Source organism: Sphingobacterium deserti, from assembly GCF_000757725.1.
GTDB lineage: Bacteria > Bacteroidota > Bacteroidia > Sphingobacteriales > Sphingobacteriaceae > Sphingobacterium > Sphingobacterium deserti.
In genome coordinates this window covers 57,672-150,779 of sequence record NZ_JJMU01000010.1, presented here as the reverse complement: position 1 = coordinate 150,779, position 93,108 = coordinate 57,672, and the positions used below count along the sequence as shown (strand labels likewise).

At 42.1% G+C, this 93,108-nt stretch carries 76 protein-coding genes and 1 tRNA gene (1 of these 77 cut by a window edge); 40 read left to right on the top strand and 37 right to left on the bottom strand.

Translation table 11 applies throughout. From position 1 onward, the window contains the following. The 8 genes from DI53_RS03560 to DI53_RS03530 form a co-directional block, all read left to right on the top strand. Positions 1-312 (top strand): GIY-YIG nuclease family protein (locus DI53_RS03560; RefSeq protein WP_241462364.1); only part of this gene is annotated, 312 nt, incomplete at its 5' end. Positions 313-445: 133 nt separating this feature from the next. Further along, positions 446-910 carry a DUF5077 domain-containing protein gene (locus DI53_RS20500; RefSeq protein WP_206537981.1) on the top strand — a complete coding sequence of 155 codons (465 nt, stop codon included), beginning with the start codon at positions 446-448 and terminating at the stop codon, positions 908-910. Next, the gene (locus DI53_RS03555; protein WP_206537980.1) at positions 846-1,775 is read left to right on the top strand and encodes a DUF3472 domain-containing protein; all 930 of its coding nucleotides are present in this window, start codon (positions 846-848) and stop codon (positions 1,773-1,775) included. Before DI53_RS20500 ends, DI53_RS03555 begins: the two co-directional genes overlap by 65 nt. Before the next feature lie 190 nt (positions 1,776-1,965). Next, positions 1,966-2,646: a hypothetical protein gene (locus tag DI53_RS03550; RefSeq protein ID WP_131555163.1), complete on the top strand. Its 681-nt coding sequence runs from the start codon at positions 1,966-1,968 to the stop codon at positions 2,644-2,646. A gap of 438 nt (positions 2,647-3,084) precedes the next feature. Next, on the top strand, positions 3,085-6,150 hold the full coding sequence (locus tag DI53_RS03545; protein WP_081939377.1) for a SusC/RagA family TonB-linked outer membrane protein: 3,066 nt from the start codon (positions 3,085-3,087) through the stop codon (positions 6,148-6,150). A 4-nt stretch (positions 6,151-6,154) separates the two neighbouring features. After that, positions 6,155-7,648 carry a RagB/SusD family nutrient uptake outer membrane protein gene (locus DI53_RS03540; protein ID WP_037495383.1) on the top strand — a complete coding sequence of 498 codons (1,494 nt, stop codon included), beginning with the start codon at positions 6,155-6,157 and terminating at the stop codon, positions 7,646-7,648. Positions 7,649-7,660: 12 nt separating this feature from the next. Then, entirely contained in the window at positions 7,661-9,355 is a 1,695-nt protein-coding gene (locus tag DI53_RS03535; protein ID WP_052072026.1) for a DUF4091 domain-containing protein, read from the top strand. Between the two features lie 70 nt (positions 9,356-9,425). Then, on the top strand, positions 9,426-11,195 hold the full coding sequence (locus tag DI53_RS03530; RefSeq protein WP_037495381.1) for a DUF4091 domain-containing protein: 1,770 nt from the start codon (positions 9,426-9,428) through the stop codon (positions 11,193-11,195). Between the two features lie 72 nt (positions 11,196-11,267). Here the strand turns inward: DI53_RS03530 and DI53_RS03525 are convergent, their stop codons facing one another. Beyond that, positions 11,268-12,470 carry a hypothetical protein gene (locus DI53_RS03525; RefSeq protein ID WP_037495379.1) on the bottom strand — a complete coding sequence of 401 codons (1,203 nt, stop codon included), beginning with the start codon at positions 12,468-12,470 and terminating at the stop codon, positions 11,268-11,270. Between the two features lie 96 nt (positions 12,471-12,566). Continuing rightward, the gene (locus tag DI53_RS03520; protein WP_037495378.1) at positions 12,567-15,869 is read right to left on the bottom strand and encodes a hypothetical protein; all 3,303 of its coding nucleotides are present in this window, start codon (positions 15,867-15,869) and stop codon (positions 12,567-12,569) included. Positions 15,870-16,379: 510 nt separating this feature from the next. Between DI53_RS03520 and DI53_RS03515 the strand changes: the two genes are divergently transcribed. The 7 genes from DI53_RS03515 (at position 16,380) to DI53_RS03485 (ending at position 27,283) form a co-directional block, all read left to right on the top strand. Continuing rightward, on the top strand, positions 16,380-17,024 hold the full coding sequence (locus DI53_RS03515) for a TetR/AcrR family transcriptional regulator (protein ID WP_037495376.1): 645 nt from the start codon (positions 16,380-16,382) through the stop codon (positions 17,022-17,024). Then, positions 16,999-18,300, top strand: coding sequence for an aminotransferase class I/II-fold pyridoxal phosphate-dependent enzyme (locus DI53_RS03510; RefSeq protein WP_241462363.1), 1,302 nt, complete (start codon positions 16,999-17,001; stop codon positions 18,298-18,300). Before DI53_RS03515 ends, DI53_RS03510 begins: the two co-directional genes overlap by 26 nt. Positions 18,301-18,597: 297 nt before the next feature. Beyond that, complete coding sequence (locus tag DI53_RS03505) at positions 18,598-21,696, top strand: SusC/RagA family TonB-linked outer membrane protein (RefSeq protein ID WP_081939376.1); 3,099 nt, start codon at positions 18,598-18,600, stop codon at positions 21,694-21,696. A gap of 13 nt (positions 21,697-21,709) precedes the next feature. Beyond that, positions 21,710-23,425 carry a RagB/SusD family nutrient uptake outer membrane protein gene (locus tag DI53_RS03500; RefSeq protein ID WP_241462362.1) on the top strand — a complete coding sequence of 572 codons (1,716 nt, stop codon included), beginning with the start codon at positions 21,710-21,712 and terminating at the stop codon, positions 23,423-23,425. Positions 23,426-23,594: 169 nt separating this feature from the next. Beyond that, the gene (der, locus tag DI53_RS03495) at positions 23,595-24,899 is read left to right on the top strand and encodes a ribosome biogenesis GTPase Der (RefSeq protein WP_037495372.1); all 1,305 of its coding nucleotides are present in this window, start codon (positions 23,595-23,597) and stop codon (positions 24,897-24,899) included. Positions 24,900-24,919: 20 nt separating this feature from the next. After that, positions 24,920-26,392, top strand: coding sequence for a cysteine--tRNA ligase (gene cysS, locus DI53_RS03490; RefSeq protein ID WP_037495371.1), 1,473 nt, complete (start codon positions 24,920-24,922; stop codon positions 26,390-26,392). 24 nt (positions 26,393-26,416) lie between these two features. Further along, positions 26,417-27,283 carry a DUF4440 domain-containing protein gene (locus DI53_RS03485; protein ID WP_052072024.1) on the top strand — a complete coding sequence of 289 codons (867 nt, stop codon included), beginning with the start codon at positions 26,417-26,419 and terminating at the stop codon, positions 27,281-27,283. A 352-nt stretch (positions 27,284-27,635) separates the two neighbouring features. Here DI53_RS03485 and DI53_RS03480 read toward each other — a convergent pair whose 3' ends face one another. Next, positions 27,636-29,003, bottom strand: coding sequence for a peptidylprolyl isomerase (locus DI53_RS03480; RefSeq protein ID WP_037495369.1), 1,368 nt, complete (start codon positions 29,001-29,003; stop codon positions 27,636-27,638). Between the two features lie 268 nt (positions 29,004-29,271). Here DI53_RS03480 and DI53_RS03475 point away from each other — a divergent pair, with 268 nt between their 5' ends. Further along, complete coding sequence (locus tag DI53_RS03475) at positions 29,272-30,327, top strand: lactonase family protein (RefSeq protein WP_052072023.1); 1,056 nt, start codon at positions 29,272-29,274, stop codon at positions 30,325-30,327. A gap of 76 nt (positions 30,328-30,403) precedes the next feature. Here the strand turns inward: DI53_RS03475 and mnhG are convergent, their stop codons facing one another. The 11 genes from mnhG to DI53_RS03420 form a co-directional block, all read right to left on the bottom strand. Next, positions 30,404-30,823, bottom strand: coding sequence for a monovalent cation/H(+) antiporter subunit G (mnhG, locus tag DI53_RS03470; RefSeq protein ID WP_037495365.1), 420 nt, complete (start codon positions 30,821-30,823; stop codon positions 30,404-30,406). Next, positions 30,816-31,091 carry a monovalent cation/H+ antiporter complex subunit F gene (locus DI53_RS03465; RefSeq protein ID WP_037495363.1) on the bottom strand — a complete coding sequence of 92 codons (276 nt, stop codon included), beginning with the start codon at positions 31,089-31,091 and terminating at the stop codon, positions 30,816-30,818. The genes mnhG and DI53_RS03465 overlap by 8 nt, the downstream gene beginning before the upstream one ends. Further along, positions 31,088-31,564: a Na+/H+ antiporter subunit E gene (locus tag DI53_RS03460; RefSeq protein ID WP_037495361.1), complete on the bottom strand. Its 477-nt coding sequence runs from the start codon at positions 31,562-31,564 to the stop codon at positions 31,088-31,090. The genes DI53_RS03465 and DI53_RS03460 overlap by 4 nt, the downstream gene beginning before the upstream one ends. A 3-nt stretch (positions 31,565-31,567) precedes the next feature. Further along, the gene (locus DI53_RS03455; protein ID WP_037495359.1) at positions 31,568-33,079 is read right to left on the bottom strand and encodes a proton-conducting transporter transmembrane domain-containing protein; all 1,512 of its coding nucleotides are present in this window, start codon (positions 33,077-33,079) and stop codon (positions 31,568-31,570) included. Beyond that, positions 33,076-33,432, bottom strand: a complete 357-nt coding sequence (locus DI53_RS03450; RefSeq protein WP_037495357.1) for a Na+/H+ antiporter subunit C — start codon at positions 33,430-33,432, stop codon at positions 33,076-33,078. The genes DI53_RS03455 and DI53_RS03450 overlap by 4 nt, the downstream gene beginning before the upstream one ends. A 1-nt stretch (position 33,433) precedes the next feature. Beyond that, positions 33,434-33,844, bottom strand: a complete 411-nt coding sequence (locus tag DI53_RS03445; RefSeq protein ID WP_037495355.1) for a Na+/H+ antiporter subunit B — start codon at positions 33,842-33,844, stop codon at positions 33,434-33,436. Between the two features lie 46 nt (positions 33,845-33,890). Continuing rightward, positions 33,891-36,200, bottom strand: coding sequence for a putative monovalent cation/H+ antiporter subunit A (locus DI53_RS03440; RefSeq protein WP_037495354.1), 2,310 nt, complete (start codon positions 36,198-36,200; stop codon positions 33,891-33,893). A gap of 314 nt (positions 36,201-36,514) precedes the next feature. Further along, positions 36,515-37,165 carry a hypothetical protein gene (locus DI53_RS03435; protein WP_037495352.1) on the bottom strand — a complete coding sequence of 217 codons (651 nt, stop codon included), beginning with the start codon at positions 37,163-37,165 and terminating at the stop codon, positions 36,515-36,517. Positions 37,166-37,227: 62 nt separating this feature from the next. Next, complete coding sequence (locus tag DI53_RS03430) at positions 37,228-38,502, bottom strand: MFS transporter (protein WP_037495350.1); 1,275 nt, start codon at positions 38,500-38,502, stop codon at positions 37,228-37,230. Positions 38,503-38,687: 185 nt separating this feature from the next. Further along, complete coding sequence (locus DI53_RS03425) at positions 38,688-39,788, bottom strand: peptidase associated/transthyretin-like domain-containing protein (protein WP_037495348.1); 1,101 nt, start codon at positions 39,786-39,788, stop codon at positions 38,688-38,690. A 536-nt stretch (positions 39,789-40,324) separates the two neighbouring features. Next, positions 40,325-41,431, bottom strand: a complete 1,107-nt coding sequence (locus DI53_RS03420; protein WP_037495347.1) for a hypothetical protein — start codon at positions 41,429-41,431, stop codon at positions 40,325-40,327. A gap of 1,014 nt (positions 41,432-42,445) precedes the next feature. Between DI53_RS03420 and DI53_RS03415 the strand changes: the two genes are divergently transcribed. After that, positions 42,446-42,694, top strand: a complete 249-nt coding sequence (locus DI53_RS03415) for a hypothetical protein (protein WP_037495344.1) — start codon at positions 42,446-42,448, stop codon at positions 42,692-42,694. A gap of 111 nt (positions 42,695-42,805) precedes the next feature. On the opposite strand, the gene DI53_RS03410 is transcribed toward DI53_RS03415, so the two are convergent. Then, the gene (locus DI53_RS03410; protein ID WP_037495341.1) at positions 42,806-43,507 is read right to left on the bottom strand and encodes a YjjG family noncanonical pyrimidine nucleotidase; all 702 of its coding nucleotides are present in this window, start codon (positions 43,505-43,507) and stop codon (positions 42,806-42,808) included. A gap of 103 nt (positions 43,508-43,610) precedes the next feature. On the opposite strand from DI53_RS03410, the gene DI53_RS03405 reads away from it, so the two are divergent. The 6 genes from DI53_RS03405 (at position 43,611) to DI53_RS03380 (ending at position 47,962) form a co-directional block, all read left to right on the top strand. Then, positions 43,611-44,489 (top strand): sensor histidine kinase, encoded by an 879-nt coding sequence (locus tag DI53_RS03405; RefSeq protein WP_037495338.1) that lies wholly within the window; start codon positions 43,611-43,613, stop codon positions 44,487-44,489. Beyond that, complete coding sequence (locus tag DI53_RS03400) at positions 44,479-45,189, top strand: response regulator transcription factor (protein WP_037495336.1); 711 nt, start codon at positions 44,479-44,481, stop codon at positions 45,187-45,189. Before DI53_RS03405 ends, DI53_RS03400 begins: the two co-directional genes overlap by 11 nt. A 5-nt stretch (positions 45,190-45,194) precedes the next feature. Beyond that, entirely contained in the window at positions 45,195-45,710 is a 516-nt protein-coding gene (locus DI53_RS03395) for a hypothetical protein (RefSeq protein ID WP_037495333.1), read from the top strand. Continuing rightward, a complete protein-coding gene (hemE, locus tag DI53_RS03390; RefSeq protein WP_037495331.1) occupies positions 45,711-46,745 on the top strand; it encodes a uroporphyrinogen decarboxylase in 1,035 nt (344 codons plus the stop codon). A 150-nt stretch (positions 46,746-46,895) separates the two neighbouring features. Next, positions 46,896-47,447, top strand: coding sequence for a CopD family protein (locus DI53_RS03385; protein ID WP_037495328.1), 552 nt, complete (start codon positions 46,896-46,898; stop codon positions 47,445-47,447). An 11-nt stretch (positions 47,448-47,458) separates the two neighbouring features. Beyond that, complete coding sequence (locus DI53_RS03380; protein ID WP_037495327.1) at positions 47,459-47,962, top strand: hypothetical protein; 504 nt, start codon at positions 47,459-47,461, stop codon at positions 47,960-47,962. Between the two features lie 23 nt (positions 47,963-47,985). Here DI53_RS03380 and DI53_RS03375 read toward each other — a convergent pair whose 3' ends face one another. Both DI53_RS03375 and DI53_RS03370 read right to left on the bottom strand, forming a co-directional pair. Beyond that, positions 47,986-49,416: an NAD-dependent succinate-semialdehyde dehydrogenase gene (locus tag DI53_RS03375; RefSeq protein ID WP_037495324.1), complete on the bottom strand. Its 1,431-nt coding sequence runs from the start codon at positions 49,414-49,416 to the stop codon at positions 47,986-47,988. Positions 49,417-49,567: 151 nt separating this feature from the next. Further along, a complete protein-coding gene (locus tag DI53_RS03370; RefSeq protein WP_037495321.1) occupies positions 49,568-50,425 on the bottom strand; it encodes an AraC family transcriptional regulator in 858 nt (285 codons plus the stop codon). Between the two features lie 553 nt (positions 50,426-50,978). Here DI53_RS03370 and DI53_RS03365 point away from each other — a divergent pair. Then, a complete protein-coding gene (locus DI53_RS03365; RefSeq protein ID WP_071790453.1) occupies positions 50,979-54,044 on the top strand; it encodes a SusC/RagA family TonB-linked outer membrane protein in 3,066 nt (1,021 codons plus the stop codon). A gap of 19 nt (positions 54,045-54,063) precedes the next feature. After that, positions 54,064-55,815, top strand: a complete 1,752-nt coding sequence (locus tag DI53_RS03360; protein ID WP_052072018.1) for a RagB/SusD family nutrient uptake outer membrane protein — start codon at positions 54,064-54,066, stop codon at positions 55,813-55,815. A gap of 74 nt (positions 55,816-55,889) precedes the next feature. On the opposite strand, the gene DI53_RS03355 is transcribed toward DI53_RS03360, so the two are convergent. The 3 genes from DI53_RS03355 to DI53_RS03345 form a co-directional block, all read right to left on the bottom strand. Further along, complete coding sequence (locus tag DI53_RS03355) at positions 55,890-57,104, bottom strand: bifunctional 3,4-dihydroxy-2-butanone-4-phosphate synthase/GTP cyclohydrolase II (protein ID WP_037495316.1); 1,215 nt, start codon at positions 57,102-57,104, stop codon at positions 55,890-55,892. A 76-nt stretch (positions 57,105-57,180) separates the two neighbouring features. Beyond that, positions 57,181-58,638, bottom strand: a complete 1,458-nt coding sequence (locus DI53_RS03350; protein WP_037495313.1) for an LptF/LptG family permease — start codon at positions 58,636-58,638, stop codon at positions 57,181-57,183. Between the two features lie 49 nt (positions 58,639-58,687). Next, on the bottom strand, positions 58,688-59,065 hold the full coding sequence (locus tag DI53_RS03345) for an START-like domain-containing protein (RefSeq protein WP_037495310.1): 378 nt from the start codon (positions 59,063-59,065) through the stop codon (positions 58,688-58,690). Between the two features lie 228 nt (positions 59,066-59,293). Between DI53_RS03345 and DI53_RS03340 the strand changes: the two genes are divergently transcribed. Then, positions 59,294-59,367: transfer RNA gene (locus DI53_RS03340), tRNA-Met, on the top strand. A gap of 431 nt (positions 59,368-59,798) precedes the next feature. On the opposite strand, the gene DI53_RS03335 is transcribed toward DI53_RS03340, so the two are convergent. Then, positions 59,799-60,866, bottom strand: a complete 1,068-nt coding sequence (locus DI53_RS03335) for an SDR family oxidoreductase (protein WP_037495307.1) — start codon at positions 60,864-60,866, stop codon at positions 59,799-59,801. An 82-nt stretch (positions 60,867-60,948) separates the two neighbouring features. Next, positions 60,949-61,542 (bottom strand): Crp/Fnr family transcriptional regulator, encoded by a 594-nt coding sequence (locus DI53_RS03330; protein WP_037495304.1) that lies wholly within the window; start codon positions 61,540-61,542, stop codon positions 60,949-60,951. A 476-nt stretch (positions 61,543-62,018) separates the two neighbouring features. Between DI53_RS03330 and DI53_RS03325 the strand changes: the two genes are divergently transcribed. After that, a complete protein-coding gene (locus tag DI53_RS03325; protein WP_052072017.1) occupies positions 62,019-62,564 on the top strand; it encodes a C40 family peptidase in 546 nt (181 codons plus the stop codon). A gap of 86 nt (positions 62,565-62,650) precedes the next feature. On the opposite strand, the gene DI53_RS20665 is transcribed toward DI53_RS03325, so the two are convergent. Beyond that, positions 62,651-63,223 carry a pentapeptide repeat-containing protein gene (locus DI53_RS20665; protein WP_037495301.1) on the bottom strand — a complete coding sequence of 191 codons (573 nt, stop codon included), beginning with the start codon at positions 63,221-63,223 and terminating at the stop codon, positions 62,651-62,653. A gap of 169 nt (positions 63,224-63,392) precedes the next feature. Between DI53_RS20665 and DI53_RS19510 the strand changes: the two genes are divergently transcribed. From DI53_RS19510 to DI53_RS03305, 3 genes are all read left to right on the top strand, one after another. After that, entirely contained in the window at positions 63,393-65,270 is a 1,878-nt protein-coding gene (locus tag DI53_RS19510) for an acyltransferase family protein (RefSeq protein WP_052072015.1), read from the top strand. 245 nt (positions 65,271-65,515) lie between these two features. Beyond that, a complete protein-coding gene (locus DI53_RS03310; RefSeq protein ID WP_131555161.1) occupies positions 65,516-65,704 on the top strand; it encodes a hypothetical protein in 189 nt (62 codons plus the stop codon). Positions 65,705-65,778: 74 nt separating this feature from the next. After that, on the top strand, positions 65,779-66,033 hold the full coding sequence (locus tag DI53_RS03305; RefSeq protein ID WP_037495296.1) for a hypothetical protein: 255 nt from the start codon (positions 65,779-65,781) through the stop codon (positions 66,031-66,033). Between the two features lie 16 nt (positions 66,034-66,049). On the opposite strand, the gene DI53_RS03300 is transcribed toward DI53_RS03305, so the two are convergent. Together DI53_RS03300 and DI53_RS03295 are read right to left on the bottom strand one after the other, a co-directional pair. After that, positions 66,050-66,388, bottom strand: coding sequence for a cupin domain-containing protein (locus DI53_RS03300; protein WP_037495293.1), 339 nt, complete (start codon positions 66,386-66,388; stop codon positions 66,050-66,052). A 188-nt stretch (positions 66,389-66,576) separates the two neighbouring features. Beyond that, positions 66,577-67,878 carry a sensor histidine kinase gene (locus DI53_RS03295; RefSeq protein ID WP_037495290.1) on the bottom strand — a complete coding sequence of 434 codons (1,302 nt, stop codon included), beginning with the start codon at positions 67,876-67,878 and terminating at the stop codon, positions 66,577-66,579. A gap of 209 nt (positions 67,879-68,087) precedes the next feature. On the opposite strand from DI53_RS03295, the gene DI53_RS03290 reads away from it, so the two are divergent. After that, entirely contained in the window at positions 68,088-69,410 is a 1,323-nt protein-coding gene (locus DI53_RS03290; RefSeq protein ID WP_037495432.1) for a PQQ-dependent sugar dehydrogenase, read from the top strand. Between the two features lie 78 nt (positions 69,411-69,488). Here DI53_RS03290 and DI53_RS03285 read toward each other — a convergent pair whose 3' ends face one another. The 5 genes from DI53_RS03285 to DI53_RS03265 all read right to left on the bottom strand — a co-directional run bounded on the left by DI53_RS03285 (position 69,489) and on the right by DI53_RS03265 (position 73,577). Next, positions 69,489-69,761, bottom strand: a complete 273-nt coding sequence (locus DI53_RS03285; RefSeq protein ID WP_037495287.1) for a hypothetical protein — start codon at positions 69,759-69,761, stop codon at positions 69,489-69,491. A 161-nt stretch (positions 69,762-69,922) separates the two neighbouring features. Continuing rightward, positions 69,923-70,681 carry a LytR/AlgR family response regulator transcription factor gene (locus tag DI53_RS03280; protein WP_037495284.1) on the bottom strand — a complete coding sequence of 253 codons (759 nt, stop codon included), beginning with the start codon at positions 70,679-70,681 and terminating at the stop codon, positions 69,923-69,925. Continuing rightward, positions 70,678-71,721, bottom strand: a complete 1,044-nt coding sequence (locus tag DI53_RS19505; protein WP_052072013.1) for a sensor histidine kinase — start codon at positions 71,719-71,721, stop codon at positions 70,678-70,680. Before DI53_RS19505 ends, DI53_RS03280 begins: the two co-directional genes overlap by 4 nt. A 101-nt stretch (positions 71,722-71,822) precedes the next feature. Continuing rightward, on the bottom strand, positions 71,823-72,893 hold the full coding sequence (locus tag DI53_RS03270) for an AI-2E family transporter (protein ID WP_037495282.1): 1,071 nt from the start codon (positions 72,891-72,893) through the stop codon (positions 71,823-71,825). 75 nt (positions 72,894-72,968) lie between these two features. Beyond that, positions 72,969-73,577: a hypothetical protein gene (locus DI53_RS03265; protein ID WP_037495280.1), complete on the bottom strand. Its 609-nt coding sequence runs from the start codon at positions 73,575-73,577 to the stop codon at positions 72,969-72,971. 289 nt (positions 73,578-73,866) lie between these two features. On the opposite strand from DI53_RS03265, the gene DI53_RS03260 reads away from it, so the two are divergent. Together DI53_RS03260 and DI53_RS03255 are read left to right on the top strand one after the other, a co-directional pair. After that, complete coding sequence (locus DI53_RS03260) at positions 73,867-77,049, top strand: SusC/RagA family TonB-linked outer membrane protein (protein WP_037495279.1); 3,183 nt, start codon at positions 73,867-73,869, stop codon at positions 77,047-77,049. A gap of 6 nt (positions 77,050-77,055) precedes the next feature. Next, positions 77,056-78,609, top strand: coding sequence for a SusD/RagB family nutrient-binding outer membrane lipoprotein (locus DI53_RS03255; RefSeq protein ID WP_037495276.1), 1,554 nt, complete (start codon positions 77,056-77,058; stop codon positions 78,607-78,609). A 63-nt stretch (positions 78,610-78,672) separates the two neighbouring features. Here DI53_RS03255 and DI53_RS03250 read toward each other — a convergent pair whose 3' ends face one another. Together DI53_RS03250 and DI53_RS03245 are read right to left on the bottom strand one after the other, a co-directional pair. Further along, positions 78,673-79,128 (bottom strand): SRPBCC family protein, encoded by a 456-nt coding sequence (locus DI53_RS03250; RefSeq protein ID WP_037495275.1) that lies wholly within the window; start codon positions 79,126-79,128, stop codon positions 78,673-78,675. Between the two features lie 4 nt (positions 79,129-79,132). Continuing rightward, a complete protein-coding gene (locus DI53_RS03245; protein WP_157836746.1) occupies positions 79,133-79,798 on the bottom strand; it encodes a DinB family protein in 666 nt (221 codons plus the stop codon). Positions 79,799-80,035: 237 nt separating this feature from the next. On the opposite strand from DI53_RS03245, the gene DI53_RS03240 reads away from it, so the two are divergent. The 5 genes from DI53_RS03240 to DI53_RS03220 all read left to right on the top strand — a co-directional run bounded on the left by DI53_RS03240 (position 80,036) and on the right by DI53_RS03220 (position 84,060). After that, positions 80,036-80,743, top strand: coding sequence for a response regulator transcription factor (locus DI53_RS03240; RefSeq protein WP_037495273.1), 708 nt, complete (start codon positions 80,036-80,038; stop codon positions 80,741-80,743). Next, a complete protein-coding gene (locus tag DI53_RS03235; RefSeq protein WP_037495270.1) occupies positions 80,744-82,111 on the top strand; it encodes a HAMP domain-containing sensor histidine kinase in 1,368 nt (455 codons plus the stop codon). A 207-nt stretch (positions 82,112-82,318) separates the two neighbouring features. Further along, positions 82,319-82,840: a hypothetical protein gene (locus DI53_RS03230; RefSeq protein WP_037495266.1), complete on the top strand. Its 522-nt coding sequence runs from the start codon at positions 82,319-82,321 to the stop codon at positions 82,838-82,840. Between the two features lie 16 nt (positions 82,841-82,856). After that, positions 82,857-83,327, top strand: a complete 471-nt coding sequence (locus tag DI53_RS03225) for a hypothetical protein (RefSeq protein ID WP_131555159.1) — start codon at positions 82,857-82,859, stop codon at positions 83,325-83,327. Continuing rightward, the gene (locus DI53_RS03220; RefSeq protein WP_037495261.1) at positions 83,311-84,060 is read left to right on the top strand and encodes a YoaK family protein; all 750 of its coding nucleotides are present in this window, start codon (positions 83,311-83,313) and stop codon (positions 84,058-84,060) included. The genes DI53_RS03225 and DI53_RS03220 overlap by 17 nt, the downstream gene beginning before the upstream one ends. A 63-nt stretch (positions 84,061-84,123) precedes the next feature. Here DI53_RS03220 and DI53_RS03215 read toward each other — a convergent pair whose 3' ends face one another. From DI53_RS03215 to DI53_RS03195, 5 genes are all read right to left on the bottom strand, one after another. Further along, positions 84,124-85,146 carry an asparaginase gene (locus DI53_RS03215; protein WP_037495259.1) on the bottom strand — a complete coding sequence of 341 codons (1,023 nt, stop codon included), beginning with the start codon at positions 85,144-85,146 and terminating at the stop codon, positions 84,124-84,126. A gap of 9 nt (positions 85,147-85,155) precedes the next feature. Next, a complete protein-coding gene (locus tag DI53_RS03210) occupies positions 85,156-85,938 on the bottom strand; it encodes a TatD family hydrolase (RefSeq protein ID WP_037495257.1) in 783 nt (260 codons plus the stop codon). A gap of 116 nt (positions 85,939-86,054) precedes the next feature. Next, entirely contained in the window at positions 86,055-87,035 is a 981-nt protein-coding gene (locus DI53_RS03205) for an FKBP-type peptidyl-prolyl cis-trans isomerase (protein WP_037495255.1), read from the bottom strand. Between the two features lie 22 nt (positions 87,036-87,057). Then, on the bottom strand, positions 87,058-88,068 hold the full coding sequence (locus DI53_RS03200) for a DHH family phosphoesterase (RefSeq protein ID WP_037495254.1): 1,011 nt from the start codon (positions 88,066-88,068) through the stop codon (positions 87,058-87,060). Between the two features lie 118 nt (positions 88,069-88,186). Next, positions 88,187-90,808: a PQQ-binding-like beta-propeller repeat protein gene (locus tag DI53_RS03195; protein WP_037495252.1), complete on the bottom strand. Its 2,622-nt coding sequence runs from the start codon at positions 90,806-90,808 to the stop codon at positions 88,187-88,189. A 189-nt stretch (positions 90,809-90,997) separates the two neighbouring features. Between DI53_RS03195 and DI53_RS03190 the strand changes: the two genes are divergently transcribed. Both DI53_RS03190 and priA read left to right on the top strand, forming a co-directional pair. After that, positions 90,998-91,387 carry a DUF423 domain-containing protein gene (locus DI53_RS03190; protein WP_037495250.1) on the top strand — a complete coding sequence of 130 codons (390 nt, stop codon included), beginning with the start codon at positions 90,998-91,000 and terminating at the stop codon, positions 91,385-91,387. 71 nt (positions 91,388-91,458) lie between these two features. Beyond that, positions 91,459-93,108 carry the 5' portion of a replication restart helicase PriA gene (gene priA / locus DI53_RS03185; protein ID WP_037495248.1) on the top strand. 831 nt of this gene lie beyond the right edge of the window, so only the first 1,650 of its 2,481 coding nucleotides appear in the window; the start codon lies at positions 91,459-91,461; its stop codon lies beyond the right edge, outside the window.

Genomic DNA, 93,108 nt, shown 5'->3' with positions numbered 1-93,108 from the left:
CATCAGTTCGAGTCTGGTTCCATTCATGCGAATTATTTCTTTGATGCTAATCGATCAATTATGGCATACACCGTTTATGTAATCTATTCATCGAGTTACAATAAGATCTATATTGGATATACTTCAGACCTTGAGGGTCGCCTTTTATCCCATAATGAGCTGGGAAGGAAAGGTTGGACGATTGCATTTCGTCCTTGGCGACTACTGTACACCGAAGAATATTCGAGGAAGCAAGATGCTATGCGTAGAGAAAAAGAGCTAAAAAGTGCGAGAGGACGATTGTTTATTAGAGCCTTGATTGAGAGAGATTGAGCTCCGTTGTGATTTCATGTTGTGTTTATCTTCTAATTTCTTGACCTTGGAAACATACGCAATCGTTTGATTAGGTGTAGCGTCTTTTTAGAACCCCCAATCTTCTTTAAGTTTACCAAAAATAAACTTGAATATGCGTGCAAATACTTGCCTAAAAAAAGTTGCTATACTTGGCATCTTTTTCAATGCATTCCTGTCGTGTGCTAACCTACAGGATGATTTAACAGCTGTTGCTGAAACTGTTGATACAGTAATCCATGAAATTCCGTTAGCCGGAAATGCTTTTCTAACACATAAACCTGATGGCGCGGATGAAATTATAACCAGTAGTGGGCTTGCGAATTGGACAAACAATGCGAGCACGACTAGTGTATATTTCCGCAGCCAGGATGCCGGAAATGTCAGCCTAAAGTTGCGCGCGAAGGTGGCACCGGAAAGTAACAGTAGTAAAATCAAGATCACCGTAGGCGGCAGCTCAAAAGAAATAAATCTCACAGGATCTAATTTTCAAGACTACGAAATCGGAAGTTGCCGTGACCACGGGCTATGTAAAATTGGATCTGCAAGGCGTTTCAAAAACCGGGGGCTATTACGGTGATGTTTCACATCTTCTTGTAAGTGGGATACCTTCGGAAAAGTTGTTATACGCAAATGATCCGGATTATTACTATTGGGCTAGGAGAGGCCCATCATGCCATATGGGGTATAGCATACCGACTAATGAAGCTGTGCAGTATTATTATGGCGAACTCACTGTTCCGGAAGGGCAAGATGCCGTGGGGTCTTATTTTATGAGCAACGGTTTTTCGGAAGGTTATTTTGGTATACAAGTAAATTCCGATGCGGAGCGCAGAATATTGTTCTCCGTTTGGAGCCCACATGTCACCGATAATCCAGCAGATATCCCGGCCCATTTGCGCGTCACACTAAATAAGAAAGGAACGGATGTCTACACTGGTGAATTTGGAAATGAGGGATCCGGTGGGCAGAGTTTTTTAAGATATAACTGGACGGCAGGCACTACGTATAAGTTTCTGCTGAAGGGCCATCCTGACAATCACGGCGCTACGGAATATACCGCCTGGATGCACTTACCGGATCGAGGCGGATGGTGTCTCATCGCTAGCTGGAAAAGGCCGGAAACCTCAAAAAATTTGACGGGTTTTCATAGCTTTCTAGAGAACTTCAATCCAGACAATGGCCATTTGGGTCGTAAAGTGTTATTTTCTAATCGTTGGGTGCACACTGTGTCAGGGAAATGGCTTCCCATTCAATCCGCAAGGTTCACAGTGGACGCCACATACAATGCCCGTCAACGTATTGATGCAATTGGCGGTGTCGAACACAATCAATTTTATTTGCAAAACGGAGGCTTTTTCTCTACCATCGTTGAACCCAACAGTAACTTTTCTATTCAACCAGCCCAAGCAGCACCTGTTATAGATTTCGATTCGCTGCCTTAGAATTACTGATATGCCAGTAGAAAATAATTTTTCTAAAAACATCTATGCATTGATTATGTAGTATAAAAGGCACGAAAAGGTGGTTGTAATGTCCAATATTGATAATCAAATCAAAATATTAAATTTGATTGTTGTAAGAAGATGTTAATTCGGCAATCTTTTATATTTATTACTCAGATCTAAATATTTTATGAAAACATACTGTCTCACGCTGGTCTGCAAAATGTTTGTAGTCATATTACTTTCTTTGCTTAGCTCATTAGCGGCTGAAGGTCAAATACCACAAGCAAAAGATCATTATTTCAAAATAGGAATTGCAGTGCAGCGAGCTCTTGGTGGCGTTAATATAAAAGGGAGCGGAGAGACGTTTTATGGGAATATTTTTCCAGAGGGCATCGAGCAGGTTCAGACAAACCGTGAAGATAATTATTGGAGACCATTAAGCCTTTCCTATGGGAAATATATCACAGACCGTTATAGTTTGGGGCTTGGTGCTGAGATTGACACGTATGGATTAGGGGATCGAACTAGATCTTCTCTACCGATTTTTCTAGAAGGTGCTTACAATTTCGGCTTATCTGGTAGCGGAACATTCTTTGTAAATGTAAAGCCTGGATATTCTATTGGAATTGAATCTACATTTCACAGTGGGGTTAAAGTCGAGACGGCAATCGGATACGAATTCAACAAGAGACAAGAAAGGAGGGTATCTTACGGAATTTCATTAGGGTATAATTATCAGGAATTAAGAAAGGTACGGCAGGTGGAGATGCGTAATATTCAAGGTACTGGTATGTACACAGAAGTGGGGGAACGATTTGTAAACGTCGCATTAAGTTCCGTTCCTATAATCTTCTTCATCCGGTTATAAGGCCGGGTGAATCTTTTAATTTAAAAAGATGGTTCCCATTCATAACCTTCCCCGCAAATCTGTACTTTTTCTAAAGTAAAGATCTTGCGATGTTTCGTCATTTCCATTTTTGATAACAAATGTTATATTAAGGGTGTCGTTCCGTAGTTCAACAATTTGGAATTGCGCTTGCTCTAATCCTCCAGTGACCATTATTATTTTATGTTGAAAGCCTCCATATTCAGACTTATTATAGATTGCTTCGTTAATCCAATTTTTTTCCTAGACCATGAATGTAAAAAATTTCTCTATACTGATGAGAAGAATTAAACAAACGTTTGTGTTGTTTTACGCAAACGTTTTCGTTTTGCGCGTTGTTTTTAATAAGGTTATTTTAAGTTAACTTGTCGCCAAACTATATTTAAGACTACGAGTTAAATAAACCTTAAAAGTAACTTTATGATAATTAAATTGATAGGTCCTCTTTTTAGTAGTGGAACTGCTTGGCCAGTGTTGATAATGATTATTATGGGGGCTCCCTGTCTCACTTTCGGACGCTCAGTGTCAAGTATGACAGTCACAATGGTGCAACAGCAGGTCACAGGTCGCGTTATCTCTACAAAAGGGCCGGTGGTGGGGGCAACTGTTTCCGTACAAGGTGGACTCGTTTCCACATCTACGGACGAGCAAGGAAATTTTACTCTTGCTGCTGTGGCGGGGGATGTTTTGGTCTTTACGGCTGTAGGCTTCGAGTCTCAAACCCAAGTTGTCGATGGAAATAAGATACAGGTTTCGCTAAAGGCCAGCGATCAAGCTTTGGAAGAAGTAGTTGTTGTGGGGTATGGGACGCAACGTAAAAGTGATATTACAGGATCAATAGCTTCAGTTCGAACGCAAGACATCGAAAAGATGCCATCCTTCAGAGCAGATCAAGCTCTTCAGGGACGGGTAGCAGGATTGAATGTACAAAGTACGGATGCCGCTCCGAATGCCAATGTAAGCATACGGATACGGGGCGCCAATTCGATAGGTGGAGGCAACGATCCTTTAGTGGTTATCGATGGGCTTCAGGGAGCATCACTCAATACGCTTAATCCAAATGATATTGCTTCAATGGAAGTTTTAAAAGATGCTTCTGCTACGGCCATTTATGGTTCAAGAGGGGCAAACGGTGTGATCATCGTTACCACGAAAAAAGGCAATTCTGGAAAGCCCCAATTTACGTACAATGCGTACGGAAGTTTAAATCAGCTACGAAAAAAATTGGATCTGCTTAATGCAACGCAATATGCGACGTTAATAAACGAGAATAGAATAGAGCATGATCTTCCTGTGCAATTTACACCAGAAGAGATTCTTTCATTTGGAAATACAGGTACCGACTGGCAAGATGCTATTTTCAGAAATGCATTTCAGCATAACCAACAATTGAGCGTAAGCGGTGCCAATGATCATGTAAACTATTATATTTCTGGAAATTATCTTTCAAACGAAGGGATTATGCGCAATTCCTCCTATCAACGCTATGCAGTACGTTCTAACGTGGATTTACGCCTATCAGATAAAACACGTTTAAACCTGAATGCCTATTTAACAGATGAGACCAACCATCCCACCGTTATGAATACCTTTGCGGGCCAAAATAGCGGTAGCCCAGTATATTCGGCTTTGGTATGGTCTCCGCTAAAATCTATATATGATGTGAATGGACATTATACGTTACCGGGTGGCGGGTTTGGCCCGACAACGAATTACAATCCTGTAGCGCTTGCGGAAGAGCCTGTCCGCGATCATTACGCCAATGCCGCCAACATCGTTGGAAATTTCGACTACGACATTATTGACGGATTGAAATTTTCCATTACCGGTGCATGGCGCAATATCGACAATCAGAATAATGACTATTTTAATTCCAGGCCTACCAACTCGACGGGTACCGAAGTAGCGTCGATTGTCAATAGTAAGTGGACCTATCTTCAGAATACAAATATGCTTACCTATGAGAAGGCATTCGATCAACATAAGCTTAAGGCAACGGGCGTTGTTGAACAGCAGTATGAAGAAAGCAGCGGCAGCACTGCCGGAGCCATCGGCTTCTCTACAGATGCTGTGCTGTACAATAACCTCTCGCTTGGATCAAACCCCCAAGTCCCGACTTCATACCGGACCTCGCGGAGCCTCCTTTCCTATTTGTTAAGGGTAAACTATGGCTTCGCCGATCGTTACCTCTTGACGGTAACGGGCAGAAGAGATGGATCATCTGTTTTCGGAGCTAACAATAAATGGGGCTATTTTCCCTCGGTTGCTTTAGGCTGGAATATTTCGAACGAGCAATTTATGAAAAATATTACATCTATTTCTTCACTCAAATTAAGAGGGAGTTATGGCGTTACCGGCAACCAAGGCGTGCAACCCTATCAGTCTCTTGCTACGTTAAATACCGATTTTTTCTATCCAATTGGCGGTTCTTCCGTTGCTGCGGGCGTTGGGCTTGGCGGTGCTGCAAACCCAAACTTAAAATGGGAAAGGACAGCCCAGGCAAATATAGGTGTCGATTTAAATATGTTTAATGACAGGCTTATCTTCAACGTTGATCTGTATCGAAAGAAGACAAGTGACTTGTTAATGTCAGTTCCCCTTCCCATGACGGCAGGGGGAAATGGCACCGTCCTACGGAACGTCGGCGCTTCGGAAAACAAAGGATTCGAGGTCTACGTTGGGGGCAGTCCCATTTCCAAAACCTTCAAATGGGAAACGGGCGTTACCTTTGCATTGAATAAAAACAACGTTCTTTCTCTCTTTGAAGGGCAACAGGATCTGCTGCTTGGCAATCCCGGGTTGCCTGGGTTTAATCAATCAGTATGGCTGGAGGTGGGCGAACCCTTGGGGTTATTTAGAGGCTATGATTATCTAGGAGTATGGAAGCAGGGTGAAATAGAAGAAGCTGCCACGTATCGTGCACAACCCGGAGATTCCAAATACCGGGACGTGAACGGTGATGGAATTATTGATGAGCAGGACATTGTGAACATCGGAAATGCCCAACCTAAGTTTGTCTTTGGTTGGAACAACACATTTTCGTACAGAAACTTTGATTTGAATATTTTTCTCAACGGTGTACAAGGCAATAGCATATACAACATTTCGAGGGTAAACATGGAGACGGGTGATGTTACCAGCGCAAAAATGCGTGATCGATGGACACCCGAAAATGAAGATACACAAACACCCTCTTTCAAAGGCGCTGCAGATGGACGCCTCAATTCGTCACGTTGGCTGGAAGATGGTAGCTATCTGAGGATAAAAAATATCACATTGGGCTACCAGTTGCCAACGGAATTCCTGAAGGGAATCAAATTAAAACATGCTAGAGTTTACTTAAATGCGGGCAATCTATTCACGTTCACACGCTACTCGGGTTTTGATCCCGAAGTAAGTATCGATGTAGACTCAAGGGCAGGGGTCGATTTAGCTACTTACCCATCACAGAAATCGTTCACTTTTGGACTGGATCTAAAATTCTGATGTTATGAATTATCTAATAAAAACTAGTATTGCAATCATTGTTATTTTCCTAATGGGTTGTGTAAAATTGGAAGAACGGCCTGAAGGAAATGTTGTTCCTGAGAACTTTTACAGAACAACAGGCGACTTTGAAGGCGCGATTGTAGGCCTTTTTAGACCCTTGTACGGCGGTTATAACGGTTTCGATTTTGATTACCCCTTTATCGCCGGCTGTGGCGCCGAAGATATACATACCGTAGTCGGCAGATGGCGTTTTATGGAGTCGTTGACTGCCACTGCCAGCCAGTTTGATGAAATAACTACTCCGTTGTGGCGCGGTGCTTATGGAAGTATCAATAATGCGAACATCATCCTTTCCAACCTACCGCATGCCGAGGGGATTACCGCAGAGAAAATGGCCGATTTTGAAGGGCAGGCAAGGTTTATGCGTGCATTTTCCTATTTCAACTTAGTAAGATGGTTTGGCGAAGTGCCCATCATTACCGCGGAAAACCGCACTATTGCCGATGAGGTCGGGCAATCCGGGATACAGCAAATTTATGACCTGATTGTAGATGACCTGGTAGATGCAGAGAGTAAGTTGCCCGTTGCTTTCATAGAGAAGGGCAGGCCAACAAGAGGTGCTGCCAAAGCCTTGTTGGCAAAAGTTTACCTCACCATGGCGGGATGGCCACTAAACCAAACGGAGAAATACGCACTCGCTAGGGATAAATCAAAAGAGGTGATAGACATGGGTGTTTATTCCCTGGAGCCCGACTTTGGAAGCCTTTGGTTGGTAGCGAACAAAGCGTCAAACAGGGAGTTTATATTCGCGCTTTACGGGACATCGACAAATGGAACTGTTTCCGCGAGTCATTTACACCTGTCCACCCGACAATGGGATGGTGGGGAAAATGGGTGGGGCGATTTTCAAAGTGACAAGCGTTTCTTCGAACAATTTCCTGCAGGACGTCGGAAAGAGGCTTCCTTTTATACGGTGTCTTTAAATGGGTTAAGGTGGGAGGATTCTAATTATGGACAGCCCTACATTGCGAAGTATCGCGACGGTGGTGCACCCTGTGGACCGAATGAAGTGTGTAATGGTGAAAATGGCGACGGGTTTTTGCCGATATTACGTTATGCAGATGTTCTGCTGATGTATGCGGAGGCGGCGAACATGTCGGAGGGTTCACCTTCAGCCGATGCCTTAGCAGCGATTAATCAGGTGCGAAGAAGAGCGTTGGGGGAAAATAGCAATACACAGCCGAATACTTCTGCTGACCTTTCCGGAAGTTTGTCGCGGGAAGAGTTTGATAAAGCAGTGCTCGATGAGCGGAACTGGGAACTTGCATTTGAACAGAATCGTTGGTTCGATCTTGTAAGACGAGATCTGCTTGCACAAAAACTGGGCGCTCCAGAATGGTATCCATCAGGCCAATTTCGGAAATTGCTTCCAAAACCAACCACAGAAATACTACTTATTAAAAACAACGGCCTAGTCCAAAATGAGGGCTACTAAGAAATTACCGCAATGAAGAATCTTAAAATATGTGCCATTGTTGTACTGTTGCTGGGCAATCTGTCAGGTATTGCAGATGATACGCCAATAAATGATGGAAATACTGTTAATGGCTCAGATGCCCTCAACGGAAGCTTTGAATCGAAATTCAAACGTTACAGCGTCGGACAAATGTTTACAGGTATACAGGAAATGAACTGGAGTGATACCGTATGGAGAAATGACCGCATTCACAAACAGATTGTTCTATGGAGTGATAGGGCGTTGAACGACGTCAGGTATGAGGTCAGCGATCTTGTCGGTACAGAAGGATACATCCCGGCAGCTAGCGTGAGCTTGCGTTTTCCTTCGTATGTACTTGGCGATTTACAAACCGGAAGCTGCGACGCATTTACGCAGCGAACAGATACCTTTATAGCAGATGCGCTATCTTCCGAGAAAGTAACGTCGATTACGCCTGGAGAGCCGGTCAAGGTATGGGTAACCATTGATATTCCCGACAACGTACACGAGGGTAAGTACTCCGGTACGATGCTTGTCAAAGGAAGTGATGATGCCGAACAAAAGTTCACATTCGATATTCTCGTGGTTAACAAAACGCTTCCGCCTGTCGCAGATTGGTCTTATCATCTTGACCTTTGGCAGTTTCCGTTTCAACTGTTGAGTCTGTATAACAGTTCGCACGCGGACAAAATAAAGCCGTTCTCTGCGGAGTATTTCCGGCTGATAAAACCTTTTTATGCTTTGTTAGCGGACGCCGGACAGAAAGCGATCACTACATACATTAAAGACGGTGCCGTATTGGATGGGCAAACTATGATAAAATGGAACAGAAACGATAGTGGAATGTGGACATATGATTTTTCGGACTTCGACGCCTATGTGGAACACATGATGCAATGGGGAATAAAGAAGCAAATCAACTGTTTCTCGATTGCGGGCTGGAATAGCCGATCTATCGCCTATTTTGATGGAGCAACATCATCCAACAGCAAGCTTGAAGTTAAAGCGGGAAGCCCTGATTTCACCGCCGTATGGAATTCCTTTCTCGATGCCTTTAAAAAACATCTTAAGGCCAAAGGCTGGTTTGATAAAACGGTGTTGTATATGGATGAAACAACAGATGGGGAAATGTCCGAAATTGTAAAGGTTATAAAACAACATGATAAGCGTTGGAAGATTGGTATTGCGGGACATAATGTGCGCAAGGAAACGGAAGAAAATTTGTATGATTACGCTACTATTTTAGGATACAATAAGCTCACCCAATTCCGTGGGGACAGGATCAACACGTTTTATACGAGCTGTTCACAAACAAATCCTAATAATTACGTGAGCATACAAAACAGCCCTGCAGAAATGACCTGGATGGCTTGGCATGCCGCTGCATTGGGCTTCAATGGCTATCTGCGGTGGGCCTATGATTATTGGACCAAAGAGAATCCGATCGATGTGCGAGATGGTTCCAATTGCGCCGGTGATTTCAGTATGATATACAGGACGGATAACTCTTCCTCAAGCAAGCCAGTTTCCAGTATGCGGCTCGAGCTTCTCCGGGAGGGTATACAAGATTATGAAAAAATTCGAATACTTAACAATGCAACTTTGAACGAGGAATTAAAGCAATTCAGCGCGACTTCCGGAGCGTATGCGCCCTCGCTCGTGCCTAGTGCACAAGGTTTACTCAAAAAAATATCGACTTTGTAATGTTCAAAATGCGAATATTTCAAAAGATTTTCATTTTGTATATTCTAGTCAAAATAAATAAACTATAAGCATGAAACAACTGATTAAATTTATGTTAGTTTGCTTACTGACAGTTGGTATCACCGAAACTTTTTCGCAATTAAAAATAGATAAAGAATCGTCTGGCAGCAGCTACATAGAATTGGCTGATCCTGCAATAACAGATACCAATTCTTGGGCGAAGCTGAAAAAGGAAATCAACGTCAGCTTTGCAAGCAGTAACGTCCGTTTTAAAAAAAGTAAAATTCCGACAGTTCCTACGCAGACGAAATGGAGTGCTACGGGCTGGAGGGGCGAAAAAATCAACACACAAGTGTTGATTTGGACAAAAAGGGCGATACGTGAAGCCCGCGTATCCTTTTCACAATTAAAGGACAACAAAGGAAATGTAATAGGCGCGGATCATCTAAAGGCCTCGTTTGTTCGATACGTGATGACGGACATCTATCAGCCTGATTGTGTGAAGGAAAACAAAACCACGGAGATTGACTCCTCCTTAGTTGCCGATGTGCTTGATACGGTGGAAACGATGGCTATTTCGGCGAATACCGTACAACCGGTATGGCTTAGCCTACAAATTCCACACGATGCAGCTCCGGGGCTGTACACAGGCTTGGTGGACATAAAAACAGAAACTACCGTGCGGCGATTAAGATTGCAGATCAACGTAATTGACCGTACGTTGCCAAAACCTGCGGATATAGGTTTTGATCTGGATTTATGGCAGCATCCAGTTGCGATTGCAAGGATTCATAACACGGGGCTCTGGACGGATGCACATTTTGAGGCCATGAAACCGTACTTTGAAATGTTGGCGCAAGCCGGACAAAAAGTTGTTACTGCGGCTATTACCCATGAGCCTTGGGGACATCAGACGTATGATGACTTTCCCGGCATGATTAAGGTTATCAAAAAGGCAGATGGAAGCTGGTTTTATGATTATAGCTTGTTTGACAAATACGTAAACTTTGTTCAAGATTGTGGTATTACCAAACGGATCAATTGCTACAGCATCATGTCTTGGGATAACAACTACAGGTACTATGATGAAAATACCCAAAGCGATAGCATCTTTATGGCACATACCGCTGACAAGGCTTACAAAGATTTTTGGTTACCCCTGCTTAAAGATTTTGCTGCGCATTTAAAGCAAAAAAACTGGTTTGCGAAGACGAGCATCGCGATGGATGAGCGACCGCTTGAAGATATGCAGCGTGTCATTAAACTATTGCACGAAGCTGATGCTGACTGGAAAATTGCACTGGCAGGACGTTATCATGCCGAATTGATAAACGATATTTACGATTATGCGGTTTTTAAAACAGACCGTTTCACATCCGAAGAGCTATTGCAAAGAAAAGCAAAAGGTTGGCCCAGTACCTATTATACATCGTGCGAAGGAAATTTTCCTAATTTGTTTACTTTTTCCTCACCAATTGAGGCCATCTACTTACCCTACCAGTGTGCCGCCAAGGGTTTTACAGGCTATCTTCGCTGGGCTTATAACAGTTGGCCTGCACAACCTTTGCTCGACTCCAGATTTATTTCCTGGCCTGCGGGAGATACCTTTCAGATTTATCCTGGCCCTCGATCATCTGTCCGTTTTGAAAAGCTGCTAGAAGGCGTGCAGGATTTCGAAAAAATCCGAATATTGAGCGAACGGTATCGTCGTGAAAATAATTTTGAAGCACTGGACAAATTAAACATGATGTTGCAACAATTTGAAAGTACGGCGCTAATAGATAAGCATGTGATGGAACTAATTGAAAAGACAAGGCGCCTATTAAATGGGGACAATTGATTATCATGAAATCAGATCATGGCGTTCAATACGATTTATTAAACGCCATGATCTGATCTACGCAACAAAAGACTAATTTTGTTGGATACTTTTTTCTAAAAGGTTTATTTTCTCTTCGAGCGACCGGTATTTTTCGAGATGTATTTCCAGTTCTTTTGTTTTTTTGTCTTGTTCGATGGCATATAAGGTAAGTTCTTCTACTTTCTCAAGCAACTTTACATTCATGTCGTGCAGCGAATAGCCTTCATCTTTAATCTGTTCAGCAGTAAACATATTCGGCAGGTGGCCATTTTTTGTAATGTAGTTATCCACTTCAGCTAGAGAAAACCTTTTATACGATTTGGTAAATACATAGTCTGCCCAGCTGTTTTTAGGCCCTAGGGCGATGTCTTCCGTCAATATCCCTCTGTTCACGAAAAGCGAAAATCGATCCACGTTGTCGGGACTGATCTTCACATTGGAATCGTGGCCGCGATGATAGATCACGGCATACCCCTCTTTGTGTAAGCGAATAACATTTTTTTCGGAAGCGGCCAATGTTAAGTCATGATCACTTGTGGTGCCTAGATTCATGTGAGAAAGATCAGTCGCCGCACCGATTGAAAGGTTTAGACGTGTTTCATCCTTCATACGGTTTGAAATCAGAATATTATTTTCAGTAAGAATATTTCCATTGACATGGAGTTGCTCCTTAGTTCGGGAATTTTCCAATCCGATTCCAACGTGTCCGGCGGAATTAATTATCATTGGCATTTTTAGTCCATTTTGACGGTTGTTCGTGTAAAAGTACATCTCGCCGCCACTTATAATGGATAGAGGCCGCCCGTTGTTTGATCCCAACCAATAGGCGCCGACGCCATGTTCATCATAACCTACTTCAAGAGCCGAACCGTCGAATGCATTAACGGATCTCGTTATCAGCCTTATTTTCCCGTAACGGCGATTTATATCATCTCCTTCAATCGTCTCATTCTTTATTACAATGCTGTTATCACGTTCTGCAGACAAGTATCCTGCAAGGGGTTTTTCGCTGGTTTCAAGTCTATAGGACTGGTAGGATATGTAGCTTCTGGGACTTAGATTTAAACTACCTTGTTGGCTAATACTATCTTTTACTTGTGCCTGTGCTGTAACGCAAAACAACGCCAATAGAAGTGATAGCCCCACGAATTTATTCGATAAAGGTGCTTTTACTATATTTCTTCTAATAGAAGTGCTCGAAGTCGCAATAACATATCGACCTATATTTTGACTTGAAAAAACTGTCTTTTCCATTTTTAATTTAATTAATTGTTTTTACACTATTTTTGTGATCTATCCGGACTGGATAGGTTTTCTAAGATTGTATCGTCACGATTTTATATATGCCTACTATTTATCTACATCAATTTCCGCTATAAAAGTTTCTGTGGGATATAAGAAGTTCGAAACAGAAATATGTCTCGGTTCTGTTCCGTAAAAGGATAATACTACCTTTCGCCCACTTACTATATCATAAAAAAATTCCTGTCTGTCTTTCTGTTCGTCGGAGATGTCGGGGGCTTGTATCGCATTTGGATCATCAGGCAATCTTACATTTCCGGAAAAGGCTCCATCTGTGTTAGACCAAACGGCCCGGAGGTCATATAAACAACTCGGATTTGTCCGCATTCGATTCCCTTGATAATCAGTAAACGAAACCAAAGGAACCGTATATTGCCAGGTAGCGTCCTTCACCGATTCGAATAGTTTCTTAATAGGCGCCGCAAAAGCATCCAATTCTGTGGTATATACGCGTGTTACCTGATTATTTCCAACATATGGGGGGAGTCCATTTGGGAGATGATCTCGCCAATTACTGGAATAATGTAAAGCCCAATTAAACCAAAACCAGTCTAAATCCTTATAACTCTCTATAAAATTTTTAGTTACGTCGATATCGTCTCTACTCCATGCGTAAAACCCTGCATAGTCATTAAATTCAGCCCATCTATTAACATAGGGTGTATTTTGGCGCGGCCCATGTTTATACAGATAAGAACTATAAACATCGACCACTTCCAATACTTTATAAACATCAGGCCTAGCTACACCGAGCCATTTCGCTTCTTGTGTGGTCAAATCCTTTACTACGATACGTCCCCGTTGCTGACCAAGATTAGTTTTTGGGTAATTTACAACAGTGATTTTATGGTCATATCGCGTTAAATTTCCGTCAACTCGATACTCAACGGTTAAGAGATGCGTTCCTGGCGTACGCCAGGTATAGGTAAAGTTTTTACCGGATCTTCCTTTCGTCTGTTCTACGCCATTGACGTAATATTTCAAATACGGTTTTTCCGCTTGGGGATCGGTTCCGTCCAAATAACTGTCAGGAATTCTTTTGGCCAAGGTCCTGCTGGAGAGAAACCATTCCGTTCCCGCGTCGTAAAACAGATGCGGGTCACCGTCCCAGGCCTCAAATGTTGTGGTGGTGTCTAGCGGAAAAGTGTAATTCCTTACAAAGAGTTTTGTGTATTTTGTCTTGCCACCAAATTGCCTCGGTAATATATATTCATCCGTTTCCTCGTTTCTAAAATCATTTAGCCAGATCTTTGCCCCTAAGCCTTTACCCTCTAATCCTTTTTCGCCCGCGAAGAGCAAGAAAATAGGCTTCAGTTCTTTCCCCGCCACAATCACTCTTTGCGCACCTAACTTCCGTTGATAATATACGGTGATGGCCGAGTAGGCCGGCGAGTTGTTATCAAACACTGCGGTCCAGTCTCCATAATTCGAGATGTCTGTTTTTTGCTGGTCTGTGAGATCCTTAAGCCTTTTGGTTTGTGTTTTAAGATTTCCCAAGGCGTCACTCCCCGTGTATTCCATGGAAAATTTATCGAGCTCATCTAATGATAATCCTTCCAGCCCAGATAGTTTATACGGGATATCCTTCTCATAATAGGTGGGCCACCTATTACCTTTCAAGGAGCCATAAAACCCTTTATCTGTATGTAAAGGAGATTTGACATTCATCCTTATCTCGACCACTTGATTTCCTGCTCTGATAGAAACATATCCTGGCGCTACATTATTTCCTTCTCCCGTACCATCGGGATGTAGTTCATCGGTTCCGATATCCTGGATCTCATATCCATCATATTTTTCAAAGTAGTTCGTATTCCCGTTGAAAAGCCATTCCCTGTTTTTTCTATAGGCGGAGATTATTGTATTTAACGGAAAGCCTTGCGTGGGGTAGCCGTTACGCACATTATATAGTTGGTCTTTACCTTCAGGCATCTCTCTTGAAGGGATAGTTTCCAATTTGGCAATTCCTCCTCCTGCTAAGGGTGGGTGATGAATAGCATCATGGTATTGACTATTCAGGTACAACAATTCATCATCGTCAAAGCCCATCATGTATTGCGCAGATCCTTTATACTCTTTAAAATCGCTATTCTCCCCATTTTGCCAATAGTTTAAGAATTGAAGGTTCAAGCCTTCCTTTTGATTATTGCGCTGGAAAGTGCCGTCGCTAAGTGTTTTATACTTGATCCAGGTATGTGAAGCTTCATACTTTTCCTTGTTAGCATCCATTTGTCGCTCTGCCGCCCAACTCCATGTCCAAGTGTTTTCTTCAGAAGATGATTTCTCCCAATCGGGGACTTTATCTTTAAAAGTGGGATTTCCTTTTTTATTTCTCATTTGCAAGGTATGTACACGAGAATCGTAACCAATCCAAGGGTTAAATTCGTTCGGCTGAACGGATGGGCTGCAGCAGTACATCAAATCACCTGCAAACCGGGCAATCCACACCCCGGGCATTCCCGTAATCTTTGGAGCTTTCTTGCCTTTGTAGGTCAGTTTATATGTTACGGAATCACCCAACACCAAGTCTATAGGCTTTTGGTTTTTGTCCCCAGCGACGTATAGTTTTTTAAATTCACCGTTTACATATACAGCCACATCTAAAGCGTTTGCACCGTCGAAATAGTTGGCTAGATCGTATTCTTCCGTCATTCCGGGGAATTTCAGCCCGTGTGGTAATACTGTGGCATTAGACACCTCAACCTCTACAATAACGGGGTGGTCCACATCGAAATTATTACCTTTAAGGCAATCATTAAGCGGTGTGTTGATTGTTGGATGTATGCCTCCATTCATGTAATTCAGCGTTGCACTAAACATAGTCTTCGAGGCGCCCGGGCAGGTATATTCAGTAGCCGCGCTTGCGGCTTGCATAAATACTTTGATTTGATCAGATTCTATATTCCCCGATCCCACTGGATTAGGAACCATTTCAGGTTCCCCGACGAACTCCGTGCTGCTTGATGTTTTAGCTTTCACTCTGTATAATAACCTTCCTGTAAAATTGGGCTCGTGCATGACGAAAGCGTATACGCTTATAGTTACTTCAGATGCAGGACCATCTAAGCGGCTTTTTATTCCCCCTTTTAAATCTGAATCTAATCGAAACAAACTTGCCGTATTTAATCTAACCATGTAGTCCGCGAGACCTACCGAACGGGGGATGTAGCTGGTAAAGGTCTTGCTCCCTTTAACCGTTACAGAACCGTCCTCTTGATAGATAACCGTGCCATTACCAGTTATCGTTCCATTTTGCGCATGGCAGAACGGGAAAAAGTTCAGAAGAAAGAGAAAGAGAAAAAGTGTATTTTTTGATCTCTTTGATAGGGTATATCTTAAAGCTTTATTCATATAAATATAATTTGAAGGTTACCAAAATAGTCTGAAAAGCCATGCCTCTCACTATGTGGTCGTGGAAAATTTAGTTGATTCCCTTTAAGATTTCTTTTAAACTTAATCATTTTGTTTTTATTTTGTTTGATGCGAAATTAAGAAGTAAAATTATTCGTAGTGGTGGCTTATTTTTAATGAATTTTGAAAAAATTGTTTTGTGGTGTTTTAATAATACGTTTTGCAGAAGTAATTTAAAATGTAATATCTGGTGATATAGAGTTTTTTCTACAAAAAAATATTTTTAAATATCAAATGATAGATATGTAGTTTATTTTGCGGTGATTCATAGTTTATTTCTCACATGGTTTATTATATGTGTAGAAATTTATTATTAGATTAATTTGTTTTATTTAAGTTTGACATATTTCAAAATGAAGTCATCTTTAAATAATATGAAAATAGATAAAGCTGTGGTTTTTATATTGGGTTTATCAATAATAAGAGAGGATAGGATAATTCAAATTTAGGATGTGTAGAAAAATAACTGATGGAAAAATTCGTAACAAGGAGCGGACAAAATTAAAGCTGATCAGGGCCGTAGGTGAAGTCATTCGCACGCAGGGATATACGAAATTGGGGGTTAATAATATTGCTCATACGGCAGAGGTAAGCAAAAAAATGATTTACCAGTACTTTTACTCCGTGGATAATTTGATTAGTATCTATATTCAGGGGAAAGATTATTGGACGGCATTTAGCAACGAAGTAGACGATTTGTTAAATGCTAATCATGATATTAAGCAGTTGATCCCTGTTTTGCTTGAAAACTTACTTGAAAATCTTGTAAAGGAAGTAGAAACTCAAAAGATATTGTTATGGGAGATTAGTGAACCAAGTAAGCTAATGCGAGAGATAAGTAAGATAAGAGAGGAGTTCGGAGCAGGGTTATTAGCCCATTTAGATCCAATTTTCGAAAAAACAAACATTGAAATTCGGTCGGTATGCGCTCTTTTATTGGGCGGGATTTATTATTTAGTATTGCACTCCAATGGCGCTGGTGGGACTTTTTGCGAAATCGACATAAAAACGGATAAAGGAAAAAATCAAATCATTAAAGGAATTCAGGATATCCTGAGTTGGACTTATCTTGAAGCAAAACGACAACAGTCGTAGGTTAATTTTAATAGGATGCAAAAAAAAATATAGTACCCTTAGTTTTAAGGATTTTGAGAATATCCCAGATCTTGACATATTTGATCGTGCTAGTTCATTTAATCACTACTTGGACTATCTAAATAAAAGCGACCAACTCAATTATCGCTTAGAAAATATTTCGCCATGTGGTCCTGAACTATTTGTCAATAAAGGGTGTGATGATGTAGTTCGAGGAGTTATAAACTTTGTTTCAAATGACTATCTTGGGCTTACCCAACATCCAGCTGTTAAACTTGCTGCCATGCAGGCTTTGGAAAAATTTGGTACCGGTAGTGGAGCTTCACCGGCAATAGGGGGACATTTCAATTACCATCAGGATTTGGAAATAAAGATTGCTAGTTTTTTTAAAAGGGAAGCTGCGCTATTGTATACCACTGGATATACCGCCAATAGTGCTACACTGCAATGCTTACTTAAGAAAGAGGATATTGCAATTGTCGATATGGGCGTACACGCGAGTGTATACGAAGGTTGTTTGCATACAAACGTTAAATCATTTGTTCATAATGATCTGGAGCGGATGGAAGAAGTATTAATAAGGGTCAAGGATGCCTACCGGACCAAAATGGTTATTGTTGATGGTGTCTATTCGCAAGATGGTGATCTAGCTCCCCTTCGAGAAATTAGTTATTTAACTAAAAAATATGGTGCGGTACTCATGGTGGATGATGCGCATGGGATTGGGGTCATTGGTCCGACGGGACGAGGGCTAATTGAAAAAGAAGATGTATTTGATCAAGTAGATATTATCTCGGGTACATTTAGCAAATCACTGGCTGGAATAGGTGGTTTTGTGGTTGCCAGACCGGAAATTATTCGATTCCTTAAGTTTCAAGCTCGGCAACATCTTTTTTCTGCAGCGATGCCCCCCTCCACAACTTGTGCTATTAGTCGCGCAATTGAGTTAATAGATGAAGAATCCCACTGGATAGATAAGCTCAGGACAAATGTCAATTATTTCAAAAGTAACCTGTTGGATTTGGGCTTTGTGATTGGAAACACCCAATCCGCCATTATTCCAGTTAAAATTGGTGATCCGGCCCTTACGGCGCAAGCTGCCAAATTTCTATTTGATGCAGGCATATATGCGAACTGTATTATTTATCCGGCCGTATCTAGAAAAGATGCCCGCATAAGGATGTCCCTAATGGCCACACACACGCAGCAACAGCTGGATAATGCTTTAGATGCCTTTGAGCTAATGAAAAGTAAACTACCTGTCTTAAAACAATAAGAGTAATGTTGCTAAAAGTTTGGATATATAACCTTTATAGGATGCCTGATAACACCCTAACATATTCCCCGTTTCAAGTCGCTCCTGATATAGATTTCGATTCGCTGCCTTAAGGTACTCCTAATAAATTCAATATTTATTTTCTGTAAACAGATGATTAAGTTACGCAAACGTTTGTGTCATTTTGCACAAACGTTTGCGTTTCATATCGGATTCTTGATTAGGTTACTTTACGTTAACTTGGCGCCATAAGATTATGGTAATCTACTAGTTCAACAAAACCTTAAAAGAAATTTTATGATAAAGAGACCTACAAACCCTTTGTTCGTTTGTAAAAGCTTTCGGTTGGCGTCGCTGTTGATAATAGGTGTACTGATCCATGCGGACGGAGCATTGGGAAAGAGCACGTCGGCGTACGCAAGTTCACTTTACCAACAAAATGTAACAGGACGCGTTACAACAACAAATGGTCCCGTTGCAGGAGCCACAATTTCGGTGCAGGGAAAACCCTCCATTTCAACAGCCACCGACGACGGTGGTAATTTTTCAATTGAAGCCAAATTGGGCGATGTTTTAGTGATTAATGCAATAGGCTTCGAGCCTCATACCCAAGTGGTGGATGGAAATACCATGCAGGTATCACTCAAAGGTAGTGATCAGGCGCTGGAGGAGGTGGTGGTTGTGGGTTACGGCACGCAAAAAAGAGAAAGTTTGACAGGAGCCCTAACATCGGTCAAAGGCGAGGAGCTAAGAGACATTACAACGCCCTCCGTTGAAAATATGCTTAATGCGAAGGCTCCCGGTGTCTATGTTGCGCCCGGAACTGGACAGCCCGGTTCGCGTGGAGCTGTCGTCATACGGGGGCAAGCAACGCTTAGTGGAACAACTAGCCCCCTTTGGGTTATTGATGGCGTAATCATCGGAACGTCGCCCGGCGACCTCAATCCAGATGACGTCGAGTCTATGACGGTTTTGAAAGACGCGGCATCTACCGCGATTTACGGATCGCAAGGAGCTAATGGCGTGGTCGTTGTGACGACGAAGAATGCAAAGAGTGGGAAAACCACCATTGATGTATCAACAAAGGTGGGCTTCAATCAACTTACGAACGGGAATCTACAGATGATGAACGGCGAGGAGCTCTACGATTATTATGCTTCGTTTGCCAATGCAAATACGATCGCTTTTCCTCGATGGAATGCAGATTTGCGAAACAGTAATTTCGATTGGTGGAAAGTCGCTACAAAAAGCGGATTTACTCAAAACCATAACATTACCTTACAAGGTGGAACGGAAACAGTACAGTCTTTGCTTTCGATTGGCTTGTATGACGAACAAGGTGCGGTGAAAGGCTATGACTTTACGCGGTACAATGTTCGTTTTCGGCAGACTTATAAACCTTTCGAATGGTTAACCGTAAAGCCATCGTTTGTTGGGGCGCGGCGCGGCGTAGAAGACCGACAATACTCCACGACGGCTATGTACTCGAATTTCCCGTGGGACAGCCCCTTTGATGCAAACGGCAGTTTGGTGCCACATCGCTACAGTGGCTGGGTAAACAGTGCTAGCACGAATTACTTGTATGATTTGCAATGGAATAATTCCACAAATACCAACTACGAGCTAATGGGAAATCTTGACTTTGATGTCAAGATTACGGATTGGCTGACCTTTTCCTCCGTTAATAACTACCGTTATAACAACTATTCTGCAAGCGGTTATACCGATCCTCGTTCAAATGATGGCCAGAGTGTGAGCGGTCGTCTAACGGAGTATCGTACAGAATTCTCCAGACGCTACACGAGCCAGATCTTACGGGCCAACAAAACCTTTGGAGCACATAGCCTAAACGGCGTTTTAGTCTACGAATTTAATGACTACACGGCCAAAGTATTAGATGTGTATGGAATAGGGTTTATCCCGGGTTTCCAGGTTTTGGATGTCGTGAACAGGCCTGAACGGACAAAAGGTAAGATTAACGAATGGGCTGTGCAGTCTTTGCTTTCCAATATACATTACGACTACGATAACCGTTATCTGGCACAAGTTTCTTTCCGCCGTGATGGGGCTTCCAATTTCGGAGATAACGCGAAGTATGGAAACTTTTTCTCTGTCAGTGCTGGCTGGAATATTAACAATGAGGAATGGTTTAAGGCAGATTGGGTAGACGCTTTGAAAGTACGTGCAGCATATGGTTCTGTTGGTAATCGACCAAGTGCATTATACCCGCAGTATAGTCTATATTCTGTTTCAGCAACTTCCGGATACAATGGAAACCCCGGCGCGCTTATCGATCAGAAAGGAAATCCTGATCTTACTTGGGAGAAAACATACACCACAGGTGTGGGAGTTGATGCTTCTGTACTGAATAATCGTGCACGTTTAGCACTCGACTACTATATCAAAAATACTGATAACATCCTCTACGAGGTGCCTATCACAGGAACCGTAGGTATCACCGAAATATGGCGAAACATTGGTGAGATGCGAAATACCGGTTTTGAACTTGCGATTGGTGCTGATATCATTCGAAACGACGATTGGTTATGGAGTCTTGATCTCAACGTGGGGCACAACCGAAATCAGTTAACGCAGCTTTATCCCACAAAAGATGCCAGTGGCAATTTTACAGTACGTCCAGTTATCGTAGGCGATGGGCTCGGCATTGCTGGGTCATCACAACGTATTCTTGAGCCGGGGCTTCCGGTCGACACCTACTACCTGAAAGAATGGGCCGGAGTAAATCCAGATAACGGCGCGCCAATGTGGTACAATGTGCAGCGTGATGCGAATGGGAACGAAACTTCTCGCAGCACGACATCTAATTATTCGGAAGCGAGTTTTGAAAAATTGGGCAACGCTGCGCCCGATATTTTTGGTGGATTCTCGACGGCGCTGCGATATAAGCAAATTGATTTAAATGCTGTGTTTGGGTATGCGATAGGGGGCGAAATCTACAACTATTCCCGGCAGGAATATGATGCCGACGGAACCTATACCGATCGCAATCAAATGAAGTTGATGCCAGACTGGAGCCGATGGGAAAAGGCAGGCGATAATGCAACACATCCGGTTGCTAAATACAACAACCGGGATGGTGGTAACCAAGCATCGTCACGCTTTATCGAAAGTAGCGATTTCCTGCGATTACGGTCGTTAACGATAGGATACAATTTTAAATTGGATCGATACAAGATCAGAAATTTACGTGTGTATTTTGCTGGCGAGAATTTATTTGTATGGACTAAATATTCAGGTGTAGATCCTGAATTGTCCATCAAAGTTGACGACGAGGCGAGCTTGGGTGAGCCCGTTGAGGCATTACTTGGATCCACAGGTCCATCGGTTTACCCAGCTACCCGCCGCTTTATGATGGGACTAAATCTTTCATTCTAAAACTACTGAAAACATGATGAAAAAATTATTTATAGCAATCTTGGTCTGCGCCAGCGTAGCTTCTTGCGATATCGATCGGTTACCTTACGGATCAATGGATACAGATCGAATAGAGGGCGACCCAGAAGTGTATATTGAGTCGCTTTTAAACGGTACATACGCCCAATTGAAACTATGGTCTGACCCTATGCACCGTTGCGGCGAGTATGCCGGTGATAATATCATGATCCGTGGAGCCTCTACCGATGCTTTCTATGAGTTTATCTCCTTTTCACGTACGCCTAATAATGGCCGTCTCAATCAATTTTGGAATACAGGATACAAAGCCATTGCTCAGGCCTCAAACATTATCAATATGTTTGAAGAGGGGCAGAGCGCCGAATTTGACAATAAACTCGGAGAATGTTATTATATAAGAGGTATGATGTATTTCTATTTGGTTCGTGCCTACGGAAGACCTTTTTACCAAAATCCCAGTAGCAATTTGGGTGTTCCCATTGTGAACGGTACACCGGAAGATGTGATTAATCTGGACTTGCCTGATCGCGCCACTGTGCAACAGACGTATGAGCAGATTATTGCAGATTTAGCTAAAGCAGAAGAATTGCTGACGATCGACAATGGCGCCATCTACGCTTCTAAAGGTGCAGCTCAAGCCCTGCTTTCTCGTGTTTATCTGTATATGAGCGGCACATACGAATCGCCAAATACCCAATACGCACAATTGGCGGTTGAGTATGCCGATAAGGTCATCAATTCAGGTGATTATGCGTTGCTCCCCCGTGAGCAGTTCATGCGCTATAACACATATACGCCAGAAACTAATGCAGAAACTATCTTTGCCGTTAAGCGTGTTGCCTCAGAATTTTCAGGGACTGATCATTTTTATGGTGTAGGGGGGATGTACGCGAATATTGGTGGGATGGGCTGGGGAGAAATGTATGCGAGTGCAAAATATATTGACCTGCTGAACGAAGCGGGCCGTAACGACTGGCGAACTGAAAAGTATACTATTGTGGATGCCCGGGCCGCTTTTATCGAACCTACCTATGCCCAAAATGCAACGACGGGCGCTTACACCGAAGTGTTCCGTTTCGTCAAACAAGATGCCGCTAATGGTTCCAATTATGTACAAGCGCCCATTACGCGCAACGGAAATGTCATTACTGCTCGCGATGGTGAGCAAACATACACGTTAACACCCGTGGATGTTGCTCAAGAGATTTATAGCATCCAGCACAGCGATGGCAATACCTATACGGGCGTGCTGGATAACTTTATTACCTTAAATAGGGTATATCCTCAATTTTACATTACGAAAGCTTCGCGTGAGGGGGAGGATTCTCATTTGCATTCCCCTGTCATTAGTCGTTTGGGCGAGATCTACCTTAATCGGGCAGAGGCCAATGCGAAATTGGGTAATTATGGCGCAGCACTAACAGACCTGAATGTTATCCGTACGCGTTCAATTGTCAATGGAGGGTACGCCAATCTAGATGCGTCCAACGCGAGTATGCGCATTGATAAGGAACGTCAGTTGGAGTTGGCTTTTCAAGCCGAACGCAGTTACGATGTATTTCGTAACGGGGGCTCGCTCACTCGCGCATATCCAGGACCGCAGGTACAAACGGAAAGCATTCCAGCTACGGATTTTGGGGTTGTCTATTACATTCCCCAAGATGCAATAAATTCGTATCCGGGAACACTCACCCAAAACCCTACCCAGTAACTTGGATAAAGCGGCTATAGCTTGATAAAATTAGATAAGGATGGCTTTGCAACACCGCAAAGCCATTTTTGTGGTAGAGCCTAAATAATCGGGTATTTTATTGTAGCTTTGTAGGCTTGAATAAAAAGCAAGTTGCCGTGAGGTAACGTTTTTAATACCGGATATAGTTATGGCAAATATTGTTGCAATCGTTGGTCGCCCAAATGTCGGGAAGTCCACCTTATTTAATCGTTTGACAGAGAGTAGAAAGGCTATCGTCGATGACTTTAGCGGGGTTACTCGTGATCGTCATTACGAAACGGCGGAATGGATCGGAAAGAAATTTACCGTGATAGATACCGGCGGTTTCGTTCATGGTTCTGACGATATTTTTGAAGAGGCCATTCGCGATCAAGTGCACATCGCCATTGAAGAAGCGTCGGTCATTGTATTCATGGTAGATGTAACCACAGGTATAACAGATTTGGACGATGAAATTGCCGACTTATTACGTCGCAGTTCAAAACCAGTGTATGTAGTCGCCAATAAAGTTGACCATGCGAAGCTTCACCACGACTCGGCTGAATTTTACGCTTTCGGTTTAGGTGAAATTTATAACATATCATCGGCAACCGGATCCGGAACAGGGGAATTGTTGGATGCCGTAGTATCACACTTTCCTGAACAGGAGGAGGAAGAAGAGAATGCGCTACCTAAGATTACGATCGTTGGACGACCAAACGTGGGGAAATCTTCTCTTACAAATGCTCTTTTAGGCGTTGATCGTAATATAGTTACGGATATCGCGGGTACCACGCGGGATTCCATCCGTATACACTACAATCAATTTGGTAATGAGTTTCTGCTCATTGATACAGCAGGACTTCGTCGTAAATCCAAAGTGAACGAGGATATCGAATTTTACTCCGTGATGCGCACCATTAAAGCCCTAGAAGATTCGGATGTGGTGATCTTAATGTTAGACGCTAACGATGGTATAGAGGCACAAGACATTAACATATTCCACTTGGCGGAGAAGAATAAGAAAGGGATCATGATCGTTGTCAACAAATGGGATACCATTGAGAAAGATCACAAAACCGCTAAGGAATTTGAAGCCAAGATCAGAGAGAAAATAGCTCCATTCAGCGATGTTCCTATTATCTTCACCTCAGTAACCGAGAAGCAACGTATTTTTAAAGTGGTGGAAACTGCCATGGAGGTTTATAAAAATAAAACCAAGAAAATATCGACTTCGAAATTAAATGATGTCATGTTGCAGATCATTGAAAACTATCCGCCACCATCCACGAAAGGTAAGTATATCAAAATTAAATATGCAACGCAACTTCCCGGTAGGTCGCCAATGTTCGCATTTTTCTGTAATCTACCTCAATATATCAAAGATCCGTATAAGCGCTTTGTTGAAAACAAACTGCGCGATAACTTTGATTTCAAAGGAGTACCTATTCAAATATTCTTCAGACAAAAATAAGTAGTTATTTTTTATAATTCATGGAAAACAATCTTGTCCTTTACAATACGTTAACGCGAACAAAAGAGAAGTTTGAACCTTTAAATGCGCCTTTCGTGGGCATGTATGTCTGTGGTCCCACAGTATATAGTGATGTTCACTTGGGAAACTGTCGGACATTTATCTCCTTTGATCTTATATTCCGATACTTATTGCATATGGGCTTTAAAGTTCGCTATGTACGCAACATAACGGATGCCGGACACTTGGAGGGCGATCGAGATGAGGGCGATGATAAGTTTGCCAAGAAGGCCAAATTAGAACAATTAGAGCCCATGGAGATTGTGCAAAAATACACGTTAGGGTTCCATGATGTTTTGCGGTTGTTTAATACGCTACCTCCTAGTATTGAGCCAACTGCTACAGGGCATATCTCCGAGCAAATTGAGATGGTCAAGCAAATTATCGATAATGGATTTGCTTACGAAGCGAATGGGACAGTTTATTTTGACGTCGATAAATATGTTAAGAGCCATGACTACACCGTCCTGACGAATCGCAAACTGGAAGATATGTTGAACAACACGCGCGAGCTTGGAGGGCAAGACGAGAAGCATGGACGTTTAGACTTTGCATTGTGGATTAAGGCTAAGCCAGAACATATCATGCGTTGGCCGGCACCCTGGAGCGTGGGCTTCCCGGGTTGGCATATTGAGTGTTCGGCCATGAGCAGCAAGTATCTAGGCGCTCAATTTGATATCCACGGTGGCGGTATGGATCTTGCAGCTACGCATCATACCAATGAAATTGCGCAGTCTGAAGCATGTAACCATGTGCATCCGGCAAAATACTGGATGCATACCAATATGTTAACAGTGAATGGCGCGCGTATGTCAAAATCTGCTGGCAATGGGTTTCTACCTCACCAACTATTTACTGGAGAGCATGCTTTATTGAATCGAGGCTATTCGCCAATGGCGGTACGTTTCTTTATGATGCAGGCGCATTACAGAAGCACCTTGGATTTTTCAAACGATGCGCTGGATGCTGCCGACAAAGGTTATAAACGATTGATGACGGCCATATCATTGTTGGATAAGCTGAAATCAGAAGGTGCTGACAGTAGTACTTTTGATATCGAGGGCGTTAAAAAGCGTTGCTACGACGCAATGAATGATGATTTTAATAGCCCCGTGTTGATTGCTGAGCTTTTTGAAGTTGTACGCTTCATAAATGCGGCTTACGATGGTAAGGCGAAAATCACCGAGGAAGTCCTTTCAGAAATCAAATCACTGATGACGATTTTTGTACATGATATTCTTGGCCTAAAGGATGATTCGACGGGTACAGATGCCGGAAATATGGATGAGCTGATGCAGATTATCATCAAAATGCGTAACGAGGCGAAAGCTAATAAAGACTTTACAACGTCCGATCGTATTCGCGAAGAGCTTAGCACTGCAGGTATCCAACTGAAAGATAGTAAGGATGGTACACTTTGGAATAAGATTTGATTGTAAGACGACAAAAATGTATAAATGAGATTAATAAAAATTTGTTCGTTTGTTTGGGTGCTCCTATTAATAGTCGCAATGGATGCGCGTGCGCAGCTGCCCGATAAGGTAGGGGGCTTAATAAGAGCAGATCGTACAGCGGCAAATATTTCAAAGACATCGAGTCCGCATGAAGCGCTGATGTCTATCGTGGATAAAGAATCAACCTTGTATGTTCCCTCGCCGGTAAATGCCGTCAACTATCTGAGCAACAGGCCAAATATTCCAGATGTGCTGACATGGCAGCCTAATTTTGCATTGGTTTCCAAAAGCTTAGATTGGGGTGTCACCTCTGGGCCTATGGAGTTTCAAAAAGTGGGCGCGGTAAAACGTCATGGACAATACCTTACCGTATGGCGAAGAGATCGAAAAGGCAATTGGAAGGCACACCTTCGTGCAGAAGTCGAAAATTTTGGGAAAGGCCCGAAGTCTGATATGGTATACTATGAACCCGATGATTCCTGGTATCTAAAGCATCGGTCTAAAGTTCGGCTCCAGCAACGGGAAGAGGTGGTGACCCAAAGCGATGAACTGTTCTCAACGGTTTTGAAGGCGAACAATGAAGCTGCGTTTAAAGAGTTCCTAGCGGATGATGTACGGTACTATTACCCTTGGGAGGCTGAAATTGAAGGCAAAAAAAATGTGCTGGCTTTTCTCAAGAAAAAACGTATCGAGATCACAACAGACCCCTCGGGGGTAGGACGAGCCTACAGCGGCGAATATGCCTATACATCAGGCACGGCCACTGTCCGTTCCAAAGAAAAGGTTGTCAAATTCAATTACATCCGTATATGGCAATTGAAAGATGACTATCAGTGGCGGGTACTTATTGAGATGATGTTTGAGCGATAATTTTATAAATACGATATCAGAGCAGCGCATTTTCCTAAAAGAATGCGCTGCTTTTTTTGCTATTAGCTTTATATGTTGCTAGGCCTTGTACATAGTCAAAAGGCATATGAGTAGGGAAATAGAAACTTTGTCGATGATTTGTTTTAGCAATCAACGTTCTGGCGGAACTTCTGGTCATCGAAGATGTTCATGATAGAGATTTGTCTCCTCATTGATCATCATCTTTAGAACAGACAAAAGGGAGTGTCAAAAAAACAGGCTGAACATTTCTTCATGTTCAGCCTGTTTAGCCTTTTAGGTCGATTTTGCTGGTCGTTTTGTATCCACAGCAAGCGATCGATATTCCGTATTCTTATTTTTGCGCTAAGCTTTCATTACTCATCCAAAGCTTAAGTTCATCACAGGTAAGGAAATCGGTATTGATATCGATAAATGTGTTTTCTTTTCGAGCTTCAAACCATTCACTCAGCTTTCTGTTGATCTTATCCTGCTTTGCAGCCTCTTGAATCTTTGCAAAATCTTGCTCTAGATTCGCTTTGTGAGGAGCGACACGAGATTTCAGGTACATAAACTTATATACTTGGCTTCCTGTACGATCTTTTGAAAGAAACGGTTTGGAGTATTGTCCCACCTTAAGGGGATCGATCGAGGTAAATGTTTCCCGGTCTAATTTGTCCATCGGAATCAGGCTGGAACGATCTTCCTCGTTCACAATCATACCACCCGTGTATTTCGTTTCGTTATTGTCTGAATAAGTGGATGCCGCAATGTGAAATCCTAATTTCCCTTGTTCTACCTTATCATAAATGCTGTCTAATTTCGCTTTTGCCCGTTCTAAGCTAGAGGGTGTAGGCTTTGTTTTTATTAACACGTGGCGTACATTGACTTCCTCACCTCGACGCTGTAAAACCTGTAAGAAATGAAAACCATACATCGTCTCAAATACCGGAGAAACTTCGCCTTCTTTCAGTTTAAAGGCCATTGCCGAAAATTCTTTCACGTAGTTGTCGCGTGTTGCAAATCCTAATTCACCGCCGTATGGCGCAGATCCGTCTTCAGAGTAAAGACGCGCTACGGTACCGAAATCAGAGCCATTGACAACCTGTTGACGGTAACCTTCTGCTTTTTGTTTGAACTGTTCTTTTTCTTCTTTTGTCAAAACAGGGTTAATGACAATCTCGCCCACCTCGACCTCGGTATTGAAATAGGGTAAGCTATCTTGATTTAACCCCGTGAAATAGCTCTTCACTTCCTGCGGCGTGACATTGATCGTCGTCACAATATTTTGTTGCATTTTTTGCGCCTTCAATTGCTCGCCTATGCTCGGACGCATCTCTTCTTTATACTGCAGTAGAGAGCGATTTAGGAATTCTTCCAAGCGTTCTTTACCGCCAGCTTGTCTTACCATCATTTGCATCCGCCTGTTTAGATTGTCATCCACTTCAGCTTCAGAAACTTCGATAGAGTCAATGATGGCTTGCTGTGATAGTAATTTTTGCGTGACCAATTGCTGTAGCAAGTAGCATTTCATATTGTCATTTGGCTTCTCACCTTGAGCAAGGTACTGCGCATATTGCATTTCAATATCTGATTGCAAAATGATACCCGATCCAACTGTGGCGACAACGCGATCCACTAAACGTTCCTGTGCTACAACAGTCTGTAAACAACAGATCGCAATAAGCGCTGTCCCTAATAAGTTTATGTATTTTTTAATCATAGAATCTCCGCCTTTACGCCATGCAAAATTATCAGAAATAATGGGAATGTGATGATCCTTTTTTGATAATTTTTAATGCCCACTACCGTATCCAAATATACGTAAATCTCAGCGCGCTAAATTATTAAAAATGTTAAAAACTAATTATTCTTTAACCATATTTAACAGCTCGATTGTTCTACGTATTGTTGTAATAATATGTACCTTGTAACAGTTATTACATGTAGATAATATGAAAACTTTAATTACATTTTTATTTAGTTGTTTTATGCTTCAATCAATTGCGCAGGAAATACCTATGTTTGTCGGAACCTACACTCATAAGGGAAGTCAAGGCATTTATCTATACATGTTTAACACCGATAATGGTGAAGCGACATTGTACTCCGCTACGGCTGCAGAAGATCCATCATTCTTAGCGAAGTCGAAAGACGGGAAAACGCTCTATGCCGTGACCGAAAAGGACGAAGACGAAGCAAACGTATCTGCATTTACGTTTGACGGGGATATTCTATCCTTTGTAAATAGTCAGCCTACAATGGGGGCCTCTCCCTGCCACGTAGCCATCGCAAAAAATCATCCGTTGGCACTGGTTTCCAACTACGGGGGCGGCTCGATAGCTGTTTTCAAAACCGAAGAGAACGGTGCGCTTGGCGAGAATATCCAAGTCATTCAGCAGGAGGGGCAGGGACCAGATAAAGACCGTCAGGAAGCCTCACATGTGCATTCTGCTTTCTTTAGTGCTGATGAAAAACATGTCTTCGTACAGAATCTAGGTACAGACCAAGTCACTATCTTTCGTGTGGAGCAAGAGAAAGGAGCCTATCAGCTTGTTGAAGAAAGCGTGATTTCAACACCCGCGGGTGGCGGACCCAGACATATTGCGCTTGATAAAAAAGAAGAAAATCTTTACGTGCTCTTGGAAATGAAGGCACAGATCGCACACTATAAGAAGGATAATAAAACTTGGCAGCTCCTGGATACTATATCCATAAACGAAGACGGCTTTAGTGGCGAGAATGGTGCTGCAGAAATCAAGTTCTCACCAGATTTTAAATTTCTATACGCTAGCAACCGTGGCGAGGCGAATATCATCGCACTGTTTTCTGTAGATAAAACCGGGAAGCTAACAAAGAAAAAGGTGTATGCTACAGAAGGGGAAGAGCCTCGTAATTTTAATATCAGCCCGGATGGGCGCTTTCTTCTTGTGGCTAATCAGTCGACAGACGATATCACCGTATTCGCCAGAAATCTCGAGACTGGAGAGCTTACAGATACAGAAAAGAAAATCGAAGTTTCTACACCGGTTTGTATCATCTTCTAAATCTTGATTACGTCAGGATCGTTTCTAATTAATTGATAAGGGGGCTGTCTGAATGAAGTGGCAGCCTCTTTAGTTTTTACTCCGTTTCCTCATCAGACTTCGCGATATTTGGCTCTTCATTTGGCGGATTTTCCGCTTCTTCTTCCTTGCTTTCCAGCTCGTGCGTTTCTTTATTGTACATCCCTGCAAGCTCATCAATAACGGTATCTTTCCATAATGGTGTCCCCGTGAAATATGCGGAACGACCAATCATATGGGCCGCAATAGGGGCTGTAATAATCAAAAAGAAAATAATCGCAATAGCTTTTGTCGTTACTGAAACGTCGGGAAACATAATGGCAGCGCAGATCAGCAAGAGGCCTACACCCAAAGTAGATGCCTTTACCGTGACGGATAGCCGTAAATAGAAATCGGGCATGCGCAAGATCCCGATGGACGCAAACAAAATGGACAATGCACCTATCGAACTAAGAATCGCTAAAATTATATCAATCATCTTTTTGTTTTTCTATATAGTAAGCAAAGGCAACTGTGCCCAAAAAGGCAATCAGTGCAAGGATGATGGCTACATCTAAAAGTACAGCTTGATTGGATCGTATGCTGTACACCGTGATGATCCCGATTCCTGTCGTGATAATCAGGTCGAGCGCAATGACACGATCCACCACGGAAGGTCCTTTAAAAAGCCTGATAAAGACCATCATAACGGAGATAGCTAAGATCGGCAAGATCACGTAATCAAAGTATGTTTCGAGTGTAATCATCGTAAAATCGCTAAAAGTCTTCGTTCTAAACCGGTTTTCGTTTGCCTGACAAACGTTTCAGGATCGGTGAGATACATCACGTGGATGTAGATCGTTTTTTTATCCTCACTAATATCTAGGATTAACGTTCCTGGGGTGAGCGACAGCATGGTAGTCAGTAAGTTAATCTCAAAATCTGTGGAGGCATTTAACGGGTATTTTACAATCCCCGGCTTAAAAAAATACTTGGGCGTTACAACATCAAAAGCTACCTGTATGTTAGCCCTAAATACTTCATATAGAAAGTAAAATATAAAACTGATGATCTTTGGTACGCGATAAAAATAACGTTGATCTGTTTCCGTCCTGTTCATAATCCACAGCACAAAGAAACCAAGCATAAAACCGAATAGGAAATTCGTGTAATACATAGATCCTGTAAGTGCCACCCAAATTCCTGAAAGAAGCAGGTTCATTAAAAAGTACTTAATCATGCGCTAGTTCGTTTTTTCTCCCAACACGGCCTTGATGTAGGAAGAGTTATCTATTAGTTGATTAGAAATTTTGTCTGTTACGTTGACAATCGCTTCTGCGTTCAAACCTATGTATAACGTTACTCCGCAAAGGAAAGCGATAGGTAGCAACATGAGCAATTTTTTATAAGGCTGCATTGGCGCGAAACGATCTTCTACATTTTCTTCTTCTGGCGGGTTCTTCCAAAACACCTTTGACCACATCCTCGCAATCACAAATAGCGTAACGAAACTGCCGAAAAGTAAAGCTGCGGCAAAGAAATACTGCTGCTGACTGAAGGAATCTTGGAATAAGAAAATCTTGGGCCAAAAGCCAGATAAGGGAGGTATGCCTACCAAGGAAAACAGCACAACGGCGATAAGGAGTGAGACCTTCGGGTAGTCTCTATAAAGACCACCTAGTTTTTCCATTTCAAGCGTACCCCGCAACTGCCGAATCAAGCCAGCGATTAAGAACATAGTTGTTTTCACCACAATATCATGGATCAAATAAAACACCGTGCCCATCAGCGCGACTTTGGTAAACATGGCAATACCACCCACCATAAATCCGATATGACAAACGATCAGGTAAGAAAAGAGCCGGCGCACGTTTGTCTTGATAAGCGCTCCGAAGGCACCTGTGACTATTGTCAATACCGCGATGACCATCAATAGTGTCTTTGTGAAATCATCAGGAATAAATATAAGACTCAACACCCGTATCATGGCGTAAATACCTACTTTGGTAAGCAGGCCGCCAAAGGTTGCCGCAACGGCAGATGGGGGGGTGTGGTAAGATGATGGTAACCAATAGTAGAGAGGAAACACAGCAGACTTGATCCCAAATCCGATAATAAAGAAGCATGAAGTAATCCCTACTAAGGTTTTATTTTGCACCAGCTGTATCTTCATCGCAACATCAGCCATATTTAAACTGCCCGTAATACCGTAAAGTATCCCAATGCCTGTTAGAAAAAACATAGACGCCAAAATATTCATCGCCATATATTTTACCGCGCCCTCTAATTGTGCTTTCCTACCACCCAGCGTCATCAATACGAAAGATGAGATAATAATTACCTCGAAATATACGTAAAGATTGAAGATATCGCCCGTTAAAAAAGCCCCGTACAAACCCATAATAAGGAAGTGGAAAATAGGGAAATAGCCGTACAACATGCGTTGCCGACTTAAGCTAACAGATGAAAAAATAGATACGGCCACGCCGGCGATAGACGTTAAAAGCACCAACGTAACACTTAAAGTGTCCGCTACAAAGACAATTCCGAAGGGGGCATCCCAGTTAGCCGCGTTCATGGTTAATATCCCTTCTGATTGTGTTCTGCTGAATAGACGGATGGCTACGAGTAAGCCAATAATGCTTCCGCCGACGCTCAAAAAACGTTGCGTAACTGTCTTTCGCCAAAACATAAGCTGAGCAATGGCGGTAAACAATTGTACAAATACAGGAGCCAAAATATGGTTATCTATCATAACTCTTCTTCTTCAGGAGTATTTAAGTCGTCAAGATCGTCCGAGTCGACCAGCGCATAGACACGTTTTAACAAAACAATGGCAAATGATGTAAGTGCAAAGCTAATTACAATCGCCGTTAAAATTAAAGCCTGGGGAATAGGGTCAGCGTAAATATCCTGAAACACTTTGTAAGCTTCATTAATTACGGGAGGTGAACCCTTCGTAATCTTCCCCAAAAGAAAGATAAGGATGTTCGTGCCATTGCCAAGGAGCATAATGCCCAACAATAATTTGACCATGCTTCTCCGCAAGATCAGATACACCCCGCCAGAATACAACAACCCTATCACAATCACTAAAAGCAGTTCCATATTATTGTTCTAGAGCTATCGTAAATAAAATAGTGAGCACGACCCCGATAACGACCAAGTAGACGCCGAGATCGAAAAATAATGCAGATCCGATCATGCCGATCACGGGTATAGGCTCTTCAAACCAAAGACCAGTCATTGGAGGAAGCCCAAACAGTAAGGGCGCAACCACACTCAAGGTGGATATTGCCAAGCCGATCGGAATTAGAGAAAGCGGCTTGTATCGTAATATCTTCATGGTATTTGCTGTACCGTTTGCAAAGCTGTGTAAGACAAATGCAATAGCAGCTACCAAGCCGCCTACGAAGCCGCCCCCGGGATAATAATGTCCCCGAAGTAATAGAAAGAAAGAAAATAGAAGCAAAATTGGTAGCAAGTACCGTGTTGCTGTCTGTAGAATCGCACTTTTCATAAATTTTTACCTATCATTTATTTCTCCGTTAATACGGAGGTCAACATTATTCCTTTTCAGATGCTTTTAAGCGTAGCCTGATCAAACTGTATACGCCGATGGCGGCGATTGACAATACTACTGTTTCAAACATCGTATCTATTCCCCGGAAATCTACCAAGATTGTATTTACCACATTTTTGCCTTTTGCCAATAAGTAAGAGTTCTCACCATAAAAACTGCTTACATCTGTCGTATTCGGCTCTTGCAGCACGCGCAACGCAATTAAAGACAGAATAACACCAAAGCCCAGTGCTACCATGGCATCGCGAATGACTATCCACCGGCTAGTCATATTGATAAAACTTGGAAGCTTATACAGTACCAATACAAATAATACGGTTGTCAACGTGTCGATCGTAAATTGTGTCATCGCTAGATCCGGAGCGCTGTAGAATACGAACATTAAACAAATACAGTACCCGATGACACTGGTGGAGACTACGGATGTTAATCGTGAACGCGTGGTCACGATGATATACAAAGCTCCCAAGAGTATCGCCACAATGCCTACTTCATACCATGATAATGGAGTAAGTTCCTCCCAATTGATTTTTATAGGTCCGCTGATCCAAAGTTTGTAGGCGAGGAGTAGCTCTGCGAAGATGATGATTTTGATGTGATACGAACGAAGGTAGCCATTGTGAAATGTATGGGTGTACCATGCCGATGCCCGCATGATTGATCGGCCTATTCGAAGGAAAACACGCTGCGGCGCGATCCTGTTGAAGCGTTCGACGGCCGCTAATTTTTTTTCGCTAGGCTTATTGACCAAGTAAACAACTATGCCTACGGCAAGCGTGGCTATACTTAGCAATAGCACCATGTTGAAACCATGCCAAATCTTTAGCTTCATACCCGTTTCGGCGTGCGCAATAGCATTTGCCGCCTGGTTATTGAAAAGATCGCCAACAACGCCCGGAAAAAGTCCAAAGATTAAGCCCAGTATGCCGAGCAATAACGGCGGAATCCACATGGATGGATAGGGGAGGTGTACTTTTTCGAAATCTGCCGGAAGCTTCCCCGTAAATGGTTTCAGGCCGGCCATAAAACCTGCCGCAACAAGCCCGACGTTGGTAATGATCGCCAGCGCGGTGAGCCACAGTGCCCAATGCTCTTCATAATGCAGTGTTGCTTCGTATATAAGATCTTTACCGATAAAGCCAAAAGTGGATGGTAAACCGGCACTGGATAGCGCCGCTAATAAGGCTGCAATAAATACCGGGAACAGTACTTTGCGTAGCCCAGCTAGCCTAGTGATATCCCGTGTATGCGTTTCATGGTCTATGATACCTGTAACCATAAATAGGTTCGCTTTATAAAGCGCATGTACCAGAATGAATACGGCTGCCGCGATGATCGCTTCCGGCGTGCCGAGACCAAGTAAGAAGGTAAGCATGCCTAATGCCGAGATCGTGGAATAGGCCAAGATGCCTTTTAGATCCACCCGGAATAAAGCGTGTATGGCTGCGAAAGCCATGGTAAATCCTCCCACAATCATCAGCGTGTTGTTCCACAGCTCGTTACCGCCGAGCACTGGTGTAAAACGGGCAAGCAGATAAATACCAGCCTTGACCATAGTGGCCGAGTGAAGATAGGCAGAAACCGGCGTAGGGGCTTTCATCGCACCGGGAAGCCAGAAGTGAAAAGGAAATTGTGCCGATTTGGTAAACGCTCCGATAAAAATAAGTCCGGCGATCAGCGGATAGAGTGGATGGGCAAGCAATACGTCATGCTTGCTGAACAGTTCGCTAATGACAAAAGTACCGGCCACATTGCCCATCAAAATTAACCCTGCCAGCAGGAAAAATCCGCCTAGCCCGGTAATACTCAAAGCAGTAAGCGCGCTGGATCGTGACTCTTTGCTGTCGTTATTGAAGCCGATAAGAAAAAACGAACTGATGCTGGTCAGCTCCCAAAAGACAAAAAGCGTCAAGATATTATTCGATAAGACAACGCCTAACATAGCGCTCATGAAAAGCAGCAGATAAGCAAAAAATCGATCGTAATATACATGGCCCTTCAGGTAGGTGCGTGCGTAAAAAAATATAGCGGTGCCTATCCCGGTAATCAACAGAGCAAAAAGCAGGGATAAGCCATCTAGACGAAAGTCAAGGTTGACGCCCATACTCGGTACCCAGTTTACATGCTGCACCAAATTCGTACCGCCCGCGATAGTAGGGATATGAAGCAGGTAAAATATGAACAGAAGCACAGGTATTAATGGAAGCAAAAAACTCCATTTTATCTTAATAAGCTTGCCAAAAGGAATGAGAAGGCCCGATGTTATTAATCCTGTTAAAACAGTAAATAGCATGTAGTCTTAATTATTGTACGTATTGGATAATGCTATAAAAATAAGAAAAAAAAGGCAATTTTCAGCTTAAAATAAGACTTTTCGGAGCGGAAGAGCAGTTCATCACTAATGAGAAACCGCAAATAAAACTATCTATATCATCTATCAAAGGCGTTATAGCTATTGCGCCAACGCCGAGACGGTTCACTTTGCCTTCTAAAGTTTTAATCAGGCCTTCCAACTCTGTTTCTATTTTTTGACTAAAGTTGAGTAATAGATTTTATATACGATTGGAGGAATAATCTTCCAGCTTCGGGAAGGTTGCTAATATTTTATTATTGCCTTTGGTATACTGCTGTAATACCGACCTCGACAATTCCGTCGGAGGTTCTAAATCGCTGTCTCGCGGTAAACGTTAGTCCTCCTCCACGCTCAATTTTTATTTCTTTTGGCATAGTAAAGGTATAGTTGTTATTCTCAAGATCATGCGTCGTCCGCAGCAGTCCATCGCTAATGATCTTGAATCGATAGATGTTTTGCACTGGTACATAATTAACAGGTGTGCCAGGGGGATGGTAAAGAGGTAAAAAGCCGATTTTCTGATTATCGTACGAGGGCTCCATCCACAAAGCATTGAGTATGTTAGAATCAAAGTTTATGTAGAGTGGCTTGTTATAAAAGGTCTCTACCTCATTTAGTAGGTCCGAATCCTTTATGCCGTCAAAATTTAAGTCCATACGTTCATGGGAATTCAAAGACAGTAATCTGTATTCGACCTTTCCAACGTATTCTTCCTGAACACTTTCGCCTTTTTCGCAGGAAATAAAGGCTAAAAAGGATAGCAAGACTAAAACTATAGTGATTTTTAGATTCATCAAAATGTACATATTGCCGACAAAGCAGCATATCCGTCGATAATGCGGACTTTCAATGGGTTTAATAGCCAGTAATTTTGCCTGACCAATAATTCCACATATAAACGCCATTCTACAAAAGTTCCCAAATTAGCTCTTAGCAAAAGATTTGAAACAGAAGCGAGATTAATGGTTTATACTCCAATATTTTGTTGAGATCTTTTTACAGACCTCATATACCATACCAATCCTAAGAAAGCAAAAGTCAATACAACAGGAAGAACCAAAGTTACTTGAAGCACCTCAGGGCCAGCTAGATCCATGGCTGCTGCGAACGTAGTAGCTTCTACCGAGCCCTCAGCTGCACTTCTGTATTCTTGAAGATCTGCACCTTCAGGTAAATGCCTGACGATTAAACCATCGTAAAAATTACCCATAAAGATCGTGTAAACAGATACCGCAAACATACCAGCTCCACCTAAAAGATTAATTCCCAGCGCTCCCGATTTAGGAATATTTTCAGCTACAAAGCCAATCATTGTAGGCCAGAAGTAACACACCCCAATACCAAATATAAGTGCGGCAAAAAAGACAGAAGTGCCCGATAATGTGCTTAACAGATAAAGTCCCAACGCTGCGAAAACAGCTGAAAAAAGCAAAACCCCCTGTGGGGCTAGCTTTTTTACAATAGGTTTTGCAAAAGCACGTCCCACTACCATAATGCCTGTTGTAATTGTCAATAGTAAAATAGCATTATCAGTCACATTCTTCAGCAGAAGGCTGATCCATTGGCCAGTGAACAGTTCCGTTATTGCTGTCATAAACATACAGACAAACATGAACAAGAATAAAGGACTAAAAACCGCTTTGTACATATCTGCATTCGAATAGCCGGAAGCTACGCGTTCTGTTACCGGAAAATCCAGCTTTAGGAAAAGGTAGCCATAAATCACCGTTGGGATCAGCATGGTAGCGACCTGAAATTGCCAACCTATCCCCAGATTCACAAACAACGTAACCAACAGTGTTCCTATCACAATCCCGCCAGGAAACCATAGGTGGAAATAATTAAGACGCGTCGTTTTTTCTTCCGGATACAGTGCAGCAACTAGCGGGTTACATGCGGCTTCTACTGTTCCATTGGCAATGCCAATCAAGAGTGTCGAGAAAAAGAGGCTCCAATATCCCTGCGCAAATATGGTCAACACAATTCCCGTTAAATGAAATAAAAATGCCATGACCAGTAAACGCTTCATTCCGATCATATCTACTATAAAACCGCCTACTACAATAGCTAATGGGAATCCCCAAAATGCAGTTGCTGTAATTGTTCCGAGCTGTGTGGCATTCAATTGGAAATCTATGCCCAATTGATTCATCATTCCGGCACGTATCCCAAAGGAAAGAGAAGTAACTAGCAAAGCCAGACAGCTTGCTGTAAAAAGTTTGCCTGATTTAATAGTGTTCATAGTTGGTGTATTAAGTGGAAGTGAAATTACAAAATTTAAAAATGACTTCCATACTGTTTTATGTAATATTTGTCCGCTTATTTGAAAAATATTAAATTTTATCGGTTAAAAACATGTATTCATGGGTATGGATGTTTTTAAATGGGAAGTCATGTAGAATCTTTTTTGAAAGCTTCACTTTTGACCTACTGCACCAAGATTAAATTTTCACCAAGTTGTTTGGCTATGCCGGGAGCTAGTGCTGGGATATTATAGCGATCTAGGTCTAACCAATATTTGTCTTTGTAATTGCTTTTCTTTTCTAGAAATACGCTTTTTGTAAATGAACTTTTCATCGATATTACCTCCTCTTTACTTAGGTAGCCTCGTTCAAGAACAAACAGTTCGGATAACATTTGAATGGGGACGAATTTCGATTTACTTTTTCTTTTTACTGCTCCTGCAGTAGCCTCGGTTTTGCTAATGAGTTTGTCCATCGAAATGTGCAAGCCATGAGTTGGTTTAAATTGCTCGATAATGGATGTTCGATATTGTTCCCCGCGAAGACTTAAGAACTTTCTAGAAACTTTGGTTCCTCTGGCAACCTTTTCCAAATGGGAATAGATGGTGCCCGCCTTCGTCTTTCGAACCGAACCCATATTAATTCCGTCGCGTTCGATGATTTGGATGTTATCACGTTCTATGATCTTAAACCCCTTGGGTAAATCTTTTGATTGGGGGTATTTGTCTAATCGCTCTAGACTAGGTGGATCAGTAAGTAACTTCCCGAAAGTTTCCGTAAAATCTTGCACAACCTTCTTGTTTGCATACACGCGGTAACCGATAACTCGACGATAGATTTTCTCTTCTTTATCTGTTAACGGAAGGTAATGTTCAACAATTCCATCAACAAAATACTTACTGCTACCATTAAAGGTTTCGTAATTCCGGAAGTATGTTCTTAAACATACATAATCAGTTAGATTGTTACTATTTACCTCGACATCAGCGATTGCTATTTCTCGAGGGCGCAGTTTGATCACCGGTGATGCTTTGAAAATAGAAAAATGCAATACTCTACTTTCATACCCAATATGCTGAATCGATATAGAGTCAATTTTGCTGTTTTTCAATGCATCCAAATGAATTGCTCCATTTTCATCTGAGGCACCTAACAAACTGCCATCGCCGCTGTAGATATTTGCGCCGACGATACTTTCATTGGTTAGGCTATCCTGTAGCCTGACTTGCCCGTAAAGTGCAAATGCAAACAATATGAAGATTAAGGTACTAATCGAGTTTTTCATACTTGATTTTTTATTTCAATATATGTCCGATAAGTCGACCGAACCATTCTGCAAACTCTCCCAAAATCACTATTGTGAAAGATATAGCAGCCATGCCCCTGACAAATTTTCGAGCGCATTCCCTTTCAGATATAATGCAATTAAGTTTTTTCGTCATATAGTGTCGATAGTTTTATTTTTTTAGTATATGATTTCCGGCAAGCCAAAATAGAAACGGAGCGTATCTAAAGATCGAGAAGACATCGTGTTTCTGTTTTTTTTAGTAAGAAAACGTAAACCGGTTCCAGCTCAAGGTCTGAAAGCTCATTTCCAGTTCATGCATATGCCTGTAGGCTTTAAAACATACTTTTAAAGCCTGCGAAGAAAGCGTCAAAATTGTAAATCAGGGGAATTAAAAAGCCTCCTACAACTAATGTGGGAAGTATTAAAGTGGATGTTTTCCCTAGCTTGTTGTTCGTTTTATTGAGATTCATATCGAAATAGTTAAGCGTGTGTAAAAATGATTTTATATAACTGTTGCAGTTTTTGTTTTCCGATCATTCTATTAATTGCATGGTAGTACCCAATTTGGATTTCAGGGCATTGTTGATTTCGGGGATTGCATAGCGCTCAAGATCTTCCCAAAATTTGTACGAATATTGGCTCTTCTTTTCTGTTTTGTATAAATTACTTTCCAGTTTTGATGAGCGTGATTTATACTCCCTGGCACTTATACCTGATCGCTCCATTACATAAAATTGAATAACATCTTCGTAGGGTATATGACCGAATTCTGTTTTTCGCTTGATGCTGCCTATGGCATGCTCATAAAGGCTCGTCAGATAGTATGGACTCAACTCATTAAAATTGCTTGATGCATAGTTCTCCAGGTAAACTTCGCTTTTCGTTTTTGCCTCTAAGCTGAAAATCTTCTGTGATTTTGCGGTATCGGGCAGAACGAAGTCGACGTGAAATCTCGACGTTTGATCTTTCTCCGAGATCAGGATTTGTCCCGTTTCTTTATTGTCTTTTTCTATAATCAGCTTATTAGGGTTCGACTTGTTTATATCGAATCGCTTTAGTCGGTCTATTAATTTATGGCCACTAAGATTAGGCAGCCTTGCTACTTTAAAATAGCTGCCCATCTTCGTGTCGAAGTCTTTTTGCACAATAGAATCTCGAAATATCCGATAGTCTAATAATTTATACCTCACCTTTTTGCCATTACGGGGTAGGTAAAATTCAACTATGCCGTCCGAAAAATATTTGGTATTAGAATCAAAAGTTTCTAAAGACCGATAATATCCGGTCAATATGATTACATCTGCTGGCTTCGAATCTACTTCTACAGCGTCCATTGCGACGGATCTAGGAACGATCTCTATTGTTTGAGGCTCGGATAAGTTCTGCAATACGATTGACTTACTTTCGTAGGATAGGTGTTGTGTGTTGATTGTAAGCGGGAATGCCGGCGCGCTTTGTCTTTCTAAGGTACTTGTATATTTTCCCTGGTTGTCGGTAAAGCCAATAAGTTCTCCATCCTTGTTATAAAGATTAAGCGCAGTAATAGGATTTTTCGTGTTCTGATCAATGAATAAAACCTGCGCAAAGGCCGGCGTCTTGCCCAAGATTAGAAATAAGAGAAAGATGAGATAGTTTTTCATGAAAGCATAATGATGAAAACTTATTATAGTTTTGTCACTTACGTCTTAGGATATTGACTACATGGTAACTTTACTTCCCAAGTATTAAAATAGGACGCTATTAAATCCATCACGTAAGCCGGAAATAAAACTGTCGATATTATCTATCAAGTAAATAATAGCTAATGTCCCAAAGCATAAACGATCTAAATTATTCTCGAAATATTTTATCGATTTTTTCATATTTATGGTTTTGTATTAAGTGTTTATAAGTTTATTAGATTGAATAATACTATTTTTTTTGGTTGTAAAATGCCTCGGCGCAAAGTTAATGGGAGATATCTAATAATAAGTAAGATCCGTTTTTCCGTTAAAAAAGTCAGGAAGCTCTACACCTCCGCTTAGAGATTGCGATGAACACTGCGCTACTAAGGCGCTAGAACATACTTTTAAAACCTGCTAAGAAAGCGTCAAAATTGTTTGCCAAGGCAATTAGAAAGCATCCGAGAACCAATACAAAAAGGATCGAAGTGGTTGTTTTCTTTGGCTTACTATTCGTTTTATTTCGATTCATATTAAAATATGTTTAGTAATTTACACCAATACATTAAAAAGTCAAATTTTCATCAACTCGTCTGGCAATGCCGAGCGCTTGACCGATCTTATAGTTAAATAAAAGGGATCAATTCTATTGAACCTCTTTCCATAAATTGCCAGCAATTCTCTGTTTCTTTTTGGGAAACTATTTATGAATTATTTGCGTTAAAAATCTTATAATTGAATAGCAATATAGTAAAAATATTGTTAATATTAAAATATATTTTCTATACTATTTGGTTGATCGTAAGAATTGAGGTATTAGTGTAAAGAGTAATGTATTATTTCTTTTGGAGGTAGCTATAAGATAATGAATGGCGCCGTAAATCACAAATTGATGTATTCCAACGGGCATGCGCCTGACGGACGGAAAACATGTAGACGTTATCCAGAACATCGCATATTGCGGTAATATGCATTTGGCTAATAAAGTCGGGAATGGGTAGATGGACTGGTGTTTTCTTCGAGTGTTCTTCGAGAGCTCTTCGAGACCGCTTCGAGAGTTGTTCGGGACTGGTTCGACACAGCTTCGGGACTGCTTCGGGCGAGCTTCGGGGCGGCTTCGACGGTGCTTCGGGAGCATGTCGAACAATAGTCGAACAGCAGTCGAAGAAATTCCGTGTCAATTTCGATGGGGAGGCGAGAATCACTGAAAACGATAAAGAGGAATGCGCGAAGAAAATCTAGAGCAATAGCTGAACGTAAAAGGCTCTTATTGCTCGTGCGGGTTTATTCATTTTGCATAAACAGCGTTTCACTTAGGACTCATTGTGACGACGTCGTAACTTTTACTTCCTGTTAAAAATAACTCTGTAATTCTTTAAGATCGCTGATCATGTGTTTAATATCCGCCGGCTTTTCTATGCCTACCACATTAAAAAATATGGCGTCAATACCTACGTTTTGTGCGCCCCTGACATCAGCATCAAGATTATCTCCGATCATGACTGAGGTATCAATAGTCGCGGCACCATTGCTGATGGCGTAATGGAATATAGCCGGGTTAGGCTTGTTGACACCTACATTTTCTGAAATGACGATTGTCTGGAAATAGTCGGCAAGTTTGCTGTTTGCCAATTTCATTTCGCATGCTTCCTTAAAGCCGTTAGAGATAAGATGCAAGCGATATTTTGACTGTAAATAGGCCAACGTTTCGTGCGCATGGGGAAAAAGATTGGTTTTTGTCGGACAGATAGCTAAATATTCTTCTTCAAAGGTCGAGGGAAAAAGGGAGGGAGCAAGCCCGAGCTGGGTGAAGGTATCGGCAAATCTTGATGTGCGCAGGGTTTGCTTGTCGATTTTTCCATGATGGTACAAGTCCCAAAGCCTGTGGTTGTTTAGGGTGTAGGTTTCAATAAACGTGTCGGAAGCGCTCATGCCCGTCAACCGGTCGAAGCTATACTTGTAGTAAAGGTCGTGCAGCGTCTCCCGCGCGTTCCGGTCAAAATCCCAGATGGTATGGTCGAGGTCAAAAAAGATATCCTTCTTATCAAAAAACATGCACAAATATAGGAAAGGATTTTTCGTATTAGTGTCAAAAAAAGTCTACTATTTCCATTGCCTGCTGCAAATACGTACTTTTGTGAGGTTTGATAATTACGACATGAAAAGAGCCCTTGTATTATTCTATTTTCTAGTGTTTTACGCTGTAATGCAGCTGGGCTGGTGGGGCTATTTGCTGGTGAGCTATGAGCCAGAGCGCAAGGGGATGATTATAGGGGAGGGGATTTTCTTTTTGCTTATTTTCATTTGGGGGGCTATGCGTCTAAAAAAGCTGTTTAGCCGTGAGCATAAGTTGCAACAACAGCAACAAAACTTTTTGCTTTCTGTAACCCATGAATTGAAATCGCCATTGGCTTCCGTAAAACTGTATATTCAAACCATTCTAAAGCGTGATTTAGATCGCGAGCAGCAGAAGATGTTCCTGACAAACTCTTTGAAAGATATTGAACGCCTAGACGATCTTGTGGAAAATGTCTTATTGACAACAAAACTGGAAAGCCGCAGCTTTAACCTTCCGAAAGAAGATTTTAATTTTACGGAGGTGATCAATTCCGTGGTCGATAGGTTGCAGAAGAACGCTTGCAGCTCGCAGGTAATCAAGCCAGAGCTCGATCAAAATGTGGTGATCCACGCGGATAAGTTTGCAATTACCAACGTGGTCAACAACCTCGTGGAAAATGCCATTAAGTATTCGCCGCCTTGCGCGAATGTTGTAGTCCAGTTGAAGAAAAGCGAATTGGGCAAACTCACTTTTTCCGTTGCAGACCATGGGCAGGGCATTCCCGAAGAGGAGAAGAAGAACGTATTTAACAAGTTTTACCGTGTCGGAAATGAATCCACACGTAAAACTAAAGGCACAGGTTTAGGGTTGTATATAGTGAAGACCGTATTGCAGAAACATAATGCCTCGATAAAGGTAAAAGATAACACTCCATCAGGGAGTATTTTTGAAGTAACATTTGAGAACTATGCAAGCTAAACAGCGTATACTTTTGGTGGAAGACGAAGAACATTTGTTGGAAGCTATCAAATTAAATCTAGAATTGGAAGGTTACCGTGTAACCACTGCTACGGACGGAAAAAAAGCGCTACGCATCTTTAAAGAAGAGCGGTTCAACCTCGTTGTGCTGGACGTTATGATTCCGGAAATCGACGGTTTCCAGGTGGCGGAAACTATTCGTCTGCAAAACACGGAAGTTCCGATTATGTTCTTAACGGCTAAAAACAGTAGCGAGGATCGAATTACAGGCCTTAAGAAAGGTGCGGATGACTATTTAGTAAAGCCCTTTAATCTGGAAGAGCTTATTCTACGGGTAGGCAATTTGATTCGCCGTGGCTTAAAAGCCGATGATCTGAAAGAATTTAATTCATACAGCATCGGTGACAAAACTATATACTTCAATTCCTACGAATTGCATCACGCTGATGGAACAATAACGTCGCTAACAAAGAAAGAAACGATGTTGTTAAAATTGCTTATCGAGCGCAAAAACGAAGCCGTTTCACGTGAACAGATTCTCGAGACCGTTTGGAATTACGATGTCTACCCATCCACTAGAACGATTGATAATTTTATCCTGACGTTCCGGAAGTATTTTGAACCTGATCAAAAACATCCCGTATTCTTTCATTCCATACGTGGTGTAGGGTATAAATTTACGGATACGCCAACAGTTTAAACTAGATGAATACACAGTCCCGGATAATTGTCATCGCCATCGCGATGGCATTTCTTCTTTATGCACTCTACGCCCAGCACTACAGTATTGTGGTCTATATTTTGGGTGGTATAGGGTATGTTATTTGGAGCCATTTCCGTGAAGGAACAGTCTTTTTGGCAACGCAAGCATTTCATAAACAAGATTACGATAAAACGGAACGTCTACTTTCTGAAATCAAAAATCCGAACAATCTACGTAAGGGGCGGCGTAATTATTACGAGTTTATGATGGGAAATATCCGGCTGAAGCAGGATATGGTAGACGAAGCCGAATACCATTTTCAGCTGGCATCTCGGTTGCCCTGGAAACGCGATACCGAAAAAGGGTTTGTTCTTATTAATCTTGCCAATATCAACTTGCGGAAGAAAAATTATGAACGCGTACCTGCTTATATCGAACTGGCCAAGAAATTAAGACTTACCGAAAGACAGCTCGGCATCATTCAGAAAATAGAATTAGAACTAAATAAATATAGCTAAGTGAATCAAACTCTACAGAACGACCTTTTGATCAAAGCGGCATTGTCGCAAAAAACAGAACGACCTCCCGTGTGGATGATGCGTCAGGCAGGACGCTTTATGCCAGAATATTGGGAGATAAAGAATAAATATAGTTTTTTGGAGATGTGTAAAACTCCGGAGATAGCAGCGGATGTAACCATGCTTCCCGTTGATCTATTAGGGATCGATGCGGCTATCCTGTTTTCAGACATCCTGGTAACAGCAGAGGCGATGGGTGGGGATTTGTCCTTTGAGCAGGGCGTAGGCCCACGCTTCAGCAACCCTATTAGAAGCAAAGCAGATGCAGAAAACTTAGCGGTAGACTGCCTCGACAAGTTACAATATGTAGCGGATGCGATCCGTGTTATTCAGCAACGTTTAGATGGAAGTATTCCTTTGATTGGTTTTGCTGGTGCTCCGTTCACCATATTGAGTTACTTAGTTGAAGGTGGTTCCTCGAAAGATTTCAAGCGTACAAAGTTGCTGCTAAATAATGAACCGCAGTTAGCGCATTATATTTTACAAAAGATTGCGGATGTAACCATCCAATACTTAAATATGCAGATTGACGCCGGCGTCAATGCGGTGCAGCTGTTTGATAGCTGGGCAATAGCCTTGTCGTGGAATGATTATCGGGATTTTTCTCATTATTATAACAAATATATCCTTGCTAATATCAAGCGTTCGGTGCCTGTCATATCATTCTGTAAGGGATCCTCTGTCTTTGCGAGAATGATGGCCGAAGCAAATCCGGATGTGATCTCGGTGGATTGGAATGCTGATCTGAAAAATATCAAACAAGCATTGCCTGCCGGCATAGCAGTACAAGGTAATCTTGATCCTTTTGTGCTTTACGCGGATAAAAGGGTTATCACAGAAAAAATACATCAATTGTTCGAGCGAATGCGCGACCAAAATGGTTTTATCTTCAATCTAGGTCATGGCATTATGCCGGATATACCATTTGACAACGTGAAGCATGCGATTGAGGTAGTGAAAGAATTTAGATATTAGTGAGGGGAGTCTGCAGAGGACAGCGAATGAAATGATGCGTCATTGCAAGGATGTATGGCGAAGCAATCTATAGTTTTAAATGAAAAGATTGATATTCTTGCAATGATGCTCAAGTCTTGATTAAAAGACAACCCTTTTTAGCTTTTGAACATGTTTTATCTGTACGCAAAATCATTGCATATTATATTTATGGTCTGTTGGATGGCAGGCCTGTTTTATATGCCTCGTTTGTTTATATATCACACGGAGGCGAAGCAAAAGACTTTGCAAGAGTATCGCGTGTTGCATACGCAGTTTGTTTTAATGGAGAGTCGCTTGTGGTGGGTTATCACTACGCCGGCGATGTATATCACCATTGCTTCGGCCTGTACCATGCTTTACTTGAATCCCGCTTTTTTAAGCCAAGGCTGGATGCAGATGAAGCTTGCTTTTGTAGGTTTATTGGTTTTTTACCATTTTAAATGTCAGCATATAAAAACAATGTTGTCTCAAGAACGTTGTAAATGGACATCCTCACAATTGCGTTTGTGGAATGAGCTATCAACGATCGTGCTGTTTGCGATAGTGTTTTTAGTGGTTTTACGAACAGCAGTTGACTGGATTTATGGAGTATTGGGCTTAATCGGGCTGGCCGTTTTACTCATGATATTAATTAAACTGTACAAAAAGTACAGAAAATCACGCGGAGAAAATATAGATTAAACAATTGAATTATGAAAAATATCAGCTTACTTTTTACCCTGATCATGCTAGCTTTTACAGCGAGCGCACAGGAAAATCATGAATGGGCCTTTGGTTTTTACGGCGATGTGCAGTTGGAATCACCAACTTACAACGGTGCTTTTGGTATACAAGGTAAGTACGACTTTGGAACTTTTTCGTCGGTGCAAGCACAGGTTTACGGACGCAATGGCTACGTTGCTGCAGGCGCAGACTATCTTTTTTCCTTCCTAGATCGGGAACAAAGTAACTTTAACGTATTTTTGGGTGCCGGCTTGAGTCAGGATTTTTACCGGTTTAACGAGGATGAAGTCGACGTTGTTACACCAGAGGCTCGTCGAAGCTTTACCGTAGCCAATGGGCAGCTAGGTGTAAGCTATTATTTTCCGGAAGTAAATGTGTCCGTATACGGCGGCTATAAAGTCAAGTACCATTTCGATTGGGAACAGTTCGACCCTAACTTCATCATGTTTGGTTTGCGTTACCATCTTTGGTAGCGCGTTATCTGTGTTATGGAGCATTACTCCCCATAACACAGGTATTTCACTTCTAGATATTCGTCAAGCCCATATTTAGCACCCTCACGCCCCAAGCCAGACTGCTTGATCCCACCAAATGGTGCGGAAGCATTGGAAACCATTCCCGTATTTATCCCTACCATTCCCGATTCGATCTGCTCAGCCACCCGTTGGCAGCGAAAGATATTTGAGGAATAAAAATAGGCTGCAAGGCCAAATGGCGTGTCGTTTGCCAACCTTATTGCTTCTTCTTCCGTCTTGAATGAAAACAAAGAACAAATAGGGCCAAATGTTTCTTCCTGCGCAATAGCTGCGTCATGTGGGACATTTACCAACACCGTCGGCTCAAAAAAGAGATCTTTAATCACCTTTCCTCCAGTGGCAATTTCTGCGCCTTTTGCAAGCGCGTCTGCAACATGTTCTTTTACTTTTTCCAAACCTTTTTGGTTAATCAACGGGCCAACCTGGACGCCTTTTTTCATCCCATCCCCAACCTTTAATTTTTTCACCGCTGCCGTGAGTCGTTCTGAAAATTCTTGATAGATGCTGTCTTGAACGTAGAATCTATTAACTGCAACACAGGTTTGTCCGGCGTTTCTAAATTTTCCCGCTATCGCACCTTCTACCGCCTTATCGATATCAGCATCTTCAAACACGATGAAGGGAGCATTTCCTCCCAACTCCATCGATACGCGCTTCACTGTTTCCGCAGCTTGTTGCATAAGGGTGACGCCTACTGCAGTAGAGCCGGTAAATGATATTTTACGTACCGCTGTATTGGTGGCTAGTTCTTTTCCTACGCCTTTGCTATCTTTCGAGGTGATAATATTGAAGACACCCCTTGGAAGCCCCACTAGCTCTGCTATCTTCGCCAGCGCTAACGCCGAAAATGGCGTTTGTGATGCAGGCTTTAAAACAACCGTGCAGCCTGCTACCAATGCAGGCGCCACTTTTCGCGTGATCATCGCTAATGGAAAATTCCATGGCGTTATCGCAGCAACAACACCCACCCCTTGTTTGATAGTGGCGAGCCGTGTGCCTCGCTTTATAGCGGGGATAGTTTCTCCATACGCGCGCTTGCCCTCCTCTGAAAACCACTCCATAAAAGAATTTGCATAATCAACCTCCACCAGCGATTCTGCGAGGGGCTTACCACTCTCTTTGGTCATGATCTCGGCAAGCTCGTCCTTATGTTGATTGATAAGATCGAAGATCTTTCTAACCACGAGGCAGCGCTCACCAACCGGAACGTTCCTCCAGTTCATCCAAGCTTTCTCCGCGGCGTCAATAGCTTTTTTCGTATCTTCAACAGTCAGATCCGGAACGGAGCCTAACGATTCTCCTGTTGCCGGATTCACAACAGCAAAACTCGTTTTTCCTGTTATAAAACGACCGTCTATATAGGCTTGTTCTGTGAAAAGTGTCTTTGTCATAGGTGCTGTTTTATTTTGTAAACAAGGATTTGTTAGGAAAGTTTCCTAATAAAGCTTTCGAATAGATGCCTTCCAACTTTCTGCTTGCATCATCCAGAAAGCTTGCATTTGCTCGCTAAAAGGAGAACACAATAAGCTGTTAAGCAACGGCTCAAAGTTTGCCACCTACGCGGTATTGTTTTCGGTACTGTAAAGGCGATGCCTTTTTTACAGCCTTAAACTGTTTGCTAAAATGTGACCAACTATTGTATCCACAATGATAACAAACCGCGAGGACGGGCGTGTCACTCTCTCGTAACAATTTACAAGCATGGCTGACTCGAATTTCTTTGAGAAAATCGAAGTAACTTTTTTTTATATTCTTCTTAAAGAATCGACAAAAGGTTGAAATAGACATATTCGCGATAGCAGCAATCTCTTTTAGCGATATGGGGTTTAGGAAATTCTTGAAAGAATATTCCATCACTGCTTCGATTATGGAATTCTCTTCCTTACTGGATACGCCGTCGAAAGCTGTTGTAATTATGTTTTGTTCTGATGATTCACCAATACACTGTAGACTGGTCAAAAGTAATTGAATGCGGTCGAAACCTGCTGTTTGTTCCATCCGTCTCAAGAACTGAGCGATCTCTTTTTGCAGCTCGCCTGTCAATTGTATACCGGTGTTTTCATTTTGTAGAACACGCGCAATCGTAGCCAGCTCCGGTAAATTCAAGAACTTCTCTCCCCAAAAATCTTTTTTAAAATGTACGACAATAGCGCTTCCAATATCCTCATTCTTCGATTTTCGGAACCAATGGGGTAGATTCATATTCAACAGGAAGACATCACCTTCCATATAGTCGCCTATGTGATCACCAATTAAGGCTGTGCCATTGCCTGCAGTGATAAGGATTAATTCACACTCTACGTGCTTATGCCAAGCCGTTTCGAAGTCCGGTGTGCGGTATGTTCGGCAGGCAAAAGAATAGTCCGCTTCGATATGAATTTTTTGAATTAAAGTTTTCATTACTGGAAATTATGATTCGCTGTACACGCATCGATGACTCGTATTATTAAGAGTCTGTAAATCAGTAGTTATAGGTGATATCGAAAGCAGCAGCTGCATAAGACGGTCGATAACTATTTCGGTAATTTTTGTATTACTTTTCTTCATTTGTTGATGTTTAGTGGTATAAATGCAATAATGTTATGTGTATTGAAATATATTATGCATAATTAGTTTTGTTTAATTTATTAATGTAATTTATAAATATAGCAAGATAACATATTTTTTTAGTTACATAAGAGTTGAACTGGTTGCTTATTGTGTGGTACATTTGAAATGTAGGTTTGAAACGTAATAATATTTAAACGTGTCCTATAACTGACTATATTATAAACGAAATCTTGATCAACGAAGTATGAGAAACACTTTGCAGGCTATAGCGGTCGAACTAGGTTGTGCCCGAAGCGCTGTTTCACAGCAACTGCCGCTAACAATCACAGCGTCGATTTTCTCGACAAAAACTAAACACCTAACGTAAAAGCAATACAGACGTCAAATTCAAAAAATTATGAAAATGCAAAGTACAAGCTATTTGCTTACCATACTTTTTTTGGTAATGCATTTCTCCCTATCCGCTCAAAACACAAAAGTTTACAGTGGGAAAGTTGTCAATGAAGCTGGAATGGTCATGCGCGGAGTGTCTGTTATTGTACAGCGTACTGGAGAAGGAACACAAACCTCAGAGATGGGGCGATTTACCGTGCAAGCAAACGAGCGAGACTCGCTCACCGTATCTTTTACGGGCTATCGAAAGCAAACCCTTTCACTAGGCGCTAGCACAGATATTTTGATTAAAATGGAACCAGTGATAGCCGAACTTGAGGTTGTACAGATCAATGTAGGTTATGGAACATTAGATAAAAAAGAGGTGACCACCTCTGTTGCGCATGTTAGCGCTAAAGAGTTATTGAATGTAGGCGGCAATAGCGGCGCATTGATGGCCATTCAGGGTAAAGTGGCTGGATTAACAATTTCCAATACGAGTACTTCCGATCCGAATGCTACGCCTTCTGTACAGATGCAAGGTGTATCATCAAGAAATGCAGGTATCCAACCTTTGTATATTATCAACGGGGTGCCGGGTGGTAATCCGCAAAATATCAACAATGATAACATCGAGTCAATAGATGTATTGCAAGGGGGTGCGGCGGCGGCTATTTATGGTACACGGGGGAGTAATGGTGTTATAATCATCACCACGAAGAAGGGAACGGAAACAGATGATATTACCACCAATAGCTACTTTACATTTGATTATCCAAACAATAGGTTGCAAACCCTCTCTGCGGATGAGTATGTGCGATATACATCCACAGATTTTCCGGCAGACGTCAGGAGAGGGCCAGACTATGGCGCAAGAACAGACTGGTTTGATGTATTAACACGAAGGCCTGCTGTCGGACAGAAACACAGCATTCAGTTTTCAGGCGGAGGGCCGCGTACCAACTATTTGGCCAGTGTAGACTACAAAACAGGTGAAGGTATTGATATCCGTTCCATGCGAAAAGAATATGGCGCGCAACTGGTACTCAATCATAATCCTTTAAATAAATTGCTAAACCTGAGTTTGAACGTATCGCCGCGATTTGTAAACGGTAAGTATGCTGATTATGGTGGTGAAAATAATACGTTCACTTATGCGCTTATGTTAAATCCCACTCGGCCAGTTTATGATCCTAACGCACCCGGCAGATTGTCCTATATTGAGAATAATAATCCGTTGGATCAGCTGACATTGGTGGATAATGGATTCAAATCCTTTTACCTGGACTGGAGCGGTTCTGCAAGGATAAATTTATTGAATAACCTTTCTTCAACCATTGCTATTGGTCAAAGCTATGTTAATACAAACGGTCAATATTTCGCCCCGTCAAACAGTATTTCCTCTTTTCAATATAATTTTGGTACGATGCGAGGAAGTCCTGTAGCGAGTCAAAATTTAAATACCAGCAGTATATATAACTTCGACTGGACGGGTAATTATTCCCTAAGCGTAGACCGGCACAAGCTAGATGTGCTAGGAGGTTATTCCTACTCCTATTTTGACAATAATGGGTTTTCGGCTAGCGGAGGTAATTTCCCGTCTGACGCGTATGGATATAATAATCTAGGGGATGGCGACCTAAATTACATTAGAGATAATCCTGCCGGAAGAGTGGGGAGCTACAGAAACGATTCGAAGTTGATTGCTTTTCTCGGGCGCGCTACTTATTCTTTCAATAGCCGGTACTATGCTACAGCAAGTATACGGCATGAGGGTTCTTCAAAATTTGGTCCTGACAGTAAATGGGGTAATTTCTATGGTTTCTCGGCTGCATGGCGTATGAAAGAAGAATCTTTTCTAAGCAACGTACAATGGATAAACGATATGAAACTGCGCATGGACTATGGGGTGACAGGAAATCAAGACTTTCCCAGTTACCAATCCCTAAATTCGTTTAGATCCTTTGGTACATACCCTTACCTGGGAACGCAATACAGTACGTTTGGTATTCTCAATATCCCAAATCCAGAATTGCAATGGGAAACTACGGAGAGTTATAATTTTGGGCTTGATTTTGCCGTATTTAACAATCGTATATCAGGCGCTTTAAATTACTACATCAGGAACAATAAGGATTTGTTGGGCTTGTATCCGCTTCCTATACCCGTGGCTCCTCCTAATAATTACTTTCCTGGTATATATCCACCTAGTTCCGGCGCAAGAGCGCAAGTATATGCGAACGTGGGTACAATGAGAAATTGGGGCGTTCAGTTCCAGTTGAATGGGAAAGTGATAGATAAGCCAAGTTTTAAATATGATATTTCGCTCACTGGAGCCACGCTGGGAAATAAGTTGGTCGAACTCTCCAACCAATTGTACAATGGTGGTACGTTCATTAACGAAGTTGAAATGTCTGCGCCAGGTAGTCCCGGGTTTGCCCAGCGCGTAGAAGAGGGGCGAAGGGTTGGGAGCTTTTATATGCTCAAAGCGGCTGAGAACACGGGTGGGCCGATGATGGTGTACGATAGGGGTGGAAATGTGATTCCGGCAAATGAGGCAAATGCAGATGATAGACAATATGTGGGTAACGGGCTTCCAAAATTTACGTTTAGCATGGGGCACACTTTTACTTATAAAAATGCGGACCTATCCATTTTTTTCAGGGGAGCGGCGGGCTATGACATCTTCAATACATTTGCTTTCTACATTGGAACGCCAGTGGGTGGTGGCAACAGAAACGTGCTGGAATCTGCTTTCGATCCAGATAGTAAATACTCAAAGCTCACAAGTTCCAGCACCTATGCTATTCTTAGCGATTATTTCTTAGAAGATGGCAGTTTTATAAAGTTAGACAATGTATCTGCGGGGTACACTTTCAATCTGAAGGAGAATAGCTACCTCAAATCTATACGAATATATGCTACAGGCCGAAATCTATTGACATTTACCAAATATACGGGTGGCGACCCTGAAATTGTCCCTATAAATGGAATGACTCCCGGGGTGATAAGAAATTACACCTCGGATTTGAAAGGGAGCTTTACACACCTTCCGTCTATGGCGCAGTGGATGACGGGAATTCAATTTAAATTTTAAACTCTTAAAAGACTAGTATATGAAAAAGCATAGATTATCGGCTTATTCCCGATTTACCATTCTAATTTCCGGATTAGTCCTCTGCATTGCTGCATGTACCAATCTGGATGAAAACCTATATTCCTCTTTAGATGGCAATACTTTTATTCGGTCGAAAAATAATTTAATACAGGCATTTTTAGTCAACTATGATAGAGCTTATAGTTCGGTGTGCGATGGGGAACGCTTTGGCGATGCTTTTATCATAAACGAGAATTCAGCGGATCAAATGATGACGGTAACAAGAACATCTGGTGGATGGTTTGATGGGGGCGTTTATCATCGCGCCCACTACCATACTTGGACACCGAATGATGACTATACCTCAGGGATATGGAATTCCTTGTATGGGGTAATAACTACCTCGATAAATACAACGGCAGATATCCAAGCGCTCGATCTTTCGGCATTGCCCGATATTTCCTCGGCGGATACAAGCTTGATGTTAACAGAACTACGCACTATACGAGCGTGGGAATACCTTCGTTTATTCGATTTTTATCGTAATATTATATTGGTGCCGGAGGGAAAGCCGACAGAATATACCTCGCTAAGTCAGTCAACACCTATGGAAATCTTTCAATATATAGAAAACGAACTATTGGCGGTCATACCGAAGCTGAACACAAAAGCTGATTTTGGATCGAATGTTAATGCGTATGGGAGATGGACAAAAGCAGGGGCAGCGGCATTGCTGGCAAGGTTGTATTTGAATGCACAAGTTTATATCGGCCAAGATCGATTTAATGATTGCGCGACCATATGTCTGGATATCATCAATGGCGTATATGGCCAGTATGCAATAGATCCACGCTGGGACGGCCCTTTCGACTGGAATAATGTAGAATCGCCGGAGAATATCTTTACTTTCCCAAGTTCGTTCAGCGGCTCGAGCTATCATTATTCAGCTAGATTGTATGGTTGGTCATATCCATTTGGTTCTGAAGTCTATTTTGGTTATAGTAGCTTTGCTAACCCTCGATATGCCTTGCAGCCAGGGCGTGACGTGGATAGCGTTGAGTATACATTCGATCTTGGGAAGCCCTTTGTCAAGTTTGCAAAATATGAAGATGATATACGATTAGCAAAATACAGAAACACCGCAGCAAATACTCGTGAAGGTCTTTTTCTTTACGGCTATTTGGACTACACAAATTCGCAAGGCAATACAGCCTTGGTTCAGAATCCACAAAATGGCGGCCCTTATTTTTTAAGAGATCAAGTAGGGCAGTTTGGTAACACTCCTGCGGGCACAGCAATAGCTAACAAAACATCCAATATGGGGAGTGGGGACGAGAATTCTGGACTTCGTATGATAAAATACCCCATGTATGCTGATGGCAATCCTGAATATCAGCGGAATGCCGGTTTTGCAGAGATCAGATTAGCGGAAATCTATTACGCATTGGCTGAATGTAAATTCAGAGCCGGACAAAGAGATGAGGCAGCGCGTCTCTTGAATACGGTAAGAAGTCGGTATTATCCTGCGGGTTCAACTAGTCTGTATACTGCTGGAGGTAGCGAATTAACGGAATTGGAACTATTGGACGAATGGGGCAGGGAGTTTTGTTTTGAAGGACGCCGTCGTATAGATCTGATACGCTGGAATAGATACAATACAGGGACATGGTGGGACAAAACCCCCGATCCAGATGATCATACTAAAATAGTCTGTATTGGTGCCCTGGTGATGAATTTAAATAGAAACTTAGTACAAAACCCGGGGTATTAGCGGATAGAAACAGTTGATCTGTTGTACAATGAAAAAACGCCATCCGTAATTGGGTGGCGTTTTCGATTGTTTTATTAATGATCTTTCATAATGGAATGACCCATGCGATCTCTTTTGGTTCGCAAGTAATCCTCGTTGAAAGGATTGGATTCAATCTCAATCCCTACATTCTCTACAACCTCCAGTCCGTACCCCACTAATCCAGCACGTTTTGTTGGGTTATTAGACATCAACCGCATTTTGGTTACACCCATTTGTCGCAATATCTGTGCACCCACACCGTAGTCACGTAGATCTGCTTTAAAGCCAAGTTGCAGGTTCGCATCCACTGTGTCAATACCTTGTTCCTGCAATTTATAGGCATGCAATTTATTGATAAGGCCGATTCCACGTCCTTCTTGATTCATATAAACGACAATGCCTTTGCCTTCTTCCTGAATCATTTGCATGGCTTTATGAAGCTGCGGTCCACAATCGCAACGGCAAGAACCGAAAATATCCCCGGTGATGCACGAGCTATGCACACGAACGAGGATAGGCTCATTTTCATCCCATTCGCCTTTATAAAGTGCTAGGTGCTGCTCGCCGGTATTCTTTTGCGTAAACGCTTTTAGTTTAAAATCACCCCATTGTGTTGGCATATTAACCGTTTCTTCTTCATCGATCATTGAATCGTGTTTCAACCGATACTCGATAAGGTCTTCAATGCTGATAATTTTAAGATCAAAGCGTTTGGCAACTTCCATTAAATCTGGAAGTCGGGCCATTTCACCATCGTCTTTCAGTATTTCAACCAATACACCCGCTGGCTCAAAACCTGCCAAGCGAGCCAAGTCAACGCTAGCTTCCGTGTGGCCCGTGCGACGTAATACACCACCATCTTTTGCGATCAATGGAAAAATATGGCCTGGCCTTCCTAGCTCTTCCGGACGGATATTAGGATCTATTAATGCTTTAATTGTCTTTGAACGGTCTGAAGCAGAGATGCCTGTTGTACAACCGTAACCTTGTAAATCCACAGATACGGTGAAATTTGTTTCATATACTGCGGTATTCTGTCCAACCATCAGGCCCAAATTCAACTCCGCGCAGCGCTCTTGTGTGAGGGGGGCACATACGAGGCCACGCCCATGAGTCGCCATGAAGTTAATCACCTCCGGTGTGGCGTTACGAGCCGCAGTGACGAAATCGCCTTCGTTTTCACGATCCTCGTCATCAACAACGATAATGACCTTGCCGGCTTTGAGATCTTCAATAGCCTCTTCGATCGTATTTAATCTTATATCCATGTTGTGTTAGTCTATCACCTGCAAAGGTAGAGTTCTTTGCGCGGTTTTGTATAATACCCTTGTCAAAATCCGTCGACTACTGGGTAGCCTTCTTTTTGAACTTCATCATGACCCATTTCCATGCGCCCTCGACCTTCAGTTTGTATTGCTCAATATCGAATAGGGCGGAGTCCGTCGTTGATTTATACGTCAGAAACATGGCGAGAGGACTTAAGACAATGATGGCCATCCACATCCCCAGGATAGGATCCAAACTGCCATCTTTCGAAGCCTTTTCTGACATTGTCGATATGATATGGTAGATAAGGAAGAAAATGATGGCAACAACAACAGGTAGGCCTAAGCCGCCCTTCCGGATGATAGCGCCTAAGGGAGCGCCAATAGCGAAAAGCAATAAACAGGACACCGCTAAGGTGAACTTTCGGTGGAACTCTATTTTGTAGCGTATATCCTTTTCGGCATAATTTTTAAAATCAGGCTCTTTCATTTCGAAGACATTACTCATTTGCTGCACCTGCCCAAGTGCATTGCTGAGCAGCGTACGCTGTTGGTCTTTAGAAACGTAGTCTGTAAGAAAATTATCAAACTTTTTCACCGGCACTTGCTTTACACCGTTTTCATGATAATAAGGTGATAGGTAGGTCACGTAGTTTTTGGCCTCCAAAAAAATGCTATTGGAGGTACTATCCAGCTGCAGGCGATTCGAGTCTGTATACAATTTCAACTGCTTGATATTAAGCATGGAATGGTGCGTCTTAAACAAGCTTTCATCGGTGCGCTTCATTTGAAAGGCTTCCATATCAAACTTCTGCTCGGTTTCTTTAAAACGAAACCGCGTGAATTGCTGCCGAGGGTCATAGCGTTTAGCATTTTTTACTCTTGACTCTTCATATCGAACGCCATCCTTAAGCCGCAGAATCATGTAATTATTATCGGCGGAGTTTTGCATAAACCCTTCCTTAGCGAGCAAAACGTTGTTTGTAGCATTGCCCGACCGATGATCGTAAATCATCAGATTGTGTAAAACTGTTCCATTGTCGCTTTTACTTTTTGCACGAATAGAATATCCGGGGATAGAACTGTTGAAGATACCGGGTTTAATTAAGAAGTCAGCTTTTTTATTCCGCACATCCCAAAGCAGCGAACCCATCTTGAGATTCACTACGGGAAGGATATAGTCAGAAAATAGAAAAGAACCGGCAGCAAATAGGGTGACAAGAAAGATCAAAGGCGTCATAGCCTTACGCAACGAATAACCTGCCGCTTTAATCGCAACCAGCTCGTAGCTTTCCCCTAAATTGCCAAACGTCATGATCGAAGATAACAGCATGGATAATGGAAGGGCCATGGAAAGCTGTACGGCGCATTGATAGCCAATAAGCTCCATCAGCACGTACCATTCGAAGCCTTTTCCTATTAAATCATCGATATATTTAAATAGAAAAAGCATCAACAGCACAAACATCACGATACAAAAACATACCATGAAGGGCCTGATAAATGCTTGTAAAATAAGTAAATGTATCTTCTTCATATCAACACCGGGTTTCCTGCTGCAAATTCCGATACAAAGATACTATTTTTTATGCTCCGATAACACTCTGCAAATAGCCAATAGAATTGGCCCATATTTTTTTTCTGTCGTCTAGGTTGTCTTGTTTCACGTAATCCGTAATGGACAGAGCCACATCATTGGTTAGTTCATCTTGGATGATCTCAATTTCAAAGTAGTAAGGTTCGTCATCTAGCCATTTAAAGCGTACCGATTTGTTCTCCTTGATTGCGACAAGCTTGGCTCGGTTTACTTCATCGTCCCAAATAAATTCATAGATGCCATCTTTATAGTTAACATCATCTGCAAACCATTGGGATAGCGCATTGGGCTCTTGAATATAGGGGAATAAAATTCGCGGCGATGAATTTATGATATATTCTAAATGTATCTCAACTTTTTGATCCATACAGTTTGTTCTGGTTAACAATTAAAACCACTTTTTGATGATTTTGTAAGTATACAGTTTTATTTCGGAAATCAAAATAGAATGTATAATTAATTTTATTGTTTCACGAAAGCTGAAATTATATATTTATAAATGAGCATTTTGCGGTTGTATCGATTCAAAAGTATGCAGAATACAATTTTTTCCTTTGCATCTCATCGGGAATTACTATATTTGCATCACGAAAACGGCGGGGTAGCTCAGATGGTTAGAGCGCAGGATTCATAACCCTGAGGTCGGCAGTTCGATCCTGCTCCCCGCTACTTGGAAAGCCAGCATGCAAGTGTTGGCTTTTGTTTTTGATAGCATTTTTGTAGCAGGATTCCTATCCGCCAGCTGGCGGACGGCAGTTCGATCCTGCTCCCCGCTACTTGGAAAGCCAGCATGCAAGTGTTGGCTTTTGTTTTTTTATAGCTTTTTTGTAGCAGGATTGCTATCCGCCCACTGGCGGACGGCAGTTCGATCCTGCTCCTCGCTACTTGGAAAGCCAGCACGCAAATGTTGGCTTTTTTCGTTTAGAAGTTTTTGTAGCAGTGCAGCTAAAACTTATTGTTGATACGGCAATACGATAAGACGGCCTCGCTCTCGAAATTCGAATGCGATCTTCCATAACTAGTTATACCTACCCTAAAGCCCGTTTAGGATAGGTTTTAAACGATGTGGTATCACGTTGTCATGCTTTTAAGCAGTGCTTTTATGGGATAATTTTATCTGATTTCAATTGTTCAAAAAGACTAAAAAACGAACCGGTTGTACTGCAATATTCGTTAAAGTCAAGTATACGGCTATTTGTCATGTCTGTCATTACCTCAATCGGTCGACTTAAATCGAGATCTGTGTGCCAGGCTGAACTAACTTTATGCAAATCTTCCTCTACCAACCCGTGTTTTTTTGCAATACGTTTCCAACTGTCTTCCTTTCCCTTTAATGTTTCGACTAAAGGCCTTATTTCATCTTCAAAGCCTATAAATTCAATGGAAAACCATTCAGCGATTTTTCTCCACAACCAACTCCATCTGAATACATCGCCATTTGCGACATTGAACGCTGTATTAAACGCAGAAGGGGTCTCCGATGCCCAAACAATCTGCTTCGCTAACATGCCTGCATCGGTAACATCCGAAAGTCCGTTCCACTGCGCCTTCGAGCCAGGGAATATAAATGGTAAATTCTCTTCCTTGCAAATAGAAGCGTATACGGCTAACGTTGTTCCCATGTTCATGAGGTTACCGACTGCATTTCCAATCAATGTATGAGGGCGGTGCACGCTCCAGGTAAAGCCGTCTCGTTTAGCCGCAATGTATAGCTCATCTTCTTGAGCATAATAAAAATTAGGGGCACTCAACCGAGGCTGATCTTCCCGAAGGGGCGTTTCAGGTAGTACACCACTTGCAACATATGCATCGAAGGGCCCCAGATAATGTTTTAATCCCGTCACCAGGCCAACATGTTTCACACTCTTTTTTTCGGAAAGGACATCCAGTAAATTCCGAACCATAGCTCCGTTAACCTCGATATTCTCTTTTTCAGAATTTTTGCGCATCCAAGTTGTAAAAAAAACATGTGTAGGCCGTACACCCACTAACGCCTGTTTCAAACTATTGCTGTCCAATAAGTCCGCTTGTACAGAGGAAACGCCTTCAACGTCTTTACCCAATCCTCTGGATAAGCCGTATGTTTCCCAACCTTGATTTAATAGTTCTTTTGCCAAATTGTTGCCAGAGATTCCGGTTGAACCGACAACCAATGCTATTTTTTCCATATCAAAAATTATTTTGTTACAAAATTAGCGTATGGAAGCGTGAAGGGGCTTGACCTAAATCAGGAAATACTCTTGACTTGAATCAAGTATTAGTTTCAGTTATCTTTTTCTTTATCCTGCTTATTGTTTCAGGAGAGAGGCCAAGGTATGAAGCTATTAGATTCTGAGGTAGTCTTTGACCAATAGATGGATAAGTATCGAGAAACATAGTGTACTTTTCTTCTGCAGTGTGGGTGATGGCGCTAATAAGCCTGCTGTCCTTGGTGGCAAGGCTATTTTGATAAAGTACTCGGAAGTAACGTTCCATAAGGGGTACCTCAGTCAACATCTTTTCATAATTTTCGACAGAGAGGAGCAACACTGTGGTGTCCTCAATAGCATCTATATTTAATTTAGCTTCATTGCCAAATATGAAGCCTGCGAAATCTGAAATCCACCAACCCTCCCAAGCAAACAGATTAATGTGTTCGTTACCCTTTTCATCAACGGTATAAGATCTCATCAATCCTTCTGTCACAAATGATATGTACTTGCACACATCTCCCTCTTGAAGCAAGTACTGCCTCTTCCTTAATTTTTTACGCCTGAAAAAGCTCATCACAACCTCTTTATCTCTTTCCGTAATAGGAACTTTATCCGCTATGTGCTCAAACAATACATTAAAAACCTGTTCCATACATCATTTTTTGATAGGGCTGCTTTTCGATTCCAAAGATAATCAACTAAAAAGAAGCTATTTTAAGAGTTTAAAGTTTGTTTACCATATTTTGGTCATTAACCATTCAGCCTTTATAGGTCATCCATTGCCGCCCATCTAACGCGATATCGGGAAGTGGTGGGTTAATTAACAAACAATAGGTACCGATACCACTACAACGCAAACTTGATAGAAAAACCCGAAACCCGTATACACAACTTTCCGCTATTAAAATAAGCCGCGAAACAGCGTGAGGATATAGAGGGGATGACGAATGATATCAGCCAAAAAAGGGCGTAAATAACAAAAGGATCCGGCAGCAAAACATACCGTGCATCACATAATCTACTCTTTGAGTTAGATGCGCATGGAGGAGAGTGGACGAATAACCCGTATTAACCCTGTAAAACACAATAAAACAGCTTATTAACTTTTTAATTTGTAATTTTGTTGGAATGAAAGTATCACATCCAGCTGTAAGACACTACCTTCTAGTCACCATATTATTTATATTTCCTATCGTTAAGAAGGCCAACGCTGTGGAGCCGTTGCTAACGACTGCTCACAATTTTGATAGCCACGCTCCGATATTCGAAAGCAATCCAGAGCAAGACCTTATATCCTTTGCAAAGAAGTTGCTCGGCGTAAAATACAGGTATGGAGCTTCAAGCCCGACGAGTGGCTTTGACTGTTCTGGTTTTGTACATTATGTTTTTAAGAAGTTTGGTGTAGCCTTACCGCGAAGTTCATCGGCTATGGGGAAGGCGGGTGAAGACGTATCTTTGGCACAGGCCAAAGCAGGTGATATAATTCTTTTCACGGGGACCAATCCAGCCCGAAGAAGTATTGGGCATGTCGGTATTGTGCTGTCAAACTCCGCCGAGTCCGGTTTACGGTTTATACATGCAAGTTCAGGGAAGGCACAAGCGGTCACAGAAACTATGCTTGAAGGAAGTTATAAAAGACGATTTATGAAAGTTGTACGGGTGACCGCCTCTTAATAGTCTTCTAAATACTTCGTTTACAACATTCGTCATTTTTTTTGTTCTCAAGCTGGACGCCTAAGATCAGGATTCTTTTCCACGAATTATTTCGAGATGATGATGTCATATTTTGCTAACAAACCTGCTATACCCAGCATAGAGAATTTTGCTTTTTTCAAACGGTTTTGTTCCGGGTCTAGACTATAATTATAGGAAGTTCTAAAATCTGCTTTTTCGAGGTTTGTTTGACGGAATACAGCGCGCTCCATATTACATTCATCAAAGGTAGAGGAACTAAGATCAGCCTCGGAAAAATCGACCTCTTGCAGCAAACAAGCTTTAAAGGATAGCCCTTTCAACTTTAATTTCGTAAACGAGCTGTGTTGAAGCTGGCAATGCGCAAAAGAAAAAGCTAGCCCAAACGTGCTACAGGCGGAAAATGAAATTCCCATCATTTTGCATTGACTAAATTGAACGTCCTGAAAGCTACAACGCGAGACATTGACTAGGCTAAGATCACAATTAGTGAATGTACAGTCTATGAATCGACAGTCGGAAAGATCCATTTGATTTAAAATGCAAGTGTTGAAAACGCAGCTATCAAATTCGACCTTTCGAAAATTTTGCGGAAACGATGTCTTTGTAAACGTTTGCTCTTGATAATATTCTTGTTGCATTAGTCTGTACCGTGTAGATATCTTTTTAAAAAAACTGAGTGCAAGGTACGCATTCCGCGAGCAGTTCTATTCTTCAGGCTTTACATTTTCGATCAGAAGCAAGGATTTTCGCTATACTGCAGTATTGAAAAAGATAATTCCATATATTTAGTCCTGGAAAATCGCACTTATGCTGAAAGCGGCTCAAAACAACATACGCTACGATATTGTTTTTCTGCGCTGTGTCGCAGTAGTAGCTGTGGTTTGCTATCACTTCGATTTTAAGATCTTCCGCGACGGGTATGCGGGAGTAGACGTTTTTTTTGTGTTGTCAGGCTTTCTAATGACCCAAATGATCAGCCAGAAGATCGAAGAAGGCAAGTTTACATTAGCCGGTTTCTATTATCGACGCTTAGCCAGGATTGTACCCGGTCTATTGGCTGTCCTCCTCATCTTCTTTATACTTATTTATTGCTTCCTTGGAATAAAGCTTTATGATTTTAGTCGTTTTGCTTTTTCGAGTTCGCTCTTTGTTTCCAATATCCACTACTATCGAGCCGCAGGATATTTCGCTCCATCATCCCAATTAAATTTTTTGCTGCACACATGGTCATTGTCCGTTGAATGGCAATTCTATATGGTTTACCCCTTGCTTTTGCTGGGTTTGCAACCATTACGTAAACGGCAGGGCAAGGTATTCATACTACTGATTTGTGTGCTAATCTTTGTTTCATTTGCCATTATGTCGTACTACATGCGCTTCGATGCAAAATTTGCATTCTATATGTTTCCGACACGAGCGTGGGAATTTTTAGTCGGCGCGCTCGTTTATTTTCAGACACCTTGGCTAAAGAACTACATTTCATTACGAATACGAAACCTCCTGGCAGTTCTTCTTATTGGTTTACTTGTGCTGTCCATGTTCGGGTTGATCAGGCTCACTCATATGGGCTGGCCCTCCGTCAGCACATGGCTGCCCGTAGGTTGCACAGCGGGTATTCTGTGGTTAGCGCCAGAATTATCGCTTTTTAGGCTTCCGGTTGTTGTTTACCTTGCTCGTATATCCTACAGTTGGTATTTGTGGCATTGGCCAATAGTGGTGCTTTGCACCTATTTCGCATGGAACCAAACACAGGAGCAACGGATACTGTTCTTTTTTCTTTCCATCGTATTAGGTAGCGTCGCGTATTTCCTTGTCGAACGACGCGCAGTGTTTCGTAAGCCTGCGGTTTTAACCGCAAGCATCCTTATCACGGTATGTATCACGTTCTCGATTACACAAATATCTTGGCCGAAATATCTTACAGCGGATAATCTGCCAGATATCGCAGATTTCCAACGGCGTTATACGGCACTGTTCGCTGACGAGCAATACAATTTTGGAAAGGGACATCTGTTAGCAAATTCTCCTTTCCAGGCATTCGATCAGCGCGAGCTTTATAAATTTTCAGACACCTTACCAAACTACCTTTTAATTGGTGATTGCCATGCAGGTATGTTTTCCGCCACCCTGCGGGATCTTGCACATAAGCACGACGTGCATTTGTTGCAAGCGACCGGTGATGAAACCTTTCCCGCTCCAAACGTTCAATCCGTTTTCCAAGGTCCCACGGAGCTGATGCATTATATGTATGGAACCTATCTTCCAAAGCATATGGGAAAGATAGATAAGGTGATCTTATCTGCAAATTATGCCGGTTATTCTAAGAAGCAACTCGAGGCGTATTTAAGGCAGATCGATGCATTCTTTGGTCAGTATGCTGTCCCGGTCATTTACATCGGGCAGACAGAAAGTTATCAGATCGAGTATCCCGTGATAGAAGTCCTGCGAAAGCGTTTCGCCATCCATCCAGCAAAGTATTTGCGTCCCGAGCGCTATAACGCCAATAAATTTCTGAAAGCATCCTCCATCGCATCGCGCTACATCGATGTTTATAATCATCCAGATATCCTACGCGCCGATACAGCGTCCACCTACTTCTATGATGCTGATCATCTATCTATTTTCGGTACGCAGCAATATGCAAAATTATTGGAAGAGCGGATCTTCCTGAAACAACCCAGATAGTAGCGATATAAACAGATGATCACTTGTAGCTTTAGCGTGCGAACCGTAATTTCAATTCAAATGCTATGGTGCAGCGAATACGTACTTCCAGCTATCTGTTTTACTGATTTGATTATATTGATCGAATGCGTTTACTACGTGATGATTTGCTTATTACGTGGCATCACAGCGTAGATATACTGATAAATTTCTTTTTTACAACTTTTACGTAGGAGTAAGGTTATGTTCTTATTTAAATGATGGATATGATACACAAAAAAATAATACTTGGAACGGTACTCGCGATAAGCTTTTTAGCGATGTATGGATGTCAACAGCCCGCTAACAACCAGGCACGCCCCGAAACGGCTACGCCAACGGTTGAAGATGAGCGTGCTTCTGGCAGCGCCGTGACAGACAGTACAGAAGTTGTGCAGGATTCCACTAGTCAGTAGCTCATTTAGAACCTGTACAAGGTGTTTAGGCTGTTTATTCTGTAGAGATTTAACACACTATTTAACAAAATATTATGGAACTGACATTGCCAGAACGTAGAATACGCATTATCAAAAGTACGGAAGACAAGCAGCTTGGAACTTTCTCTGAAGAGGTTTTTAAAGAGTGCAATGACAATAAAGATGTGATTGAGTCCTTTTATGAAATAGAACGGGCATTTAAGGCAAATCCCAATTACGAGTTGTTACATGGCGCGCGAGAGCGACTATCGATTAGTTTCAGGGACATCAATTCTTTACAAGAGATCCGTTTTGTTGCCGAAGATTAGTGTTACTATCAACCAATTAGCGAGTATCGAGAAAATCTGTTCGAGAGGGAGTAAAAGAGTCTATAAGTTCGCCAGCTTCTAGACAAACACATCCATGTAATACATTTGGCGGAACGATACAGGTATCGCCAACTACCAAAATACGCTCTTCCCCGGCTATGCTATAGCTAAACTTTCCAGAGCTTACATAAGATATCTGTACGTGTGGATGCGCATGAGGTTCGCCAACAGCGCCCTGCTCAAATCTTACTTTAACAACCATGAGTTGCTCGTTGTGAGACATCAGCTTGCGACGCACGCCATTGCCAAGATCTAACCAATCCATATCATTGTCTATTCCGAAAAGTTGTCCCATAATCACTATGTGAGGTTGTAAGCATTGAATAGAATGCGAGGATGCCGAAACATCCCCGCACTGTTAATAATGAAGCAAGTATGCAATTGGCGTTGGCACTTGAACATAATCACTATTAAACAGAGCAAAAATAGGAAAAAAAGCCGTCAATGTTGCGCCATGGTAGCTTTACTTTCTTTTATGGGTCGTTACAACGGAGTTAGTACGGCTTTTCTTTCTGCTATTCCTACTGGTAATACAATAGAAAACGTAGTGCCTATCCCTTCCGTACTCTCCACAGTTATTGTGCCGGCGTTTTGCTTTATAAGTTCGTAGCTCAGCATTAAACCTACGCCAGATCCCCGCTCGCCGTCCGTGCCAAAAGACGGCTTTTGAAGTGAACGGAACAGCGCGTTTTCATTATCCTTGCTCATACCCATGCCACGATCAATGACTTGCAGTGTCACCTTGCCAACACCGCGTTTGCCCCTAATAGATATTGTGCCGCCTGCATAGCTGAACTTTATGGCATTGCTTATTAAGTTTCTTAAAATCATACTCAACTGGTCACGATCTGCAAATACGAAGGTATCCGGATCGATGTCTATAGCGAAGTCGATTGCTTTTTCGGTGGCTAGCCCTTCCAAAAAATAACAAGTTTCCTGTACGGCTCCCGTCAAATATACATGGGTTTTGGTTGTTTGTAAGCCGCCAAGGTTATTGCTGCTCCAGCGCAAGAGGTTATCCAGTGTGCTGTCCAATTGCGCAATTCTTCTGTTCACTAATTTCACCGATTGTTCTGTAACCTCTGGAGAGATAAAGCCCTCTTGGAATAGTGCTATAACGCCTTGTAAGGAAGCTAGCGGACTTTTGATATCGTGAGAGATAATGGAAAATATTTTTTGCATATCCGCATTCATCTTCTTGAGTTTGTCGCGTTGTTCCTCAATTTCTTTCTGATAGCCATACTGGATACGTTTAAAAAAACTAATAATAAAGGTTAGAAATACTAGAGCTCCAATTGTATTGATAATTTGGCGGCTGGTGGGTAAAGCTTCACGCGGTCCGAGGTCCTGCGGTAAAAAAGTTGCCAAGAGGATGACTGTAGTAACTCCTATGCCGGCCATAATTTGTGCTCCTTTTTTATCGTAGACCAATAGGGCGACGATGAGCACGCAGAGAAGATAATAAATCGCTCCGTTTTGATACAAAAAGCAGCCTGTAGCAAATAGGAGAAAGTTAAAACTGAGAAGTACGAAACGACCAGCGTGATAACGCTGGCGTTGGTGCAATATGAGCACTAATGCAGAGGCTGCGCTATTTGCAAGATTGATACTTGATAGAAGATAATGGCCATTGATTATGTTGCAGATAGCGAAAAAGAAAGTTAACGGCACACAGCTTAAGGCGATTAGATTGAGCATTTGCACTCGTCGGCTCGCCAAATAAGATAATTCATCATGAACACCAATATGGGTGAGTCTTTTGTAAAGTGACAAAACAGTTTCCATGCGGTTGCGAAAGTGGGTAAAGATGACCGGGTTAATAACGGCGCTAAGTTAGCGATATTCTCTTTATATACACGGCTTCAACAACGGAAGTATTTTAAAGACCATAAAAATTGGTACAATGGCTATTAAAAGAACTTTTCGCAGCGATGGCGGTTCGTAAAGGGGAGCGGCATCCGCTTTCAAAGATTATGAACAAAATAATATACAACATGATAACAAAACATTTGTCAAGTAATGCCAAAATAGGGCTTTCCTTGCTAGCTGCATGCGGCTTGATGTGGGCCTGCGGTGGGGCTTCGAAAAAAAGTAATACGAATGACACGGATTCCTCTTCCCAGGAGCGGGAGTTCGGCATGCAGATTGTACCGCAAGAGCCTTTGGCAACACCGTCAAAAAATAAATTCTCCAAGGTGCAAGGTTTCAAAGAGGGAGAGACACCGACCGCCAGCGCGGGTTTTAAAGTGGTTCGCTTTGCCGATAGTCTAAATAGTCCTCGAAACGTATATGTGGCCGCAAACGGAGATGTATATGTTGCGCAGGCGCGTACGGAAACCAAAGGCGATGGTAAAAAGGCTGATTCCCATAACGAGTTTCGCAGTAAAAGCCCAAATAATATTATTCGTTTTCGCGACACCGACGGTGACGGTATTGCCGATGAACGGGAGACAGTTTTAAGTAATCTTTCGCAACCTTTCGGCATGTTATTAGCCGGAGAATGGTTCTATGTAGCGAATACGGATGGGTTGATGAGGTATCCCTATCGCAATGGTAAGATCAGCACAAGCGGAAAGAAGATTTTAAGCTTGCCGGCGGGCGGTTACAATAATCACTGGACGCGAAACATGATCCTCAATGCAGATAGTACGAAGATATACATATCAGTAGGCTCGGGAAGTAATGTGGGAGAGAACGGAATGGAGCATGAAGTAAGGCGGGCAGCGATTCTTGAAGTGAATCTCGATGGCTCGGGTGAACGGATCTTCGCCTCTGGTATTCGCAATCCGGTAGGGATGGATATCGAACCGCAGACCTCGACGCTATGGACTGCTGTTAATGAGCGGGATGAACTGGGCGACGAGCTAGTGCCTGATTACATAACAAGCGTAAAAAACAATGGCTTTTACGGTTGGCCTTATACGTATTGGGGACAGCATGAAGACCCGCGTTGGAAGGATAAGATGCCTAAAGAAATGGCACAAAAATCGATTACGCCAGACTTCGCAGTTGGCGCGCATACCGCCTCTTTAGGCCTCTCGTTCAATAAAGCAGACGGTTTTCCTGAAGGGGTATATATTGGACAACACGGCTCTTGGAATCGCTCCACATTCTCGGGCTATAAGGTGATTTTCGTCCCGTTTTCAAAAGGACGCCCTGCCGGTGAAGCGCAAGACTTCCTGACAGGGTTTATAGGCAACGAGGAGAATAGCGAAGTTTATGGAAGACCGGTAGCTGTAGCGTTCACCTCAAAATACATGTTAGTGACGGATGATGCCGCAAACATTATTTGGACGGTGATGCCTGAAAGATTGTAATAGCTCAACAGACCTCGGTGCCGAGAAAGTTATGCGCTCGTTGAGGGCACAACTAACACATATTATTAAAAAGCAAACTTAATAGTAGGCTGGCTGCAATAGCGGTCGGCCGTATTCATCTTTTTCAAAGGCTGCCAAAAATACCACCTTGTGCCCTTCCAAAAGGAGGAAACGAGAGATAAAATCCTCGTTGCGTTTCGTAGATTCGATACGTAAGATGAAATCTTCATCATCTAAATCTATGGTGGCAAATTTAACTTCTTTCGAGACGTTATAAAGTTTTGATATAAGATGGGAACGGTCTAAGATCGTTCGGATAGAAGTTTTGAAAATCAACACATACTTTTTCATGAACATACAGTTTTATTAAGATACATCCCCCCACGAGCCCACATCCATGCTGCAACAAATATGGGAGCAATCTCGCACAATTAAAGGTGAAATTCGGCCGAAGCGGACAATTCGCCGGCCGAACCGACCTTTAAAACGGCGATCAACCTAAGTAAACTGTATCAGCCCTGCAGCCACTGCATGAACATTTGGTATTTTTCTTTACTAACAGATATTTTAATAGGATGCTCTACATGCAGGCTAAGTATCAGCTTTCGTGATAAACTGGTGTTAGCGTAAGCAATCGTAGCCCGCTTTACAATGTGTTGTCGATTTACACGGAAAAATTCTCCACCGAGCATCTGCTCCATCTCTTCTAAAGATTTATTAACTAAATACTGTTTTCCGGCATCTGTTTTTACAAAAACATTCTCGTATTCGATGTAACACAATGCGATCTCTTGAAGTTGGATGGGTATGATTTTATCGCCATTAATCACGATGAGTGACTTTTTGCGCGCATCTGCACCGGGCGACGGACGCGTGACTGCGTCGACCATATTTTGTGTGCCCCGATTAAATGTTTGGCGGAGCTGCTTGTACTTTTCCAAGGTCTTTAAAATGCTTTCGTCGGAAAACGGCTTTAAGATATAATCCAAACCAAATGTTTGAAAGGCTTCAAGCATATATTGGTTATAGGCAGTACAGAACACAATTGGGGCTTTAGGCGAAACCTCTCGGAAGATATCAAAAGACTCACCATCACCCAGTTGTATGTCGCTAAAAATAAGATCGATATCTGGATCTGACTTCAAAAAGGCGATGGCTTCTTTTACACTCGAAAGCCTTGCGCTCAATTCGGAAGAGGGCTCTATTCGCTTTAGCGTAAGTGCCAAATCTTCCGCTGTTAGATCTTCGTCTTCAATAATGATTATTTTCATTCATGAATGATTTTAACGTAGACTTCGAAACAGGATGCTTTCTCACGGATAATGACACTATCCTTTAAGTAGTAACTGAAACGCTCTTTCAGATTGTTTAAACCATAATTATTGTTGTCTTCTGTAGCACTTTTGCGCAAGCAAACATTGTTTCGCACAATGATCCACCCGTCTTCCTCCAGGATATCAATATGCAAGGGATGTTCAATAGTATAGTGATTATGTTTAAGCGCATTGTCAACAAGTGGTTGGAGGGAAAAAATAGGTAAATGAGCCTTAAATACATTTTCAGAGACAGCTATCGTATATTGGATAGCTTCTCTAAACCTTATCTTCTGCATCGATAAGTAATCTTCACAGAGCTTAATTTCCTGTTTTACGGTCGCTAGCCCGTCATCCGATGTTAAGAAACTACCGCGCAAATAATCAGATAATTGCAAGAGATAGGATTCAGCCATTGCCGTGTCTTTCTTGATCAGCGACTTAAGACTGGAAAGTGCATTAAATAAGAAATGTGGTTGTACTTGCTGCCGTAACATTTGGTTAACAGCGCGTTCTTTTAGCTTATCCAGCTTGGAGCGTTCCAGTTCCAACTGATTTTTAAAATAATCCGTCATTAAAAAGTACAACCATAGCAATACCATGAAATCTAAGATGGCAGCATGAAAAGCTGTCAATAGGAAGAAATTTATAGGAGAAGACTCAATAACTCTATTTTCCTCTGGAGCGATGGTGCCTAGCTGTTTGGATAGAATAATGGAAAGGAGGCAAATACCAAAAGTCATTACGTAGCCTAATAACTTGACTTTAACGGGCGACTTGATAGGGTCTTTGACATCAAAGTGAATATGAACAACAAGGTTAGCGAGGATAATGCCAAATACGACCACAAAAGCAATTGCTGTACTTAACCAAAAACGCCCCTGCTCTTTGTATAGTGAATCGATAATCAGTATCGAGACAATGCAGATAGAAAATACAGCACTGCGTTTAATCCAATACTTTAGAGGATAGCGATTTTTATTTTGGAAAAAACCCATAGCATGACAACATTTGCATGCAAAGATAGGGTTTATTCGTGAGTAGCCTATTTTCGTTGCGTGCTGTCCACCGTTTCATAGTGCTAGACCAGCAAATGGACCTATGGACGATACCTTTTAAAGGGAATTTTTCGTCTTCTCTTTTCTTCCGTACCGATCAGAAAGCCATAGGGCTTTAAGGTTGGTATGCGATCACATATAATTTTACAAACACCGATGACGGGAATAGCCAGCACCATACCCGGTATACCCCAGATTGCTTCGGCAACGACTAAACTTATAATAGTAAATAGCGGGTTGATATTTACTTCATTCCCAACAATAAGCGGCTCTAAAAGATAGGTTTGCACAAATTGCACCAACGCGTAGATGCCAACAACAAGCAAAATCATATCGCCACCGCCACCCTGCGCCACAACACCCAAAACGGTGATACCTGTGCCTGTAAGGTTTCCAACGAAAGGAATAAGTTCAAGCAGACCACATAGAATCGCAAAAAAGATGGCATTCTCTACCCCTATAAGCGAAAAGCCTAGACCGTAAAGTATCCAAAGCACGACTATCATCTTGGCTAAACCGCTCACGTAGTGGGCAGCCACCTTTGTCGATGAATCGATGATGTCTATGGTTTTATTGGTAGGATTATCTTTCGCAACTTTTAGGATAAATTGTTTTATCCGCCCTCTGTAAAACAAAAGAAGAAAACTGTAAACAATAACCAACACCGTATCCACCGCAAAACCCATAAAACCCGATGCAAAGCTTGTCGTTAGTCCACTGCTTTGTTGACTTGCCTTCATCTCTTCTTGCGCAATTGCCTTTTGTTGTTCTTTGTCAATGCCAAATCGGGAATCTACCCAGTCTTGAATGTTAGTTAAAAGACCGGATAGGTTTTGTTTCATAGCATCCACATTATCCGAAAAGCTTTGCAGTTGCCAATTCAGCAGAAAGAATAAGCCAACCGCCACCAGTAGGAATATCAACACAGAAAGCAAAGCAGTAAGCCATCTGGGAAAGCGTTTGCGCTCCAGCGCGTTGCTCGGCGCTACGAATAGCATAGCCAAAATGCCCGCAATGGCCAGAGGGGCAAGGATACTTTTGGCAAAAAATAAAATCACACCGACAAGTACTGTAATACCCAGTACTTGAAAAACCCTCGTTGTCGTATGCATACTGTATGTTTTGTTCGTTATTTTATGTTGCGTCAGTGGTTGAAGATGGCAAAGCTCGTTATCTTTCGGATAGCACTACTTTTCCTCTACAAATGTCCAAAGGTTGCGCTTCACCTTGTGGAAAGTGTTATCTTTTAAGACATAGATATCTGGTCCTTCCGTCCATTGCTCTTCACCTCGATTGTACTGTAGGAGCCTGTAATCTACGCGCAGGGTATCTCCATACTCTTTAATATGGAGATAGTCGTAGTCCGAAAAAGTAGAAGCGCCACTAGGGCGAAGGTAGCAATCCTGGGCGACCACCGTTTCAGCTACTTTATCATTCGGGAAATAACGCTGAATAAGCTTCTTGTGTTCGTCAGATCCTTGCTTGCCGAGGCCAAGCGCCGTGGTAAGCTTGCATCGCTCCCCATCACAGCCGCTACCGCCCATCGCAGCATAAAAAGCAGCTAAAGCCTTTACCGGTTCTTTTAGATGCGAGGCTACACCATCGTGAATGTTGCCCGGAATAGAATCTGTATCATGAATCAAGTCATAGCTTACCGAATCCTGTATTTTGGCATCGTGCGTACTGTCGTCAGCGCGTTCTGCCGCCGCTCCTTGTTTATTAGTCTGCTGCTCATTGTTACAAGCCCCCAGGAAAATAACAATCCCCAACAGATAGGTTAGATGTAAGGTCTTCATATCAAACTATAACCTCAGAAAAAGTTAATAGTTCAGTTTGTTTTGTAAAATACTAAATGTCAATATTTTAAGATGAACCTTAATACATATGACATTTTTTTGATTATAGTAGTCTACTAAATTAATGGAATAAATGTACATTTGCCGCTGAGAGAAATTACATCCATTGTGAAACTATGTATATTACTATTTGTTGCCGAATGTTTTTAGGAGATAATTGAACCAAAAATTGTCTCCGATAATTTATTTACTAGCTCGTACAAGAATTTTTCAACCATAAGTCTTTGTAATGAATACAAAAAACTACCTAAGTGTAGTGGGGATCGCTGTTGCCTGTTCGATAGGGCAACTCTACGCGCAAACCACGCTTACCGGTCGTGTAATCGACCAAAATAGTCAGCCGATAGCTGGCGCTACGGTTACAGATAACCAAACAAAAGTGCAAGCATACACCGATGCCAATGGCGGTTTTTCGTTAGGTGTCAATGCGGATAAACCGTCCGTAACGATTAGCTACATCGGGTTTCGCGACACAACGATAACTGATTTTAAATCCGGATCACTCGTCATTCAATTGCTTCCATCAGCGGGCGAACTGTCCGAGGTTGTGGTCACGGCTTTAGGTATCTCGCGCGAGAAAAAAGCGTTGGGATATGCTGTGCAAGAAGTTAAAGGTGTTGAACTACAAACACGTCCTACTAACGCACTTAGTGCCTTATCAGGGAAGGTGGCCGGATTGCAGGTTATCAGTTCGGGAGGAAACATGGGTGGTTCCTCTCGTGTTACCTTACGCGGTGTAAATTCTATCTCTGGAAACAACCAGCCGCTTTATGTCGTGGATGGCACCCCTATAGATAATCAGGATCTCAACTCCATTGCGACAATAAATGGCAGTGCAGGTAAAGATGTAGGAAATCTTATCCAAGATATTAACCCCGATGACATTGCAAACATCTCGGTATTGAAAGGTCCGGTATCTGCCGCTCTATATGGATCACGCGCGGCGAACGGTGTGATTATGATCACTACGAAAAAGGCTAACGTAGGCGATCGTACATCTATATCGGTCAATACCGGTTTGGATTTCGAAAACATCGTGCGGCTCCCGAAACGCCAAAAACTCTACGGACAAGGATATTCGACGGAGTTTCAAAGAGTCAATATCAACGGATCTGATTACGATATCGTAGATTATGCATCTGATGAAAGCTGGGGTCCTCTGCTTGATGGAAGAAATGTCCTGCAATGGTACAGCTTAAACCCCGAAGATGCTGCCAGCTACCTACAGCCAACGCCTTGGGCTTACCCGAAGAATGACGTCAAGTATTTTTTCCGGACCGGGGTAGCCAATACCAACAATATAGCCATTGCTGGAAGTGGCGAGAATACCACCTATAGATTGTCGTATACCAATAAGAACGTACGCGGCACAACACCAAACTCGGGATTAGACCGGAATAGTTTAAATTTTTCTGGAAGCACACAGTTGGGCAAATTGAAGGTGAATTCGGTATTCAACTACGTACAGAATAAATCACTTGGTAAACCTTGGGCAGGAGCTTCCAACCGTAATATTATGCTGGAAGCTTTCCAATGGGGAGCTGTGCAGGTGGATTACAAGCAGCTAGAGAACTACAAAAGAGCTGACGGCACGCCATTAGCTTGGAACCGTACCGGTTGGCAAAATACCCCTGCTGCAGAAGCCACACGTTTTATTGACAATCCGTATTGGTCAGCTTATGAAAGTTATCTAGAAGAAAAACGCGACCGCTTTTACGGAAATATCGGCGTTGAATATCAAGCAACAGATTGGTTGACCTTACAGGCCAAAGTGCATGGCGATATTTACAGTTTCGATTCCCAAGATCGCATTGCCGCCTATTCACGCAGTACATCGCAATATGAGGAATCAGCAAATAAATTGAATGAATACAACTATGAGTTCATTGCCTCTGCGAAAAAACGCTGGGAAGATTTTTCATTACAAGGTTTTGTAGGCGCCAATATCCGTGACATGGAACGCAAAGTGGATTATGGTATCACACAAGGAGGCCTTATCATACCCAATTATTATAATCTGAAAAATGCCTCTTCTGTGCTCATTGATAACAATAAATACCATAGAAGAATTGCATCGGCTTTTGCCAGTGCCTCGCTTAGCTACAGGGATATTCTCTTTTTGGACGGAACGATCCGCAATGACTGGTCATCCACACTACCGATCGATAGTTATTCCTATCTCTATCCATCTGTCTCCGGAAGTTTTGTTTTCAGTCAGTTGGAGGCCTTTCGCAATCTTGACTGGTTATCCTTTGCTAAGGCACGAATAGGATTATCATGGGTAGGTAACGATACGGAGCCATATAGTCTGTATAAAGTATATATGGCTGATCAGTCATTTGCTGGGTTACCATCTTACAGTTTGCCAGCGGTATTAAACAATCGTGAGTTGAAGCCGGAAATAACAAAGTCTTGGGAAGCGGGGTTAAATATGCAGTTTTTCAAAAATCGTTTAGGTTTTGATTTAACTTACTACAATAATTCCACCCGTGACCAAATCCTTCCAGTACCTGTTTCATCGGCATTTGGCTACGAATACAAAGTGCTTAACGCTGGCCGTGTTGATAATAGCGGCATCGAGATTGTGTTAAATGCTACGCCTGTCCGCAATGACAATTTCCAGTGGAATACCAACGTAAATTGGGCCAGAAACGTAAACAAAGTTGTTAAACTAGATGATCTAGTCAATACATTGACGCTTAGCAACAGCCTTGTAAATTTGGTTGCGCGCGAGGGTGAATCTTATGGCCAGTTGCTGGGTTACGATTTTGTATATGCCAACGACGGACAGCGAGTTGTGCAGGCAGATGGTACGTATATGCGCACGTCGCAGCTTGTGCCACTTGGTTCTGTCTTACCTAAGTTTTTATTTGGCTTCCAAAATAGCTTTACATATAAAAATTTCAATCTTGGATTTTTGGTTGATGGCCGGGTAGGAGGTAAGTTTTTCTCGCAAACCTACAAAGTAGGTATGTATGCCGGCGTCTTAGATAAAACGGCGGCCAACAATGTGCGGGAGACAGGCGTAGTGTTAGATGGCGTCAAAGCCGATGTAACATTTAACCCTGATGGCAGCTATGCAGTAAATAATGCGGTAACGAATGACACCCGTATTACTGCGCAGCAGTGGGCCAGAAATGAGTATAATGGACCAACGACATTCTCCATATTTGATGGCACATTTGTAAAACTGAGGGAGGTTACTTTCGGTTACACGTTTCCACTGCCAAATGCAAAAGTTATCAAAAACCTAGGCGTATCGGTTTATGGGCGTAACCTTTGGAATATCTATACCAAGAGTAAATATATTGATCCTGAATTCACCTCCAGTGGCGGTAATGTGCAGGGGATAGAAGGGGGAAATATTCCTACGCCAGTAACTTACGGTTTCAATGTAAATGTTAAATTCTAAAGCATTATGAAAGTATTTAAAAATATATATACGGCAGGTATCGCGAGTCTGTTAGCCCTCAGTTTTGCTGGATGCTCCAAAGATACCTTTACCGAGATAAACGCAGATCCAAACAGACCATCCGCTGTTTCTACGCCATCTATCTTAGTTGGCGCAGAGAAGCAACTCATGAATACCTTGCGCAACGAAGAAATGAATTTGCGGGGTGCACAACTTTATGCGCAGTATTTTAGCCAGAATATTTACACCGATCAGTCGCGCTATGTAGTAACAAATAGCTATGCAGATAACTATTGGACAGGCTTGTACAAAGCATTGAATAACCTGAATGAGATTATCACCCTGAATACAGACGAAGCGACGCGCTCCATCGCTGCGGCAGGGGCCGCCGGTACAAATGTGAACCAGATCGCCATAGCACGTGTGCTGAAAGCATTTGCATTCCATTCGCTAACGGATGTTTTCGGCGACATCCCTTACCAGTCTTACGGTAATGCAGGTCCTGAATTTCAGGCGTTGCAGCAAAACCCGGATAATTTAACTCCCGGATACGCCAGCCAGGAAAAGATTTACAAGGATCTGCTGAATGAATTGAAGCAGTCTGCAGATACGCTTTTGAAGTATGGTTCAGCTACTACCTTCGGCAACTCGGATATTATCTACAAAGGACAAAATGCGAAATGGGCGAAATTTGCTAATTCGCTTCGCCTTCGCCTGGCAACGCGGATTGCGAAAAAGGACCCAACAGGTGCGCGCGGACATATCGAAGATGCATTGAACAAAGGCGTTTTTACATCAAATGCCGATAACGCGGCCTTTAAATACACAGCGACTTCGCCTAATGAGGCGCCACTTTACAGAGCAACTGTTATAGCTAATCGTAAAGATTTTGCGGTGTCACATGTATTGATTGAGGCCTTGCAAGGAAAGCGAGGGCCTTTCACTGCCGCAGACCCTCGGCTGCCCAAATATGCAAAGCCTAACGTGCGGGGGCAATACGTTGGTCAGCCATACGGCCTGCCGCTCGCGGCAGGAAATATGTTCCCTACCGATTCTATTTCCTTGCCGGGTGATCTAATCAATGCCGCTGATTACGCGGAGGTATTGCAGGAATATTCGGAAGTGGCTTTTCTCATCTCAGAATACAGGACTTGGGATCAAGCTACCTATGAGCAGGGCGTTCGCGCTTCGCTGGAAAAATGGGGCGTCGGGACTGCAGAAGTTACGGCGTACCTGGCTGCTTTGCCGGCAGCAACCCAGGAAAATGTTCTTAGCCAAAAATACATAGCCTTGTTCAATCAAGGAGTAGAAGCTTGGACGGAAATACGCAGAACAGGCTATCCACTATATCTAGTCAAGAAAGATGATGTGATTTGGTCAGGAGTTCGGTCGGGCACCACTTTAACCTATCGATTTACACCGGAGGTGGGCACCGCCATTCCGACTCGTTTTGTATATCCCTTAAAAGAACAAAGCACAAACCGGGAAAATTACCAGAAAGCGCTTGCGAACCAAGGTGATGATGTCACGAGCACGAGGCTTTGGTGGAACAAAGACTAGTATAGCGAGTTTGTTTCCTAATTCGTGCGGGAATTTCCAAAGCTGGAAATTCCCGCATGTTTTTTAGCCCTTTTTCTCGCATATGCTTTTCAGCTTTTCCAGAGCACGAGGCCAAGCTTCATTGAAATAGCTCGCATCCGACTCTGGCGCGTCAACGTCTACTGTAACTGTTGTCAGGCCATCATGTTCCTCAAAGGTATAATTTTCAAATGCACCTGCCCAGGGATCTACTTTTGGACCGCTTGTAATTTCCTCATCGCCGTCTAAAATACCGTAGTGCCTTATCGAGATAAACTTATCGGGAATATGTTCGTGAATTTCCGCAATCATGCCTTGGCGCTTGCCGTTTTCAGCTGGCCCTAGAAAATATATTTTGTCGCCCTTATTCCAGCCGCCACTGTAGTCCGAGGAGGGATCAAAGGCTTCCGTCCATTGCCGGTAGGTATCGCGCTCGAGCATCGTTCTGAACACTTTGTTTGCCGAAGCATAGATGTCGATACTAAATGTTGACTTTTTCATAACGTTACTTTTTAGGGAATTTAGGATTCGCTTTTATTTCCGCGATTTGGTTTGTGTGGCGAGCACAATGTGCAGCTATGAAAAGTAGGTTTTGGTGGCCATTCACTGTCCCAGTAGGATATTCACTGATATGGTTCTTTAGATCCTCTTCATTTGCTTGCTTGATAAAAGCCAACACAGGTTTCCGAGCATTCGCGAGATCTCGTAACGCAGCTTTCGCATCAGTGTATTTGCCCGTGGGTTGCAATTCAGCAGGAGCTTTAAACTTCTGGCTGCGGTCGCCCAGCATTTGCTTCAAATTTTCATCATTGACTTTCACTTCAGCCTTACGTTCAGGTTGAGGCGCCTTTGCCAATTCTTTTTTTGCCATCTCAAAAAGCATGGTCTCCGACAAAACGATATGTTCTAAACATTCCCCAATAGACCATTGATCCGCTGAAGGTTTAAATGCAAGCTGCGCGGGACTAAGACCTTCTACTTGTGTTCTTAAATCTTTTGTCGTTTGTTCAAAATACTGGAGTAGCGAATCGATACTTCCTAAATCTGTCGCCGCCTCTGTTGGAGAATTATGTGGTAGGGCAGTTGTGGCCCGAGCTACCGTGCTAGCAGCGTTCATGCCTAGTAGCAGCAACAGGATCGTTGCCAAATACATGTTTCTAAATGTTTTCATTGTTATAAGTTTTATGTGTGAAATCGTATTATATACTTTTACAAACAGAAGCGTTTCCATGTTTCTGTTGATGAACACAATGTACGCACAATTTGGTTTGTTGCTACTTTGCATAGGGCAAGATTTCCATTCATTAGAAATTACAAGCAAAGATGAATCCGATGCTCCTGATGTGGGATTATCGTTAAAATATCATAATTTAGCTTTTATAAACCTATATAAATACGGGTGAATGCTATGGATGTACAATGTATATTATTGGTAGAAGATGAGAAAAATGTAGCCGAGGTTATTATCCAGGGTTTGGAAGAAGACGGCTACAAGGTGTTGCATGCCAGTAAATATGAAGATGCATTATATAAGTTGCAAAACAACAAAGTTAGCCTCGTCATTTTGGATGTCTTACTTCCCGAGATGAATGGACTGGAGATCTGTAGAAATTTTCGATTATTAGGTTATACCGATTTGCCTATATTGATGGTAACGGCTTTAGGAAGTCCAGAAAATGTAGTATTGGGCTTAGATAGTGGTGCTGATGATTACCTTTCAAAACCTTTTAAACTAATCGAGCTGAAGGCACGTGTACGCTCCTTGATAAGGAGGAAGCAAGAAATAACAAAGCAAGTCCAAGCCGCGGAAAAACGACTTTTTACATATAAATTTCTTGAAATTGACGATTATAAAAAAATCGCCTACGCCGAAGGACAAGACCTAAATTTAACGTCGACAGAATACCGTTTGCTGCTTCTTTTTATCCAAGCTCCGCAGAAAGTGTTTGAACGAAGCGAGCTGCTTGACAAGGTGTGGGGCATAAATTTCGATATCGGTTCGAATGTAGTTGATGTATACGTGAATTACCTCCGGAAGAAGATTGAAAAGGTAACACCGATAAAAACAATTCATACGGTTATTGGTATGGGCTATGTATTAAAAATAGAAAATTAAATGCGTAACTATAATAAGATTCTCTATGGACTCATCACTATATTGGTGATTTACACGGTATCTTTCGTAGTTTTTATTTTTTATTCGATAACAAATTTTGCCTTTTCTGATTTCTACAAACGTCTTGAATTACGCCGTAACTTAGCCGCTGAAAGAATTTTCAATGGTAAAGCCAATGGTATACAATGGTCCTTAAGCTATGTCGAAGAACTGGATAAGCAGAAGGAATTTATTGTCGAGTTTGACAAGGATCGACGTATTATCCACAGTAGTGGTTTTGATAAAGAATTGTGGAATAGAATTAACAAACGTGGAACGAGCAATTTTAAAATTGGTAATACGTTCTATGCAACGAAATATTATCTTCAGAAAGGAAGGCACTTTATCTTGGGCGTTTCGGCGGAGAATTATTTCTATACGCACCATTTAAATTACCTACGGAATCTACTCATCATTGCTGTGCTACTTGGTGTTCTGTTTGTCGTTGTAGTCTCCCTATTTGTAAAACGCTCTTTTATAAAGCCTATCAGCGAACTGATTGTTGAAGTAGAAAAGATAGGATCCGAAAATCTCTATTTGCGGTTGACAGTAGGGAACGAGAATGGTGTTTTGGGCAAGCTAGCGGGAACCTTCAATAAAATGCTGATGCGGATTGAGACATCATTCGAGACACAGAAAAATTTCGTTAGTAATGCTTCTCATGAGCTGAATACGCCCTTAACATCTATAATTGGTATAGCCGACCTGGCACTATCCAAGGAGCGTAGCATTGACGAGTACAAGCACTCCATACAAAAGATTGCAGATGCAGCTGAGAATTTGGAGAAGAAGACAAGCGCACTTTTGCTCTTGGCGCGCACAGGCTTTGAGAATAATAACCTAACATTTAAACCCGTTCGGATTGACCAAATCGTGATGGATGCGGAAATGACAGTCAAAGCGATTAATGAACATTTTCGCATAAAAACTGATTTTAGCATGTTGCCGGATGACAGTATGAAATTAAAAGTGAACGGCTCAGCGACGCTATTACAATTGGCCATTTCCAATATCGTTTCAAATGCTTGCAAATATTCCGCGAACAAAACGGCGTACGTCGCATTAGGGGCTTTCGACAATGGCGTGCTAATCCTGGTTAAGGATGAAGGAATTGGAATTCCTGAAGAGGAATTGACCTATATTTATGACCCTTATTTTCGAGCTTCTAATACCGCAAATTTCTCGGGCTATGGAATAGGTCTCCCTCTTGCGAGGAATATTGTAAAAATGCACAATGGACAGCTTTCCGTATCGTCTTCGCTAGGAAAAGGCACAACGGTTAGGGTGGAACTTCCTACTATAGACCCTCGACTAATGCGGAATGGGTAGATCTAGTAGTAACTAACCACAGCATAAAAAGTCATCTAGTAATCTCATTACAGACCATAGCATGCTGAACTGATTTTTAATCTCATTTTAATATCAGGGAATTTTCTAATCTCCTTTTAATGATTGGCGGCAAAGTCTAATGGAAAACTAATCTGGGTTTCATTTCATTGCTATGTGCCCAACGTAACTTTGAGAAAAAGTTATAGTATGGCAAATATAGCACGCGTTCTTGTCCCAACAGATTTTAGTGTAGATTCTTTGCGAATCGTTTTAGACTATTTGGAGACTACTCCTGATCAGAAGGTTGAGCTTGTTCTCGCTTGCGGATACGATATTGGCGACTCCATAACGAGTTTATTAGGTATAACAAAAGAAGATCACCTAATGAAGCTGGAAAATGAAGATTTTATCAAGGGCTGTGAAATGATAAAATCCCGTTTCAAGAGCCGTATTGTAGAAATGTATTCCGATCTATTGATCTCAAGAAACGGCCGTTATTTGCGCAATTACTTTAAAGGCAGTCGTGTGACGCACATCGTCGTGCCGGAAGGCTATACTTTTTCGCCTACAGAACGGGGCGTGTTTGATATTACGGAAATTTTAAAAAAGAATGTGGCTGAAGTTGGTCCAGAGCTTATCACTATCCTATTGCGCGAGCACATTGCGGAAGGCATAGACAGTATGGACAGCATATTCTTTAGAAAGGATTGGGGTGTGAGCTATGAGTAGGGACATATTAGCAAAAATGAACTACATATTTATCGCATTGCTGTTGATAGGTAGTAGTTTAGTGGTCATGTACCATGAAAATCCGGAACGCCTTATACAAGGTGAATGGGTTGAGAAAGAGTGGCGTTTGGAGAAAGATAACGGCTCTGCAGAACTGGCATCAAATTCGCAGTTGCAGGAAGGCCTTCGTCGCGAAATCCTGAGGGATTTTGAAGAACTACATTTGGGGGTGTGGAAGTTTGAGGAAAACAGACAACTACAATCGGCGGACAGCACGCAAAATAGTAAGATTGAATGGCTGATCAAAGGAAGAGGCCACGTATTGGAACTTCGAAAAGATGGCAAGCAAATTGAAAGTTTCCAAATCCAGCAGATTAGCGATGATAAGCTGGTTTTACACCTGAACTTCGATTTACAGGTAAAAGGTATTATTGAAATAGTATTAGAAAGGAAAGATCCATCAGATCAATATGCTAAGAAAATATAGTAATCATAGAACATTAAGTGATAACGTGAAACTCGGTGCATTAACCGCCTTCTCTGCAGGTATGGTTAACGTCGCTTCAGTAACCGTTTTTTTCGCTTTTACCTCAAATATTACCGGTTACTACGCGGTGTTCGCACAGGAATTAAGTAAGGGAAATTGGTATCAGGGCGCTGTCGTCCTATTATGGATTTTACTGTTCTTCCTGGGAAGTTTCCTGTCTAATTTTGTTATCGTACAGGGTAGGGGAAGATGGAGCCAATATATTTCACATGCGATTCCCGTGATTTTGGAGTTTATCAGTATCCTTTTTGTGGGGCTTTACCTCGACTTTTTTTATAGCAATTCCCTGCAAGAAACAGAATTTTTGGTCGCCGCATTGTTATTTGCTATGGGCTTGCAAAATGGATTGACAGCTAGTATTTCAAATTCTGTTGTTAAGACCACACACCTTACCGGCTTGACAACGGATCTGGCCATCTTGGTTTCGATGTTCAGCAAACGGCAGAACAGACAGAATAAAGCATTAGTAGATAAGTTTCATTTACTCTTAACCATTATGATCTCCTACGTAATTGGTGGTATTTTCGGAGGAATTGGATATTTATATTTGGCAAACGGAACATTTTACCTCACCTGCGGTATCTTAATGGTTATTGCGCTCTACGACTTCTATAAGTTGAAGCGTGTGAAACACCTATTTGATAGACGGCATAAGGAGGCTTGTCCCGCATAAAAAATTCCCGACGATCGGGCAGTCTGGAATTTGAAATTATTCAAAAAGGATACAACGGGGGGACTAATCGTTTACAGTTAATTCTCCGCGGATATCTTTTTCGATCCAATAGGCAACAGATTCCTGATCGGGAAGTTGCCCTTGCAAATACATGAACTTCGTTACGGCGGCTTCGAACGTCATATCATAACCGTTTAACACACCGATAGCTTTAAGGCCTTGGGAGGTTTCGTAACGTCCCAACTCGACCGAGCCAACCTTGCATTGGGAAATATCAAGAATATTTTTTCCTTTTTTTACAGCAGCCGAAAGCATCTCCAAAAACCATTCATCCGTCATCGTATTTCCCGAGCCAAAGGTCTCCATCACAATACTTCGTACATCTGCATTTAAAATCGACTGTATAAATGTCGGACTGATCCCTGGAAACAATTTCAAAACACCCACATGGTTATCAAGCGTGCTGTGCATAATAAACTCTTTATCCGTATTGTCCAGTAGCGCCTCACGATTATAATTTATATGGATGCCTGCTTCTGCTAGAACGGGATAGTTGGGCGAACGAAATGCTTCAAACTTTGCGGAGTTATATTTGAAAGATCGGTTGCCTCGAAAAAGCTTGTTATCGAAAAGAATACATACTTCCTGGATGATTGATTGGCCGTTTTCTTTCGCGGAGGCAATCTCCAAAGCGGTCATCATATTCTCGCGGGCGTCAGTACGAATTTCACCTATTGGAAGTTGGGATCCCGATAAGATAACCGGCTTTTGAAGACCTTCCAACATGAAGCTAAGTATCGATGCAGAGAACGACATCGTATCGGAGCCGTGCAAAATGACAAAGCCATCGTAGTGTTCGTAATTATCCCGGATGATTTGCGCCATCTCCACCCAAATAGACGGCTTCATATTGGATGAATCGATGATGGGGCTAAAGGAATGTATCGTTAGCTTATAATTAAGACGCGCCAAATCGGGTAAATTTCGCGCAATTAGCTCGAAATCGAAAGGAACGAATGTTCCCGTTTCCGGGTCTTTAACCATTCCGATGGTTCCACCTGTGTAAATAATAAATATATTTTGCATGGTTAATGCTTAAATTCCAAAAACTCGCTTTGAATTTGCTGTCGTGATGTCAGCAACATACGAAATGTCTACCTCTTTGATATCAGCGACCTTTTCAGCTACGTAGTGTAAATAGCTGCTTTCATTTTCTTTGCCGCGGAAAGGAACAGGAGCAAGATAGGGTGCATCTGTCTCCAGGACAATATGATTTAGATCAACTTCTTTCACAACGGCATCTAAGCCCGATTTTTTGAACGTGACTACACCGCCGATTCCTAAAAGAAAGCCTAAGTCTATAGCTCTTTTAGCTTGTTCAATATTTCCAGTAAAGCAGTGCAGGATGCCGAAAAGTTTATCATCTTTCAGCTCTTCCAACAATAGGAACAGCTCATCGAAAGCTTCTCGACAATGGATATCAATAGGTAGACCCATCGCTTTCGCCCAGCCTACCTGAATTCTGAAAGCTTCTTTCTGCCAATCTAAAGTACTTTTATCCCAATATAGATCCAGCCCAATTTCGCCAATCGCATACACCTTTGTTTCGGACAGAGCCTGCTCGATGATGGCTAACTCTTCTTTAAAGTTTTGCTTTACCGAACATGGATGAAGCCCAAGCATGGGAAAACAGTTTTCCGGATAGTTTTTTACAGTTTCTAATACGGCCGGTATGGAAGCGCTATCCACATTGGGGAGGAACAAGCGGTCTATTCCTTTGTCAAAGCAGCGAGACAGATGTTCGTCCAACGTTGAATCAGCAGCTTGGTAATAAATATGCGTGTGTGTGTCAGTAAGTGTATAGGATTCCGGAGACATATTTCTAATGATATCGCGCTAAATTTAGGCTTTTCATAGTATAAGACCTAACGGAACATAAAAAAACGCAAGACTTTTAAAGATCTTGCGTTTTCGTTATCGATTTGATAAGATTCTTATTTCTTTGTTGCGACAGAGTCTGTAGCAGCCGCAGGAGCTGCGTCCGTTTTCGGACCAGCAATGATATCTACCAACTCCACCTCAAACACCAATGGTGCATATGGAGGAATTGTACCACCACCACGCTCACCGTAGCCTAAGCTTGACGGTACCAGTAATGTTGCTTTGCTTCCCTTGTTTAACAATTGAAGACCTTCAGTCCATCCCTGAATTACCGGATCATGACCTACACGGAAACGGATAGGCTCATATTGCCGCATTGGGTTGAATGAATTTTCCTTTTTAGCTGTCTCGGCATTATTTGTGTCGAAAACTTTTCCGTTTACTAGCGTTCCAGTATAGTTTACCACTACCGTATCACCTACCATAGCTTTGTTTCCTTTACCTTCTTGAGAAACGATGTACTGTAAGCCGGTAGCTGTTTTCTTAGGCTCTAGCTTTTTATCAGCGATGTAACCCGCAAGTTTACCCTCTTCAGATTTTTTCAAACCTTCGATCTCGCCTTTAAAATAGGTGTCTATTTGTGCATAAAGGGCAGAGTCAGTCTGGGTTCCTTTTTTGAAATGCTTTCTAACCTTAACTGTAAAAGTTACAAATTTATCAGCAAACTCCGGTTTAGGCTGACCAGTTTTTGCGGCCATAGTGTCTATATTCAAACGGAAAATAGCGCTATCACCTTCGCCTAACATTTTAAACATGGAGTTGTAGTCACCTGCATATAAGCCAGGAATAGAGTCTGGTGCGATATTGACTATTTGAGGTAAACCAATGTCGTATGTACTTTGTAACAAGGAATCGTTCCGGTCGGATTTCACAATCAAATCTACAGACAACAAATCGCCAGCTTTTGCTTTTTCTGCGCCCTCATCCTTCACGATGTTATATTCAAGACCACCATCACCTTTTTTGAAGTTTTGGCAAGCTGCGGTCGCCAACAGGGTGACAGCTGCCGAAAGGAATAAAATTGATTTCTTCATTTTTCTGATCTAATCACTAAATTTATTTTGTTAATATTTCTTTATACTCTGGTAAAATGGACTTGAACTTGTTTACTACCTGACTCAATTCCTCACTGGAACTGCCCCCGGAAGCATTCAGGTGTCCGCCGCCATTAAAATACTTTTTACAAATTTCATTACATGGAATATCTCCAATTGAACGCAAAGATAATTTAATTAATTCGGTTCTGTCAATAAATAACGCGGCTAGTCGAATTCCCTTTACAGAAAGTGCATAATTTACCAAACCCTCTGTATCACCTGTTGTCACTTCAAACTTCTGAAGATCTTCTTTGCTCACAGAAAAAATAGCCGTGTTGTATGCTGGAATCACCTCTAAACAATTTAAAAGGCAATACCCTAAAAATTTCAGCCGATTTTCGGTAGAGCTATTATAGATTTGTTCATGTATTTCCCAGTTTCTAGCACCAGCATCGATAAGGGAAGCGATAATATGATGCACCGAAGACGTCGTGGAGCGAAAGCGGAAGGAACCGGTGTCGGTCATGATGCCCGCATAAAGGCAGGTCGCAATTTCTGCTGTTATTGCTTCCTTGTCATCGTAAACCTCATTAATGAACGTGTAAATAAGTTGCGCTGTAGCCGCCGCATTTGAATCCCAGTAACTTAATGTGGAAAAATCTTCCGGATCTAAATGATGATCGATCATCCATTTTTCACCCGGTGCATTTACAATCAGCGGTTCCAAGATATTCGTTCGGCTTAAAGCGCTGTAATCTAAACAGAATATGATAGCCGCTTCTGCAAGTAAACGAGCCGCCTGTTCAGGCGCATTAGGATATATGATAACATCTTCGCGCCCCGGCAACCAGTCAAGAAAAGTAGGGAAATCAGAAGACAAAACGACTTCAACGCTGTGCCCTTTGCTTTTTAACCAATGATATAGACCTAAGGATGAGCCTAATGCATCACCATCTGGTTTGTGGTGCGTAGTTATAACAATTTTCTTAGGTTCAGCAAGTAATTGTAAATGTCTTTGTCCTTTCAGCATAAATATTCTAAGATTGCAAACCTACTATAATTTTGTTGGTTCAGGAAATTTTTTGAAAACAAGTCTTCCTGGCAACGATGGGATGTAAGGAAATATAATCCATATGTCGATCTACTGTTTAATTTTTAAATGCATATAGTTTTTTGTCCCGTCGCACGCATAAAAGGTAGGTTCCACTATTATAATCGATTTTTCCAAAGTAAAATTGTGGAACAGCTTCTATCGGAAAACCATCCACAACGTTACCTTTTTCATCAAAAAGATAAAGCAATGTGTTTTCTCGTGACGAGATGCCGATCAGATCGCCATAGGTCGTGTTCTTGAAAATCTGCGGCCTATCGTTCACCGATTGCGTAAATGTATACTCGAAGATCGGATTGCCATCACGCAATTGCGTTACAAAGAGTTTCTTTTCATCAATCGCGATTAATCTGTTAACCGCTTGCGATCGTTCACCATCAAAGCTAATCAATGCACGATCTCCCCACGTGCCTATTTGCTGTTTGATAGGATTCTGATTGAAATTAACAGTAACCAATGTCGCTGTCGTGTCTAGTGCAACAATAGCGCCTGATTTATTTTCTGCTTCAACAACTGCAATCGGGCTTCGGAATAAGCTGCCACTGATCGTTTCTTCAGCAACTACATTGCCTTTTGCATCCACCCGATAGAAGTTCCCATTATCCGTGCCTATGTAAACAAAATTGTTCCGCACCTTCACATCAAACAAAATTTTTCCTCCTAGCGTTAGTTCGTCCCAGTTACCTACTTTTTTCCCATCCAGTGCATGCACCAGCAGTTTTTTCCCAGCGGGTATCAAAATAAGTTTTTGACCGTCCAATTCCGCTACGGTCGGGGTGTAGGTCGGTTCTGCTGATAACTGCAACGAAAATCCCGGCAGCCCATCACCATTGGTATCGAAGCGATAAAGCTGATTTCTATCCGTTACCAACACGATCGACCGATCTGCCAGCTGCTGAGCCTCGCCAACCACCCTGCCGTGAAAGACTGCCGACCAAAGTTTTTTTCCTGTCGGATGTATTCCATGAATGGTATGATCTTGCTCTTGTATAAGGATAAATTGGCTTGTATCGGAATGCTCAAAGACCCAAGGAGCTGTTATCGGCCTGTTCTCAAAGGCATAAGTCCAATCTGGCGTTGCTCCAAGCGCATTTTTACTCTTATAAATGGCGTAAATGCTAGACAAAAAGTCTCCATTGTTACCCGATATTTGGGCGGACCAAGAATAGAAATCTTGATAGCCAAAATCATCCTCGTTCTTGTAATTAGTATTAAAGGCAGGTTTAAGGATGTTGTTAAGTATTGCAGCTGATGTTCGTGTACGTTGGAAATAGGTAATATTCGCCTCGTTTCCTTGTATTTTTTCGAAATTTTTGAATCCGATCGTATTTATTAAGAGGTTTTCCCTGCGCCAATCCTGTCTCAGATTTTGGAGCAGGCTTTGACTGTTCGCTAAGGCAATAGTATTGCCGATACGTACAAAGTAGGGGCGGATGAAAGATTTTAACGGATCGCCGAATAGAGCGTAGGGTATATTAGATTGATCAAATCGAAAGATGGAGTCGCCCGTCTCTGAAGCAATTTTACGTATGTTTTTGCTTAATTCACTGGAATCGCTCAAGGCAATAAATCCGATCATCGTTTGATTGCTCTGCTCTAAAAGAGCAAACTCATTTCCAAAGATCGGGCGGATGTCCTCATCCAAAGAGATCCCCTTACTGCGCGCTAGCTCATTGAAAGATGCCGACAGTTTCTCCCACTCTCCGCGTTTCTGAAACATAGTTTGTAAATCTGTGTTGAATCGAGTCGGATGGCTAATAGCAAAAGAAAGGTACGAGGCCGTGTTTTCTGGGAAATAGTTGAAAAGACGCTGCGTGGTTTTGTTTTGATGACTAAATGTCTCTAGGTAATTCGTTAAGTCTTTGTTCGTCTCGCTTTCACCGCTTAAGATTAAGGCGTCATTTTTAAAATTAAGATTCCAGGCCGATTGTCCACCAAGGTTGCCAAATAGTTCTAAAAAGCTTCCGGGTTTCTTGCGTAAAAGCTTGTTGGAAAGACCATCGATTTGCTCATGAACAAAATACACGCTTAAAGGTGAGTTTCGACTATTGTTTTCCACGAAATAGTCGATCTCTCTTTTATTTAGTTTGGGCTGTTTGTTATCGATGACTTTATAAATAAGGCTATCAGAATAGCTTGCGAAAAAAATGTTTTTATGGTACACCACATGGAAAATACTATCCTTCACACCCTTGTCGAAATGATAAATGCGTGCACCCAAACTGTCTTTCTCCGAAATTTTAAAGGTTTTGGCCGTTTCCTTAATCAATGCTGCTAGACTCTCGGGCGCAATTGTTTCTGCCGTAGGGACGGTGAACAGTGAAACAATCTTTTCTTTTTCTGGATGGAATGAGACATATACATCAGCATCATTGACATAAGGTTGAAGCACCGTATTACGCAACAGTTTGTCTTTCCAAACTTTCCATTGACCCAGTTCGGCTTTTCCTACCAATGCTTCAAAGATTTCGAAATCTTTAAAGATGTTGTCTGTCGTTGCATCGTTGTGAAACGTAGTGATGAGAAATGTTTCCTTAGGAAGAAAAGTTAGGGGTCTAAGCACTTCCTTCTTTTCACCGTTTAAATCTGAAAAATAATATATAGAAGCGCCAATAACGGCGACGAATAAAACAATTGTAAGGATGATGGTATTTCTCATTGCGCACAAAATCTATAACAGGCTCAAAAATAAAAAAATAAAAAATAAAGGAGATATAAAATAGGCGAATACCTGCGCTGCGCAAATCCCAACGCAGAACAAAACCGAAAAAATTGAAAGGCAATGTGCATTTAATTTTATACATTTATACGCGCAACAAAACATACATAACAGAACTTTATCTCCTTTATGAATAAACAAATTATATTAGTGGCCTCTTTTTTTGGGCTTATAGCTGTTATATTAGGAGCTTTTGGAGCACATGGATTGGATGGTAAAATTAGTGATTATCATTTGGAGACTTGGAAGACGGCAAACCAATATCACTTTTATCATACCCTGGCTTTGCTCTTTTTATCTACGTTTTCAAGAGCTAAAAATGCGTCTATCCGGATATCCTTTATAGCATTTGTTTTAGGTGTTTTTTTGTTTTCAGGATCCTTGTACCTGATGAGCATTCGGTCTTTGATTGGAGTGGAAGGCCTTTCTATGTTAGGTCCAATTACGCCAATTGGAGGGCTTTGCTTTATGGTGGGCTGGATAGGCCTTTTTGTCGCAGCATTGCGAAATAGACACTAAATTTACAGTATTCATATACAGGAAGCCTTCATCGATTAAAAAGTGAAGGCTTCTTTTTTTACATTTGTCTTATGTCTGATGCATCGTTATTTCATCGCGAGCGGGAAACGCTATTTGTAGAAGTTATTTTGCCGTTGTATATCGCCAAAACTTATACCTATCGGGTGCCCGCGGAATGGAATGAGCAAATTGCCATTGGAAAGCGTGTTATTGTCCAGTTTGGCCGAAATAAGATTTATGCTGCCGTAGTGTACCGTATCGGTAACGAAGCGCCTCTAAACTACGAAGCCAAGTACATTATTAATGTGATCGATGAGCAACCTGTTGTGGATAACCAGCAGTTGGCATTATGGGAGTGGATGTCGGCATACTATATGTGCTTCCTTGGCGAGGTGTTGCAAGCGGCGTTGCCTGCGGCATTGAAAATGGCGAGCGAGACTAAAATTATTGCGGCAGAAAATGATGGCCTCGATCGCACATTGCTATCAGATAAGGGGTATATGGTGATGGAAGCGCTTGATGTAGCTGGCGAATTGACCGTAAATGATATTGTAAAACTCTTAGGGCAAAAGACGGTATTCCCACTTTTGAAGACGCTATTTGATCAAGGTTTTATTCTGATTTCAGAAGAAATAAAAGACCGATTTAAACCTAAGCTGAAAGCCATTCTACAGCTAGGCGCCGAGTTTTCCGGAGGTGAAGAACTGCGTGCCCTGTTGGATTCGCTGAACAAAGCGCCAAAACAGCAAGACGCGGTACTTGCTTTCATGCAGCTTCGAAAAACTAATCCAGAAATTACACGGAAGGATATTATGGAAGCAACGGGGGTTAGTGCAGGCATTGTCACAGCCCTCATTGAAAAGGGTGTTTTCGAGGTGAAGCAAAAGGTCGTTTCTAGGTTAGCAGGAGAAGATGTAGAAATAACGAAGTATTTTGAACTTAATGTCAAGCAGCAGGAAGCGCTCGCCCAAATCAATACATTTTTCCAAGAAAAAGACGTTGTCCTGCTCCATGGAGTTACAGCGTCGGGTAAAACGCAGCTCTACATCAGGTTGATCGAAGCCGCCATCGAGGCAGGTAAAAATGCACTATATCTGCTTCCCGAAATAGCCTTAACTGCCCAGATTACCGCGCGTCTAAAACTGCATTTCGGCGATAAACTCGGTGTTTATCATTCGAAGTTCAATGACAACGAGCGTGCAGAGGTGTGGCATAAGGTATTAAAAGGTGAATATAAAGTTGTAGTTGGCGCGCGGTCATCTGTTTTTTTACCATTTCAGGATCTAGGCTTGATCGTAATCGATGAGGAGCATGAAAGCTCGTACAAGCAATATGAGCCAGCTCCTCGCTATCACGCCCGAGATACCGCTATTTATCTCGGTCATCTGCATGGGGCAAAGGTATTGCTGGGCTCGGCCACGCCTTCTATTGAAAGTTATTACAATGCGAAAGCGGGTAAATATGGTTTGGTTGAGCTAAAAGAACGTTTTGGGGAATCAAAATTACCACAAATAGAGGTTGTAAATGTTACGGAAGAAGGCCGTAAAGGACAGATGTTTTCCTATTTCAGCGGGGTCTTGTTGCAGGGTATCACCGATGCGCTAGAGCGGAAAGAACAAGTTATTCTATTTCAAAATAGGCGGGGACATACGCCATTTGTCCAGTGTAATACCTGCGGATGGGTAGCTAAGTGTGTAAATTGTGATGTGAGTCTTACGTAC

Coding starts and splice junctions, on each gene's coding strand:
- DI53_RS03525 (WP_037495379.1), bottom strand. CDS start 12,470: ATGGAAAAGACAGTTTTTTCAAGTCAAAATATAGGTCGATATGTTATT.
- der (WP_037495372.1), top strand. CDS start 23,595: ATGGCAAATATTGTTGCAATCGTTGGTCGCCCAAATGTCGGGAAGTCC.
- DI53_RS20500 (WP_206537981.1), top strand. CDS start 446: ATGCGTGCAAATACTTGCCTAAAAAAAGTTGCTATACTTGGCATCTTT.
- DI53_RS03375 (WP_037495324.1), bottom strand. CDS start 49,416: ATGACAAAGACACTTTTCACAGAACAAGCCTATATAGACGGTCGTTTT.
- DI53_RS03190 (WP_037495250.1), top strand. CDS start 90,998: ATGAATAAACAAATTATATTAGTGGCCTCTTTTTTTGGGCTTATAGCT.
- DI53_RS03270 (WP_037495282.1), bottom strand. CDS start 72,893: ATGCATACGACAACGAGGGTTTTTCAAGTACTGGGTATTACAGTACTT.
- DI53_RS03475 (WP_052072023.1), top strand. CDS start 29,272: ATGCTTCAATCAATTGCGCAGGAAATACCTATGTTTGTCGGAACCTAC.
- DI53_RS03425 (WP_037495348.1), bottom strand. CDS start 39,788: ATGAAAAACTCGATTAGTACCTTAATCTTCATATTGTTTGCATTTGCA.
- DI53_RS03285 (WP_037495287.1), bottom strand. CDS start 69,761: ATGAAAAAGTATGTGTTGATTTTCAAAACTTCTATCCGAACGATCTTA.
- DI53_RS03220 (WP_037495261.1), top strand. CDS start 83,311: ATGCTAAGAAAATATAGTAATCATAGAACATTAAGTGATAACGTGAAA.
- DI53_RS03515 (WP_037495376.1), top strand. CDS start 16,380: ATGTGTAGAAAAATAACTGATGGAAAAATTCGTAACAAGGAGCGGACA.
- DI53_RS19505 (WP_052072013.1), bottom strand. CDS start 71,721: ATGGGTTTTTTCCAAAATAAAAATCGCTATCCTCTAAAGTATTGGATT.
- DI53_RS03400 (WP_037495336.1), top strand. CDS start 44,479: ATGCAAGCTAAACAGCGTATACTTTTGGTGGAAGACGAAGAACATTTG.
- DI53_RS03385 (WP_037495328.1), top strand. CDS start 46,896: ATGTTTTATCTGTACGCAAAATCATTGCATATTATATTTATGGTCTGT.
- DI53_RS03460 (WP_037495361.1), bottom strand. CDS start 31,564: ATGATTAAGTACTTTTTAATGAACCTGCTTCTTTCAGGAATTTGGGTG.
- DI53_RS03530 (WP_037495381.1), top strand. CDS start 9,426: ATGAAACAACTGATTAAATTTATGTTAGTTTGCTTACTGACAGTTGGT.
- DI53_RS03195 (WP_037495252.1), bottom strand. CDS start 90,808: ATGAGAAATACCATCATCCTTACAATTGTTTTATTCGTCGCCGTTATT.
- DI53_RS03370 (WP_037495321.1), bottom strand. CDS start 50,425: ATGAAAACTTTAATTCAAAAAATTCATATCGAAGCGGACTATTCTTTT.
- DI53_RS03500 (WP_241462362.1), top strand. CDS start 21,710: ATGATGAAAAAATTATTTATAGCAATCTTGGTCTGCGCCAGCGTAGCT.
- DI53_RS03295 (WP_037495290.1), bottom strand. CDS start 67,878: ATGGAAACTGTTTTGTCACTTTACAAAAGACTCACCCATATTGGTGTT.
- DI53_RS03445 (WP_037495355.1), bottom strand. CDS start 33,844: ATGAAAAGTGCGATTCTACAGACAGCAACACGGTACTTGCTACCAATT.
- DI53_RS03200 (WP_037495254.1), bottom strand. CDS start 88,068: ATGCTGAAAGGACAAAGACATTTACAATTACTTGCTGAACCTAAGAAA.
- DI53_RS03540 (WP_037495383.1), top strand. CDS start 6,155: ATGAATTATCTAATAAAAACTAGTATTGCAATCATTGTTATTTTCCTA.
- DI53_RS03280 (WP_037495284.1), bottom strand. CDS start 70,681: ATGAAAATAATCATTATTGAAGACGAAGATCTAACAGCGGAAGATTTG.
- DI53_RS03450 (WP_037495357.1), bottom strand. CDS start 33,432: ATGGAACTGCTTTTAGTGATTGTGATAGGGTTGTTGTATTCTGGCGGG.
- DI53_RS03380 (WP_037495327.1), top strand. CDS start 47,459: ATGAAAAATATCAGCTTACTTTTTACCCTGATCATGCTAGCTTTTACA.
- DI53_RS03415 (WP_037495344.1), top strand. CDS start 42,446: ATGGGTAGATGGACTGGTGTTTTCTTCGAGTGTTCTTCGAGAGCTCTT.
- DI53_RS03420 (WP_037495347.1), bottom strand. CDS start 41,431: ATGAAAAACTATCTCATCTTTCTCTTATTTCTAATCTTGGGCAAGACG.
- DI53_RS03435 (WP_037495352.1), bottom strand. CDS start 37,165: ATGGCGTTTATATGTGGAATTATTGGTCAGGCAAAATTACTGGCTATT.
- DI53_RS03260 (WP_037495279.1), top strand. CDS start 73,867: ATGAATACAAAAAACTACCTAAGTGTAGTGGGGATCGCTGTTGCCTGT.
- DI53_RS03545 (WP_081939377.1), top strand. CDS start 3,085: ATGATAATTAAATTGATAGGTCCTCTTTTTAGTAGTGGAACTGCTTGG.
- DI53_RS03250 (WP_037495275.1), bottom strand. CDS start 79,128: ATGAAAAAGTCAACATTTAGTATCGACATCTATGCTTCGGCAAACAAA.
- DI53_RS19510 (WP_052072015.1), top strand. CDS start 63,393: ATGCTGAAAGCGGCTCAAAACAACATACGCTACGATATTGTTTTTCTG.
- DI53_RS03330 (WP_037495304.1), bottom strand. CDS start 61,542: ATGGAACAGGTTTTTAATGTATTGTTTGAGCACATAGCGGATAAAGTT.
- DI53_RS03350 (WP_037495313.1), bottom strand. CDS start 58,638: ATGAAGAAGATACATTTACTTATTTTACAAGCATTTATCAGGCCCTTC.
- DI53_RS03535 (WP_052072026.1), top strand. CDS start 7,661: ATGAAGAATCTTAAAATATGTGCCATTGTTGTACTGTTGCTGGGCAAT.
- DI53_RS03550 (WP_131555163.1), top strand. CDS start 1,966: ATGAAAACATACTGTCTCACGCTGGTCTGCAAAATGTTTGTAGTCATA.
- DI53_RS03335 (WP_037495307.1), bottom strand. CDS start 60,866: ATGGAAAAAATAGCATTGGTTGTCGGTTCAACCGGAATCTCTGGCAAC.
- DI53_RS03480 (WP_037495369.1), bottom strand. CDS start 29,003: ATGATTAAAAAATACATAAACTTATTAGGGACAGCGCTTATTGCGATC.
- DI53_RS03505 (WP_081939376.1), top strand. CDS start 18,598: ATGATAAAGAGACCTACAAACCCTTTGTTCGTTTGTAAAAGCTTTCGG.
- DI53_RS03305 (WP_037495296.1), top strand. CDS start 65,779: ATGGAACTGACATTGCCAGAACGTAGAATACGCATTATCAAAAGTACG.
- DI53_RS03210 (WP_037495257.1), bottom strand. CDS start 85,938: ATGTCTCCGGAATCCTATACACTTACTGACACACACACGCATATTTAT.
- DI53_RS03430 (WP_037495350.1), bottom strand. CDS start 38,502: ATGAACACTATTAAATCAGGCAAACTTTTTACAGCAAGCTGTCTGGCT.
- DI53_RS03325 (WP_052072017.1), top strand. CDS start 62,019: ATGAAAGTATCACATCCAGCTGTAAGACACTACCTTCTAGTCACCATA.
- DI53_RS03455 (WP_037495359.1), bottom strand. CDS start 33,079: ATGATAGATAACCATATTTTGGCTCCTGTATTTGTACAATTGTTTACC.
- mnhG (WP_037495365.1), bottom strand. CDS start 30,823: ATGATTGATATAATTTTAGCGATTCTTAGTTCGATAGGTGCATTGTCC.
- DI53_RS03265 (WP_037495280.1), bottom strand. CDS start 73,577: ATGAAGACCTTACATCTAACCTATCTGTTGGGGATTGTTATTTTCCTG.
- DI53_RS03345 (WP_037495310.1), bottom strand. CDS start 59,065: ATGGATCAAAAAGTTGAGATACATTTAGAATATATCATAAATTCATCG.
- DI53_RS20665 (WP_037495301.1), bottom strand. CDS start 63,223: ATGCAACAAGAATATTATCAAGAGCAAACGTTTACAAAGACATCGTTT.
- DI53_RS03465 (WP_037495363.1), bottom strand. CDS start 31,091: ATGATTACACTCGAAACATACTTTGATTACGTGATCTTGCCGATCTTA.
- DI53_RS03300 (WP_037495293.1), bottom strand. CDS start 66,388: ATGGGACAACTTTTCGGAATAGACAATGATATGGATTGGTTAGATCTT.
- DI53_RS03520 (WP_037495378.1), bottom strand. CDS start 15,869: ATGAATAAAGCTTTAAGATATACCCTATCAAAGAGATCAAAAAATACA.
- DI53_RS03230 (WP_037495266.1), top strand. CDS start 82,319: ATGGCAAATATAGCACGCGTTCTTGTCCCAACAGATTTTAGTGTAGAT.
- DI53_RS03365 (WP_071790453.1), top strand. CDS start 50,979: ATGCAAAGTACAAGCTATTTGCTTACCATACTTTTTTTGGTAATGCAT.
- DI53_RS03485 (WP_052072024.1), top strand. CDS start 26,417: ATGAGATTAATAAAAATTTGTTCGTTTGTTTGGGTGCTCCTATTAATA.
- DI53_RS03440 (WP_037495354.1), bottom strand. CDS start 36,200: ATGCTATTTACTGTTTTAACAGGATTAATAACATCGGGCCTTCTCATT.
- DI53_RS03290 (WP_037495432.1), top strand. CDS start 68,088: ATGATAACAAAACATTTGTCAAGTAATGCCAAAATAGGGCTTTCCTTG.
- DI53_RS03410 (WP_037495341.1), bottom strand. CDS start 43,507: ATGTTTTTTGATAAGAAGGATATCTTTTTTGACCTCGACCATACCATC.
- DI53_RS03355 (WP_037495316.1), bottom strand. CDS start 57,104: ATGGATATAAGATTAAATACGATCGAAGAGGCTATTGAAGATCTCAAA.
- DI53_RS03395 (WP_037495333.1), top strand. CDS start 45,195: ATGAATACACAGTCCCGGATAATTGTCATCGCCATCGCGATGGCATTT.
- DI53_RS03360 (WP_052072018.1), top strand. CDS start 54,064: ATGAAAAAGCATAGATTATCGGCTTATTCCCGATTTACCATTCTAATT.
- DI53_RS03205 (WP_037495255.1), bottom strand. CDS start 87,035: ATGAAGAAATCAATTTTATTCCTTTCGGCAGCTGTCACCCTGTTGGCG.
- DI53_RS03215 (WP_037495259.1), bottom strand. CDS start 85,146: ATGCAAAATATATTTATTATTTACACAGGTGGAACCATCGGAATGGTT.
- cysS (WP_037495371.1), top strand. CDS start 24,920: ATGGAAAACAATCTTGTCCTTTACAATACGTTAACGCGAACAAAAGAG.
- DI53_RS03225 (WP_131555159.1), top strand. CDS start 82,857: ATGAACTACATATTTATCGCATTGCTGTTGATAGGTAGTAGTTTAGTG.
- DI53_RS03255 (WP_037495276.1), top strand. CDS start 77,056: ATGAAAGTATTTAAAAATATATATACGGCAGGTATCGCGAGTCTGTTA.
- DI53_RS03235 (WP_037495270.1), top strand. CDS start 80,744: ATGCGTAACTATAATAAGATTCTCTATGGACTCATCACTATATTGGTG.
- DI53_RS03245 (WP_157836746.1), bottom strand. CDS start 79,798: ATGAAAACATTTAGAAACATGTATTTGGCAACGATCCTGTTGCTGCTA.
- DI53_RS03405 (WP_037495338.1), top strand. CDS start 43,611: ATGAAAAGAGCCCTTGTATTATTCTATTTTCTAGTGTTTTACGCTGTA.
- DI53_RS03240 (WP_037495273.1), top strand. CDS start 80,036: ATGGATGTACAATGTATATTATTGGTAGAAGATGAGAAAAATGTAGCC.
- DI53_RS03310 (WP_131555161.1), top strand. CDS start 65,516: ATGATACACAAAAAAATAATACTTGGAACGGTACTCGCGATAAGCTTT.